At 50.8% G+C, this 115343-nt stretch carries 103 protein-coding genes, 1 tRNA gene, 1 rRNA gene and 1 riboswitch (1 of these 106 running past the window's edge); of the genes, 67 read left to right on the forward strand and 38 right to left on the reverse strand.

Annotation, left to right across the window (positions count from 1 at the left end; genetic code table 11):
- Window positions 1–107, forward strand: a 5S ribosomal RNA gene (gene rrf, locus AN477_RS05790); the annotation flags it as partial.
- 914 nt (window positions 108–1021) lie between these two features.
- Window positions 1022–1246 (forward strand): hypothetical protein, encoded by a 225-nt coding sequence (locus AN477_RS05795; RefSeq protein ID WP_054968232.1) that lies wholly within the window; start codon window positions 1022–1024, stop codon window positions 1244–1246.
- Window positions 1247–1642: 396 nt separating this feature from the next.
- Here the strand turns inward: AN477_RS05795 and AN477_RS05800 are convergent, their stop codons facing one another.
- Entirely contained in the window at window positions 1643–2794 is a 1152-nt protein-coding gene (locus AN477_RS05800; RefSeq protein WP_245631741.1) for a YaaC family protein, read from the reverse strand.
- A gap of 225 nt (window positions 2795–3019) precedes the next feature.
- Here AN477_RS05800 and guaB point away from each other — a divergent pair, with 225 nt between their 5' ends.
- The 8 genes from guaB to AN477_RS05840 all read left to right on the forward strand — a co-directional run bounded on the left by guaB (window position 3020) and on the right by AN477_RS05840 (window position 10192).
- Complete coding sequence (gene guaB, locus AN477_RS05805) at window positions 3020–4489, forward strand: IMP dehydrogenase (RefSeq protein WP_054968234.1); 1470 nt, start codon at window positions 3020–3022, stop codon at window positions 4487–4489.
- A gap of 94 nt (window positions 4490–4583) precedes the next feature.
- On the forward strand, window positions 4584–5855 hold the full coding sequence (locus tag AN477_RS05810) for a D-alanyl-D-alanine carboxypeptidase family protein (protein ID WP_054968235.1): 1272 nt from the start codon (window positions 4584–4586) through the stop codon (window positions 5853–5855).
- A 194-nt stretch (window positions 5856–6049) separates the two neighbouring features.
- Complete coding sequence (pdxS, locus tag AN477_RS05815) at window positions 6050–6934, forward strand: pyridoxal 5'-phosphate synthase lyase subunit PdxS (RefSeq protein ID WP_054968236.1); 885 nt, start codon at window positions 6050–6052, stop codon at window positions 6932–6934.
- 24 nt (window positions 6935–6958) lie between these two features.
- Window positions 6959–7531 (forward strand): pyridoxal 5'-phosphate synthase glutaminase subunit PdxT, encoded by a 573-nt coding sequence (gene pdxT / locus AN477_RS05820; RefSeq protein WP_054968237.1) that lies wholly within the window; start codon window positions 6959–6961, stop codon window positions 7529–7531.
- Window positions 7532–7735: 204 nt separating this feature from the next.
- Window positions 7736–9019 carry a serine--tRNA ligase gene (serS, locus tag AN477_RS05825; RefSeq protein ID WP_054968238.1) on the forward strand — a complete coding sequence of 428 codons (1284 nt, stop codon included), beginning with the start codon at window positions 7736–7738 and terminating at the stop codon, window positions 9017–9019.
- A complete protein-coding gene (locus AN477_RS05830) occupies window positions 9020–9307 on the forward strand; it encodes a hypothetical protein (protein ID WP_054968239.1) in 288 nt (95 codons plus the stop codon).
- 69 nt (window positions 9308–9376) lie between these two features.
- The gene (locus tag AN477_RS05835) at window positions 9377–9829 is read left to right on the forward strand and encodes a hypothetical protein (protein WP_054968240.1); all 453 of its coding nucleotides are present in this window, start codon (window positions 9377–9379) and stop codon (window positions 9827–9829) included.
- A 66-nt stretch (window positions 9830–9895) separates the two neighbouring features.
- Entirely contained in the window at window positions 9896–10192 is a 297-nt protein-coding gene (locus AN477_RS05840; RefSeq protein ID WP_054968241.1) for a hypothetical protein, read from the forward strand.
- A 78-nt stretch (window positions 10193–10270) separates the two neighbouring features.
- On the opposite strand, the gene AN477_RS05845 is transcribed toward AN477_RS05840, so the two are convergent.
- Both AN477_RS05845 and AN477_RS05850 read right to left on the reverse strand, forming a co-directional pair.
- Window positions 10271–11380: an NAD(P)H-dependent flavin oxidoreductase gene (locus AN477_RS05845; RefSeq protein ID WP_342668546.1), complete on the reverse strand. Its 1110-nt coding sequence runs from the start codon at window positions 11378–11380 to the stop codon at window positions 10271–10273.
- 12 nt (window positions 11381–11392) lie between these two features.
- Complete coding sequence (locus AN477_RS05850; RefSeq protein ID WP_054968391.1) at window positions 11393–12223, reverse strand: aldo/keto reductase; 831 nt, start codon at window positions 12221–12223, stop codon at window positions 11393–11395.
- 155 nt (window positions 12224–12378) lie between these two features.
- On the opposite strand from AN477_RS05850, the gene AN477_RS05855 reads away from it, so the two are divergent.
- The 3 genes from AN477_RS05855 (at window position 12379) to AN477_RS05865 (ending at window position 14693) form a co-directional block, all read left to right on the forward strand.
- Window positions 12379–12457 (forward strand) — tRNA-Arg (locus AN477_RS05855).
- Window positions 12458–12636: 179 nt separating this feature from the next.
- Complete coding sequence (locus tag AN477_RS05860) at window positions 12637–13962, forward strand: MFS transporter (RefSeq protein ID WP_054968243.1); 1326 nt, start codon at window positions 12637–12639, stop codon at window positions 13960–13962.
- Between the two features lie 140 nt (window positions 13963–14102).
- Complete coding sequence (locus AN477_RS05865; RefSeq protein ID WP_054968244.1) at window positions 14103–14693, forward strand: C40 family peptidase; 591 nt, start codon at window positions 14103–14105, stop codon at window positions 14691–14693.
- A gap of 106 nt (window positions 14694–14799) precedes the next feature.
- On the opposite strand, the gene AN477_RS05870 is transcribed toward AN477_RS05865, so the two are convergent.
- The 4 genes from AN477_RS05870 to AN477_RS05885 all read right to left on the reverse strand — a co-directional run bounded on the left by AN477_RS05870 (window position 14800) and on the right by AN477_RS05885 (window position 17846).
- Window positions 14800–15258 (reverse strand): helix-turn-helix domain-containing protein, encoded by a 459-nt coding sequence (locus tag AN477_RS05870; RefSeq protein ID WP_054968245.1) that lies wholly within the window; start codon window positions 15256–15258, stop codon window positions 14800–14802.
- A gap of 81 nt (window positions 15259–15339) precedes the next feature.
- Window positions 15340–15756 (reverse strand): hypothetical protein, encoded by a 417-nt coding sequence (locus tag AN477_RS05875; protein WP_054968246.1) that lies wholly within the window; start codon window positions 15754–15756, stop codon window positions 15340–15342.
- Window positions 15753–16964 (reverse strand): ParM/StbA family protein, encoded by a 1212-nt coding sequence (locus tag AN477_RS05880; RefSeq protein WP_054968247.1) that lies wholly within the window; start codon window positions 16962–16964, stop codon window positions 15753–15755. The genes AN477_RS05875 and AN477_RS05880 overlap by 4 nt, the downstream gene beginning before the upstream one ends.
- A gap of 672 nt (window positions 16965–17636) precedes the next feature.
- A complete protein-coding gene (locus tag AN477_RS05885; RefSeq protein WP_054968248.1) occupies window positions 17637–17846 on the reverse strand; it encodes an IDEAL domain-containing protein in 210 nt (69 codons plus the stop codon).
- A 401-nt stretch (window positions 17847–18247) separates the two neighbouring features.
- Between AN477_RS05885 and AN477_RS05890 the strand changes: the two genes are divergently transcribed.
- Both AN477_RS05890 and AN477_RS05895 read left to right on the forward strand, forming a co-directional pair.
- Window positions 18248–20404: a PAS domain S-box protein gene (locus AN477_RS05890; RefSeq protein ID WP_054968249.1), complete on the forward strand. Its 2157-nt coding sequence runs from the start codon at window positions 18248–18250 to the stop codon at window positions 20402–20404.
- A 159-nt stretch (window positions 20405–20563) separates the two neighbouring features.
- Window positions 20564–21859 carry an MFS transporter gene (locus tag AN477_RS05895; protein WP_054968250.1) on the forward strand — a complete coding sequence of 432 codons (1296 nt, stop codon included), beginning with the start codon at window positions 20564–20566 and terminating at the stop codon, window positions 21857–21859.
- Window positions 21860–21999: 140 nt separating this feature from the next.
- Here the strand turns inward: AN477_RS05895 and AN477_RS05900 are convergent, their stop codons facing one another.
- A complete protein-coding gene (locus tag AN477_RS05900; protein ID WP_054968251.1) occupies window positions 22000–22485 on the reverse strand; it encodes a nitroreductase family protein in 486 nt (161 codons plus the stop codon).
- A 110-nt stretch (window positions 22486–22595) separates the two neighbouring features.
- On the opposite strand from AN477_RS05900, the gene AN477_RS05905 reads away from it, so the two are divergent.
- The 3 genes from AN477_RS05905 to AN477_RS05915 are packed head-to-tail and all read left to right on the forward strand — an operon-like array spanning window position 22596 to window position 25032.
- A complete protein-coding gene (locus tag AN477_RS05905; RefSeq protein ID WP_245631733.1) occupies window positions 22596–23534 on the forward strand; it encodes a heme-dependent oxidative N-demethylase family protein in 939 nt (312 codons plus the stop codon).
- Window positions 23534–24067: a dimethylamine monooxygenase subunit DmmA family protein gene (locus AN477_RS05910; protein ID WP_054968253.1), complete on the forward strand. Its 534-nt coding sequence runs from the start codon at window positions 23534–23536 to the stop codon at window positions 24065–24067. The genes AN477_RS05905 and AN477_RS05910 overlap by 1 nt, the downstream gene beginning before the upstream one ends.
- A 5-nt stretch (window positions 24068–24072) precedes the next feature.
- Window positions 24073–25032: a PDR/VanB family oxidoreductase gene (locus AN477_RS05915; RefSeq protein ID WP_157061837.1), complete on the forward strand. Its 960-nt coding sequence runs from the start codon at window positions 24073–24075 to the stop codon at window positions 25030–25032.
- A 290-nt stretch (window positions 25033–25322) separates the two neighbouring features.
- Here AN477_RS05915 and AN477_RS24970 read toward each other — a convergent pair whose 3' ends face one another.
- Entirely contained in the window at window positions 25323–25469 is a 147-nt protein-coding gene (locus AN477_RS24970; protein WP_169787849.1) for a hypothetical protein, read from the reverse strand.
- A 230-nt stretch (window positions 25470–25699) separates the two neighbouring features.
- On the opposite strand from AN477_RS24970, the gene AN477_RS05920 reads away from it, so the two are divergent.
- The 4 genes from AN477_RS05920 (at window position 25700) to AN477_RS05935 (ending at window position 29351) form a co-directional block, all read left to right on the forward strand.
- Window positions 25700–26311 carry a hypothetical protein gene (locus AN477_RS05920; RefSeq protein ID WP_054968255.1) on the forward strand — a complete coding sequence of 204 codons (612 nt, stop codon included), beginning with the start codon at window positions 25700–25702 and terminating at the stop codon, window positions 26309–26311.
- Window positions 26312–26467: 156 nt separating this feature from the next.
- Window positions 26468–27208 carry a (Fe-S)-binding protein gene (locus AN477_RS05925; RefSeq protein ID WP_054968392.1) on the forward strand — a complete coding sequence of 247 codons (741 nt, stop codon included), beginning with the start codon at window positions 26468–26470 and terminating at the stop codon, window positions 27206–27208.
- A complete protein-coding gene (locus AN477_RS05930; RefSeq protein WP_083486005.1) occupies window positions 27208–28689 on the forward strand; it encodes a LutB/LldF family L-lactate oxidation iron-sulfur protein in 1482 nt (493 codons plus the stop codon). The genes AN477_RS05925 and AN477_RS05930 overlap by 1 nt, the downstream gene beginning before the upstream one ends.
- Window positions 28686–29351: a LutC/YkgG family protein gene (locus AN477_RS05935; protein WP_054968256.1), complete on the forward strand. Its 666-nt coding sequence runs from the start codon at window positions 28686–28688 to the stop codon at window positions 29349–29351. The genes AN477_RS05930 and AN477_RS05935 overlap by 4 nt, the downstream gene beginning before the upstream one ends.
- Before the next feature lie 57 nt (window positions 29352–29408).
- On the opposite strand, the gene AN477_RS05940 is transcribed toward AN477_RS05935, so the two are convergent.
- The 4 genes from AN477_RS05940 to AN477_RS05955 all read right to left on the reverse strand — a co-directional run bounded on the left by AN477_RS05940 (window position 29409) and on the right by AN477_RS05955 (window position 32499).
- Window positions 29409–30113, reverse strand: coding sequence for a PspA/IM30 family protein (locus AN477_RS05940; protein ID WP_054968257.1), 705 nt, complete (start codon window positions 30111–30113; stop codon window positions 29409–29411).
- A gap of 71 nt (window positions 30114–30184) precedes the next feature.
- Window positions 30185–31021 (reverse strand): heavy metal-binding domain-containing protein, encoded by an 837-nt coding sequence (locus AN477_RS05945; protein WP_054968258.1) that lies wholly within the window; start codon window positions 31019–31021, stop codon window positions 30185–30187.
- 32 nt (window positions 31022–31053) lie between these two features.
- Complete coding sequence (locus AN477_RS05950; protein WP_054968259.1) at window positions 31054–31971, reverse strand: heavy metal-binding domain-containing protein; 918 nt, start codon at window positions 31969–31971, stop codon at window positions 31054–31056.
- A 132-nt stretch (window positions 31972–32103) separates the two neighbouring features.
- Window positions 32104–32499 (reverse strand): hypothetical protein, encoded by a 396-nt coding sequence (locus tag AN477_RS05955; protein ID WP_054968260.1) that lies wholly within the window; start codon window positions 32497–32499, stop codon window positions 32104–32106.
- Between the two features lie 162 nt (window positions 32500–32661).
- Window positions 32662–32763, forward strand: a riboswitch (purine riboswitch).
- A 168-nt stretch (window positions 32764–32931) separates the two neighbouring features.
- Between AN477_RS05955 and AN477_RS05960 the strand changes: the two genes are divergently transcribed.
- A complete protein-coding gene (locus AN477_RS05960; RefSeq protein WP_054968261.1) occupies window positions 32932–34419 on the forward strand; it encodes a purine-cytosine permease family protein in 1488 nt (495 codons plus the stop codon).
- Window positions 34420–34492: 73 nt separating this feature from the next.
- On the opposite strand, the gene AN477_RS05965 is transcribed toward AN477_RS05960, so the two are convergent.
- From AN477_RS05965 to AN477_RS05990, 6 genes are all read right to left on the reverse strand, one after another.
- Window positions 34493–36616 (reverse strand): RNA degradosome polyphosphate kinase, encoded by a 2124-nt coding sequence (locus AN477_RS05965; RefSeq protein WP_054968262.1) that lies wholly within the window; start codon window positions 36614–36616, stop codon window positions 34493–34495.
- On the reverse strand, window positions 36594–38141 hold the full coding sequence (gene ppx / locus AN477_RS05970; RefSeq protein ID WP_054968263.1) for an exopolyphosphatase: 1548 nt from the start codon (window positions 38139–38141) through the stop codon (window positions 36594–36596). The genes AN477_RS05965 and ppx overlap by 23 nt, the downstream gene beginning before the upstream one ends.
- Window positions 38142–38353: 212 nt before the next feature.
- Window positions 38354–39301, reverse strand: coding sequence for a sulfotransferase family protein (locus AN477_RS05975; RefSeq protein ID WP_054968264.1), 948 nt, complete (start codon window positions 39299–39301; stop codon window positions 38354–38356).
- A gap of 297 nt (window positions 39302–39598) precedes the next feature.
- On the reverse strand, window positions 39599–39991 hold the full coding sequence (locus tag AN477_RS05980; protein ID WP_054968265.1) for a Fur family transcriptional regulator: 393 nt from the start codon (window positions 39989–39991) through the stop codon (window positions 39599–39601).
- A gap of 96 nt (window positions 39992–40087) precedes the next feature.
- Window positions 40088–41125, reverse strand: a complete 1038-nt coding sequence (locus AN477_RS05985) for a glycoside hydrolase family 15 protein (protein ID WP_054968266.1) — start codon at window positions 41123–41125, stop codon at window positions 40088–40090.
- A gap of 149 nt (window positions 41126–41274) precedes the next feature.
- Entirely contained in the window at window positions 41275–42054 is a 780-nt protein-coding gene (locus tag AN477_RS05990) for a nucleotidyltransferase family protein (RefSeq protein WP_054968267.1), read from the reverse strand.
- Window positions 42055–42337: 283 nt separating this feature from the next.
- Here AN477_RS05990 and AN477_RS05995 point away from each other — a divergent pair, with 283 nt between their 5' ends.
- Together AN477_RS05995 and AN477_RS06000 are read left to right on the forward strand one after the other, a co-directional pair.
- Window positions 42338–43330 (forward strand): aromatic ring-hydroxylating oxygenase subunit alpha, encoded by a 993-nt coding sequence (locus AN477_RS05995; protein WP_054968393.1) that lies wholly within the window; start codon window positions 42338–42340, stop codon window positions 43328–43330.
- Window positions 43331–43397: 67 nt separating this feature from the next.
- A complete protein-coding gene (locus AN477_RS06000) occupies window positions 43398–44378 on the forward strand; it encodes an aldo/keto reductase (protein ID WP_054968268.1) in 981 nt (326 codons plus the stop codon).
- A 331-nt stretch (window positions 44379–44709) separates the two neighbouring features.
- Here the strand turns inward: AN477_RS06000 and AN477_RS06005 are convergent, their stop codons facing one another.
- The 3 genes from AN477_RS06005 to queC form a co-directional block, all read right to left on the reverse strand.
- Entirely contained in the window at window positions 44710–46101 is a 1392-nt protein-coding gene (locus tag AN477_RS06005; RefSeq protein ID WP_083486008.1) for a S1C family serine protease, read from the reverse strand.
- A 184-nt stretch (window positions 46102–46285) separates the two neighbouring features.
- Window positions 46286–48250, reverse strand: coding sequence for an ABC-F family ATP-binding cassette domain-containing protein (locus AN477_RS06010; protein WP_054968269.1), 1965 nt, complete (start codon window positions 48248–48250; stop codon window positions 46286–46288).
- Between the two features lie 65 nt (window positions 48251–48315).
- Entirely contained in the window at window positions 48316–48975 is a 660-nt protein-coding gene (gene queC, locus AN477_RS06015; protein ID WP_211265963.1) for a 7-cyano-7-deazaguanine synthase QueC, read from the reverse strand.
- A 272-nt stretch (window positions 48976–49247) separates the two neighbouring features.
- Between queC and ilvA the strand changes: the two genes are divergently transcribed.
- The 11 genes from ilvA to AN477_RS06070 all read left to right on the forward strand — a co-directional run bounded on the left by ilvA (window position 49248) and on the right by AN477_RS06070 (window position 58495).
- A complete protein-coding gene (ilvA, locus tag AN477_RS06020; RefSeq protein ID WP_083486009.1) occupies window positions 49248–50585 on the forward strand; it encodes a threonine ammonia-lyase IlvA in 1338 nt (445 codons plus the stop codon).
- A gap of 155 nt (window positions 50586–50740) precedes the next feature.
- Window positions 50741–51316 carry a TetR/AcrR family transcriptional regulator gene (locus tag AN477_RS06025; RefSeq protein ID WP_054968271.1) on the forward strand — a complete coding sequence of 192 codons (576 nt, stop codon included), beginning with the start codon at window positions 50741–50743 and terminating at the stop codon, window positions 51314–51316.
- A gap of 31 nt (window positions 51317–51347) precedes the next feature.
- On the forward strand, window positions 51348–51653 hold the full coding sequence (locus AN477_RS06030) for an EthD family reductase (protein WP_054968272.1): 306 nt from the start codon (window positions 51348–51350) through the stop codon (window positions 51651–51653).
- A gap of 90 nt (window positions 51654–51743) precedes the next feature.
- Entirely contained in the window at window positions 51744–52517 is a 774-nt protein-coding gene (locus AN477_RS06035; protein WP_054968273.1) for an enoyl-CoA hydratase-related protein, read from the forward strand.
- Between the two features lie 56 nt (window positions 52518–52573).
- The gene (locus tag AN477_RS06040) at window positions 52574–52966 is read left to right on the forward strand and encodes a thioesterase family protein (RefSeq protein WP_054968274.1); all 393 of its coding nucleotides are present in this window, start codon (window positions 52574–52576) and stop codon (window positions 52964–52966) included.
- A gap of 154 nt (window positions 52967–53120) precedes the next feature.
- A complete protein-coding gene (gene paaA, locus AN477_RS06045; protein WP_054968275.1) occupies window positions 53121–54059 on the forward strand; it encodes a 1,2-phenylacetyl-CoA epoxidase subunit PaaA in 939 nt (312 codons plus the stop codon).
- Window positions 54060–54088: 29 nt separating this feature from the next.
- Window positions 54089–54463, forward strand: coding sequence for a phenylacetic acid degradation protein (locus AN477_RS06050; RefSeq protein WP_083486010.1), 375 nt, complete (start codon window positions 54089–54091; stop codon window positions 54461–54463).
- A gap of 39 nt (window positions 54464–54502) precedes the next feature.
- Window positions 54503–55360, forward strand: a complete 858-nt coding sequence (paaC, locus tag AN477_RS06055; RefSeq protein WP_245631735.1) for a 1,2-phenylacetyl-CoA epoxidase subunit PaaC — start codon at window positions 54503–54505, stop codon at window positions 55358–55360.
- A 5-nt stretch (window positions 55361–55365) separates the two neighbouring features.
- Window positions 55366–55854 (forward strand): 1,2-phenylacetyl-CoA epoxidase subunit PaaD, encoded by a 489-nt coding sequence (paaD, locus tag AN477_RS06060; protein ID WP_054968397.1) that lies wholly within the window; start codon window positions 55366–55368, stop codon window positions 55852–55854.
- Window positions 55855–55919: 65 nt separating this feature from the next.
- Window positions 55920–57248: a phenylacetate--CoA ligase family protein gene (locus tag AN477_RS06065; RefSeq protein ID WP_054968276.1), complete on the forward strand. Its 1329-nt coding sequence runs from the start codon at window positions 55920–55922 to the stop codon at window positions 57246–57248.
- A 41-nt stretch (window positions 57249–57289) separates the two neighbouring features.
- On the forward strand, window positions 57290–58495 hold the full coding sequence (locus tag AN477_RS06070) for a thiolase family protein (protein WP_054968277.1): 1206 nt from the start codon (window positions 57290–57292) through the stop codon (window positions 58493–58495).
- A gap of 143 nt (window positions 58496–58638) precedes the next feature.
- Here AN477_RS06070 and AN477_RS06075 read toward each other — a convergent pair whose 3' ends face one another.
- Window positions 58639–60762: a sensor domain-containing protein gene (locus AN477_RS06075; protein ID WP_054968278.1), complete on the reverse strand. Its 2124-nt coding sequence runs from the start codon at window positions 60760–60762 to the stop codon at window positions 58639–58641.
- A 655-nt stretch (window positions 60763–61417) separates the two neighbouring features.
- Here AN477_RS06075 and AN477_RS06080 point away from each other — a divergent pair.
- Both AN477_RS06080 and AN477_RS06085 read left to right on the forward strand, forming a co-directional pair.
- A complete protein-coding gene (locus tag AN477_RS06080) occupies window positions 61418–63145 on the forward strand; it encodes an ABC transporter ATP-binding protein (protein ID WP_054968279.1) in 1728 nt (575 codons plus the stop codon).
- Window positions 63146–63262: 117 nt separating this feature from the next.
- Window positions 63263–65161, forward strand: coding sequence for an ABC transporter ATP-binding protein (locus tag AN477_RS06085; protein WP_054968280.1), 1899 nt, complete (start codon window positions 63263–63265; stop codon window positions 65159–65161).
- A 144-nt stretch (window positions 65162–65305) separates the two neighbouring features.
- Here the strand turns inward: AN477_RS06085 and AN477_RS06090 are convergent, their stop codons facing one another.
- From AN477_RS06090 to AN477_RS06100, 3 genes are all read right to left on the reverse strand, one after another.
- Window positions 65306–65659: a hypothetical protein gene (locus AN477_RS06090; RefSeq protein WP_054968281.1), complete on the reverse strand. Its 354-nt coding sequence runs from the start codon at window positions 65657–65659 to the stop codon at window positions 65306–65308.
- A gap of 168 nt (window positions 65660–65827) precedes the next feature.
- The gene (locus AN477_RS06095; protein WP_054968282.1) at window positions 65828–67129 is read right to left on the reverse strand and encodes a PQQ-dependent sugar dehydrogenase; all 1302 of its coding nucleotides are present in this window, start codon (window positions 67127–67129) and stop codon (window positions 65828–65830) included.
- 202 nt (window positions 67130–67331) lie between these two features.
- Complete coding sequence (locus AN477_RS06100) at window positions 67332–68192, reverse strand: alpha/beta hydrolase family protein (RefSeq protein WP_054968283.1); 861 nt, start codon at window positions 68190–68192, stop codon at window positions 67332–67334.
- 88 nt (window positions 68193–68280) lie between these two features.
- Here AN477_RS06100 and AN477_RS06105 point away from each other — a divergent pair, with 88 nt between their 5' ends.
- Window positions 68281–69324: a ThiF family adenylyltransferase gene (locus AN477_RS06105; protein ID WP_054968284.1), complete on the forward strand. Its 1044-nt coding sequence runs from the start codon at window positions 68281–68283 to the stop codon at window positions 69322–69324.
- A gap of 74 nt (window positions 69325–69398) precedes the next feature.
- Here the strand turns inward: AN477_RS06105 and AN477_RS06110 are convergent, their stop codons facing one another.
- The 3 genes from AN477_RS06110 to AN477_RS06120 all read right to left on the reverse strand — a co-directional run bounded on the left by AN477_RS06110 (window position 69399) and on the right by AN477_RS06120 (window position 72536).
- Window positions 69399–70214 carry an ABC transporter permease gene (locus AN477_RS06110; RefSeq protein ID WP_245631736.1) on the reverse strand — a complete coding sequence of 272 codons (816 nt, stop codon included), beginning with the start codon at window positions 70212–70214 and terminating at the stop codon, window positions 69399–69401.
- Window positions 70215–70287: 73 nt separating this feature from the next.
- The gene (locus AN477_RS06115; protein ID WP_169787850.1) at window positions 70288–71145 is read right to left on the reverse strand and encodes an ATP-binding cassette domain-containing protein; all 858 of its coding nucleotides are present in this window, start codon (window positions 71143–71145) and stop codon (window positions 70288–70290) included.
- Window positions 71146–71219: 74 nt separating this feature from the next.
- Window positions 71220–72536, reverse strand: a complete 1317-nt coding sequence (locus AN477_RS06120) for an Nramp family divalent metal transporter (protein ID WP_425388133.1) — start codon at window positions 72534–72536, stop codon at window positions 71220–71222.
- Between the two features lie 103 nt (window positions 72537–72639).
- Between AN477_RS06120 and AN477_RS06125 the strand changes: the two genes are divergently transcribed.
- A complete protein-coding gene (locus tag AN477_RS06125) occupies window positions 72640–72948 on the forward strand; it encodes a hypothetical protein (RefSeq protein WP_054968287.1) in 309 nt (102 codons plus the stop codon).
- A gap of 80 nt (window positions 72949–73028) precedes the next feature.
- Here AN477_RS06125 and AN477_RS06130 read toward each other — a convergent pair whose 3' ends face one another.
- Window positions 73029–74078, reverse strand: a complete 1050-nt coding sequence (locus AN477_RS06130; protein WP_054968288.1) for an XdhC family protein — start codon at window positions 74076–74078, stop codon at window positions 73029–73031.
- Between the two features lie 181 nt (window positions 74079–74259).
- Between AN477_RS06130 and AN477_RS06135 the strand changes: the two genes are divergently transcribed.
- The 6 genes from AN477_RS06135 (at window position 74260) to AN477_RS06160 (ending at window position 79915) form a co-directional block, all read left to right on the forward strand.
- Window positions 74260–76254, forward strand: a complete 1995-nt coding sequence (locus AN477_RS06135; protein ID WP_054968289.1) for a GTP-binding protein — start codon at window positions 74260–74262, stop codon at window positions 76252–76254.
- A gap of 324 nt (window positions 76255–76578) precedes the next feature.
- The gene (locus tag AN477_RS06140) at window positions 76579–77241 is read left to right on the forward strand and encodes a hypothetical protein (protein ID WP_054968290.1); all 663 of its coding nucleotides are present in this window, start codon (window positions 76579–76581) and stop codon (window positions 77239–77241) included.
- 94 nt (window positions 77242–77335) lie between these two features.
- Entirely contained in the window at window positions 77336–77545 is a 210-nt protein-coding gene (locus tag AN477_RS06145) for a 4Fe-4S binding protein (RefSeq protein WP_054968291.1), read from the forward strand.
- A gap of 14 nt (window positions 77546–77559) precedes the next feature.
- On the forward strand, window positions 77560–78633 hold the full coding sequence (locus AN477_RS06150) for a 3-methyl-2-oxobutanoate dehydrogenase subunit VorB (protein WP_054968292.1): 1074 nt from the start codon (window positions 77560–77562) through the stop codon (window positions 78631–78633).
- Window positions 78634–79383 carry a thiamine pyrophosphate-dependent enzyme gene (locus AN477_RS06155; RefSeq protein ID WP_054968293.1) on the forward strand — a complete coding sequence of 250 codons (750 nt, stop codon included), beginning with the start codon at window positions 78634–78636 and terminating at the stop codon, window positions 79381–79383.
- Window position 79384: 1 nt separating this feature from the next.
- Window positions 79385–79915: a 2-oxoacid:ferredoxin oxidoreductase subunit gamma family protein gene (locus AN477_RS06160; RefSeq protein ID WP_054968294.1), complete on the forward strand. Its 531-nt coding sequence runs from the start codon at window positions 79385–79387 to the stop codon at window positions 79913–79915.
- Between the two features lie 55 nt (window positions 79916–79970).
- On the opposite strand, the gene AN477_RS06165 is transcribed toward AN477_RS06160, so the two are convergent.
- The 3 genes from AN477_RS06165 to AN477_RS25385 all read right to left on the reverse strand — a co-directional run bounded on the left by AN477_RS06165 (window position 79971) and on the right by AN477_RS25385 (window position 83437).
- The gene (locus tag AN477_RS06165) at window positions 79971–81515 is read right to left on the reverse strand and encodes a glycosyl hydrolase family 18 protein (RefSeq protein WP_169787851.1); all 1545 of its coding nucleotides are present in this window, start codon (window positions 81513–81515) and stop codon (window positions 79971–79973) included.
- Window positions 81516–81683: 168 nt separating this feature from the next.
- Complete coding sequence (gene mctP / locus AN477_RS06170; RefSeq protein ID WP_054968296.1) at window positions 81684–83195, reverse strand: monocarboxylate uptake permease MctP; 1512 nt, start codon at window positions 83193–83195, stop codon at window positions 81684–81686.
- Between the two features lie 32 nt (window positions 83196–83227).
- Complete coding sequence (locus AN477_RS25385; RefSeq protein WP_054968297.1) at window positions 83228–83437, reverse strand: DUF3311 domain-containing protein; 210 nt, start codon at window positions 83435–83437, stop codon at window positions 83228–83230.
- A gap of 268 nt (window positions 83438–83705) precedes the next feature.
- Between AN477_RS25385 and AN477_RS06180 the strand changes: the two genes are divergently transcribed.
- Window positions 83706–84971 carry an MFS transporter gene (locus AN477_RS06180; RefSeq protein ID WP_054968298.1) on the forward strand — a complete coding sequence of 422 codons (1266 nt, stop codon included), beginning with the start codon at window positions 83706–83708 and terminating at the stop codon, window positions 84969–84971.
- Window positions 84972–85041: 70 nt separating this feature from the next.
- On the opposite strand, the gene AN477_RS06185 is transcribed toward AN477_RS06180, so the two are convergent.
- Window positions 85042–86499 (reverse strand): amino acid permease, encoded by a 1458-nt coding sequence (locus AN477_RS06185; protein ID WP_054968299.1) that lies wholly within the window; start codon window positions 86497–86499, stop codon window positions 85042–85044.
- 425 nt (window positions 86500–86924) lie between these two features.
- Between AN477_RS06185 and AN477_RS06190 the strand changes: the two genes are divergently transcribed.
- The 10 genes from AN477_RS06190 (at window position 86925) to AN477_RS06240 (ending at window position 99617) form a co-directional block, all read left to right on the forward strand.
- Window positions 86925–87620 (forward strand): GntR family transcriptional regulator, encoded by a 696-nt coding sequence (locus AN477_RS06190; RefSeq protein WP_054968300.1) that lies wholly within the window; start codon window positions 86925–86927, stop codon window positions 87618–87620.
- A 65-nt stretch (window positions 87621–87685) separates the two neighbouring features.
- A complete protein-coding gene (locus AN477_RS06195; RefSeq protein ID WP_169787852.1) occupies window positions 87686–89281 on the forward strand; it encodes an ABC transporter substrate-binding protein in 1596 nt (531 codons plus the stop codon).
- 139 nt (window positions 89282–89420) lie between these two features.
- Complete coding sequence (locus tag AN477_RS06200; RefSeq protein ID WP_054968302.1) at window positions 89421–90374, forward strand: ABC transporter permease; 954 nt, start codon at window positions 89421–89423, stop codon at window positions 90372–90374.
- Between the two features lies 1 nt (window position 90375).
- Complete coding sequence (locus AN477_RS06205) at window positions 90376–91263, forward strand: ABC transporter permease (RefSeq protein ID WP_083486013.1); 888 nt, start codon at window positions 90376–90378, stop codon at window positions 91261–91263.
- 28 nt (window positions 91264–91291) lie between these two features.
- A complete protein-coding gene (locus AN477_RS06210; RefSeq protein ID WP_245631738.1) occupies window positions 91292–92899 on the forward strand; it encodes a gamma-glutamyltransferase family protein in 1608 nt (535 codons plus the stop codon).
- Between the two features lie 484 nt (window positions 92900–93383).
- Complete coding sequence (gene ectA / locus AN477_RS06220) at window positions 93384–93911, forward strand: diaminobutyrate acetyltransferase (protein WP_054968304.1); 528 nt, start codon at window positions 93384–93386, stop codon at window positions 93909–93911.
- Window positions 93912–94039: 128 nt separating this feature from the next.
- Window positions 94040–95332 carry a diaminobutyrate--2-oxoglutarate transaminase gene (gene ectB, locus AN477_RS06225; protein WP_054968401.1) on the forward strand — a complete coding sequence of 431 codons (1293 nt, stop codon included), beginning with the start codon at window positions 94040–94042 and terminating at the stop codon, window positions 95330–95332.
- The gene (locus tag AN477_RS06230) at window positions 95332–95718 is read left to right on the forward strand and encodes an ectoine synthase (protein WP_054968305.1); all 387 of its coding nucleotides are present in this window, start codon (window positions 95332–95334) and stop codon (window positions 95716–95718) included. Before ectB ends, AN477_RS06230 begins: the two co-directional genes overlap by 1 nt.
- Before the next feature lie 63 nt (window positions 95719–95781).
- The gene (gene dapG / locus AN477_RS06235) at window positions 95782–97038 is read left to right on the forward strand and encodes an aspartate kinase (RefSeq protein ID WP_083486014.1); all 1257 of its coding nucleotides are present in this window, start codon (window positions 95782–95784) and stop codon (window positions 97036–97038) included.
- 887 nt (window positions 97039–97925) lie between these two features.
- On the forward strand, window positions 97926–99617 hold the full coding sequence (locus tag AN477_RS06240) for a formate--tetrahydrofolate ligase (RefSeq protein ID WP_054968306.1): 1692 nt from the start codon (window positions 97926–97928) through the stop codon (window positions 99615–99617).
- 125 nt (window positions 99618–99742) lie between these two features.
- On the opposite strand, the gene helD is transcribed toward AN477_RS06240, so the two are convergent.
- A complete protein-coding gene (gene helD, locus AN477_RS06245; protein ID WP_054968307.1) occupies window positions 99743–102109 on the reverse strand; it encodes an RNA polymerase recycling motor HelD in 2367 nt (788 codons plus the stop codon).
- Between the two features lie 330 nt (window positions 102110–102439).
- Between helD and AN477_RS06250 the strand changes: the two genes are divergently transcribed.
- Together AN477_RS06250 and AN477_RS06255 are read left to right on the forward strand one after the other, a co-directional pair.
- Entirely contained in the window at window positions 102440–103789 is a 1350-nt protein-coding gene (locus tag AN477_RS06250; RefSeq protein ID WP_054968308.1) for a C1 family peptidase, read from the forward strand.
- 359 nt (window positions 103790–104148) lie between these two features.
- Complete coding sequence (locus tag AN477_RS06255) at window positions 104149–105090, forward strand: oxidoreductase (protein ID WP_054968309.1); 942 nt, start codon at window positions 104149–104151, stop codon at window positions 105088–105090.
- On the opposite strand, the gene AN477_RS06260 is transcribed toward AN477_RS06255, so the two are convergent.
- A complete protein-coding gene (locus AN477_RS06260; RefSeq protein ID WP_054968310.1) occupies window positions 105074–105868 on the reverse strand; it encodes a YqjF family protein in 795 nt (264 codons plus the stop codon). The genes AN477_RS06255 and AN477_RS06260 overlap by 17 nt on opposite strands.
- 126 nt (window positions 105869–105994) lie before the next feature.
- On the opposite strand from AN477_RS06260, the gene AN477_RS06265 reads away from it, so the two are divergent.
- Both AN477_RS06265 and AN477_RS06270 read left to right on the forward strand, forming a co-directional pair.
- Complete coding sequence (locus AN477_RS06265; protein WP_054968311.1) at window positions 105995–107011, forward strand: Gfo/Idh/MocA family protein; 1017 nt, start codon at window positions 105995–105997, stop codon at window positions 107009–107011.
- On the forward strand, window positions 107008–107421 hold the full coding sequence (locus AN477_RS06270; protein WP_054968312.1) for a thiol-disulfide oxidoreductase DCC family protein: 414 nt from the start codon (window positions 107008–107010) through the stop codon (window positions 107419–107421). Before AN477_RS06265 ends, AN477_RS06270 begins: the two co-directional genes overlap by 4 nt.
- A 79-nt stretch (window positions 107422–107500) precedes the next feature.
- Here AN477_RS06270 and AN477_RS06275 read toward each other — a convergent pair whose 3' ends face one another.
- The gene (locus AN477_RS06275; protein ID WP_054968313.1) at window positions 107501–108025 is read right to left on the reverse strand and encodes a YceI family protein; all 525 of its coding nucleotides are present in this window, start codon (window positions 108023–108025) and stop codon (window positions 107501–107503) included.
- 255 nt (window positions 108026–108280) lie between these two features.
- Between AN477_RS06275 and AN477_RS06280 the strand changes: the two genes are divergently transcribed.
- Window positions 108281–108526 carry a hypothetical protein gene (locus AN477_RS06280; protein WP_157061839.1) on the forward strand — a complete coding sequence of 82 codons (246 nt, stop codon included), beginning with the start codon at window positions 108281–108283 and terminating at the stop codon, window positions 108524–108526.
- A gap of 3 nt (window positions 108527–108529) precedes the next feature.
- Window positions 108530–109891 carry an MFS transporter gene (locus AN477_RS06285; RefSeq protein WP_054968315.1) on the forward strand — a complete coding sequence of 454 codons (1362 nt, stop codon included), beginning with the start codon at window positions 108530–108532 and terminating at the stop codon, window positions 109889–109891.
- Between the two features lie 95 nt (window positions 109892–109986).
- Here AN477_RS06285 and AN477_RS06290 read toward each other — a convergent pair whose 3' ends face one another.
- A complete protein-coding gene (locus AN477_RS06290; protein ID WP_054968316.1) occupies window positions 109987–111309 on the reverse strand; it encodes a GH1 family beta-glucosidase in 1323 nt (440 codons plus the stop codon).
- Between the two features lie 252 nt (window positions 111310–111561).
- Here AN477_RS06290 and AN477_RS06295 point away from each other — a divergent pair, with 252 nt between their 5' ends.
- The 4 genes from AN477_RS06295 to AN477_RS06310 form a co-directional block, all read left to right on the forward strand.
- Window positions 111562–113673: a S9 family peptidase gene (locus tag AN477_RS06295; RefSeq protein WP_054968317.1), complete on the forward strand. Its 2112-nt coding sequence runs from the start codon at window positions 111562–111564 to the stop codon at window positions 113671–113673.
- Between the two features lie 171 nt (window positions 113674–113844).
- Window positions 113845–114252, forward strand: a complete 408-nt coding sequence (locus tag AN477_RS06300) for a hypothetical protein (RefSeq protein WP_054968318.1) — start codon at window positions 113845–113847, stop codon at window positions 114250–114252.
- 94 nt (window positions 114253–114346) lie between these two features.
- On the forward strand, window positions 114347–114562 hold the full coding sequence (locus tag AN477_RS06305) for a hypothetical protein (RefSeq protein ID WP_054968319.1): 216 nt from the start codon (window positions 114347–114349) through the stop codon (window positions 114560–114562).
- Window positions 114563–115091: 529 nt separating this feature from the next.
- Window positions 115092–115343, forward strand: the start of a protein-coding gene (locus AN477_RS06310; protein WP_157061840.1) for an ATP-binding protein. 1875 nt of this gene lie beyond the right edge of the window; only the first 252 of its 2127 coding nucleotides appear in the window; the start codon lies at window positions 115092–115094; its stop codon lies beyond the right edge, outside the window.

The raw sequence follows: 115343 nt of genomic DNA on the forward strand, positions 1-115343 counted from the left end.
ATGGCGGAGGGGACACACGCGTACCCATGCCGAACACGACCGTTAAGACCTCCAGCGCCGATAATACTTGGAGCGCGAGTTCCTGGGAAGGTAGGACGTTGCCAGGCAAGTGAGTAACACAGAGGGCACAGCAGAGATGCTGGGCTCTTTTTGTGTTGTGTCTTGATTGATTCGCGCGCGAAGGCGCGCACCTTCTACGCACTGTCTTTTGCATTTTACTTTGAATTTGAAAGCTGTGATGTCATCGAAAATGATAAGGCAAAGGACAACAGAGAATGAGAGGCAGGGAAGTAACGCAAAACAAAAAGAGGATGTGGAAGGCAGGCCTGCAGCCTGCCCAATGCACTCACGGATTAAGTGACGTTGCAGGGGTTCCCCAGGCTAGGCAGATAAGGGAAAGAATGTTCGTTGATGGCTGATTCCTGGGGGATACGGACGAAACAACGAACACAACTTCCCTTGTAGGGGGTCGCAGCCCTCAAAAGTAGGTGAACCGAGGCAACAGGGGAAGTCCTGTACGCTAAAATGTCACCCACCATGTGAAAATGCAGCCAGAGAGGAAGATTTGTTCGTTCTCATCTGGGCGTTGCGGCACTTTTGTTCGTTATATGCCCAACAGAGGAAGATTCGTTTGTACCGCCGGGCCGGAGACCTCGCTCGGTACGTCCTGTCCTGATTGATTCGCGCGCGAAGGCGCGCACCGCCTATTCTTCGGTTCGATACTTTGAAAAGAGGATGTGGAAGGCAGGCCTGAGGCCTGCCCGCTGCAACCGGAAGTTAAGTGGCGTTGCAGGGGCTTCCATAGGCTGGGGAGATAGGGGAAGGAATGTTCGTTGATGGCTGAATCCAGGCGGCTGCGGACGAAATAACGAACAAAACTTCCCTTGTAGGGGTTCGCCGGCCTCAAAAGTAGGTGAACCGAGGCAACAAGGGAAGTCCTGTGCGCTAAATGTCAGCCACCATGTGCAAAGGGAGCCAGAGAGGAAGATTTGTTCGTTCCCATTAAGGTGATGCGGCACTTTTGTTCGCTATGGGCCATACAGAGGAAGATTCGTTTGTACCGCAAGGCCGGGCTGCGCCGGAGACTTCCTTCGGTGCGTCCCCTGTCCTGGTTGATTCGCGCGCGAAGGCGCGCACCTTCTACGCTTTGTTTTTTGCATTTTACTTTGAATTTGAAAGCTGTGAGGTCATCGAAACAGGACGAAAAGAGGATGTGGAAGGCAGTCCTGCGGCCTGCCCGTTGTAACCGGAAGCTAAGCGGTGTTGCAGGGGGTTCCCTAGGCTGCGGAGATAAGGGAAGGAATGTTCGTTGATGGCTGAATCCAGCCGGATACGGACGAAACAACGAACAGAACTTCGCTTGTAGGGGTTCGCCGGCCTCAAAAGTAGGTGAACGGAGGCAACAAGGGAAGTCCTGTGCGCTAAATGTCAGCCACCATGTGAAAACGGAGCAAGAGAGGAAGATTTGTTCGTTCCCATCAAGGCAGTGCGGCACTTTTGTTCGCTAAGAGCACAACAAAGGAAATTTTGTTCGTTACGGCCAGACGAATGCCAGAGGAATGCCAGGCCGACATCACACGACCTCCGGGCCAACACCAGACGACCAACTACGGAACTGCTCCAGACCTATGTGTTTGCCGTGTCAGTCAAGGGTCCCAGAGGTTATCGCATGCCCTTCAGTTTGAAACTCTACTTCCTTAGTTGTCACCATTGCACGAAACAGCTCTGCAAGGTTGAGTCGCATGTGCGAAGGTGCATGACACAGATAGGTCTCAATGAGGAGAGCATCAGGCTCGTTGTGCCAGCGTAGAATATCAGACCACTCCAAGGGATTGTATCGAACGAGCGCGGATAAGCAATAAAGCACGATAAAGTGCAACATCCAACCAGCTAGAGGGGCCCGGTTTGCCAACACTAAGCGGGTATCTGTCGCCAAGGTGTGACTTTCCGTGGCGTTAACAGAAGGCAGTGCTCTAATTCCTTGAGCGAAACCAGACGCAGCTTCTATTTTGAACATCCATGGATGCTGTAAAATGCTGCGTGGCAGGCGCAGATATCCGAGAGGTGCTTGACGTACAGATCGTACGAAGGATGTAAACTCATCTAGAGATTCATCGGCTGCAGTATCTTGCGAGGCTAATGCTTGCCCCATGTGCCCTTCGCTGTCAGACCGGAGCAAGTCGGTTATCCACTCCTCAACGGTTTGTCCATTGTTAGCCGCGATTGTACGTGGCACAAGGATGCCGTTGCGCCAAGCTATCTTATTCTCTTCTGCTTGAATGGGATAGAGATGCTGAAACTTCGGATAGAACTCTGTCATGAGATGTTGTATTGGCGTAAGCATTCCCAACACGTCACCGAGCAAGAGGCGCTGGGGAAGTTTTATCCCTGCCCGCTCTGCTGCACTTTGTAACACCCCTTGTTTGTAGATATAGACCATCTCGGATGGTAGATGGTAGCTCACACGCTTTGTACGTCGAACCGAGACACCGTGCTGCAGTACTGCTGCTTCTGACGGGTATGACACGTCTATCGCATGAAGGAGAGCTTTTATCCAATTCAGGTAGGCATAATACAGAAGCAGAGGGCGAACAGAAATATCAGCAGTCATTGCAGACGCCTCATATGCGGACGCCTGTCTCGCACAGGCAGAACTGTTCGATGCTGCAGTGTAGACCCGATGATTCGGTTCATCTGGATGAAACTTGGAAATTACTTTTGCCATGTAATTTTCGCTTCGCCAGTATTCAACAAATGACCAAAGTTCGTCTGCAACTTCTCCCCAATCGGCCATCACCAACAAAGACTCACCTCGCTGTCAACATGCAACATTGGTGTTTTGATTCCACAATCAAACCGTCCTTAATGCGTGAATATTCGGCCTATATTTACAGGTGACAAAACCCTAAATCAGTGTATTTGCTAAATTGACACGTTCTGAGCCGGTTGTTATACTACCCGATAATATCCGCGGACCGAGCCGCATGTATGCGGTATAAATTGGGGAGGAATTAACCAAATGTCTGATCTATGGGAGAACAAATTCGCCAAAGAGGGACTTACCTTTGATGATGTATTACTGGTGCCGGCGCGTTCCGAAGTACTGCCGAGGGACATCGATGTAACAACACGGCTGACAAGCGGAATTACGATTAATATTCCAATTATCAGCGCAGCTATGGATACTGTAACTGATGCCAACTTAGCCATCGCGATGGCCCGCGAAGGTGGAGTTGGCATCATTCACAAAAATATGTCAGTTGATCAGCAAGCGGACGAAGTAGACAAAGTAAAACGTTCGGAAAGCGGTGTTATCACCGATCCAATTTTCCTTACCCCGGACCACCCTATTTCAGACGCAGACGCGCTCATGGCGAAGTATCGTATCTCCGGGGTCCCGATCGTACGTACTGGGACTCGTCAACTTGTTGGGATTATTACGAATCGCGATCTCCGTTTTGAACGTAATTACGACCGCCCCATCGGCGAAGTCATGACACATGAAAACCTCGTAACAGCGCCAGTCGGGACCACTCTGGAAGATGCGAAAGAAATTCTCGCACACCATAAGATTGAAAAATTACCGCTCGTTGATGGAGAAGGCACGCTTAAAGGGCTCATCACCATCAAGGACATTGAGAAGGCCCGTCGATTCCCGAACGCCGCAAAAGATGCACATGGCAGACTGCTTGTCGGAGCAGCCGTATCGACGTCTGAGGATATGTATCAGCGTGTAGACGCGTTGGTCAAGGCTGGCGTTGACCTTATCGTGATCGACACTGCTCACGGCCATTCTGCGAAGGTTCTGGATGCCATTGGAGAGGTCCGGCGCCTGTATCCCGATATTCAACTTGTTGCAGGCAACGTAGCAACCGCAGAAGCAACGGAAGAGCTTATCCAACGTGGCGTGAACGCTGTTAAGGTTGGCATCGGACCCGGAAGTATCTGTACCACCCGTGTTGTTGCTGGAATTGGTGTCCCACAAGTTACAGCCGTGTACGACTGTGCTACGGTCGCTCGGAAATACGGCATCCCCATCATTGCAGATGGAGGGATTAAGTATTCCGGAGATATCGTTAAGGCTCTCGCAGCAGGAGCTGACACCGTGATGGTGGGCAGCTTGCTAGCCGGTACCGAAGAGAGCCCAGGAGAGATTGAACTTTATCAGGGCCGTCGTTTCAAGGTGTACCGGGGTATGGGATCATTAGGCGCCATGAAGGCAGGCGGTGGTGAGCGCTACTTCCAGGACAACACCAAGAAGCTCGTGCCGGAGGGTATTGAAGGCCGTGTTGCGTACAGGGGCCCGCTTTCAGACATTCTGTATCAATTGGTTGGTGGTGTCCGATCCGGTATGGGCTACTGTGGCACACCAACGATCCCTGACTTGCAAGAGAATGGACGGTTCATCCGTATCACTGCAGCCGGTCTGCGCGAAAGCCATCCTCATGATGTCCAAATCACGAAGGAAGCACCGAACTACAGCGTGTAATCTGAGTCAAGGGCCCTGAATTGGCCACCCTGTTTTCGGCCAACCCTATGCTATACTGAACCTGTTTTTACTTCAACGTGCGGGAGTGCGATCCTTGACTGCAAAGCATAAACGTCTGTGGATAACGATGTCGACAGCCCTTTCAGCTGCAACGCTCATTACTCCTGTGAGTGCGTTGGCAGCAACTTCTGAAGGGACATCATCTTCTGTTGGTTCACTGACGGCAACGTTTCAGCTTCCCAAAACAGTGTCTGTGCCCACGCCCCCAAGCTTACAAGCGCAGTCTGTAATACTGATGGATGCTGACAACGGCCAAATTCTTTATGAAAAGAACCCCACCGAGCGTAGAGCTCCGGCTTCGACTACAAAATTGATGACCATGTTGTTGACCTTTCAGGCTGTGCATGAGGGCAAAGATTCGTGGTCGGATATCGTTCCGGTCACGAAAGATGCCTATCAGTTATCGCAGACTGACGGTGTTTCAGACGCCTACCTTGATCCACGTCAAAAGTTGACACTTGAACAGATGATGAAGTTTATCGCTGTTCTTTCGGCAAATGATGCAACCGTTGCTGTGGCGGACAAGATCGGTGGGGACAAGCAGGCATTTGTCCAAATGATGAACCAGGAAGCAAAAACACTCGGCTTGACGGAGACTCATTACGAAAATCCAGATGGTCTCCCTCAGGCGAATCATTACACGACAGCGCGCGATCTCGCTGTACTGGCCCGGTACTTGGTCGAAACGTACCCGGAAGTGACCACGTACACGTCATTGCCCCAAGCATCCCAAACAAACCTGGTTACGCATAAGACCAACATCTGGCCAAACACGGATGAACTAATCGGCAAGTATCCAGGCCTCGATGGGTTAAAGACGGGGTACACTTCTGAAGCGGGGTACTGTTTTGTGGGTACGGCTGAACGAAACGGAGTGCGCCTGATTTCTGTAGTGTTGGGGGATCCAACGAACGCGGACCGGTTCTCAGACACACAGTCGTTGCTCGATTACGGATTCAATCAGTTCACTGAGAAAAAGGTGATTGCTGCTGGGCAGAGTGTTGGGTTGAAATCTCTACGCGTTATAAACGGCAAGGAGAAGACAATTCCAGTCAGTGCCAAAAATAATCTGACCCTTGACCTCCCGTCTGGAGTCAATGATGCTGTAAGCATAAAGCTGGATCAGAACGTTGCAGCGCCCGTTAAAAAGGGTCAACAGGTAGGGCAAGTCCAGTATGTGGCAGACAATCAAGTTGTCGCTTCCGATCCTCTCTTGGCGGCACAAGATGACGGCAAAGCGAATATACTTGTCCGTCTCTGGCGTCAGTTGCAGGGATGGCTTTCACATTTGCTCCATCGGCTATAATGTACTAATCTTAAGACTGCAGACGTAGGGACTGATGCATGATGGTATCGTCACTGTGGCTCAAGATAGGCACCCTGACAGTCAGTGGGATTTTACTTGTGCTGTTTATTGTTGGTGGATTCTTTGAAATTCGCCGATATCTTCGTAACCTGAAAAAAGATTAGTATTGTCTGATCTGACGAGGAGGATTACAAATGGCAAAAACGGGTACCGATATCGTAAAACGTGGCATGGCAGAAATGCAAAAGGGCGGCGTCATCATGGACGTCGTGACACCTGAGCAGGCGAAAATTGCAGAGGCCGCAGGCGCAGTTGCAGTTATGGCGCTGGAGCGCGTCCCATCAGACATTCGTGCAGCCGGCGGCGTTGCTCGCATGGCCGACCCGACCATTGTCGAGGAAGTCATGAAGGCTGTATCGATTCCGGTCATGGCGAAGTGCCGCATTGGCCACATTGTAGAAGCGCGCGTCCTCGAGTCTATGGGCGTGGATTACATCGATGAGAGTGAGGTCCTCACTCCTGCCGATGACAAGTTTCACATCAATAAAAAATCGTTTACAGTTCCGTTTGTATGCGGTTGTCGGGACCTTGGTGAAGCCCTTCGCCGTATAGCAGAGGGTGCATCTATGATCCGTACGAAGGGTGAACCGGGCACAGGAAATATCATCGAAGCTGTCAAGCATCAACGTATGGTAGCTGCACAGATTCGTCGAGTGCAGGGCATGTCTGAAGACGAGCTGGTTGCAGAGTCCAAAGCGATTGGAGCACCTTACGAATTGCTGCTCGAGGTTCATAATAAGGGAGCACTCCCAGTGGTCAACTTTGCAGCAGGCGGTATTGCTACACCGGCTGATGCTGCTCTGATGATGGAACTGGGTTCCGATGGTGTGTTTGTAGGCTCTGGTATCTTCAAGTCAGAAAGCCCTGAGAAGTTCGCTCGAGCGATTGTCCAGGCGACCACACATTATCAGGACTACGCACTGATTGCAGAACTGTCTAAGGGCCTCGGTACGCCGATGAAAGGCATTGAACTGTCTACACTGGCTGAGAATGAAAGAATGGCCACACGCGGCTGGTAATCTGACGACTAGAGGGATTCGCTCATGAAGATTGGAGTTCTTGCCCTGCAGGGGGCGTTTCGGGAGCATCGGAAGCTTTTTGAAGACCTTGGCGCCGAGACGACACTTGTGAAACTGCCTGAGCATCTTGAGGGTTTAAATGGACTGGTCATTCCAGGTGGCGAAAGCACGACAATCGGCAAGTTGTTGCGAGAATACAACTTGCTTCAACCAGTTCAGAGTCTCGGACAAGAAGGTTTTCCCATCCTGGGAACCTGCGCTGGCATGATTGTCTTGGCTAAACAGATTCTTGGAGCCCCAGAGCCCCATTTAGGGTTAATGGACATTACCGTGGATCGAAATTCGTTTGGTCGGCAACGTGAGAGTTTCGAAACGGACCTGGACATTCCTGTCATTGGTTCTGAGCTATTTCCGGCTGTGTTTATCCGTGCACCACATGTCCAGAAAGTAGGCGAAGGTGTAACGGTGCTGGCTCGCTACAACGACAGAGTCGTTGCAGCCCGAGAGGATAATCTCGTTGCATTCTCCTTCCATCCCGAATTAACGGGAGATCATCGATTGCACAGGTACTTCCTCGATATTGTCGAGCAAGCCTAATCTGGCCACTGAGCGATTGAGTTGTAACCATCATTGGCCGAAGCATAAGCCCTTGATGGGTTGAATAGACAAAGAAAACGGTGGACAATCTGTCCACCGTTTTTGTATCCACTCTTGACGATAACCTGTTGAGATTGTCCCGATAGTCCAGATTTGGTATGCTCAATTCACTACATATGTCACGGAAGGATAGGTTGACTAAAGATGCTTGATATTCGCTCCATTCGACAGGAACCAGACAAATACAAGGCAGGACTCAGTCGCAAAGGGGTTGATCCCTCTAAGGTTGATGAGCTCCTTCAAATTGATGCTGATTGGCGCTCTGCATTGACGGAGGTCGAACGTCTGAAAAGCGTTCGGAACACTGCTTCCGAAAATATCGGCCGAAAGAAAAAGCAGGGTGAGGATGCAAGCGCGGATATCAAGCAGATGAAAGAGGTATCGGATGCAATCAAGGCACTCGATGGCAGCGTCCGCGATCTTGATGCCAAACTTCAGGACATGCTGCTTAGCTTACCGAATATCGCGCATCCGTCTGTACCTGACGGTGCATCTGAAGAAGAGAATGTACCACTGCGATACATTGGAGATAAGCCGAATTTTTCGTTTGAACCAAAGCCGCACTGGGAGATTGCCTCCGATCTCGATATCGTTGATTTTGAACGCGCAACAAAGGTAACGGGTACGCGTTTTGTTATCTACAAGGGTCTTGGCGCAAAATTGGAGCGGGCTCTCGCTGCGTTTATGCTCGATTATCAGACCGAGAAGAATGGTTACACTGAAATGTTTCCTGCGTTTATCGCCAATGACACGAGTCTCATTGGCACTGGTAACTTACCGAAGTTTGGCGATGAGATGTTCAAGTTAGAAGGGCTCCCGTACTACCTGATTCCGACTGCAGAGATTCCGCTTACCAATTACTACCGGGATGAGATTTTAGAGGCATCCTTGTTGCCCGTGAAATTTGCAGGCTACAGCTCAAGTTTTCGGTCTGAAGCGGGATCGGCTGGAAAAGACACGCGGGGATTGATCCGTGTTCACCAGTTCCAAAAGGTGGAGTTAGTGAAACTTGTTCTTCCTGAAAACTCTTATGATGAGTTGGAGTCGCTTGTACAGGATGCAGCAGATATTCTCGATGCACTGGAACTACCATACCGCGTGATCGAGATCTGCACGGGGGATCTGGGTTCTAAAGAGACTAAAAAATACGACCTTGAAGTATGGTTGCCGGCAGCAGGTACATATAGAGAGATTAGCTCGTGTTCTAATTTTGAAGATTATCAGGCTCGCCGTGCAAATCTTCGTTTCCGACGTGAGGATGGCGGCAAGCCGGAATTTGTCCACACATTGAACGGAAGTGGTCTTGCAGTTGGACGAACAGTGGCAGCCATTCTTGAAAATGGACAGCAGGAGGATGGGAGCGTCCGGATTCCCAAAGCACTCGTACCCTACATGGGGACAGAAGTGATTGAGCGGAGGAAGGCCTAAATGCATACGTTTTGGCAAGCGGCGTTTTGGGTGATGGTCATCGCAAGCATCATTTGCCTGCCTATTCAGCGTAAAGCACTGAATAAAATTGCCTTTGGCAGGTCTGTTTTTATCACCTACACGGCCATTCTGATGGGCTATATTATTGGTGTCCTCGCTACCACCATCGCGGCGAATATCTTGGGTATTGTGCTGTATGTGCTTGGGGTGGCAATGCTCATTTTTATGGCTGTGAAGTCCGTTCAACGTCTGCGTGCCAGGAAACACGGGGGAATTGGACATTCCTGAGCAGAGTTGATGGCGATGTCGCGTTTACGAAACGGGGCCGTGTGATGGCCTGACGGTAGGAGGAACTGCGTGAAAATACATCATGTCAGCATCGACCTGTCCATCGACGACCTCAACTCTATGATTCGCGAGTTTGCTCCGGATGCAAAAATTCGCATACTAAGCATTGACGCGGACGGAATCCGAGGCCAAGTGAAATTGCTCTGGTGGAGTGTTGATTTTTTGGCAATTCCGCTCAACGGATCAGATGGGACAGTCTCTGTCGATATTTCGGCAAGTAAACTGGTCCCAATCCCATCGTCCATCGTCGAGCGTCAATTGAAGGAAGCAGTAAGGTCTGCTCCGAGTGGTGTTGACGTCATTCAGCAGGCTTTAAAGGTCCATCTGCCATCGATCTTAAGTCCATTTGGAATTGCCTTAACGATCAAGGATCTCAGTACGGACAGAGGGTTGCTTCACATTTCTATCAACAGTATCGACTTGCCGAGTTTTCGACAGCTGACGTCAATGATGAAACAGTAGTATTGCCATGATGCTCATGTTAAGCTATCCAATTCGCACATGCGGCGACGGACTGGGGAATTCGGAATGAAAAAAGGGCTGATTTGGGGAGCTGTGGTTGGGGTCCTGTCCTTTCTGGCATCGCTGCTCTTTCATACTCGAGCTATCGTCATGAACGTTGGGGGAACTATCGGACCCATCGGTATCCTCGTTGGTATCATTATTCTTCTGCGAGGGGCTTCTTTTGAAGACGGAATGGCTGTGCGCGATGATACAAAGAGCCAACGACAAGTTAAGGCTGGCAGTTGGCTCTTTGCCTTTGCCCTGCCACCGCTCCTAATTGCCTTTCTTTGCTGGGGAATTTGGCCGATGCCCACCCATTAGCCGCCGGGGCATCGGCTTTTTATTCCATCCACGTAACGTATGCTGAGAGCGGTTGATTGCGGTTTCGTGCGTGTTCTCTTATGACTGCCGCATTCGATCGAAAACAGCATCAGTTTCCTTAATGAGTTGACTGACCAGAGCTGCAGCCGGAAGGTTACGCACGAGCGGCAACGCTTGTCCGGCCCACAGTGACATGTAATCCGGCTGAGCTTGTTCACTTGCCCAGTTTCGAATCGGGCGAGTGAGGGCATTTTGAATCGGATAATCCGGTATATCGCCTTCATACCCTTCTACTTGGCGGATGAAGCTGTTTTGGATGCCGCGAGCGAATTTTCCTGAGAACGCTCTCGTGACAACTGTATCCTCAGACTTGCTGTCAAAGAGTGCTGCTTTGTAACTTGGATGTGCTCCGCTTTCCTCTGTTGGTAAGAAGGCTGTCCCCATTTGTACTCCTTGGGCACCAAGTACGAAACTTGCGGCGATACCCCGCCCGTCCATGATGCCGCCTGAAGCAATGATCGGAACGCGAACCACATCTGCAATCTGCGGTAGCAATGCCATCAGACCAATCAAAGCAGGTGTATTCAAGTCCGTTCGTGAGCTCTCGGTCAGGAACGAACCTCGATGTCCTCCGGCTTCCGCACCTTGCACGACAACCGCGTCTACCCCTGATTGCTCGAGTGTGCGTGCTTCTTCCACAGTTGTTGCGGTTCCCACTACAACAGTTCCTCTGCCTTGCAACTGATTGATGAGGTCCGTGTGCAGAGACCCAAAAGTAAAGCTAAAGACAGGTACTTGCTCCTGAATTACAACCTCCAGCTGATCTTCAAACTGTTTTTGCATCGCAGCAGGATTAGGCAACGTCATGGACTCTTTGAGAGACGGTGATTCGGAAATTGTATCAAGGAAACTCGCCATGTCGTGTGCGACAGGTTCATCATAGTTAAAGTCTGTGGGAATAAATAGGTTCACAGCGAATGGACGATCTGTAAGTTCGCGGATATCCCGAATTGCGCGCTGAAGACCGTTTGCAGACATGTAGCCTGCACCGAGAGACCCTAAACCCCCAGCAGATGAGACTGCGGCGACCAATTGGGGTGTTGTCGGGCCGCCAGCCATCGGTGCCTGTATGATAGGTACATCAATCCCGAGTTTCTTCGTTAACGCACTTTGTTTCCAGATAGTAATCTCTCCCCACTCCTAGAAGATGAGCTCATCTGGATTTGGACCCGTTCGCTCGTTGGTATTTAACGCATCCAACGCGGCAATTTCATCAGGTGTAAGCGTAAAATCAAAAACATTTGCGTTTTCTTGGATCCGATGTGCGTGTGTTGATTTTGGGATGGTGATAATTCCGTGATCAAGGTCCCAACGCAGAATGACCTGGGCAGCACTTTTTTCGTGTGCTTCTGCAATCTTTGTCACTGTAGGGTCGTTGAGGAGCTTGCCGCGCATGAGTGGACTCCATGCCTCGACTCGAATATCATGTCTGTCGCAGTAGTCCCGGACTTCCACTTGCGTCAAACGGGGATGAAGTTCAATCTGGTTTACGGCAGGTACAACCTCGGCATCGGCTAACAACGCTTCTAAGTGATGGACGTGAAAGTTACTTACACCTATGGCTCTTACCAGTCCGTCTTTATAGAGCCTCTCGAATGCTTTCCAGGTTTCCTTAAACCTTGATTTCCCCGGCCAGTGAATGAGGTAAAGGTCAACGTACTCGAGGCCGAGACGCCTTCGACTTGCTTCAAAGGCTTTGAGTGCAGATTCATAGCCCTGGTCCGTATTCCAAAGTTTGGTCGTAACAAAGATTTCATCGCGAGGAATGCCTGACTCCCGAACGGCTTGGCCGACTCCTTCCTCATTTTCGTACAGCTTGGCAGTGTCTACACTTCGATACCCATACTCGAGTGCAGTTCGAACGGATTGGATGACCTCTTCGCCTTCTTGGGTTTTGTAGACACCGAGTCCGAACCAAGGCATTTTAGTGCCATTATTCAGTACGGTGTAGTCTGTAAGACTTTTTGCCATGTCCAACATTCTCCCTTCTAACTTTAGTTGTTTGACAAAGGCTACTGCAAAACGATATCCCCAGTTACAGTATACTAGAAACAAGGAAGTTGTACCGTAGGTTTCCTTTGCAGCAAGGGCATGATGTCTGTATAATAGTGAAGGTAAAAAGTGATGCACCCGTAGCTCAGTCGGATAGAGCGGTGGTTTCCTAAACCGCGTCTTGCGGGGGTTCGAGTCCCTCCGGGTGCGCCAATGGTTTTGTCGTGCGGTATCTCAGTCTTTCTGAGATACCGCACTTTTCGTGTTCATGGTTATGAATCCTACATCAGTCTGTGATTTATGCGCGCTTAAAAACGAGAATATTCAATTTATAAGGCTGTATGCGGTGCTACAATGAGGGCATCTTATCAGTTAAAGGGGGTTTATTTTTCATGTCGCAAAACGCAGGGTCGGGTACTGCATTAGCTGAAGAGCACTGGACGAGCACGGACAGTTGGTCGTTTTGGTCGTTTGGTCTCGGTATGCTCTTAGAAAACTACATCTTTAGCATGGCGAGCATTGCGACTGGCTGGGTGCAGATGCCGAAGTATCTGGAGTCACTGTTGCTTGCCTGGTCTCCGATTTGGCTGATTATCGGTATCGGTGTAGCTGGCCCTCTGGCCGATCTCGTTGGTCGTAAAAACACTTTTTACACGACGATGGCCATGTACGGTATTGGCGCGATTGGGATTGTGTTTAGTAATACCTATGTGCTCATTCTTGTCTTTCTTGCCATTCTACTATTTGCTGCCGGAGGAGAAATGAATACCATTATGGCGGCATCACACGAGATGATGCCGCACAAACATCGCAGTAAAACGATGATGCTCGAGTTGAACTTCATCAACCTTGGTGGAGTTATATTGGGTATTGTTTCACTTTTCACAGCGTATCAACATCATGGATTTCAACGTGGAATGATTGGGATCACCTTGCTTGTTGTCCTCATTATCATGCTGGTTGCGCGGCGGCGTACTCCTGAATCCATTCCCTGGCTGGAGCGGCGCGGCATGCATGACAGAGCCCGTGCCGAGATTGAAAAGTACTATGGGGCTGCAGAGTATGAGGCAAGAAGGGCTGCGGCAAGACAGGCGACGGAGAAAACGGTGGAATCCGGACCACGGCGTAAAGCAGGGATTCCCTTAAAGCTGTTTGTCACGATCACAACGGCATTTGCCGGAGCGGCAGGTTTTGGGCTAATGACCTATGTTCTTGGACCTCACTATTTTCCGAACTTGAATGCTGCTATTATTCTGGTCGCTACCGGGACTGGGTTTGTATCCGGTTTTTTTGGATTTTGGGCAGACCGGTGGAGCCGCAAATTCCTCCTGTTTCTCGGCTATGGTGGTTCTCTGGTGCTGACCGTCGTTATTTGGTTAACGACAAGCGGGTGGACGAAAGACCTGGCTCTTTTCTGGATCTTGTTCGTACTTCTCAACGTGTTTGTAAATATTGCGTATCTCACAGAAGACACGTTAAAAGGCGAAGTATGGCCAACGAAGAACCGCGGAAGTTATACAGCGCTTGTACGTTTTGTCAGCATCGGCTTATATATCGCCACCATTTACATCACTCAAAACTTTGGCCTCAACGCGTACACCTTGTTTAATTGCCTGGTATGGGCCGTCGGGTTTGCCGGAGCTCTCGCATGGTATATCGGTGGTACAGAAACGGGGCGAGGTGCAAGTCTTGACATCGCATCGGGCGAAGCAGAGTAAGATTTGAGGCTGTGACTCCCTCAAACCAGACCAAGTCTACGAAAGATATAGGCATAGACTGATCATGCCTGTTAACAAATTGGCTCGTGAGATGCGACAATCGTTGCAGAATCGGACTTGGCGAACTGGAAGCGAGGGTGATGATGAAAACTTGGCATAAAGTAGCAGGGGGCAGCACGATACTGACAACGGTTGTCCTGATTGGCATTGTTGCGTACGTAAACTGGCATGCTACAGTGCCGTCCAATGCACCAGTGGCCGTGGACAGGGCGTCCCACACTAGGATGAGCAAGCAATCAACATCAAATGGCCGTTCCAATTCGGCCATGAACAATGTTGTCATCAAGGTTGTGTCTTCGTCATCCGTAAACACGAACGCACAGCGAAAAGTTATGTCGACCGTTCAACAGATGCTGTCGAGTGGAATACCCAAATCCATGGATGCATCTGGTTTTGTCCAACAAGTTTATGCTGACGCAGGGGTGACGGTGCCAAGAACCATTCTGGAGCAATCGCAGACGGGGAGCATGGTAGAAGGGAAAAGCCAGTTGCAGGCTGGAGACATGGTATTTTTTGGGCTGAACGGTAATAACCCAACTACTGTGACTTTTGACGGAATCTACGTGGGGAATGGGATGTGTGTCGCTTTAACGACACACGGATTGACAACCATTAGTCTGCAGGATTCATATTGGGGCCCCCGGTTCCTTTATGGCCGCCAGGTGCTGTAGGCCAGATCACTCCCGTGCTCTGGCCCAAGCTGTTGTGGTAAACCTGATGCTGGGGTACTGATACAAGCATCAGGTTTACCTGTGCGGTACAGCGGGCACAGCGCAGTTAGTTGGCCGTTTTTTTCAGTTCCGGATAGTCTTCTAGGTAGCCCAAATCTCGCAACTCCCTGAGTGCCTTGCGGATTGAGTGTTCATTGTCTCCGGACTGGCTTGCAAGGTTCGCAATGTCCTTCAGAGTGGCAGTCCGATGGTCTTTGCAGAATGATAAAATTCCCTTGGCAGCCCAAGACAAGCGGTCATCCGCAAAATCCCCGACAATCTGCCGGAACATCTTTTGTGTCAGGACTCGCAGGTTTACGAGGTCTTGTAAGGCCTTTACTGCTTGCTTGACAGACATCCTTCCGTATTGCGCTAGTTCTTCGAGTGTTGGAATACCTGCTTCCGCTGTATAGGACTTCATTACAATAAAAGTCATTTGAGCGTAGATATCCAGTCCCGGGTGTTCGAAAATCTCCGTTGACATCATGAAATTCCGCTTGCTTTCAGTAGGTTGTGCGACAGTCATGGTTAATCTGTCTCCTTCCTTGACGGCAAGATCCGGCTAGTTACCCGAGGCGGACGGAGGTACAGAAGTATCTATTCCGAGTTAGAACCGGGCCCGGCGTCCGCCAGTTTTCCGGTGTTTTTTTTGAGGTTGACGAAATATATCTGCCATTTTCAGGTGAAATGGCGGTTTCGTTGAGGGGGCTGTATATGATGAGTCTAGTTCATCGACGGGCAATGCATCAGAATCACTCCTTAACGAAGCGAAAGAAACGCTGGGAAGCGCCGTCTCCGGTACTTTAAGTAAATCCTCCCCGGACGGGACTTCGGTCTGATGAAACACAGTAGTGGTTTGACCGGTTACGTGATGGATAAGGATATCCATCACTCCCTGGCTGAACTGCCCCTCGTCTTTTAAATGATTTAAGTAGTCAATGACAACGCGCGGTGTATCAGCTGGTACATATAAGGTGACGTCTTTGCCTGGAGAGACGTACACCGTTCTTCTTCGCTTTCTCATTTTTTCTCAGGCTCACGCACTGCAGCCGGTGTTTCGGTATGTGCAGCCACGATTTCGGTACTCACTGCAACGGTTTGCTGCGTCGAAAGAGCGTGGTTCAGGAGTAAAAAGGTACCGCGCGCATTGCGAAACTGGCTGTATTCGGGTGTGTCGAATCGGATGGGAAGCCCAAGTTGTGCGTTCAGTTTTTCGATCCACGGCTGCAACACAATAGCTCCGCCGCCGATGAACCAGAACTCGCTCGCGTAGCGGACGTTTTTCCAGGCTGTTCGAGCGGATTTGAGAACCTTTTCCGCGAGAATACGAAGGTGGCGGTTGACGAGGTCAGTCATATCAAATACCACTTTACCTTCTGCAAAAATTTCGTATTCCTTGTTCACTAGCATCTGTGTCAGCTCGGCCGTACTTGCAATCAGTTCTTCTGCCTCGCGATTGACCTCTTGACGAATATTCTCAAGCGCATCGTTCAAGTGAATCTTTGTGCCTGTTGAATACCTCTGATCAAGTTCTAGTCCCGGTCGAAAGAAGGCGATATCCATGTCGACGCCGCCAACGTCAGCAATGCCGAATCCCTTGTGGGACAACGGGGATTTTGAAGTGGCCTCAATGTCGTAAACGCCAGACACGTCGTCAATCCCAATGTCAATCGGTAACAAAAACTCCATTTCGATGGTCACGCCAGCGTACTTAGGGGTGGTGCCAAAGGTGACGGAGTGCACGCCTGAGGTGATTTTCTCTGCAAACTCATGTCGAAATTTAGCGATCTCGCTGATCGGTAACCCGATTCCAAGTTCTACAGATGCTTTGATACGCTTGACGCCTCGGCTGATATCCTGTTCATGCTTTGCGGCGATGGCGTAGGCTGCACCGGTCAACAAGGTTACGATGGTTTCCGGCCGCTGCGCCTTTTTCTGAGCAGCTTTATCCCCGACAATCTCGTGTACCACGCCCTCGTCACCGACAGCGAGATCGCCGACGTACATGTGACGGTAGGTATCAGATTCGATAGCGGGGGAAGTGAAGTGGAGGTCTAGAAATTGTAATGGGTGTCCTTGATCAGTTAGGTGGTAACGTTCGCCAATTGGTTGGGCCACAACATTGGGGAAGATGAAGGTCTGGTTGAGACTGTCGTAGATTCCTTTGATGTGACTGCTGCCATTGTCCAGCGAAAGGACAATTGATGTGGTCAACGATTCAGTTTTGGCCAATGTCTTGCTCCTCTCTCATCTCCAATTTCGAGTTGGTAGTATAAGAGATTCGAAAGGAAACCTGGCTTTTCGAGGGTAAAATAAAAAAGTTTAAGGTTTAAGGCGCAGACTTCAGCCGGATGACAGTCAAAATTGAAACTGTAAAAGGGAAAGTTTGAACTTTTACACTGAACTCTGACGGCTTGAGTAGTTCGGGGATGAAAGAGACAGAGGGAGGGTAGTGAGGGTCAACCAGGGCGTGTGAGGTCAACTTCAACGCTTAAACTTTCACTTTTAAACTTTAACGTTGATTGTGAAAGAGTGGATGAACTAAGAGGCAGTGGGTGAATCGGAGGATTCAGCGAGGGGCAAGGTTAACATTTAAACTTTAACATTGTATAGCAGAGTAGATGGAGTGAAACTGACAGGGCAGAAGGCCTCGACGTGGTAAACAAGCTTGAACTTCGAAGTGCAAAGTCTAAAGCTTACTAGGAAGTGCAAAAGTCTAAAGCTTATTAGATTGAGGTTTAAACTCTGACATTCAAACTTTGGAGCTTAAAGCCTGAATTCTAAGACTCAAAGTTCAGAGTTTAAACTTTAAAGTTTACAGTTCTTTTGAGTCCTGGCAGGTGTGTTGCTCGCGATGGTGAAAGGTCACCTCTGGAAATAAAAAACGCTCCGGGTTACGGAGCGTTAGCGAGCATAACGTTGATTCCACTCATCTGCGAGTTCATGGAATCTTACCTTGTCTCGTGCGTCTAATGCCTCATCTATTTGGGACCTTAGCCAATCGCGATACCAACTTGTTACAGCTTGATGCACGACTTGGTCTGCCATTTGAGAAAGTTCACCGGGAGTAAACGGAGGACGAGTGGGCTGTTGCTTGGATGTGTTCTCCATCATGATGAGTCCCTCCTTTTTCACATTTTATCAGAACATTAACGAAATAATCAATCGATTTATCTCAAAAAGGGCCCGTTCGAGTCCTGTTTTGGGTTGGTGATATATAACAGTTCATCACCATCGTGGATCTGTTTCAATTCTGTATGGCATCAGGCTGACAAACCTGGGGGTTGAGTGTTGCGTCATAGCTCCGACACTCATTCCAAAACGTGATCGTGCATCAGTGTTTCCGTGCACAACAACTGGTTTACCGCCCAGCTTGACATCGCATACTGCACGTTTACAGCGAATAACCTGTTGTAGATCCTGTTTTATATGAGGTCCCTTGTTTCGACACGAAACGTAAGACATGTATGTTACATTGGAAACACATTTTGTGTAAAAGAGAGGACTCGACATCCGTGCAAAGGCATATCTCCGACAGTGGAATTTATAAGCGGTTTTTTGAAAGTCACCCGGATGGAGTTTACATCCTCGATATGCAGGGGAAGTTCCTGGATGCCAATCCAGCTTGCGAGTACATCTCCGGATACACTTTGAGCGAATTTTTGAAAATGGACTTTACTGACCTGATTGTACCCGACGAGCTCGATGTGGCGTCTCGACATTTCTTCACGGTTACGCGTGGTGAAACACAGACTTTCGAAACAAAAATTCTACATAAAGAACGACGGATTGTTCATCTCAGTGTTACGGCTTCGCCTGTTATATTAGACGGCGTGGTGATTGGGATTTTTGGCACCGCCAAGAATATCACGGAGCAATACAGAGACCGACAGAGACTGTACGAAACACAGCAGCTGTTTAAGTTGATATCAGAAAATTCTCAGGATGTAATCACAAATAACCTTGCGGATGGCACATGCTTGTACGTTTCTCCATCCGTGCGGGGAATTCTGGGCTATGACCCGTCCGAGATTATGGACTGTAAAATCAGTTCTATCTGCCACCCTGGAGATGTCGATTACGTCGAAGAAGTGTTCGAACGGATTGGCAGAGGAGAGGACGTCGAAAGGTTTGTATGCCGAGTCCATCGTAAGAACGGCAACTACGTTTGGTTTGAGACGACGGTTAAGGTGCTTCGTGATGTGTCTGGGGAAGTCAAACAAATCGTCGGTGTAGGTCGCGATGTTTCTGCACAGATGAATTTACAGGAGTCTCTCGAACATGCGGTACGAATCGCCGGACTAGGCCATTGGGATTGGCATGTAACGAGCAATATACTGACGTTGTCTGGGCAAATGTGTGACATTCTCGGGACTCAAAGCAGGAAGTGCACATATGGAGACTTTACCTCTCTCATTCACCCCGAAGACCGTGCGTGGGTTGAAAAGCGAATCAATCGGTCTCTGCAAACAGGGGAGCCCCTGGACCATGTTTTTCGGATCGTTCGAAATGACGGGAGTATCCGTTATTTACATTCACAAGGTGAAATCCTCACCGATGACGATGGATCGGCAATTCGAATGATTGGAACTTCGCATGACATCACAGCTTCAAAGACCGTTGAGTTGCAGCTGGCAGAGACGACTAGACGGTATCAGCGTCTTGTTGACAACTCTGCAGATGCCATTGGGATTCTTGAAGACGATGCGTGGGTATTTATGAATGAAGCAGGACTCCGGATGTTTGGAGCACCATCGGAACAGGATATCATTGGCCGAAACTATTGTGAGTTTCTACACCGAGATTACACTTCCACCTTCGAATCCATGCTGTCCTCTGGTCACAGTCAATCTGTTGAACAGGAATGGATCAAACTCAGCGGGGATGTATTCTATGCTGAGGTTCGTTTAGTACGTTTTAGTGACAGTGCAGTGCAGGTTATCATTCGCGATATATCTGAACGAAAACAAGCTGAGGAGAGTCTGCTTCATGCAGAAAAGTTATCCGCGGTGGGTCAGTTAGCTGCCGGAATTGCACACGAAATTCGCAATCCACTTACTGCATTGAAAGGATTCTTGCAACTATTGCATGAACGTTCCCGTGGGACAAAGCGAGGGTACGTTGAGATTATGAAGGGGGAGCTTGACCGGATCGAGCTCATCTTGTCAGAAATGCTCGTGCTGGCCAGGCCGCAAGCCATCAACTTTGAGCCCTATGACATTCAATTGCTGTTGAGAGAGGTTCTTGCGTTCCTTTCTCCTCAGGCCTTAATGCAGGATGTGACCATACACAGCGATTTTGTTAATGGAAATCCGCTAGTGGAGTGTGAGAAAAACCAGATCAAACAGGTTTTCGTGAACGTCGTTAAAAACGCCATTGAAGCGATGCCAAATGGCGGGGAACTTTATGTAAACCTGACGCTCCAGAATCAACGGGTAACTATCGGCTTTCTTGACGAGGGTGAGGGAATCCCGGAAGAAAGGATTCCAAGGCTAGGCGACCCATTTTATACAACGAAGGAAAAAGGAACAGGCCTCGGTCTGATGGTGAGTCACAAGATCATTTCAACACACAAAGGAACCATGAGCATATCGAGTACCGTTGGAAAGGGAACAAAGGTCGCCATCACGTTACCTGTTGTGACATGTGCTGACAAGTGTCGAACCAGTTGACGCCCTGAATCAGAAGGCCGAAGCAAATATTACGTCAGAGATGGATTTTACGTAAGAATGAGGCTTTTCATGATGTAGAATAAACCTTTGACACGTTTCATGCACTGTACTAGAGTCAGGATGTTGACCATCAATCCAACATCTGTGAGGCATCCGAGAATGCAACAATCGAAGTTCATGGCCACGCTGGTCGCGCGGTGGCGCTGGTTAGTGCTGGCCAGTATTGGTTTATCGTACCTGCTTGTCTTTACGCAGCGCACAGGCCCAGGGGTAATTTCAGACCAACTTCAGGCCGAATTCCACGTTTCAGCGGCAGTCCTTGGAAGCATAACAAGTATTCAATACCTCTTATACATGCTGCTTCAAATTCCAGTAGGTGTTTACGGAGACCGCTCAGGTCCGGAACGCCTACTCATGGCAGGGGTCCTGTTTGACGGCGTTGGAACCCTGGTTTTCTCCAATGCGCACGAATTCGTTTGGCTGTTGGTGGGCCGCGCTATCGTAGGACTCGGAGATTCCCTTATTTGGGTCAATATCGTCCTGATTCTTGCTAAATGGTTTGCACGGGGAAAGTTTGGTGCGGTTCTGGCACTTGTAAACACGGCCGGGAACGTGGGTGCTCTCGTAACAAGTATCCCTCTTGCATCCTGGATTGCAGTTGCGGGGTGGCGAACGCCGTTTCGTGTCATCGGTACCCTCCTCGTGCTTGCGGCAATCCTGGATCTGTATGTCCTGATGGTTGGCCGACCGGGGCGTTTAGCGAAGTCCGTCCAAACTTCAGAAGTACATATCGAACGCTTGCCCCTAGGTAAGATGCTCGCGGACGTTGTTCGGAATCGGGTGTCTTGGGCCACATTTTTCTGCCATTTTGGAGCTATGGGTACCTACTTGGCGATGGTGAGCCTGTGGGTTATTCCCTATTTCATGGACGTTTATGGACTGCCGCGGGCACACGCCGCGTGGTTTACCTTAACAGCATTTATAGGTGCACTTGTCGCCAGTCCTGTCATGGGGGCGCTTAGCGATCGCTTGAACGACAGAAAGCGGCCTTATTTTGTCGTCCAGACCCTGGCGTTGCTTGCATGGTTAGCGATTGTGGTGTTTAATGGCCAACCTCCGCTGTTATTAGCAGGTGTTGTCATGTTTGTCGTCGGGTTCGGCTGTGGCAGCAGCCTGCTTACGTTTGCTGCCATTCGCGATCACGTTCCGGCTTCGAGGTCAGGCGTTACTTCCGGATTTGCCAACACGGGTGGTTTTCTCAGCGCTGTCCTTCTCCCTGTCCTTTTTGGCGCGGTGATTGATGCAGCCGGCGGCGGGACAGGTGCAACGACATTGGCTGCTCGACATGCGTACGGGGTTGCATTTATCCTGCCGGCTGCGTTTTCTGCCCTTGGGGTTTTCGGAAGTTTATTGCTACCCGGCCGCAGGCGCAATGTAACTGAGGCTCACGCCTGAATGAAACAGTTTCGATAATTGACAGGGATTGACTTGACGTTTGGAAAAGACAAGGTTCAGTACCTGATTAGGTACCGAACCTTGTTTATGTTCCAGAGGAGTCTTCAACTTGAAAGGAGGCGCTTGGAGGGCCGCAGTGGTTACGGAAGATAATCGAGCTTGTTCGTAATCGGCGTGCGTTCCTTTGCAAGTGGGACCTCATTTGGATACCCGACACCAAGGATTTCAACCACTTCATACTGTTCTGGGACCTGGAGGATGTCCCGTGTCCCCTGTTTTGTCCCAATAGATGTCCAACGTGTGCCGACTCCTTCATCCCACGCTGCAAGACAGAAGTTCTGGATAAATGCACAGGTGGCAATCAGGTTCTCATCGCGATCGATGGGATTCTCGGCGGTTTGAGACAGAAATGCAAGCACGACGGGTGCCTCGCCAAAGTTTGCACCATGTTTTAATGCAGCCCGGGTTTCTGGGCCTACAACGAGGACTTTCCACGGCTCAACCATTCGGTGATTCGGCGCAAAGCTGGCTGCGGACAGCCATTTCTTCAGCAGGTCTTCGGATACCGCATCTGGCTTAAATTGCTTAATGTGCCGTCTGCTTGTGATGGCTTCTAACGTATTCATTCTATATCTCCTTCCAGTACCGACAGATATGCGTTCCATGAATCCGATTCATATGGTACCATAGGTGACTAACAAGAACAGGCTGAATTTTAATTATAGGGGGAATGACTGTGCTTTCGTCGCGTTTCCCGTTTCCGCTGTCGGCGGATATATTTCAATATTCGAATAACCTTCGTCCCCTCGACACGAATGTTTCTATTCAGGTAACGCACGAATACACGGAGGAAGTGGGCCTAAAGCGCTCCTTGCTCAAGCAGCATCCTGAACGTTGTTTCCGGGAGGAAATCCATACAAGAGATGCTCAGTGGGAAGTCCTGAATTATGTTCTCCATCAATTGTCCCAAGTCTACCCTGAGCACTTCCGTCTACGGCAGGAAGGAGACAACTGGATTTTCGAAAACACCCTGCTCGGTGAAGAGGTTCATTTTCGCGATTTGGATAATGACAGTCTTTCATGTGCACCGCTTGACTTTGCTGGGCGGCAAGTACAAGAAGACTTAATATTGCTCACACAGTATGACGACAAGTTGGTACTCGAAGCGGGTCAACTCTGTTTCCCAGGGAATTGGTCGCTGTACTTCGATTTTGGTATGCCTTTTATGGATATTCACACGCCTGTTCCGGGTCTAATTGACGATGGACTGGCCGCCAAAATCGAACGATTTCTGATGCGCGTAGAAAGCGGGAAGCCCTGGACGCGTTTGAATTGGTCTTTGAATGCTGGGCGACGACTCGATACCTCGGCAGAGACATTTGATGAGTGGGGCCCCTATCGCTACCGAGTCACGGAAGACAATGTAGGTCATCTCGTACATTTGCGGGTCGAAGAACAAAACCTCATGCGTATGCCGCGAAGTAACAGTCTGTTGTTCACTATCCATACGTACCTGATGCCGCTCCATGAAATCACTCAGAATCAGACCTGGACAAATCGGCTGTACAGAGTTCTCTGTACACTGTCTCCGAAATTAGTTGAGTACAAAGGTCTAAGTGCGTACAGGGACGTTGTCGTTGAGTATTTAGCGAAAGAGTTAAGGGTGAACACATGATGAGAAACAGAACCGCTGCCGGTGGGGGGACTCGCAAAGATAACCTTTGGGCTTTTTTACAATGTGCCCATTCGCTGTTGTTTCTGTGTCAGGATGGGCAACAGGAGTCGTGTTCAGCCGTGTTACAGATGGCCTCTGACCTGCAAATAGCTGTGCGTACGGTCACGGTCGAAGAACTCAAGAATGAGCTTGGGTCTGCCAAAATTGGCACCCGTTTGTATGTTTGCGGTGATTACCAGTTTGTACGAGGGCTTGAGAATGTGCTCTTCAGCTTTGGGATCACGAATGAGGAACTTTGGTCAGATGTAACAGGGGCGACGGTACACCCTGTGCTTTGCGCCGGCTGTTACCACCGGAATGATCCCGTCGCGGGGTCGTATATACACTGTGAAATGTGTGGCCGTATGCTTGAGGTATCCAATCATTATTCCAAGAAGTTGGACGCTGTGATGGGGTATATTGTCTTGCCGGAACAGCTGGTTTTCAAGTCTGAAGAGCCACAACCGAGCAGAACAACTCCCGAAGGCAGGTGATTCTGGTGTTTTTAGCGCGATCCTGCATGGTCGAAGTAGCTGATATTGAACAAATTGCTGAGAGCGTGAAGCGGTTTACCCTTGTACCAGTTGACGCGGGTACAGTGCTTCCATTTCACCCAGGGGCTCATGTGGAAACCTGCATTGGGACAAGAAATGTTGTCCTTCGACGTCATTATTCTCTCTGCAGCGATGCGGACGAAACCCGGTTTTACCAAATTGCAGTCTCAAAAAGTAAGACATCACGAGGGGGCTCCCGATACTGGCATGAACAGGTGATTGTCGGGCAAAGACTTGAGGTCTCCGTGCCAGTCAACCATTTATCCCTAAGCCGGACCGCTCGGCACCACCTGTTTGTGGCCGGTGGGATTGGGATAACGCCCTTTATTTCGATGATGCTCGCGCTTCGCCGTCAGGGCCAGTCATTTGAATTGCACATGGCTGCCAAGTCAGCCTTGGCATGCCCGTTTTATGATTGGCTAAGCGGCACCTTCCCCGGTCAGGTTCATTTTTACTTCTCGACTGAAGGCTGTCGACTTACGCCAAACCTTTTGCAGGATCAGTTGCTTGGCACGCACCTGTATGTATGTGGACCGCCTGGAATGATGAAGGAGTTCCGTGATTGCGCGCGAGCCATTGGTTACCCTAAGCAAAGTGTCCATATGGAGGCCTTTACAGCTTCACAGGGAGGGGATAACCATCCGTTTCGTGCGTTCTTGGAAAAACAAGGCCGATGGGTAGACGTTCCTGGACATCAAACCTTACTGGCGGCTTTGCGAGAGGCGGATGTCAACGTGCCATCTTCATGCGAAGTCGGCGGTTGCGGCACCTGTATGGTGGGGGTCATTGACGGTGATGTGGACCACAGGGACTTCTATCTGACAGGGGAAGAGCAGGCACAGGGAAGGGAAATTCTCTGTTGTGTATCTAGAGCTAAAAAAGACAGATTGGTGCTTGACTTGTAGTTGGAAGTCGTCTTGTTTGCGAGAGGGTACATGACCAGAGAGGGTACATGATTAAGGCGAGTAACCCGCACGTCGCGGGTTACTCGCCAGCAGTCTCCGACCTAGGTCAATCTTTCATTCACTTTGTGAACGAAATTAGTATCCGCCGACACCTGCTCCTACAGCTGGGACGAACAGGAAGAACAGGACGAAGATAATCAAAAATACAACCGCCCATTGTGTGTAACCGCCAAATACTCCGTACATATACACTCACTCCTTGTCATAGTTTATCGGTACTTTTGGACCACTCAGTACATGCCAACACCTGCACCTGTGCCAACGCCTGCGCCGGCACCATATCCAGCGCCCCAAGCTGGGACGAGCAGGAAGAACAGAACGAAGATAATCAGAAACACAACCGCCCAACGAGTATATCCTCCGAATACTCCGTACATCATCTCACCCCCCAGTTCATGTGGCGTCACGTTCAGACTATGGCCCCTTGGGGCATACAGACACGACATTCGCCCTGATGCAGGTACACCCGCCCTGCCCAGTTCAGGTGGACACACAAACTACAGCCGTCGACAGCGTTCGCATACGATAGGCCACCAAACGCATAGGCTTGAACAAGATACTTGAACCCAGACACATCTATCTGGGCGTGGTTGAAGGAGGCAGCGAGATGAGTACACAGATCTTTGTGCCAGGGACAACAGGACAGGTGCCCGCGCAGGTGCCCACTTTCCCTGCACACCCACAAACGGCTTCGGGACAACAACCTAGCGGACCAGAAGATGTGACGAACTTGCCCGTCAACATCAGTGTCGGAAATATATCGGGGAACTCAGGCATTTACGTCGGAAAAAATGTGACTATTTTCGGGCTGAGCTCTCATTCTAAAAGCAACTCCGGATTTGGGGATATTGGAGATTCAAACCTCTTTTACAAGACCGTGTCGTACGTCTATGACCCGGATGTCATTGACACTCCGATTGATGACCGTGATATCCATATCCTCCAACAACAACCGGCAAAGGGTAAGGACCTGTCTCAGACCAATATCGGAGTTGGCACCGTGTGGGTGAATACGTTACAGCAAAATGCCGGGACCTTCATTGGGACGACCAGCATTACCGGGATGGACTCACATGAAAAACAAAACCTCGCTCATGGTCAGATATTTGGCAACCAGAACATCAGTTATGGCGATCTCAATGTAACGCAAGACCAAGACGTGATAGATGCAGTCATGCATGATCAGGATAATAAGGCCGGTGTTTTCCTTAGTACGTAAACACCTGCCAAAATTCAGATACTGCGTTACACTGATTTTAACCTAGTCGCGAGTCTCGGGAGTGCTCCATAGGGATTCCAACCAATATTTAGGATTATTGAGGAATGGATTGTGGAATCCTATCGCGATGAACATGAACACGAAGAAGGTCACATGATGAAAGTATCCCTTTTTGTCACATGCCTGGTTGATAATCTCTATCCACAAGTAGGCGAAGCCATGGTCAGACTGCTTGACCACTTGGGGGTTGAGGTGGATTTTCCACAAGCACAGACCTGTTGCGGGCAACCGGCATTCAACAGCGGGTATGTGGATGAGGCTCGGGCATCGGCAAAAACGCTGCTCGATGCGTTTGAGGATGCCAACTACGTGATATCTCCATCTGGTTCCTGCACAGGTATGGTTCATCATTACTACGAAGAGATGTTTGCTGATGATCCGAAACGTGTCCGTCAGGCTGTGGATCTCGCCGACAAGTCCTATGAGTTCTCACAGTTCCTGGTCAATGTACTCGGCGTGACGGATATCGGAGCGTTTTTCCCGTATTCTGTGACATATCACCCATCCTGTCATGGATCACGCCTGTTAGGGGTGAAAGACGAACCGCTTCAATTGCTTCGGAACGTGCGTGGGTTGGAATTGATTGATCTCCCTTATGATACGGATTGCTGTGGGTTTGGCGGCACGTTTGCGGTGAAGATGGGGGACATTTCGACTGCTATGGTAACGGAAAAGGTTTCGCATGTCAGGGAGACGGGGGCACGTGTCCTCGTCGGCGTGGACATGGGATGCCTGATGAACATTGGCGGGCGCATCAGTAGAGAAGGAGAACAGGTGCGAGTGATGCATCTCGCGGAGTTGCTCTATGAAGGGGTTCAGGCGGGGGTGAGCGATTGATGACGACGGAAATCGACGGAAAGCAAACAGGCGTCCTCGATCGCTCTCGACTGGCACTGCAAGACGATTTCCTGCGGGCAGCTGTGCGGTTCACAGCGGATCGACTGCGAGGAAAAAAACGCATCGCAACAGAGAGTCTTGGCAATTGGGAAACGTGGCGAGAACGCGGCATGCAGATTCGAAGTCACACAGTGGCCAATCTAGACTACTACCTAGCCCAATTTACCGAAAACGTCGAGGCAGCGGGCGGACACGTACACTTTGCTGACGACGCGGCTGAGGCCGCTCAAACCGTTATGAACATCCTGATGGAAAAACAAGCGCGCTCAGTGGTGAAATCGAAATCCATGGTATCCGAGGAAATCGGGATCAACCATCTGCTCGAAGAACATGGCATCGAAGTGGTTGAGACTGACCTTGGCGAATACATTGTTCAACTAGCCAGAGAAACCCCGTCTCATATTATCATTCCGGCGATTCACAAAAACCGCAGACAGATTAAGGACCTCTTTACAGAGGCTGGCGGAGAAAACCTTACGACCGATACGAAAACGCTCACGGCTTTCGCTCGAAATACAATGCGAAACAAGTTCCTTCGTGCCGATGTCGGGATTACGGGTTGCAATTTTGGTATTGCAGAGTCAGGCAGTGTCGTCTTGTTCACCAATGAAGGAAATGCAGATATGGTCACCAACCTCCCAAAGACGCACATTGTGCTGATGGGGATGGAGCGTCTGCTCCCTGCATTTGCAGACCTTGAAGTGATGGCCAATCTCTTGCCCCGTGCAGCGACGGGACAGAGTATCACGACGTACATGTCGGTCATTACAGGAAATCGACGCAGAGGAGACATTGACGGCGCACAAGAGATGCACTTGATTGTGCTGGACAACGGACGATCGCGGCAAATCGGTGATGCCAAGATGCAGTCAGTTCTCAACTGCATTCGCTGCGGTGCATGTCTAAATGTCTGTCCGGTCTATCGCCAGATTGGCGGTCACGCCTATGGGTCAGTGTACCCTGGGCCGATAGGTGCTGTATTGTCGCCGGTTTTGAATGAGGGTGAAAAATATGCAGACTTACCCTATGCGTCGAGCCTTTGCGGTGCGTGTTCCGAGGCCTGCCCAGTCAAGATACCTTTGCATGACCTGTTGGTTCATCTCCGTCAACGGCATGTCGAGCATGGACATACAAAAACCATGGAACGCCTCGCTTTCAGGGGGTTTAAGGTTGCATTTTCAAGGCCAAACCGCTTGAACTTAGCGATTAAGATGGCCCGTCTTGGTCAAAAGGCACTCGTCCGAAATGGGCATATTGAGTCGACACTCGGCCCCTTAAAGGGATGGACGGCGGGTCGGGACGCACCAACAGTAGCCAAGCAGTCGTTTCACGACAGGTGGCGTACCTTACAGAGTGAGTTGCAGACCCAACACAATCACGCACTTGAGCCAAAGGCGGAGCGGGGCGGTGACGTGGAGTGAAGCGAACCGAGTTTTTGACCCGGGTCTCAGCGCGATTGGGCCGAAACGGCGTGCCGGGCGACTCCCCGGCGCGGGATGTCGTCGGAGTGCCAGAGTTTTGGTCGCAGAGGGAATTATCAGAGCGTGAACGGGTGGATAGATTTCGGGACAACCTTGTTAACTTGGGCGGTGAAGTCCACCTTGTATCGAGTGTTGACGAGCTTCGAGATGCCCTGTCAGAGGTGTTGGGAAGCCTCCGAATCATGCGCGTTGGAATCTGGAACGACCGGGAGTTACAAGAACTGGTGAATCCTGTGCTTGAGTCGTACGAGGTGTCGACATGGGGTATAGAGCCAGCGAGTGCATTTGTAGACATGGATCTCGGTATCACGGGTGCGCAGTTCGGGGTTGCCGACACAGGAACCTTGGTGTTGTCTTGTGGCGGGGGACGCGGCCGATCCGTTCATTTGTTACCCCCGGTGCATCTTGCGGTACTTCGGGCAAGCCAAATCAAAACACGCCTCGGGGAAGCTTTACAGGAGCTGTCTAGTCACCTGACGGAGATAGATTCTTATGTTCATTTCGTCACGGGACCGAGCCGTTCTTCAGATATTGAGAATGACCAAAGCATTGGGGTTCATGGACCGGCTGCAGAGATTGTGATTGTAGTAGAGAACTTGTGAAACAAACGGTGTGGCCGTCAGCCACACCGTTGTCGTCTTTGGGAGAAGATGATTGATTTAATTGTCCTTGCCAAGCTCTTTTTTTAGACGCTCCAAGTCGCTGTCCACAGCGGCTTGTTTACGCAGGTCGTCGAGTTCACGGGTCGTTCGGTCGCGTTTGTCCATCGGGTCTTCGAGCACGCCTTCTTCAGACAGTGCGTCAATCGCATTGGCTCGAGCAACCATTTGGTCCGTTTTTTCCTGAGCACGCTGCAAGGTTGCGCCCACACCGCCGAGTTCCTTGCTAATCCCGGTCATTGATTCGCTGACCTTTACCTGGGATTGAGCAGCTTGGTAGGTGGCTTTTGTGACTTCTTTTTGCGTGCGGAAAGATTCAATGCGATCTCGGTACTTGTGCTCGGTGTCCTTCAGTTTCTCAACTTGAGCTACGATCCGCTCATGTCCTTCACGCAACTGTGCCAGATGCTCCGTCTCGCGCTGTTTACGGAGTAACGCCTCCTTTGCGAGGTCCTCACGTTCGAGCTTCAGTGCTGCGCGTGCGGAATCCTCGTAATTGGCGATTTCTTTCTCTGCTTTGTCCATCTGGGCTTCCAGAGCCTTCTGTTCCGTCACAACGTCTGCAAGATGCCGCCGTACTTCCTGCAAGTTGGTCAGCATCTTCTCGTAACTGAGATCAAGCATTTCGTTTGGATCTTCCAGGCGGTTCAAGAACTTGCTGACCTTCGCCTCAACCATGTCTGACGCTCTTTTAAACAATCCCATTATAAAACGCCTCCCGTGCCTTCGGCACCTTTTCCGATTCCGTTGGAAGATTGATCAGGCTGTGTTGCGCTTTAGTCGTTCAACGACAACACCAAATTTGGTGTCGGGATGGTATGATCTGCCCTTAACGGAGTTACTGCTGTACCGACAGCAAAAAATTCGATGATATGTGATGCCCAGCCATATGACCCCTCATCGATGTGTACCCCGACAATACCCTCTGCACGCTCTTCGTGCGCTTCAGCCTGCATGCGCTCCATGGCCAGTTCTCTGGCGTCATACAACGCTTGAGTAAAGTTCGGTTGCTCCTGATTCTGCCCGACCTGCGCCAATGTCTTCATGAATCCTTGATGTGCCACGTGGTAGACGCACGTCCCCATTACCATCGACAAGGGTCTGTAACCGGAACGAAGGAGTGTCCAAAAATCTTGACCAGATAGATCACTGGTAAACGGTTTGTTGCGAAACGTGCGGAAGCTCTTCGGAGCTCCGTCCCCATGTGTCAACTCTGGCCGAGCGACAACAGCCGTGCCAATGGCGATGAACTCTGCCAAGTCCGCGCCCCATTCGTAGCGGTTAATGTTCAGACGAACACCCACAATCCCATCCGCACCGAGGGCATCGGCTTCCTCTTCCATCCGGCTCATCGCAAGTTCCCTTGCGTGATACATGGCCTGAGTCAGATTGTCGAGCTCCATGTTTTGTCCCCAACGGCCTACTTGAACCCCAATATGGTACACTGAGCTACCCATGACCATGCCAATCGGCTCAAAGCCCGCTTCCCGAACCAAGAGGTACTCGTTTACCGACAGGTCTGATGTGAAGACACCTTCGGGGTTTCCTTGGCTGCGCAGTCCGCGCAGCCGCTCAAGTGCATGTTGCGGCAGATCCTGATTTTGAGTGGACAACAGTAGACCTCCTATCAGATGGGAAATTAGAACTAGGTCGTTTTGCCGAGTGAAAGAACCGTTTCTACCTTTGGATACGCGCGATTCTTCGTTGCTTGCACGATTGTTCCGATGGCAACGAATTCAAGAATATGATCTGTACGTTCATCGTTTTCTCCGCGCTCCACTTCAACTTCGTGCACGGACAGACTTGTTTCGTGCGCAAGCACACCCGTACCACCAACCTGCCTCACTTGCTGCTGAAGCCGTTGCATTGCTGCGTGGCGCGTGGCATACACCGATTCTGTAAACGTTCTGACCTCTTGGTTTGACCAGCTGTTGGTTTGCCACTGAGCATTTCGGGTGGTGTATTGATAGTACGCAGACACACCCAAGCCGAGTGAAATCGGGATTGCCCCTGCGTGAATCAGTTTGATAAAATCGGAAGCTGAAACCGTGCACAGCAGTGGTTCTGCGGGTGGATTTTCTCCCTCCAAGACGACAGCCGTACCAAAGGCAGTAAACTCGGTTTCATGACTGTTGATGTCCGGAAGATGATTGTTCAATCGAACACCGACAACCGCGTGAGCGCCCATCAATTGTGCTTCCTGCTTCATTCTTTGTAAGGCCAATCTTCGGCCCTCAAGCAGTGCGTGTTCAATCACCGGAATGGAGCCGGAGCCCCAAGAACCAGAGAAGCTGCTGGCACTGTATCCAATGTGGTAGATAGAGCTGCCCATAACCATCCCAAGCGGTTGCAAGCGGTATTGTTTCAACATCAGCCATTCGTTGACAGATAAGTCACTGGTCCATGGGTACTCCCCAGCTTTTTGTTCCTGGATTCGCTCTCTTACATAGGGGGGTATCTGACCGCTTTCCAGTGCAGCGATTGTCTGTTCAGCTCGTTGTCTCTGCCGCATCTGTTCCTCGTCCGAACGGCTCGAACCGCTGCCAAATCGAAAGAAACGCACAAGCTCACCACCCTTCGTGCCGTTTTGTCACAAGCGGGATCAGACGTAAAAGGGAACATGAAATAGTAAAGACGCAAAAGGGAACATTAAATAGTAAATAGGAAATCTTACTGCAAATAGGTTCGCTTGCCGCTAATCTCCGAGAAGAAACCGCTCCAACGTCTCACGGGTATCTTGATGCTCTTCACTGTAACGCTGAATCTCCGCAGACAGTTCGCGCAACCATTCCGTGAAGGGGAGTTCATCCGACTTTAAGCGAACACCGCGGACGACTTTGCCTTTTCTAGTCCGAATCCCCGCATGGTTTTTCTCCTGCAGCAGTTCGTATTCGGCATCTCCCAATCGGACGACAACGCTCTCGACCCGTTTGTCTTTTGAAAAGAAAGCAAAGTGACGTGTGACCGTGACCATGCCTGGTAATGCCTGTTCCAGGCGTACCGCCAGAGCTTCGACAAAAGCACGTTCGTCGGCAATGCTCTTGCGCCACTGTGCGGCGGACAAGTCGAATGTAAATTCATCCGTCGCCACATGGATCCCCCCTTGTAACACTCAACACGAGTTTAACATACCACTTATTCATACAAACAAAATTCTGTATATTAAATGTATCAGGTTTAGGCATATAACCTATTGACGAGTCGTCAGTCCAAGATTAAACTCTTTCCGTGAGTTAAAACCATGTAACGACAAGTTCATGTCACTGCAAGCCCTCGTATAATGTCGGGAATATGGCCTGACAGTCTCTACCGAGCGACCGAGAATCGCTTGACTACGAGGACGTTGTGCGACATTTCCTATAGTCCGTATCAGACTCAGTTTCTGCGTGACGTTTTACCTGCGTGGGCCTGACGGATACGATTTGGGAAATTTGCCCGGCGCCTCGAGTATGCTCGGTAATCTGAGCCCTCAAGGTGCCGGGTTTTTTGATTTTAGGCAGTTAGACAGACAGGAGGAATCATTGTGAGCCAAGTTGTTCGCTCGCCTTTATCCGTAGATGCCGACGCACAACGCGATGAAGCATTTCATCTTGAGACCGAAGGCATTGGTGTGATTTCAGAAGCGAAGCGTCATGGACGCCCGCGTCAGTTGTTCTTTGTGTGGTTTGCAGCAGTTTTGACATTTACAGGCGTTGTCACAGGCCAGTTGTTTACTGCACTCGGTCTTAATGTATGGGAGAGTATGCTGGTTGCGCTTATCTGCTCTGCTTCGTTTGCAGTTTTGGGCTATGCTTCGGCAACCGGTCCAAAGGGTGGCACAGTAACATTGACCATCTCGAGGGCAGCATTTGGTGCTCGTGCCAACCGGGTCCCAGCTTTTTTTAGCTGGTTGACAGCAGTGGGTTGGGAAAGTGTCACGATGGTCTTGACGGTATGGGCCTTTCTGAGTCTTGCCCAGTATATCGGGTTGCCTTCGTCCGGAGTCGGGCCGACCGTGATCGCGCTGATTATCACCTTGGTTCTGACTTATACGGTTCCTATTCTTGGTCATGCTACGCTCGTCACTGTCCAACGTGTTCTGGCGTTTGTCCTTACCATTTGTGCTGTTTTGGTGGTCATTGCAATTATTCCTCACGTTCACTGGGCGTATTCGACGCCGGTCAAGGATATGGCTGCTGCAGGCCCGTTCCCAACGTTCCTGCTCGCTGCATCTATCGGCTTGGCAAGCACCTTCTACGGATGGGTGAACTTTGCGGCTGACTACTCCCGCTACATGCCGAAAAGCACACCAACGCGCAAGATTGTCGGTGTAACATTTGCAGGCGGCGGCATCGCGAACTTTGTCATGATGACTGTTGGTATTCTGCTTGGCACGTTTGTAAGTGGTAAAGCGTACGCTGCGGACCCTGTCATGGCGATTGCAAAATCCGTTCCAGCATGGGCTGCAATTCCATTTCTGATTGCTGTCATCGTTGGTGACATTACAGCAAACTATCTGAATGCCTATAGTTCAGGGATGAGCTTCTTGTCCATGGGCATCCGTATTCGCCGCTATTGGGCTGTGGCAGTTGATGGTGTGATTTGTACACTGATTGGTATCTATGCGATCTTCTTCTCATCAAACTTTGTGACCTTCTTCCAGAACTTCCTGGACATCATGATTGTGTTTATCGGTCCGTGGGCGGTCATCTTCCTGCTCAACCACATGATGGTGAAAGGCAATTACAACTCGGATGGCCTGGCGTCAGATGCGAAGGGGAGTGCCTATTGGTTCAGCTCAGGAACCAACTGGCGAGCAATGGGTTCGTACATTATCGGTGTTGTGGCGACCTTCTTCGCAGCGAACGGAGCGTTGTGGGCGAGTCCGCTGACAAAGATGTGGTTTGGCGGGGCTGATTTAACGGCTTTTGTGGCACCGATTGTGACTGGTATCATATTTTATCTCGTGAGCGCAGGGCGGCGCCAAAGTGCTCTGTCCACGCCTTCCAAGACCGAACCAACCATCGGCTGAGACTGTATACAGTTTCTATGCCTCATCAATTCAAAACTCATGAAAAACCCGCGGGTGTCGTATCCCGCGGGTTTTATGCGTGGTCGTGTTCTTTGACGTTTAAAGGCTTGAGATATTGCCTGCGCTTTTGGGCAGCAACGACTTGATACTGAATTTGTTGGCTGTCGATCCGTTCTTCTCCTTCAACAACAGCGACGTGCCGATACGTTCCGTCGGACTGCAGCTCTCTTCGCTTTACGTTGTCTGTCAGCTGGGTTTCAAGGATGTCTATGACCCGCTTCTTCAGCTTGGGTTGCAGGATGGGAAACATGGTTTCTACGCGCATCTCCAGGTTTCGAGTCATCCAATCCGCGCTCGATAGAAACACCCTTCTGCGGCCCCAGCTGTGAAAGTAGTAAGCGCGACCGTGTTCAAGAAATCTTCCTACAATGCTGTGCACGCGGATGTTCTCGCTCACCCCTGGAATTCCCGGACGAAGACAGCAGATTCCCCGAACAATGAGGTCAATTTGAACTCCCGCTTGCGACGCCTTGTACAAGGCTTGAATAATATGTTTGTCCGTCAGGGAGTTCATTTTGGCGATGACTCGTCCCCGGTGTTCGAGCGTGGAACGCGCCGAGACTTCAGCAAGCTCAGACAAAAAGGCCGCTTCCAGATTCCACGGAGCAACGCGCAGGTGATGGAGTCTTGGGAGGGAAGAGTACCCCGAGAGCTGATTGAAAACTGAAGTGACATCTTCGGCAATGCCGTCATTGCATGTAAACAACCCGAAATCCGTGTATAGTCGGGCTGTATTGTCATTGTAGTTGCCCGTTCCAAGGTGGACGTATCTTTGCAGCCTGTCCTTTTCGAGACGAACAACCAGGGCCATTTTTGCGTGAGTTTTCAGGCCCACGAGGCCGTAAATCACGTGACAGCCTGCCTTTTCAAGTTTCTTTGCCCAAACGATGTTTTTCTCCTCGTCAAAACGTGCTCTCAGTTCGACGAGCACCGTAACCTGCTTGCCGTTTTCAGCTGCCTCTGCCAGTGCGGATACAATTGGAGAGTCTCCGCCCACGCGATACAATGTTTGCTTGATGGCCAGGACATTCGGGTCGTGTGCGGCTTGATGGACAAACCGAACAACAGGTTCAAAGGACTGATACGGATGATAGAGCAGGATATCCTCTGCTCGAATCGTATCAAATATATCTTGGTCTTCATCAAATTCGCACGGCTGAATCGCTGAGAACTCAGGGAATCTGTACAGGTCCGCGTTGCTCTCGTTTACGAAACGGAAAAGGTACGTCAGGTCAATCGGACAATCAAGTTCAAACACCTCTTGCACAGACACCTCTTCCCAGTCGCTAAGGACATCCACGAGAAATGGATGAATTCCTCGCTCAACTTCGATCCGAACAACATCTCCCGTTTTACGTTTGTTCAGCTCTCGCTCGATCTCTTCGAGCAGGTCCTCAGCCGCATCTTCGTTCAACGCTAAGTCAGAATCTCTCGTGATTCTGAAACAACTCGCGGACAGAATCCGCCTGCCCCGGAACAGATCCGATAAGTGCATACGAATTACGTCTTCAAGAAAGATGTATGTACGCTGTCCATCGAGCGTCGGCAATGCGACAATACGCGGCAATACGCTAGGTACCTGGACAAAGGCAAAGAGGTACTCTTCTTTCTCGGGTTCATCCGTCTCAATAAGGACCGCAAGGTTGAGTGAACCGTTCAACAGCATCGGGAACGGCCGGCTTGCATCTACGGCCATTGGGGTAAGAACAGGATAGATCATGCGTGTAAACAAATCCGACAAATAGTCTTTTTGATCGCGATTGAGGTCTTTTGTCGTAACGATAGGAAACCCGGCTTGATGGAGCAAAGGTAACAACACCTCGTTCCAAACCTGGCCCTGCTGGTTCATGAACTTTCGGCTTTTCTCCAACACCTCAATCCATTGCTCGAAGGCGGACATTCCCGTCTTGCTGTCGACGGCATTAGATTTTGAATTGACGAGTTCTTTCAAACCAGCAACGCGCACCATAAAAAACTCATCGAGGTTTGAGCTCGTGATGGCAAGGAATTTAAGCCGCTCAAACAGCGGGTTTGTGTCGTCAAGAGCTTCTTCAAGAACCCGTTCATTAAAGGATAACCAACTGAGTTCCCGGTTGATGTAGTATGCCGGGTTGTCAAACGTTTTCGGAGTGGGCAACCTGCTCGACCTCCAATCGAACCTCCCGTTGAAACACCTTTTTCCACTTCTTAAGCCATTCTGCGGCAAGGTTAAACTCGAGGTCTAACGTCTGCCGAGAGCGTAGACGAAGCACTTGATTGCCTTTGACGGAAACCAAGTCCACCGATTCCACGGCTGAGGTCTCTGTTCGGTCAAGTGCCCTCGCAAGTCCGAGCAACGTGCCTAATTGGGCGACCAGGCTGATATCGTCGTCGCCGAGCAACTCCTGGTACTCTGCCAGTGCAACCGTGGTCTGTTTTGTCGTCTTATATGACGCAATCGCTGCTGCGATAACACGATCGCGGTGACTCACCCCGAGCAGCGGTACCTGCAGCAACAGATAAAAGGTATGGCTTCGCACGTTATAGATACTTACTGTACGTCCGAGATCGTGCAACAATGCGGCTACCTGCAACCATCGATTCAGGTCGCGATTCTCTGGCAGCCATCCCAGTTTCATGATTGCGTTCAGCATTTGACTGGAGAGATTCCAGACATGAAAGGCGTGCTTTCGATTCAAACGAAAATGGTCTTGGATGTTTTCGATGCTGTACATCAATATGTCAGGCAGGATATCCAGCTTCAGCGTCTGAAGGACCTTCTCCACCAGGATGCCGTCGCGCAACCCCTTGTTGCTGATGACAAACTGCGTGGCTTCAACCCGCTTTAATACTTGGTCGAGGATGGCTGAACCAGCCACAATGATGTCAGACCTGTCTTGAGACAAGCCAGCGATATCGCTTCTTTTATCGAGCGGCAGCGAGCGCACCATGTCGAGAATCGTGGTCACCTCAAGCGGCCACATTTCGTAGCCATGAAGGAGCTGCAAAGGGTAGTGGTGTTGACGTTGATGAATACGCGCAACGGATCGTGCAGTTCCACCAAGACCAATGACTGGGCAACGCAGACCTTCGAGCCATGGATGCTGACTGAGTCGTTCTGAAATGACGTTTTCGAGTGCTTTGAGTTCTTTCGCGGGGAGAGGATTGCTTCGTACGTATTCCCTGGTCAAAGAGACAGCACCGTACGGGATAGACACGTGATGAACCAATTTACGGTCGCGGAAGTACGCGATTTCTGTACTCCCGCCACCGATATCCACAGTTACACCTTCTGGAATCGCCAATGAGTTGACGACCGCCAGGTAACCGTAGCGAGCCTCTTCTGTACCCGGCAGAACCTGAAATCGGATTCCGGTCGCGTCAAAAATCTGCTCGAGAAACGCATCTCGATTGGCAGCTATCCGCATCGCTTGTGTTGCTACACCGATGACCTCGGTTACCTGATAAGCTTGACACAGTTGTTGAAACTGTCGCAGGACCGCGAGCGTGACAGAGATACCCTTATCACTGATGTTGTTGTTTTCGTCAAGATGGTTACTCAGGCGAACGGTCTGCTTTAGGTTATCCACTTCCTGCCCTGTCCCGTGCGGACCTTGCTGGTAGATAACAAGCCGCACTGAGTTGGAGCCCAAGTCAATGACCGCTTTCAGTTCGTCAGGCATTCCAATCCCCCTGTACGTTCTCGTGGTGTGTACAAATGATACTCGGCGTGGAGTCTGTACCCGCTCAATGGGTGTATGTACGTACTTCATTGTACAAAATAAAGGGCTCTGAGGGCGAATGGGAAAGCAAAAAGGATGAGTACAGAGAAGTGTAAACCCCTGCAACTCATCCTCTTTTAAGATAAGAGCATTTACAGATACCCAAACAGCGTCTAGACGGACGTACCTTCAACGCGTGCGAGGTCCGGCTCTCGATTCCAGTTTGTCCAGACACTTAAGCTGCGTTCCAGAATCTCTTCGAGTCGTGCGATGTCCCCAGCAAAATAATTGGTCAGCTTTGCTCGGGTCGCTGTTTCCATTTGCATTTTAGTGAGCATCATGGACTTTGCACGAATCCCAAGCTTTTCTCGCATGGCTGGCGGAAACAGCGGCTTGATGATTTCTTTGAGGCCGTTCGGTTTGCTAATGAAATCGTACATCCACCTCAACTTTGGTTGGCCAGACTCGTTGTACTCCGTTGAGGTATCGATTTCAATATCCGCCTTCACCCCAAGAAAGTTGAGTACACCTTTGAGGTGTTCTTCCGGATTTTTAAGGAACTCCTCGAATATCACCACATGGACCTGTTCACGACCGAAAACGTCAAGATACCGTTTGACTTGGGTGGAGTACAATCCGAGCTCACGGTACAGCCACATAGGTTCGAAGTGCATCGACTTTCGCTTTTCTTCCTGAGCGAGACTCTGTTCGAAACTGAGTGTCTCTCGACCATCCCGAATCAGGTGTGTATAGGCCGAAAAAGCGCGGTCCACCGGGTTTCGTAAGATAACAATGACTTTGGCGTTGGGGATTGCACGCTGTATTCGTTTCGCGGTTCCGGGATAGTAAAGATAAAACACCGAGGATTCACCGATAGAGGTTTCGTTACGAACACCATCAAACAACTGTTCATATTCGCTTGGATTCCGCACTGTGTAGAGGTTCATGCCTTCGTCCCCAGGACCCTCAAACTGCGAAGGAAAGTCCGCGATGGAGAAAAAATGCGCCTCTTTTTTCGGAGGAATGTAGATATCGGGATGCTGACTTAAGTAGCGATCGAGAGAACTAGTTCCACTTTTTGCAGCCCCGACAATGAAGAAATTCGGTAACAATGGATGCACCCTCTCTAACCCGCTCGCAAGGAAGTTGTCCTGGAGCAGAAATGTCTTCCAGTTGATGTTTAAGAAGAGGATACCCAGAAACCTTGAATCTCACGCGGAGAGCATGTGAAGATTGTGCAAAGAGTGTGTAAAACTTCTTAAGGGGGAGTGCAACAATTCAGAAGGGGATTCGCGTGCTTGCTGCTTTGGCAGAAGCAGATGGAAAGCTCGATTACAACGGATAGAGGTGGAAAGGGTAGTCACGGCTACGGATTGGCCACTTCGGCCTGCATTCACAGGCCGTCTCCATCCGGACAGCTAAGGCTGTCGTCGACAGTCGGGGCACAGGCCTCTTGCCACAATATCAATGTCATGGACATCGTAGCCAGTATCTTTCGTTACTGCTTGCCAGTATTCATTGGGAAGCGGTGTCAACAATTCATCCACGCGACCGCACTTCTCGCAAACAATATGGTGATGAGCTTCCATTCGGGCATCATAGCGACTGGCTGATTCGCCAATCTTGAGTTCGCGTATCAGCTGTGCATTCGTCAAGTACTTCAAAGAGTTGTACACAGTCGCGTAGGAAACCCGTTGTCCGCTGTTGCGGAGATGTTCCATGATATCGGCTGCTGTCGGGTGGTCTCTTGAAGCCAAAATGACATCAAAAACAGCCTTGCGCTGTGGGGTTAGCTTCATCTGCTTCTCCATGCTATCATCACCGCTGGTGTCATAATCAGACTTATTCTAAATGACGAAGAGTCAGAAGGCAATGGATTTGAGCACGCGAACAGCCCATATGCCGTTTTATGCTTGTTCTATCGGTTCGCTGTCCGTGATGTTGCCTGACAAGGCACGAATTTCCTTAGCGAGGATGAGGTAAAGTGAGTGTGCCCATCCAAGCGGCGTATTTTCGTTTGGCTCATGCTGTTTTGCCAGGTAGAGTTCAGGAATAGCTCCGTCCTTTTTCATGACGCGTTCAGTCCAGCGCAGGTATTCCTGTGCCTTGTCGAGGTCTCCAAGGACTGCGTGACACAGTCCTAACCATGGAAGCCCCATGCACCACTGTGCTTCTTGGCCTTGGTCTGCGTAGTACAGATCACCTGGATAACGAATGACACCATGCTCTCGGAGCAGGTTGTGTTCAACTTGTTCAACGAGATCGGCAGACAAAGCATGTGGCAGCAGTCGATACGGATAGATAAGGCTCAGTTGAGCCAAGTCGTAACGGTGGAGAGCGCTTTCGCGAGGCAGTAGATCAAACAATTTGCACATCCCGTTTTGTATCGGTGCAGCTGCGTCAGGGAAATACGGTTTTATCGATAAAAGCCCGGCAGTACAGGCGCCAATACTGCTTGCGTGAAGTTCACGGGATTCTTCCCACATGCCGTTGTCTTCATCCTGCCAGAACTCGAGGGTTTGCAGGTATTGAATGAGCAAGGTGACGATTTTCCGATCCGTTTCATCACGGAGCATTTTGTGTCCTTTTCGCATTCCTTCGCCCATCCCGAACAGAAAAGCGCCAATTGCATCGTTTTGAGCGTTTCCCCACGGACCCCAGATTTCTTCCCCGGTTTCTGCTGTGTAACGTGGATGCACGTATTCGTAAACGGCCTGTGGGCGCCTGACCGCATGGTAGGACAGCTTCCATTCGTATCTCCGGAAGATATCTAGCAGGGCGTGGTAGGTTTGCTCAAAACGCCCATTGTTCTCGTCTAACTCGGACAGGGCAATATAGCAGTTGTCCCGAATCCAAACGTAGTGGTATGTGTCTGATGGGCTGGCCACGTACAGGCCATTTTGTAGACGCAAACTGTCTAGGACTTGCTGCACGCGGGTTTGCACAATAAAGCCCTCCTTTCCCTGATAAATTAAGCTAGGGGAAGAGAGGGTGTGAAAAAGTTGGGCGAAGCGGATGAAACATGGCCCTATATGTTGCGTGACGCGTTAGATGATTGCGTTAGATGATTGCCTTTCCATCAGCAGACAGGACTTCAGTGCACGTTTACAGCTTCAACAAGTTCGGGTGCAGACACTAAAACTTCAACCGGCAAGTTTAACCGAACCTTTCCGTGTAGCATGTCAATCTGGGACTGATAGTACTGGTGCAGTGTGCCTACATCTGACCAATACCCATCTGCTTCGTAGCCAAACAAGGGTATTCCCATTTCCAGCAGCAGCGGGAACAAGTCATGGCCAAAGTCGAATGCTGTACCTGCAGGGATGTAATCGAGAATTTCCGGCTCGAGGATGTAAATGCCCGTGTTGATATAATACGTATTACCCCCGATAAACGTCTTTGGCTTTTCTACGAACTGAACGATTTGCCCGTTGCTTCGTATGTCAACGACGCCATAGCCGAGCGGGCACTCTACTTTTGTCAAAAGCAGGGTTGCCATGGCACCTCGTCGATGGTGCTCCACAATTGCTCGCTTCAGATTAAAATCGGTAAGCCCATCTCCGCTCATCACAATAAAGGTGTCTTTCAACTGCGGTTCGACAAGCTTTACACCCCCGGCAGTACCGAGAGGCTGTGTTTCTTCCTGGTACTCCATGTTGACATCCCACTTTGCACCATCGCCAAAGTGTTCGCGGATGGCATCTGCCATATGACAGACTGTGACGGTGATATCTTTGATCTCGTTCATGGCCAGCAACTCGACAATGTACTCCATCATCGGGCGGTCCAACAGTTGCAGCATGGGTTTGGGTAACCGTCGCGTCAATGGCTGCAGCCTCGTGCCTCTGCCCCCTGCCATAATCAATGCGCGCATGCTCACGTCTCCTTTTTCTCAGTTCAGAAATATGCTGATGTCGCAATATACACAAGGGCGCAGAAAACTATGACGTGCGTATCCGGTTACATTTTGATATGAATAAAAAAATTTTTTCTGCGTCTTGTACCCTGATTAAGTGACTGCTGTTTCAGGAAACCAAGACGCTGGTCGATTATTATACTATGTGGTATAATATTTTAAACAAGCAAAGGCGATCGATTACAACATATTCATGACGTCCTTGGAAGGGGCATGATGCTCTGTGGAAGGCTTTCATGTTATGGACACAAAGCTAAAACTGCCGAGTGATGACACCGTTGTTCCTGTGGCGTGGTACCCAATTGGCTGGTCGAAGGACTTAAAGTCAAAACCCATGAAACGCAGGATTGCGGGAGTGGATGTGGTTCTGTTTCGTGACCACAGGGGCAACCCCAAATGTCTGACGGCTTACTGCACTCATCGCGGGGCGGATCTTTCGCTTGGCGCTTGTACGGATGGCCACATTCGATGCGCCTATCATGGCTGGGAGTTTGATGGTGACGGTAGATGTCAGAAAATTCCGGCACACCCCGAACGACCCATTCCCAAGTTCGCACATCTGACCGCGTACAAGGCAGCGGAAAAGGCGGGCCTGATTTGGGTCTATCCCCATGATGGTGAACCACCCGAGCTGAAGGTCCCAAGTCAACTGGAGGACCCAAAATTTCGACTCGCGCCGTATGAACAAGAATGGACTGCTCATCTGACGCGCGTAGTAGAAAGTGTGCTTGATGTTGCCCATTTGGCATTTGTTCACCGCAAAACCATTGGCCGTCGACTCCCGGAGAAGGTGTCAGATCTGCGTTTTGAGGTACCAGACAAGGATGGCATTCGCATTTATAACGGAGGCGGTTTGCTTGACTATTGGTTTCCGCAGCAGTGGCTCTTGCGTCCATCCGGAGACTCCAAAGATTCATTCATCAACTATGTCACCTTTTTACCGGTCGATAGAGACCGGACCATCATATTTGGCTACGCCGGAAGAACATTTGCAAGAAACGTGCCCTTTTTAAACCGGATTTTTTCAAAGTACAGCTTGCGTATCTTAACCGAGGACCGCGCCGTTGTTGAAAGCCAACATCCACGGCCTATTCCCCAGGCACTTCGGATGGAGGCACATGTCCCTGCGGACGCACCACAAGTCCGGTTTCGCCAGCGTTGGTACGAATTTCTTCAGCATCCAGAAGAGCAAATTGAGATTCAGTCAAACAGTGGAGCTGATTTGCCGCTCTGATGCCGTGCCGTCGCAATAGATTGAAGCGGGCTCCATGAGCTAAAATTGACGGAGAAGGAGTGGTGTCATGAAATATCGTAAACTGGGCCGGACAGGCATTGAAGTCAGTGAATTGAGTTTCGGAACCTGGGCTATCGGAGGTTCCTGGGGTAAAACGGACGACCGAGAATCACTCACCGCATTGAACAAAGCCATGGATGCAGGGGTCAACTTTTTCGATACCGCAGACGTGTACGGTGATGGGCACGCCGAACAACTCCTAAGGACAGCAACCAAAGGTCGCGACGATATCTATATCGCGAGCAAGTTTTGCCGCGCTGGAGACATTCATGACCGCAATACTTACTCAGAGAACAGGGTGCGTGAGTATTGTGAGAACTCCCTGCGGCGCTTGGGACGTGAACGCATAGACCTGTATCAGATTCACTGCCCGCCAAGCTTCGTGATCGAGGAGGGCGATGTCTTTGAAGTCCTTAATAAGTTGCAAGCCGAAGGAAAGATCCGTGCTTACGGTGTCAGCGTGGAAACTGTAGCGGAAGGGCTCACAGCGCTTCAATATCCTGGCGTTCAAGCGTTGCAGGTTATTTTTAACATCTTCCGGCAAAAGCCGCTTGAGGAACTGTTTCCAAAGGCTGCGGCAGCCGGTGTGGGCATTTTGGCTAGGGTACCTTTGGCGAGCGGGCTGCTCACTGGAAAGTTTGATACGGGCCATGAATTTGAGGCAGATGACCATCGCAATTTTAACGCGGACGGTCAACAGTTTAATGTCGGGGAGACATTTGCAGGGATAGCCTTCCGCACTGGAGTCACCTTGGCCAGAGACCTTCGCTGGATTGCTGAGGGACGTGGGAACATGACGCGTGCGGCCTTGCGCTGGATTCTTGACCAACCGGAGGTGACGTGTGCCATCCCGGGTTTCAAGAACACGACTCAAGTTGAAGACAACCTTGCTTCAACAGAAGTCCCGAGTTTTACGGAGACAGAGATGGCCCGGTTACGAGACTTCTATCAGGACCGGGTTCACCACGAAATACGAGGTGCCTACTAACTTTCAAAGGCCTTCGTAGTAATAGGGACGATTCTCTAAAATAAGCAGGGTGAGCGAACAAATTCCGCTCACCCCGAGCCTCTTATGAGTCTGCTTTGATAATTCAATCACACGCACACTCCCCTTTCCCAGACACATCCCTGCCTAGCCTTGTTCAAATATTTGTAAATTTTGGGTATCAGGATGTTAATCGATGTAAAAGGGCGATCCGGTGGTGTCGGATCGCCCATTGTCAGGGATGCATACCGATGAGTCTGGAACGGTGCCAATGGCGAGGGTAGGTGATTGACAACCGTCCAGGGGCATCGAAGCATCAGCGGAATTGGTGAGTTTAGTTGCCGTATTGACCTAAGCTTGATTGCCCCGAGCCAGAACCGGACCCGGAACCACCGAACTGACCTGGGCCAAACGGGTTCAACGGATCGTACGGAGTTCCTTGCGAGCTTTGACTGCTCGACTGGCCTTGAGCGGTTGTGTTTGGCGACGCCATTGAACCAAGCGTCAGTTTGATAGACAGTTTCTGACTGCCTCGGTAGACCACGAGGGTTACAACGTCACCCGGTTTGTGCTGGAACAGATACGTTCGCAGGTCTGCCATATCTTGAATTGTGTGTCCGTCAAGACCCACAATGACGTCGTTCTTTTGTAATCCAGCCTTCTGCGCTTCTCTGCTTGTTACGCTCTGGATCCATACGCCGTAGTCAACAGGTACGTTTGGCCAGTAGGGTTGCGGTAGAGAACTGAGAGAGTATCCTGCAATGCCGATTGCCGGATGTGTGGCATGGCCGGTTTGTAAAATTTGGTTGGCGATATTTTGTACCTCATTCGCCGGGATGGCAAAGCCCATGCCCTGGAATCCTTGGGCGACAATCTTGCTGCTGTTGATGCCCATGACCTGACCTTCGATGTTGAGCAACGGTCCGCCGCTGTTCCCAGGATTGATGGACGCGTCCGTCTGAATAACCGCTTGATAATCCAATGTCTGTTGGGATTGCGGGTCTTCAACCGGCATAATCCGTGACTTTGCACTGACAATCCCTGCTGTGACAGAGTCAGCAAAATCAAGTCCCATCGGAGTGCCGATTGCGATTGCGGTCTCTCCAGTCTGGATGTTGTTGGAGTTCGCAAACGTGGCGGGTGTGATATTTGCAACTGCACTGAGCGGGACTTTGATGACTGCAAGGTCTGTGTAAGGGTCTGTTCCTACAACCGTAGCGTTCACATGCTTACCTGTGTAAAGTACGGCTTCCAACTTTGAAGATCCTTGGACAACATGGTTGTTCGTGACGACATAACCGTATTTACTATTTTTGTAAAACAAGACGCCAGTGCCAACACCAACCGGCTGCAGCGAGGACGAACTTCCTGACGAGAAGTAACCACCGCTGCTCGTTTGACCGTAATTGACAACAGCCATCACGTCTGGTTCTACCTTCTTAAACACCTGCGTAATGCCATTGTTAACCGTTACGTTCACCTGGGTAGATACCGGAGTCACAGACGAAGAACCGGCCGATCCGGAAGTGGAGGTCTGTTGGCTGGCTGGTGCAATTGTAGCAGGCAATGCGCCTGTCGCTTTGAGCGCCGGAATCAACGCAAATGTCGTACCCGAACCTACGATTGCAGATACCGCGATAACGGCTATCCACTTCAATCCATTTTTTGCACGACCCTTGCCTGGTTTACGAAACTCAGTATCGTCGTTCTGACTGTAAAATCCCATCCTAAGGACCTTCCTTTCCGTGTGGATTCGCATTCAGAGGTCGTTAACGACTTCGGTTTTGTCTAAGTAAACTGTTTCCTGAGTTCATTATAGGATTCATAGTTGGAAGGGGTATGTAAAGGATGTGGAGTTTATTTGGAGATCAAAAACACCCGCCTGGAGAAGCGGGTGTGGTGGGAGTAGGTCACTTGTTCTGGCTCTTTTCAATGGCCTCCGCCAGCTCGTTTAAATATGTCCAACGTTCTAGCAGGTGATTGAGCTTCTGTTCGAGTTCCTGTTGTTCGTTGTAAAGTTCCTGGACCAGTCCGTAGTTTGACCCGGCTGCCTCCAGCTTTTTGGAAACCAGTTGGAGACTCTCCTCGACGTTTGCAATGTCCGAATCAATGGTTTCGTATTCCTTCTGCTCACTCCAAGAAAACTTGAGTTTCTTTGGCTTTGGTATCTCTGGTTGATCATCGTTTCCTCGAACTGGACCTGCCGCCGATTTGTCAGGCAACTTGGCTCGTGTATCGGCATGGTTACCCTGCGTCGTCGAACTCGGGGCTCCGTTCTCCTTTTGGCGACTCATGTACTCGGAAAAGTTTCCGAAGTGGACAGATATAACGCCATGTCCTTCAAAAGCAAAGATCTTTTCACAAACTCGGTCGAGAAAGTACCTGTCGTGAGATACAACAATGACCGAGCCGGCGAAGTCGTCGAGGTATGATTCAAGAATGCTCAGTGTCGGAATGTCCAGGTCATTGGTTGGCTCATCGAGCAACAGCACGTTTGGCGCAGACATAATCGTCTTAAGTAGAGACAGCCGGCGCTTTTCACCTCCAGACAGCTTTGAAATCGGTGTCCATTGCAGGTGGCCTGGAAATAAAAATCGCTCCAGCATCTGAGCCGCTGTGATAGACTCCCCATCGGCGGTTTCGATGTATTCTGCCTCGTCACGGATGTAGTCAATGACCTTCATGTCTAGCGGCATTTCCTCGTGTTCCTGAGAGAAGTAGCCAATCTTGACTGTCGATCCGACGACAACCGACCCGTCATCAGGGGTCATCTGCTGTGCCATGAGTTTCAGCAGGGTTGACTTGCCCATCCCGTTTGGACCAATGATACCGATACGGTCATCCCGCAAGACGATATAACTGAAGTGGTCAATCAGTGATGGGCCGTTGTACCCCTTGCTGACATCCTGCAGTTCAATGACCGTCTTACCCAAACGTGACGATACAGACGACAAATCAATGCTTTCCTGTGTTGGTGCTGTGTTTTGATTGAGGACATCATAATACCGCTCTGTTCTTGCCTTTTGCTTTGTTCCACGGGCACGTGCGCCGCGCTGGATCCATTTCAGTTCATTACGCAAAAAATTCTGCCGTTTGTCTTCACTCGCAGCTTGTTCTGTTTCTCGCTGGAGCTTGGCTTCCAGAAAGGCATTGTAATTCCCTGGATACTGGTACAACCTGCCTTGGTGGAGTTCAAAGATTCGGTTGGCAACGCGATCGAGAAAATACCGATCATGGGTGACCATTAGAAGCGCACCTTTTCGAGCTGCCAGGTAGTTTTCGAGCCAAGCGGCACTTTCATCATCAATGTGGTTGGTAGGTTCATCAAGAATCAGCAGGTCTGCGGGCTGAATCAAAGCCCGGGCCAGCGCAATGCGCTTTCGCTGCCCGCCGGACAGCGTACCGACCACGGCTTGAAAATCGGTAATGCCGAGCCGAGTCAAGATGGTCTTCGCCTCGTACTCCATCTCCCATGCGTGCAAATCATCCATTCGCGATTGCAGCCGAATGAGGCGCTCTTGAGCCCCCAAATCATTCGGATTCTCGTTTACTTGTTCGAGGGCTGCCTCGTAGTCCCGAATCGTTTGCATCTCATGGGTGTTGCCGTGAAAGACAGCTGATAGAACATTGGCACCTTGCTCAAACTCCGGTTCTTGTGGCAGATAATGAACTCGTGCAGCGGATGCAAGCGTAATCGAGCCACTGTCAGGGCTGTCGACCCCAGCAATGATCTTTAACAGGCTCGATTTTCCGGTGCCATTGATCCCGATGAGTCCAATCCGCTCACCTTCATCGATGCCAAATGAGATATGATCAACCAGCACCTTTTCTCCGTAGCTTTTACAGACGTCCTCTGCGGACAAGATGTTCGCCATTTCTCACAGTCCCTTCCACAGAGCATTCTAGCAAACAGCGCCTGTTGCTGCTCGTTTAAGCTGGTTTAGGCGCTTGTACCGATTTCAGCAAGATACGCCTGCAGCCCTCGATTTCGCAATTCGCAAGCGGGGCACTCTCCACATCCATCACCCATCACGCCGTTGTAACAAGTCAAGGTCTCATTTCGTACAAGTTCAAAACAACCCAGTTCATCCGCAAGTGCCCAGGTCATCTTCTTGTCCAGCCACATCAGGGGTGTATCAATGACAAATTCGTAATCCATCGCCAGGTTCAGCGTCACGTTCAGTGATTTAACGAACACGTCCCGGCAATCTGGATAACCGCTGAAGTCGGTCTGACAGACCCCTGTGACAATGTGCGAGGCGCCAATCTGTTTTGCAAAAATGGCTGCAAAAGAGAGAAAGATATGGTTTCGTCCGTCCACAAACGTGGATGGCAAGGCGCCATCTGTTCCTGCTTGAACGGCAATATCCGATCGGGTGAGTGCACTCGGTGCCAACTGATTTAGTAAATCGAGGTTTAAGACGTGGTGCGGGACGGAAAGCTTGCTTGCAATTTCCCGCGCACATTCGATCTCCAGTTCATGTCTTTGCCCATATTGAAACGTAATGGCCTCTACATGTTTAAAATTCTGCAAGGCCCACACGAGGCAGGTTGTGCTGTCCTGCCCGCCGCTGAATACCACTACTGCATTTTGTTCCATCACGTCTATCCCGCCCTGTTTCATCCATTTACAAGCCGATAGTCACGAACTGCGACTCAACGCACAAACTGCAACACAACTCACAACCTGATCGTCCGATGAAATCCGATAAAAGTAAGTGTTCTCGAGCCATTTTACCGGATTTCTTTTGCTAACTACAAATGGTCGTGTTACCTTGTCTACACATCAAAACATCCCGTATCCGTCAAATCTGACAAAATCGCAAATAACTTTGGTACGAGACAAATTATCTGATATTTCGAACCTCGAGTATGATATTCTATGGGGCAGAGAGAAGAAGGAGGGGCGAGACTTTCGTGAACCGTACAGAAATTTCAGATGCCACCACTAGGCAAGACAAATTTTTTAATGAAGACATTCTCAAAGCGTACCCCGTCGTCCAGGAAGTGAGCTTGCGGACCCCGTTGCAGCGAAGTAAAGTGCTATCGGAAAAGTACGAGTGCAACCTATTTATTAAGCGGGAAGACTTACAGGTCGTGCGTTCGTTTAAGATTCGAGGCGCTTACAACTTTATTCGCAATATCCCGAAAGAGCGACTTAAAAACGGTGTTGTTTGTGCGAGTGCCGGCAATCACGCACAAGGCGTTGCTTATTCCTGTCAGCATCTAGGTGTACGCGGGGCCATTTTTATGCCCACAACAACACCCCGGCAAAAGGTATCCCAGGTGAGGAAGTTCGGCGGTCCCTACGTTGATGTGCATTTGACAGGGGATACATTCGATGACGCCTTTACGGCCGCCATGGAGTACTGTAACGTGCACGGGCAGACATTTGTTCACCCCTTTGATCACCCTCTGGTCGTGGCAGGACAGGGTACGATTGGCATTGAAATCATGCATGACATTGGTGATGAAGGGCTCCCTCTCGATTACGTGTTTCTAGCTGTGGGCGGTGGAGGATTGGCGGCAGGAGTGGGAAGTTATCTGAAGCGTGTGTCCCCTTCAACGCAAATCATCGGTGTTGAACCGCTCGGTGCGCCTTCGATGAAAACCTCTCTCGAGCAACAACAGGTCGTAACCCTCGGCAGCATCGATAAGTTTGTTGACGGAGCAGCCGTCAAGCAGGTTGGAAAGCTTACTTTTGAACTCTGCAGAGATGTTTTAGCGGATATTGCTGTTGTTCCGGAGGGTAAAGTTTGTACAACGATTCTCGACCTGTACTCAGAAAATGCCATTGTCCTTGAACCTGCAGGGGCACTACCGATAGCGGCACTCGATGATTACCGTCAACAGATTCGCGGTAAAAACGTGGTGTGTATCTTGAGCGGCGGTAATAACGATATCGACCGAATGCAGGAGATTAAGGAAAAGTCCCTGATCCATGAAGGGCTGAAGCATTACTTCATCATTCACTTTGCGCAACGTGCGGGTGCCCTGCGTGAGTTTATCGATGAAGTCCTTGGCCCTGATGACGATATCACGCGATTTGAATACACAAAGAGAAACAATCGGGAGAATGGGCCTGCGCTGGTGGGAATCGAGCTGAAGCAGCGGGAGGATTACGACAACCTGATTGAACGATTACAACAAACGGGGATCCGCTATACGGAAATCAATAAAGACCCTGATCTGTTCCAATTACTCATCTAGGCTGAGCGTTGAAGGTGAGCGTTTGAGAAGAAAATTCCCCGCTGTTATCCGAGAATTCGTGCAAACCCATTGAAATGTCTAATAATTCGATTTAAACTATGTTACAAGCAAGCGATCGCTTGCTTGTAAATGTCAAGGCCTGAAAGGGGTTTCATTTGACGACAAGTAAATCCAAGCAAGAACTTTATGACATCGCAGGTAAGCTGTTCAGCAAGAAGGGGTACCACGGCACAACCATTCGCGAGATTGCTGAGGCCAGGGGCATTCTTTCTGGAAGTTTATATACACATATCTCCTCAAAGGAAGACCTCTTGTTTCACATCGTCGACGATGGGGCTGCAGCTTTTCTGTCTGCACTCGAGCCCATTGTGAGAGGCCAAGATGATCCAAAGACCAAGTTGAAAAGTGGCCTGGCCGCTCATATCAGAGTCGTCACAACACAAATGGATGCCGCGAAGGTTTTTCTTCACGACTGGACTGCCTTGGGAGATGTGCGCAGAGCGCAAATTCAGGAGAAACGTGACAAATACGAGGCGCTCTGGAGTGATTTGTTGGCAGAAGGATATGCAAAGGGCGTTTTCCGGGGGGGCGATCCCAAATACCTGCGTATCTTAATCCTCTCTGTCGGCAACTGGGTCTACGAGTGGTACAAAACATCCGGCGAACTGACACCGGAAGGGCTGGCTGACGAGTTCATGGCCATCATCTTAAATGGCATAGCCACGTTTTGAGAAAACAGATATACAGAGAGGGGACCGAGACATGGTTAAGCTGATTGCACTGTACCGTCAACCGAACGACAAGGAGGCCTTTGATGAGCACTACACAAGTGTACATACCCCGCTCGTAGAACAGGTGCCGGGGTTGCAGAAGCTCGAAGTGACGCGCATCGTCGGAACGCCGATGGGGAAACCGGCAGGGTACTACCTGATGGCCGAAATGTACTTCGCGGACCAAGCCTCATTTGAAGCAGCGATGGCATCGAAGGAAAACCGTGCAGCTGGGAAAGACGTGATGAGCTTTGCGGGGGATATCGTCGAGATGATGGTTGGAGAGTCAGAAGTCTGAAGTTCTCCTGCCTCCATCAGCAGCGCAATCTGCAGCTGTTTGTCAGGACTGACCGCAATGACAGCGATTTTGAGGAGGTGAGTTTGACAGGTGAGCTTACGCTACATTCACACCGAGATAAACGAGTCCGTTGCTTTGGTTCGTATTGAACGACACGAGGTACTCAATGCACTTAACCTGCATCTCATGAATGAGTTGGTTGGGGAACTGGCACGGCTTGACGCCGACGACTCCGTACGCTGTATGGTCGTGACGGGCGGTCCGAAAGCATTTGCCGCTGGAGCAGACATCCTCGAGATGGCTGATGCCACTGTTGTAGAGATGAAACAACGAAACCAATTTCAGGTTTGGGACAGATTACGTCAGGTTCGCAAACCTGTCATTGCGGCGGTGAATGGGTTTGCCCTCGGTGGTGGATGTGAACTAGCCATGGCATGTGACATGATTGTCGCGGGAGAAGACGCCAAGTTCGGTCAGCCGGAAGTGAAACTGGGCGTCATGCCAGGAGCAGGCGGGACGCAGAGATTGACCCGATTGATTGGAAAAAACAGAGCGCTCGAGATGCTGCTGACAGGCCGCCCCATCAGCGCTGACGATGCACTCAACATGGGGCTGGTCAACCGGGTTGTTCCTGCCGAGACCTGCGTGCAAGAAGCACTCTCGCTGGCCTATGAGATTGCCAAACAAGCACCCATTGCTGTGCAGATGATTAAAGAAGCAGCGAACAAAGCCCTCGATGTCGACCTGCAGACGGGCATGGAACTAGAGAGAAACGCATTTTATCTTCTGTTTGCGACGGAAGACAGGTCTGAAGGTATGAAGGCGTTTCTTGACAAGCGAAAACCGGTCTTCCGGGGGAGATAAGAGGCAGTACGTGACAACGGCAATAAGAACCACCTCAGTGAAGGGAGGTCATCCCGGTGAAGCCCGGAATTGCAAAGGGTCACACGGCCAAAGTGTCTGTCACCGTGACAGAAGAGATGTGTCCCGCCTTTGCTGGTGAGGCGGTGCACCCCACGATGTCTACGGTCTCCATGGTCTACTACATGGAATGGGCAGGGAGACAAGTGATTCTGCCTTTCCTCGAGGAGCATGAGGAAGGCATTGGGGCTTCCATCTGCATCCGACATTCCGCACCAGCCCCGGTCGGGAAGTTGGTCACCTTTTACGCCGAAGCCACAGATGTATCACAACATAAAGTGGTCTGTAAGGTATGGGCTGAGCACGACCGAGCTTGTGTTGGTGAAGGAACGTTCACGCAGGTGATCTCCCCAAAGCAAAAGATCATGGAACGGATTCACGCTATGCGCTAGCGGTTAGTTTGGGTTTCGCATGGCATTCACGGTTCCACACGGCTTTTAACAAGCAAGCGCTTGCTTTTTTGGTTAACTGCAGCCGGGTTACCTTGACATGCTGTTACGAAGGGCATGCTGACATTATCAACCTCAGGGAAGCGAGGGAAACAACATGAGTGATATGCAGTATCAAGAGTTCATGAACCGTATCTCGCGCGGCGAGAAAATTGAAGCCACCGACGAGATGCCAGATGAATACCGGAAGTTGGTCATCAAACAGATCCACATGCACGGTATTAGTGAAGTGATGGGAGCGTATCCGGAGAAGGAGTGGGTACCCAAAGCACCAAACCTGCGTCGGAAATTAGCCTTGATTGCAAAGGTGCAGGATGAAATTGGTCATGGGCAATTACTGCTGCGAGTCGCGGAGGACTTGGCCCGCCCGCTTGGGAAGATGCGTGAAGAGATGATTACGGATGTCTTCACTGGCCGGGTGAAGTTTCACAACGTTTTTCATATGGAGGCACCGACCTGGGCTGATGCTGGTATCATTGGCTTCCTCGTAGACGGCGGAGCAATTATAACGCAGGCGTCTTTGCTCGACAGTTCCTACGCGCCTTACGCAAGAGTGTTACAGCGGATTTGTGCAGAAGAGAGTTTCCACATGCAACATGGAGAGTCGATTGTCCTTGCACTCGCGGAAGGAACCGAGTACCAGCGTGGAATGCTGCAAGATTCGATTAACCGTTGGTGGCCGTCAATGATGTTCTTCTTCGGTCCGACAGAGATGTCAGCTGCGGCCGACAGGATGATGGAGTACAGGATTCGGACGAAAACCAATGAAGAACTGCGGCAAAAGTTTATCAATCGCTATGTGCCACGTATTTGGGCACTTGGGATGACGGTTCCGGACGATAAGTTGAAGTACGACAGTGAAACCAAGCTGTGGAGTTATACCGATCCCGATTGGGAATGGTTTGGCTACATGGTCAAAAACAACGCGGGACCGAAGTCACAAGAGCGAATTGCACTTCGGCGTCAGGCCCACGAAGGCCAAGCTTGGGTCCGGGAGGCCATGATTCGTGCCGGTGAGGCAGTACCAACTGCGTAATCAGAGTGAATCACAGGGAGGTGGCAGAAGTGGGTCATGAAACCACAAACGGGAGCAAGGATGAAGTGAGAGAAGTTCACTACGATGTCTATGAGGTTTTTGTGCAACGTGAGATACTGGCACATCATGTGCACGTTGGCAGCGTCGTCGCGCCGTCGCCAGAGCTCGCTCTGCAGGTCGCGCGTGAAAATTTCCTCCGGCGTGAACGAGGCGTGAACATCTGGGTCGTTCTTCAGCAAAGCATTCATCAGACATCATACGAAGATACAGATCTCTTGGCAAACCAAGTCCTTGACAAGAGCTACCGAGAGGTATCCGGGTATTCAGAAAATGCACAGAAGTGGAAACAATTTAAGGAACGAGCCATAACGGTGGAAGACCTTGTTAATGACATCAAGTCATAACAACGGAGAAACATCCATCTGAAACAGAGGTGACAATCCATGAGCATATTGGGAATGAAGGGCTCTGACGATGCGCTTACAACAAAGGAAAACACGAACGTTGTTGCGGGTAAGACGATGACAGAGGCGTACAAGACAGCACTGGTTGACCTGTTATATCAGCTTGCGGATGACGATCTCGTTTTTGGTCACCGCAGCGCAGAATGGCTGGGGCTGGCCCCCGACCTTGAAGAGGACATTGCTTTCAGCTCGATTGCTCAGGATGAGGTTGGGCATGCCGCGTTTTTCTACAGCCTGATTGCCGAACTCACAAACCAGGACGCAGACACACTGGCTTTTGCACGGCCAAGTCAGGAGCGAAAGAACGCCAGTTTGCTTGAACAGCCAAATGGGGACTGGGCTTACACAATTGCGCGCGGGTTCGTCTACAACACGTTTGAACAAGTACGGCTGGAAGCACTGCTCGTATCGAATTACAGCCCCTTGCAACAAGGGGTCAGGAAGATCCTTCGCGAGGAGCGCTACCACGTGCTTCATCTGGAGACCTGGTTTGAGCGACTGGGAGTCGCAGGCGGTGAGGCGCGAAAGCGGGTCGAGGACGCCGTAAAACGGGTGTGGGATGATCTCCAAGACTTGTTTTCACTTGGACAGTTCGCAGATGCCCTGGCTGTGGAAGGGATTATGCCAGTGACAAGAGAGCATCTTGCAACTGCTTTTGACCAATCTGCAAGGTCTGTGTTTGAGCGAGCTGGGATGATTTGGCCCGAGATGCCGCTGACACATGGTGAAACAGATGGAGTTACAGATGGACGACTTGGTCAACACACAGAGCACCTCGACGAGTTGCTCTCTGTCATGACGGAAGTGTATCGCAGTGAAGACGGATCGAGCTGGTGATGATGATGGCTCAAATAATCACCGAAGAGATACTCCAGGAGCGTGTGCGAGATGCCCTCAAAGAAGTAAAGGACCCGGAGATTCCGACACTGAGTCTTGAAGAACTCGGTATGGTTTTTTCGATTTCAGTCACCGGACAGCACGCACACGTTCAACTGATACCAACCTTTGTCGGCTGCCCGGCAGTTGAACTGATTCGACGCCTGGTTGCTGGCAAGGTCAAAGAAGTAGATGGCATTGACAGCACAGAGGTTACGTTTGTCATGGATGTACCGTGGACGTCTGACCGGATCACCGAAGAAGGCCGAGCCAAGCTGCAGGAGTTTGGTATCGCCCCGCCGCCTCGTGAATTCACCCCGAGGTCAGCACCAAGTTGCCCCTATTGCGGGGCTTCCGAAACAGATGTGGTCAGCCTGTTTGGACCCACAGCCTGCCGTTCCATTTTTTACTGCAAGAGCTGCCAGCAACCATTTGAAGGACTGAAGTACGTCTAAGAAACATCTACATCATGGGAGACAGAAGACACAGCGGGAGAGGAAACGATTAAGGGAGGAAAACCATGTACCAGCCACACATTGAGACGATGGGGAGAAGAGAACTGGAAGAGCTCCAGTTCAAGCGGCTGCAACAGACGCTGCAAACCGTCTATGAAAAGGTACCGTTTTACAGGCAGGCGTTTGACTTGAAGGGTACTCAACCGAGTGATATCAAGAGTCTTGAGGATATCTCCAAGCTGCCTTTTACAAAAAAGTCCGACCTGCGTGAAAACTATCCCTTTGGTCTCTTCGCCGTCGACCGAAAAGAGGTTGTTCGGATTCATGGGTCTTCCGGTACAAAGGGCAAGCCCACTGTCGTCGGATACACAAAGCAGGACATCCTCAACTGGTCTGAGATGGTCGCGAGAGCGATTGTGACTGCAGGCGGCCGCCCGGGGGATATGTTCCACAATGCCTACGGATATGGGCTGTTTACCGGCGGCCTTGGGCTGCACTACGGGGCAGAACAACTCGGCATGAGCGTTGTACCTATCTCCGGAGGCAATACACCTCGTCAGATTACGATTCTGGAAGACTTTGCACCGCGGGGGATTGCCGGCACCCCATCCTATGTACTGAATATTGCTGAAACGATGGAATCGATGGGGAAGGACCCGCGAAGCAACAGTCTTGAATACGGCATCTTTGGCGCTGAACCGTGGTCTGAGGAGATGCGTCAGACGCTCGAAGAGAAACTTGCACTGAAAGCAATGGATATCTACGGGTTGTCCGAAGTGATGGGCCCCGGTGTGGCGATTGAGTGCATAGAGGCACAAGATGGACTTCATGTGGCGGAAGACCATTTCTATGTCGAGGTTATCGATCCGGTCACAGAAGAGCCCTTGCCGAGGGGACAACTCGGTGAGTTGGTGTTCACATCGCTCACCAAAGAGGCTTTTCCTGTCATCCGATACCGAACTGGAGACATGGCTTTCCTCTATGAAGAACCGTGCAGTTGCGGACGTACACATACAAGGATGTCTCGGATCAAGGGACGAATCGATGATATGGTAATTATCCGAGGCGTAAATGTCTTCCCATCCGAGATTGAAGCAGTCATCCTCAGTCACCCGGATTTGACCCCGTATTATCAAGTACACATCGAACGGATCGGTACACTGGATGAAATCACCGTTCACGCTGAGGTGTCTGAAGCATTTTTACAGCAGGCCGGCGGGTTCAACCTCGATTCGGATCACTTCCGGCGTGTAAAACATGAGATTATCCATGAACTTCGCAATACACTGCTGATTACAACCAAAGTGCATCTTTGTGAACCGCAAACGCTTCCGAGAAGCGAAGGCAAGGCAGTTCGTGTGGTGGATAAGCGGCATCTCTATCAATCGATATAATAGTGAGTAAAGCGGTTACTTTGCGAGTGAGGAGAGAGGACATGAGAGAAGCGGTGATTGTGGACGCGGTGCGTACTCCGTTTGGGCGCTACCGCGGTACGTTAAAATCAGTCAGACCAGACGACATGGCCGCCAAAGTGATTCGGTCGCTACTGGATAGAAACCCAGCCTTAAACCCAGAGGCTATAGAAGATGTGATTTTCGGTGCTGCGAACCAGGCAGGTGAAGACAATCGAAACGTAGCGCGTATGGCGCTGCTGCTCGCTGGATTACCTGTGACTGTGGCTGGTGCAACCGTGAATCGACTGTGCGGTTCGAGTCTAGAGGCCGTAAACATGGCTGCAGCGAATATCATGGCTGGTGCTGCCGATGGCATAATCGCTGGAGGTGTCGAGAGTATGTCTCGGGCGCCTCTGGTAATGCTGAAGCCAGAGGAGGAGTTTGCCAGAGGGGATCGTCAACTCGTGGATACGACCATCGGGTGGCGATTCACCAACCCGAAGCTTGCTGAGCTCCACTATCCCTACAGCATGGGTGAAACAGCAGAGAATGTGGCGGAAAAGTACGGCATCTCCAGAGAAGCCCAGGACGAGTTTGCACTCATCAGTCAAGAGCGTGCATCTGCTGCATGGTCAGCGGGGCGATATCAGGGGCATGTGATTCCAGTTGAGGTGCCGGCGGGCCGTGGAGAAACGGTTCTCTTCAATCAGGATGAGCACATTCGACCTGACACCACCCTCGAAAAACTAGCAAAACTGAAGCCGGCTTTTCGCAAAGGCGGTACAGTGACGGCCGGCAACTCGTCTGGAATCAATGACGGTGCCTCCGCAGTTGTGCTGATGGAGAGGGCGTACGCAGAGTCCCACGGACTGAAGCCGCTTGCCCGAGTGGTGAGTTACGCCGTGGCAGGTGTCGATCCCGCGTACATGGGTATCGGTCCCATCTACGCCACACGAAAACTGTTGTCTCGAGCTGGATTGACCGTCTCCGATATCGATCTGGTTGAACTGAACGAGGCGTTTGCCGCCCAGTCCTTGGCGTGCATCAATGAGCTTGGTCTCGACCTTGATAAAGTCAATGTGAACGGTGGAGCGATTGCTATCGGGCACCCCCTCGGTGCCAGCGGCGGGCGGATCCTTGGCGGGCTCGTACATGAACTGGTTCGACGGGGCGGGAGATACGGAGTGGCAACCATGTGCATTGGTGTCGGTCAGGGTATCGCAACGCTTGTTGAACGACTCGACTAAGGGTTCTAGTAAGTGGGCCGCGCGTATCGTGGAGTATGGCATATGTATAGTCGGACAGATGCAGCCCAACTGATTTTCAATCCAAAAGTACAAAAGCAGGGGACAGGTCCCCTGCTTTTGTGTCTTTCATGGTGGGTTCAGTGCTAAGCCATGGTGACCCCTTGTCGCAACAAGGTTTCGAATTCCTCGGGTGGCACAGGTCTGCTGTAGTAATAGCCTTGAATCTCGTCACAGCCATAGTCACGCAGGATCTCCACTTGCTCTCTGGTTTCAACACCTTCCACAATCACTCGAAGACCGAGGTCGTGAGCCATTTGAATCATGGCCTTGACAAGGGTGGCTGAACTCTTGTCAAAGGCGATGGAATCGACGAAGGACTTATCAACTTTTAATGCGTCAAATCTGTGACGACGCAGTTGCCCGAAGGAGGAGTACCCTGTTCCAAAATCATCGACGGAGACTTTGATGCCTCGATTTTGCAACATTCGGATGGTATCCACGACGTGGTCGTTGTGGATCATGGCGCTTTCGGTGATTTCTAGTTCAATGCACACCCCTTCGATGCCAGCCGCTTCGAGAGAGGCCACGACTGTGCGGACAAACTCGGACTGAACAAGTTGCTTCGGTGAAACGTTGAAGGACACAGGAACGGTGCAAACATTCAATGCCGACCATCGCTGGATTTGCTGTGTAACTTCCCGAATGACCCAGTTTCCCAGTTGTGTTATCAACCCGCTCTCTTCAGCCATTGGGATAAAGTAACCCGGTTCCACAATACCGAAATCCGGGTGCTGCCACCGTACCAGAGCTTCGGCCCCGACGATTTGTTCAGTTTCCGGAGCTATTTTGGGTTGATAGTACAGCGTTAATTCCCCGCGTGCGATACCCCTCTGTAAGTCGTTCTTCAATATAAATCTTCTGTACGATTCACTAGCCATTGTTGGGTCATAACATTGCCACTGGTCTTTACCATTCTCCTTGGCACGGTACAATGCGATATCCGTCGTTTTGACCAAGTTGACACCTTGCTCGTCGTCGATTGGAGAGCAACTGATGCCAATACTGGCTGTCACATAGAATGTATTTTCTTCAACCACGACGGGGTTCCGAATGGCTGTGAGGATGGAATCGGCAATATGCGTTGAGTCATCGATAGTAGTGTGAGAGACAAGTACCAAAAATTCATCGCCGCCGATTCGTGCCAAAAACGCGTTGTGGTTCAGGCATTTTTCAATCCTGCGAGCGATCGAGACAAGCAGTTGGTCTCCCACCAAGTGCCCGAATGTATCGTTGATGTGTTTGAACCCATCTAAATCGATTTCCATAAGGATGGTTGCTATATCGGTTGTTTCAGCATCTTTGAGGCAGACATCAAGCTGTGATTCAAACGCGCGTCGATTTGGAAGCCCGGTTAAGTGATCCACAAATGCGAGCTGGTAGATTTCATTTTGGGCTGCAATCGATTCGGTAACGTCTTTTGCAATTCCAAACACCCCGACGACCTGCCCGGAGACAATGATAGGGACATTTGTGATAATCAATTGACGTGTTTGGCGCTGCTGATCTCGTATGTCGACTTGGAACACACGGGTTTCACCTCGGAGCGTCGCTTCAAAGTTTGCAACAGCCTCAGCGAAGCTTTCCTTGGCGACAATATCCTGGTAGGAGTAGCCGATAAGCGTGTCCACATACCTTTTGGTTGCATCGTTTTCCATGATGTAGTGACCCGATGGGCTGAGGATAAAGGCTGGGTCAGGGTGATGCTCAAAGAGTGACCGAAAGGTCTGTTCACTGTACGACAACTGCTTACTCTTTTCTACCTCTCCTGTGATGTCCCGTCCGAAGAGGATCAGCTGTTTACGGCTGCCATCGGATTGAAACGTCGGTACTTTTGTGATTGAATACGTGTTCACTCTGCCATCTCTGAACTCCATTGTCTCTACACTCGATATTGTTGTTCCAGCAGTCCAGACCTGTTCATCCGGCATTTGACAACCCTTTAGAAAAAAGGCAAGCACAGTACTATGTCTTGCGATTTCTGTATCGGTTTTGCCGATATAACTACCTGGCATATCATCAAGACGAAATACCTGAATTGCGTAATCATTCGCCTCAACCCATCGACCACAAGCGTCTTTGAAGATTACGATATCCGACATCATGTTGATGAGGGTTTCGAATTGGAATCGGACGACATCGTGGTCATTTGGGGAAAATTCAGGATGACCGACGGGGAGGGAGAAGTTTAGTCTGCAGGATTCGTCCATTGCCGTAAGCCCCTTACCAGGTAAGATACATATACAATTTTTCAATCAGCTGAACTCTGCTCAATTGGGAAACAAAAATGATTTACGGAAGCTTGACTCATCTTAGGGTGGCTACCCACTGAACGTTTCATAGTTACTAATGGGTCCATCCTATCATGGGCACTCAATATTCGACAATATCACTACTTGGGTGAACGAAATGAAGCGTCCAAAGGTATGCCCTGATGGACAAAGGTGTTCCATGTCATGGAGTCGTGCGGCTGTTTTCTCTGAGAGAGTAACTTGACTTTTTCTTCGAAATAAAATAAACAGGTTTGACAGTTCAAACAATATCGTGGTATAGTCACCATGTTTCACCATATACTGTGATTGAAGGGAGTTGTTCTTGATGCCAGGCCTAAACCGAGTTGCCCCAGCGAACTGCATAGGTTTGGATCAAAACGGCTAACCTCGATGTGTATGGTGCGACCATAAAGGTGCACAGATGCTTCAGGCGGTGAGCCTGGAGTTTTTTGTTTGTCTGCAAAGGTGCGCAGAAGGCGTGACGTCCGCCTTGTGCGCTGCCCGGCTCCAGGTCTCTAAAAACCGACTGAACAAGTGCAAGCCGTGGACTTCGGTCCAGGGCTTTTTTTGATGGGAAGGGGGTTTAAACTTTATGTCCATGACTTCACTGATGCGTTATTTAAGGCCAGTTCGGGGGCGAATGGCAGCACTCTTAGTGCTCCTCTTGGTCACGACTGGGTTGCAGTTGATTAACCCGCAAATTGTGCAGCACTTTATTGATACAGCTTCCGGTCACGGTCCACTGACAAGTCTCATTTGGTTGGCAGGTCTTTATCTCGCAATTGCAGTCTTGAATCAACTGTTTACCGTTCTTGTCAGTTACCTCGGAAACGATGTCGCCTGGCGTGCGACAAACCGTTTGCGGGAAGACCTGGTGAAACACACACTCAGGCTCGATATGGGGTTTCACAACCACAAGAGCCCTGGCGAACTGATTGAACGGATCGACGGTGATGTAACAAACATGTCCAATTTCTTCGCCATGTTCATCACTGAAGTGTTTGGCAGTTTTGTGTTGCTCGCCGGGATCCTTGTCGTGATGTTCTTTCACGACTGGCTGATAGCCACCGTGATGACGGTATTCACTCTGCTGTCAATCGGCGTCATGATGTGGATCCGTGATCTCGGCGTCGCCTCGTCGCAAATGGAACGACAAGCGAGTGCCTCTCTGTTCGGATTGATTGAAGAGCGAATCGCCGGTATCGAAGACGTACAGGCGAACGGCAACGTGCCCTATGTGATTTACCGGTTCCATAAAGCCATGCGGGCCGTTTTTCAAACTGGACGCCGAGCCTGGATGCTTCGTGTGATTCCCTGGAACGCGACGGTCATCTTGTACACGATTGCGATGAGCCTTGTGCTTCTCCTTGGGGTGCACTTGTACTTAACAGGGCACGCGACGCTTGGAACGCTCTATTTGTTCTACCAATACACACAAATGTTAAACGATCCGATTGAACAACTCGGCAACCAAATGCAAGAGTTTCAAAAGGCGAAGTCCGGGATGCGTCGCTCGTCGGAGTTGCTCGCACAGGAGAGCAGCATCGTGGACGGGGTAGAGCACACCTTGCCGGATGGGCCGCTTGATGTCGAATTTGACCATGTGAACTTCAGTTATCACGCTGACGAACGCGTCTTGCATGATATCCACTTCCGATTGGGGGCGGGTGAACGGCTGGGCATCGTTGGGCGAACAGGCAGCGGAAAGTCGAGCATCAGTCGGCTGTTGCTCCGTTTGTATAACGTTGAGAGCGGTGAAATCCGCGTGGGCGGGGTCGATATCAAAACGCTCAAGTTAGAGGCGTTATACCGGCGTGTGGGGATGGTTACGCAGGACGTTCAGCTTTTCGATGGGACGCTGAGGGATAACCTCACCCTTTTTGACGGGCGGGTTACCGATTCAGAGATCCTCGAAATGACGGAGCGGTTGGGTCTGAGGTCGTGGATTGACGCGATGCCACAGGGACTCGGTACGCACCTGTCGGCTGGCGGCGCGTCGCTGTCCGCGGGGGAGGCGCAGTTGTTTGCACTGACGCGCGTCTTTCTGACGAAACCCAGTCTGGTCATTCTCGACGAACCATCTTCTCGGCTCGATCCAGCAACAGAGGCAACGCTGCAGCGAGCCGTCGATGAACTTCTGGCACACTCGACTGGGATTGTCATTGCTCACCGGCTGTCGACGCTGGATAAGGTCGATAAAATCATGGTCTTACGCCACGGGAAAATCCTCGAATTCGGCGACAGAGTAGCTCTCGCAGCCGATGAATCGTCGCATTTCGCAGGTTTACTGAGGACAGACAGGCAGGAGGAACTCGCATGATGGATGCAGTTTCTCTCGCCAAGTCGTACAGTGCCTTTCGACAAGGTGCCCGGTTGTTCCAAGAAGTAAAACACGGCAGTCGTGAATCACCGGCTGTCTCGGATAGGAGGAAGACAAATGACTGTTGGGAGACTGCTTTTGAGAATGCTTTCCTTCCGACTGACGCTCTACTTGATAAACGCCTTTTTATGGACCATATTTCATTCCGTGCCGGTCCTGGTAGCTCTCGGCATGCAGTGGTTTTTCAATCGCGTAACGGGTGACTCTCACAGCCTGTGGTGGCTTGCGGTTCCGCTCTTAATTGTGTCACTGATTCGATTTGTGCGCGTTGGTGCGTTCTTTGGGGCCTTTTTTGAGTGGATTACACTGACCTATCACCTGCAAGCTGTCCTGCGCTTAAACATGCTGAAAGGCATCATGCGCTGGCCAGGCCGCAATCTTCCAGCCACTTCAGGCGAGGCGATGAGTCGCTTTCGGGGAGACGTGGACGAAGTCATAGAATACGTCGAGTCATGGACGGACTTTTGGGGGAGATTGGTGTTTGCTGTTGTCTCACTGGTCATCATGGCACGTGTGAGTTGGCCTGTCACTGTGGTGGCAATCATGCCGCTGATGGTGGTTACGGTGCTGAATAACCTGTCCGGAAACCGCGCACGCCGTTACAGTCAATTAAGCAGAGAAGCAACTGGGCGCATTACCAGCTTTATTGCCGAGATTTACTCTTCTGTGCAGGCATTGAAGTTGGGGCGCGCTGAAGACAATGTCGTCCAAAAGTTTACTCAACTGAACGAACAACGTCGACAAGCTGCGCTGAAAGACAACCTGTTCAAGCAGTGGATGCAGTCGATGAACCAGCATGTGTTGAACATCTCTACGGGAGTCATCTTGTTGATGTGCGCAGCACAGATGAGAGCAGGACATTTTACTGTAGGGGACTTTGCCTTGTTTACGTTCCTGCTCGGTAACTTTGCGTACAGTGTTTCGCTGTTCGGATATATGATCTTTCAGCATCAACGTCTGCGGGTCTCCCTCGATCGAATGCGAATCCTGTTTCGCCCTGGAGAAGAGGCGAAAATCGGCGACCACAGTGGAATTTATCTGTACGGTGAGCCTCCTCAAGCAGGGGAGATTGATACTGCCGTACGTCGCGACACTCATGAGACTGACCTTCATGGCCAGGACCAACATCCCGATGGTCACTTTTACGATGGCGGTGTCAAGCGCCTGCAGTGTCTTCAAGTGACCGGGCTTGCCTACCGCTACCCGCAATCTGAAAACGGCGTCTTTGACGTAGAATTTACCCTCCATCGTGGCCAGTTTCTGGTGATTACAGGGCGCATCGGATCGGGCAAATCAACACTCATCAGGACGTTGCTCGGTCTGCTTCCTAAGCAAGAGGGTACGATTGCTTGGAATGGCCGCGTAGTTTCAGATCTGGCGGAGTTTCTCATCCCTCCGCGAGCGGCATACACTCCGCAGGTACCGCGTCTCTTCAGCGATCCGCTGCGGGAAAACATCACGCAAGGCCGACATGGGACAAAGGTTCAACTTCAGCACGCCATTCACTCAGCTGTGATGGAGCGAGACCTGGAGGAACTCGAACACGGCCTCGACACCTTTGTTGGGCCGCGGGGGGTCATGCTATCGGGGGGACAGATTCAACGCGCGGCTACGGCCCGCATGATGATGACCCAGTCAGACCTTCTGATTTTTGATGATTTGTCGAGTGCACTTGACGTAGAGACTGAGAAGGAACTGTGGGAGAGATTGCATCAAGAAGCAACATGTATCGCAGTTTCGCATCGTCGGGCTGCTCTTTGGCGCGCAGACTACGTGATTGTAATGAAGGACGGCCGCATCGACGGAGCAGGAACGTTGACAGATCTGTTGGAAACAAATGCAGAGATGCAGATGTTGTGGCGAGGGGAAGAAGACACTGGAAGTCTTAAACAGTACAGAGCAGCGTGTGACTCGGCGGATGATACAGAAGAGCCCGAGGCGGAGTATGTCAGTTAAGGAAAACAAGACATAGACGTGAACGGAGCTCCTTCGTTGTAACGTTACAGAAATGAGACACAGCGGGTGTGAAAGCCGCTATGTCTCATTTTTTGTACAGAGCAGCATGTTTCGCCAAGCCACACTAGCCCGACGATCTTGTTTTTACCAATACGGACCGTAACCAGGTCCGTATCCGTAGTAACCGGGTCCATACCCATAATACGGAGGTCTTGCCAGATTTGCGGCAGCGAGACCTGTTAAAACACCAAAGGGAAAGAAGAAGAACGGTGCAAATACCTCTACGGCATCCGGTTGATTCGTATCGCCGAGAGCGTGGTCGACATCCGGCGAATCCGAGTTTGCGGATATTGGGTTGAGAACACCGCAGTTGACGATATAGATCCCTTCGTGGGTCACTGAATGCAGTACTCCATGATACATAATCCCTTCCACATGATAAGCGACCACAGACTTACCAATCAGAGACTCGGCGTGTTTCCGCATCGAACGGTACATCTGCCAGCCCCTCCTTTTTGCCCATTTTGGTATAGCCTACGCTAGTCGCCGTGTCGCTGACGCGGACAGATGCCCGTTATTTTGGTGCTCTGAAGCATGGCTTAGGCGGTGTAACCAAGATTTGAAACAAGTTCGGAGGTGAAAAGCGATTCTGTGTTACGGACCCCTCTACGAAGCGGTCCTGCGAATACACCAGATGACACCGGTGCCGGGGACAAAACCTTCACCATCCCTGTTAATGCCCATGTCAACCACGTACATGGCTCCATCCGGTCCAAAGATCACATCAACGGGGCGCACAAAGCCCCCTTCGCCGCTGTAGGTGGCCGAGTAGCCTGAGCGATTCTTTGCAAATGTCTTTCGTCGACCGGTTCCGATATCAAGTCGAGAGACGCAGTGACCAAGGTTTTGAACGGGTTTCTTTCCCGGTCTGCCAGGACCGTACTCTGCGACGTATGCATCCCCGATCGGAGCAAAATTACCATTGTAGTTAAAATCAAAGCCCATTGCTGCTGAGTGAGGTGGAAAGACCGTGATGGGAGCAGGGGGTATCATAGGGTGTTTGGCAAGGAGAAAAGATGGCTGCGGTTGTTTCTTCGGTTTAAACTGAGGCAGTGTAACAGGAAGACCACCTGTGTAATCCGGAAATCCGTACCAAGCCCCGAATTGGATGAGCTGTAACTCATCGGGAGAGTTTGAAACGGGGCGGCTGCCTCTCTCATCCATTCCATGGTTGGTCGCATAGAGTCGACCTTGCCTGTCAAACTTTAAGCGGAATGGATTGCGCAGGCCCCAGGCAACGAGCTCGAGTTCTGAACCATCCGGGTTAGCGCGAAGGATACTCCCGCTAGCAGCCGTGATGCCTTTCACCTTTTCTCGAACCTTTGATGGAACACCAAACGGAGAATACGCACCTGTTTTTGCTTCTGCACGGCCGGCCGTTGGAACTCGACTGTCCTTTGTTGTGAAGTTTTGACCCGTAAGTCGAATAGAGCGGCCCGGGTAGTCGTGGAAGAAAGGGTGTTGTCGTACCCAATCGTTGTCTTCCCCAACAATGCCGGAATTGGTTGCATTTCCTTGGCCAAAGTACATCTTTCCATCCGAACTGAAGATAACTTGATTGTTATGGTGGTCTCCGAGACTTGGTAAACCGGTCAGGATGTCTTGCTTCTCGCCGTTTGGTTCAATCACAGTGACAGCGCCGCGGTGTGAGACGTAGATACGACCTTCGTGGAAATTGATTCCGGTCAGCGGAGGATGAAACCCGTCCGCAATCGTTTCGAAACCATCCCCTGTTTGTTTCAGCACCTTGCCATTGCCGTCACTTACGCCGGCATCAGCCACAAGCACATCTTCATGAGGCGTAAAAATGAGGTTGATGGGACACGTCAGACCTTTTGCAAAGACCTCGATCTTGTACCCAGCGGGTAAAATGATATCCTCTGGATTCAACTTTCGTTCCGCAACCACCCGTCACCATCTCCTGTCATCAGATGGTTTATGTGTATTGCGACTCCGGAATCGACATTCAAACCGCTCTCGTCTTGAGCCGGTCACTTTATTGGTTGAATTGTTTGTCACATTCAGTCGATATTTCCCGAGAAATGAGAGAAACCATACAAGAAAGGCAGACCATATCGTATGGTCTGCCTTTCAGCCGTACATAGCAGGTTTAAGATTCACTTCTGTTTAAGGCTGAAGATGGATTGCTCTCTATGGCAGCAAACAACTCATCCAGGGCGGTGACAATCGGCGGCCACGCCTCAGAGGTTGGCTGGATGAGTTTGAAGTGTTCAACTCCTGGAAGCTCAATCATGGTTACTGGGTCACCCATCTCCATGGCAGCGTTATAATAGTGTTCACTAATCTGAAGGGGCACTCGGTCGTCATCCGTCCCGTGTACAAGTACCTGCGGAAGTCCGAGCGGCAAGAGTTCCATTGGTGACGCCGCAGCGTAGCGGTTGGGAAATACGGACGGTATACCGCCGAGAAAGTCGACAACAGGACTCTGTTCTTGCCTGATTTCCCACATGAGTCTCAAGTCGTTGACGCCAGCGAGACTGATGGCACCGTGAATGCGAAGCGGAGATTCTGGCGAGGTGTCCGTTTCAGGCGAACCCATCTGAGAGACTCCCGCATGTTGTTCCAAAAAAGCCGCTGATTTGTGTCGTGCGGCAGACCAAAGGGCTAGGTGCCCACCTGCGGAGTGTCCCATTGTGACAACTCGACTCAAGTCGAGTTCGTACTTTTGCGCCAGAACTTTCAGGTGGTCCGCGGCGTTTCCAACGTCGATGAGGGTCTCGGGCCATCCGCCGCCGTCCTCGCCAACTCGTCGATACTCGATGTTCCACGTGGCGTAGCCGCGGGCAGTCAAGACGTCGCTGACAGCGTGCATCAAATCCAGACCGTATCGATCGTACCAAAATCCGCCGTGAATGACGATGACGACCGGGTGCGGTCCTGGGCCAGAAGGGATGCGTAACTCACCAAACTGAGACGGCTGTGAACCGTAGGGAATGCGAATTTCGTTCATACACTGCACCTCATCTCGCGAATCCTGTTCACTCAACTCCCATGCAGGTAGACTGCAGGTGGAACAAGGTTTATAAAACAGATATAACATGTTATCGGAGGCGATTGCCACGCGAGACGAGAGATACTCCCGACAAGTTTTATTCCGTCCGATTGGGCCGGAAGGACAAGCGAAACTCAACCAGTCCCGTGTTGCGATTGTCGGTATGGGAGCACTTGGTACGGTGATTGCGCCGCAGCTGGTGCGGGCGGGGGTTGGCTTTGTACGGTTGATTGACAGGGATATTATCGAGCCATCCAATCTGCAACGGCAGTCACTGTACGATGAAGCAGATGCGGAACAAGGACGTGCCAAAGCAGCTGCAGCAGCCGAAAAACTGGAGCAAGCCAATCGAGATGTCGTCATTGAAGTGGCGGTTACGGACCTGACGTGGCGCAACGCGGAATCCCTGTTGGCGGATGTGGATGTCATCGTGGATGGAACGGACAACTTTCAAGTGCGCTATCTCATCAATGACGTTGCCGTGAAGCACGGGATCCCTTGGTCGTACGGGGGGGCAGTGAGTTCGTACGGTACCACGGCTTTTTTTCGACCGAGTGAGACACCGTGCCTGGTTTGCCTGTTTGGCGCAAATCAAGGTACCGGAGGACACGATACCTGTGACACGGTTGGCGTCATTGCACCTGTCGTATCCATGATTGGCTCCATGCAGGTGGCAGAGGTCCTCAAGTACTTAACGGGCAACGTTGATGCACTGTCCAATACCTTGACTCACCTGGATGTTTGGCAAAATGAATATCGGTCCGTCACGTTGGGCCGCCCCAAGGAGAACTGTCCTTGTTGCCAGGAGAGAAGGTTTGAATCTTTGTCTGCCCAAAGAGACGGGTTAACGGTTTCCATGTGCGGTCGGCAGACCATTCAAGTGCGTCCGCCATCCGGACTTACGGTCCCCTTAGCTGACATGGCACAGAGGCTCTCCGTGTTTGGGACTGTTCGCCACAACCCCCATCTGCTTCGATGTGACTTTGGCGATGTTCACATCACCTTGTTTGCAGATGGCAGAGCCCTGATTCACGGCATTGAAGATGAGACGCTTGCACGAAGCCTCTATGCCAGGTATATCGGCATGTAAATCTATCCTGTGTTCTCGGTATTTTTCAGGTCTCTGCCGACCCAAACATAGGCTTGCAGAGGCCGAGGAGGGTGTCATGACCGGCGTAATGTTTTGGTTGCTGTGTAGACCGCAAATGACAGGGTGACTGCACATAGAATCACAATGGCGAGCGCTCCCCAGAGGAGCGGCCTGCCTTGCCAACCTCGAACCAACACGGAGCGCATGGCGTCAAACACGTAGGTAGTTGGATTGATGTGCGCAGCAATCCTCATCCATTTGGCGCCAATCAGGTTCAGGGGGACGAAGGTGTCACTTAAAAACAGCAAGGGGAAGAAGATAAAGGTTGCTGCTTGTGCAGCCTGCCCGTTTCCTGAGCGCAAGGCTGTTGCTACGGCGTACCCCGCAAACGCTAACCCCCAGCCGGCTGCCAGCAAGATGATGACAAGCAGTCCCGCCGCGCCAGTCGGTGTTTTGAGCCCCATCAACAGCGCCACCACGGGAATTAACGCAGTCTGCACAACCAACTGCAGCATGCCGGCAATCATGGGTGCGAGTACCAGAGCGGTACGAGAGACCGGTGTGATACGAAGTTTCGTGAAGTAGCGATTGTCTAAGTCTCTGATTAACGCCTGTCCTGCACTCCCCGCTCCACCGACGGCACCGGAGACGACCGCGACTGGCAGGATAAAATTGAGGTAATGAGTGCCTGAAAACCCGGGCATTTTTGCGATGCCGCTGAGTCCACCTTGGTACACAAACAAAAAGAACAGGCTGATGGCGAGGTTCGGAATAATGGCCCAGGGTACGCGCAGGGTTACCTGGATCGATCGGTTGGTGAGGACCATCAGGTCGCGCCAAAAATGAGCACGAATTTGCTCTCGTTCCAACGAAGGCATGCTTACGCTCATGCACCATTCGCTCCTTTGTAAGTGGTTGGCGGGGCATCTTTTGAGAGACCCGTTTCCTCAACCAAATGACCCGTTAGCTCAAGAAACACATGTCAATGGTGGGCGGGGCAACCTTGAGTCCTGCCAACTCGACCCCGATGGCACTGACATCGGCAAGGACCTGACCGATGGCGCTTGCTCCGTGGGGTGTGAAGACTCGAATAACATTCCTGTCCTGGGCTGCTTCATATGTCGACCCAATCCGCTGAAGCAATGGATTCAAGTCCGAGGTGTGTGCAGGCTCGAGTTCAATGACATCCCGCTCCAGCCGTCGTTTCAAGGTTTGCGGTGAGTCTTCGGCAATCATCTGTCCCTGATGGATGATCCCGATGTTGTCACAGAGCGCGTCTGCTTCTTCAAGATACTGTGTAGTTAAGAAGACCGTGACACCCGTCTGTTTCTGAACCGCTTGCAGCAGTTTCCAGAGCGCTGTGCGGTTCACCGGGGCGAGTCCCGTCGTTGGCTCATCCAAAAACAGAATCGGAGGTTGGTGCACCAGTGCGAGGGCAAGGTCCAGGCGACGGCGCATGCCTCCAGAGTAGGTTCGAATCCGCTTGTCGGCAGCCTCCTCGAGTCCAAACTGACTCAGTAACGAAGTGGCCCTCGACTTTGCCTCTGGGCGAGAGAGGTTGAACAAACGCCCTTGGATTTGCAAGAGCTCGCGTCCCGTCAACATCGGATCGACCCCGGTGTCTTGCAATGCCACCCCAATGTTGCTCCTCACTTGGTTGGGGTGGTGGACAACGTCATACCCTGCCACGTGAACGTGCCCTTCCGTCGGCAGCATCAGCGTCGTCAGTATCTGAATCAACGTGCTTTTTCCAGCACCGTTCGGACCGAGGAAACCGTAGATTATCCCCTGCACACACCAAAACGGAGAGTCATTGTGCACTCTCCGCGGCCAGCACAAGCAGGTTTATCTTGTTTGTCAGTTGAGGATCTACTTGTCAGTTGAGGACCTACTTGTCAGTTTAGGAAAGGAACACCGCCGCCAAGAACCAGGTAAATCAGGAGCAGGTTCAGAATCACAATAAGTGCTGCGCAGAAGCTTGCGGCAAAGGTTGTGATCTTGCGGTTTACGAGTGAGCCCATAATGTCCTTGCGTCGTGTAAAGTAGATGAGGGTGACGACAGGCATTGGCAACACTAAGCTTAATATCACTTGACTGATGACAAGAGTGCTTGTTGGATTGACATTGAGTGCAACAATGATGATGGTCGGCAGCATGGTGACAACACGCCGTACCCACACCGGAATCGTAAATCCGACAAACCCTTGCATGATGACTTGGCCTGCCATCGTACCCACGGCGGAGCTGGAGAATCCGGATGCGAGCAGCGAGACAAGGAACACAGCAGCAGCTGCCGGACCCAAGAGCGGTGTCAGGGTCTGATACGCTGTTGAGATATCAGCCACATTCACGTGCCCAGTCGCATGGAAGACAGAAGCAGCCATATACATCATGGAGAGATTGATGAGACCCGCCAGTGTCATCGCAATAATGACCTCTTTGATACTAAATCGGTTGATGAGCTTCTTTTCTTGCTCGTTCTTCGGCACGATCCGTTTCTGTGTCAGCCCAGAATGCAGGTAGACCACGTGCGGCATCACCGTTGCGCCAATCACACCCACAGCCAGGAGTACGGCATCGCTATTCCCGAGCCAAGGCACAAAGCTGTGGTACACCACTTGACCAAAGGCAGGTCGTGAGAGCACTGTTTCGGCCAGGTAGCAGATGCCAATGAGTAAGACCAGGGCGATAATGAACTTTTCCAGGGGACGGAACCCGAATCGATCGAGCATTAAAATGACATAGGTCGCGATGCCTGTGATGATGGCGCCCACCAGCATCGGAATGTGAAACAACAGGTTGAGTCCAAGTGTGGCGCCGAGGAATTCAGCGAGATCGGTCCCCATCGCGGCGATTTCTGAGAACACCCATAAGGTGATAGAAATGGCGCGAGGGAAGTGCTCCCGACAAAGTTCCGGCAGATTACGCCCCGTTGCAATGCCGAGCTTTGCTGACATACTTTGAATCAGCATAGCCATCAGGTTGGCGACAACGACAACCCACAACAGCTTATATCCAAACTCTGAGCCGCTTTGGATATTGGTTGCGTAATTACCTGGATCGATGTAGGCAACTGCGGCCACGAACGCAGGACCGATAAACGGAAGCATTGCCAACAAGCCTCTTTTTTGCTTGAGCAGCGCGCTTCGTGCGGCCAACTCGGTCTTGCTTGTTGGCATCGATGTCTCCGAAACTCCCATTTCTTCCACCACCCGTGGCAATTTTGTGAGCAGATGTTGCATACACGCCATCTTATTAGCCACAGGAAACTTTTGTGCCACAGAAAACCACACTGCAACAAATGGAGGGGCAGTCATGAATCAGGTGAACGAGGTATTGCAGGAGGTATTAGAACTGTGGAAACGCATGAAAACGAGTGAGATGGATGATGCGGCTGATGATGCGGACCGTTTTCAGATGATGTTTTATGCCTTTGTCGATCACGTTGCCGACTTCGTCCGCACTTTGCCCAAAAAGCCGGCTGATGCGGACGAGGCCAGGCTCGATCCCAATTTTGCGCCGCTGTTCAACGCACTGCCGGAACCACTGCAGATCCCGTTTGAGACTGAACTCGACGCCATTTTGGCCGAAGCGGCTAGAGACTTCGATAACACGGAACAGTAGTCTGGCGTGTCCAGCGAGTCTGATTAATCTTGCCTGTGACATGTGCACTGTCCAGCGTACCAGCCCGAACCAAGTCTCATCTAGCCGTGAATTTTATCGCGCCCGTGAAGCGGCTTGGCAAGGCGGGCTGACCGCTCTGCAAGCAGCTCAGACACAATGGATACGGCAACCTCATCAATGGTTTCAGCCCCGACGTCCAATCCGATGGGTGCGTGAATCGGCCCGCTGCCGATTTGTTTGCCGATATTTTCGAGCATCTCATTGGTTCGTGACAGGGGTCCGAGCACGCCAATGAATTTGGCGTCAGATTGAAGCGCAAGATTGAGGGCTGCCTCGTCTCTGGTTTGCAGGTGGTTCATAATCAGCCACCAGTTTCCACCGAGTTCATCTGGGTTTGCCTCGGACGGCTCCACTATCAAATGCTCTGCAGTTGGAAACCGACCGGACTGGTTAAAGTCTTTCCGCGGGTCAAGCACAGTGACACGAAAACCGCACTTTTCAGCAAGCACAGCGACAGGTACAGCATCATGACCCGCACCACAGAGAATCAGATGTTCGTTTGGGCGCATCGTGTCCACATAGAATCGCCGACCGTCCACATGAACCACTTCAGCGCGTGTTCGACTGTTGACGCGGTCAACCAACTGCCGTACGACTTCGGCGGGAAGGTCACTTCCCTCCCCGGCAATCGGAGAGTTCCCATCAAACAGGACCCGGGCCCCGTTCGGCAGTTCAATCGCGAGTGACACGGCAGTATCTTTTGCAATGGCAGTGCGGACAGCCGACCAGAACGGATCGGCCGCCTGGATAGGTTGGATGAGAACCTCGAGCGTTCCTTTGCAGCCAATTCCGAGTGACCACAACTCATTTTCACTTAAGTCATAGTTGACGAGCCGTGGTTGGCCGTCTTCCAGTGCTTTTTCAGCCCAACCGTAAAGGTCAGATTCCAGACATCCGCCGCTCAAGGTCCCTAGCATCTTACCTGCGTTTGTCATCATCATTTTGGCACCAGGCAAACGATAGGCCGAACCCTTGACCTGTGTGATGGTGAGCATTGCCGCTTGCTCGGAGTCATTCCAGGCCTGCTCAATCCGTGCAAAAACTTTCCGTGCTTCATCAATGCGAGACATCTATGTCAGCTCCTTATGTCTTCGTTCACAGGCAGCAGCAGAGAACGACTGAGAATGATATCGTTCCAACTAATATTTACAATAATCAGTATAGAGGCTAAGCCTCTTCAATGTACAGGCGGAGAATCTGGTGAAATGTTAAGATGAGAGAACCTTTTACGCAAAGAAGGAAGCTATTCAGATGACAGAGTCTTTACCAAGGCTTGAGACGGAGTTTCGTAATATCGGCATCGTTGCGCATGTCGATGCAGGCAAGACAACGACGACAGAACAGATGCTCTTTCGAAGCGGACGACTCAAAATTCTGGGACGTGTAGACGAAGGAACATCGCATACAGACTGGCTCGAAGTAGAACGACAACGTGGAATTTCAGTGCGTGCAGCAGTGACTCGATACGAATGGAACGGCTGCACAGTGAACCTGATTGACACGCCTGGTCATATCGATTTTTCTGCTGAGGTTGAACGGTCTTTACGGGTTCTCGACGGTGCCATTCTCGTGGTATCTGCGGCAGAGGGTGTTCAGGGTTATACAGAGACCTTGTGGCATGCACTCTCTGAATTGAACATTCCTACTCTCATTTACGTGAATAAAGTGGACAGGGTGGGGACGGAGCTCCAGGATGTCATCCATCAGCTGAAATCTATTCTGAGTCCTTCCATCGTTCCGATTCAACAAGTCGACGCAGACGGTCCTCCGTTTTCTGCTGTAGCTAGTGTGTTTGCAACCTCTCATCCGGAGCTTCTTGAGGAACTCCATACGGTGTTGGCAGAAAACGACGAGGCCCTCTTTGAAGCCTATGTCGAAGGACAGAGACCAGATGTGCAAACTCTGATGTCAGCACTCAAAAAACAGGTTAGACTCCGTCTGGCATTCCCTGTGCTTTTTGGCGCATCCCTGAAAGGCATCGGGGTTGCAGAACTGATGGATGCTGTTGTGGACTACCTGCCAAGACCAAGAGGGGAAATCAACGACCCGATGTCTGGTGTTGTTTTTAAAGTCGAACGACATCCGTCGCAGGGAAGGGTCACGTATGTTCGTCTTTTTTCCGGCCAGATGAAAAACAGAGACAGCGTTGTCAACCAAACGAGATCTGTTGTAGAAAAGGTGAATCAGATTCGACAAATTGATGTGTCGACATATCACGATGTCGGATGGCTTGGTGCGGGGGATGTCGGTGCGCTCTATGGACTCAGTCAAGCTCAAATTGGAGACGTGTTCGGGGACCCAGGACCCGAATTCATCCGCAATGCAAAGTCTCTGTCAGTGCCTCTGCTGACAGTACAGGTCCTGCCAGAGCGAGACGATGACTATATGCAGCTCGTTGAGGCTCTGATGGAATTGAACCTCGAAGACCCTTCGTTATCCGCAGAGTGGATGCAGGAAGAACGGGAAGTCCACATCAAGGCGATGGGCACCATTCAACTCGAAGTCTTACAAGAGATGATTTTGGATCGATTTGGGCTTCGGGTTTCGTTCACAGAGCCATCAGTCATCTACAAGGAGACGCCAAAGCAAAGTGCAGAGGGCTTTGTAGCCTACACTATGCCCAAACCGTGCTGGGCTGTTTTACGATTCATGATTGAGCCGCTTCCTCGAGGGAGCGGCGTTCTGTACCAGGCCCACGTGCGAACAGATGACCTGTTGCAACGCTATCAGAATGAGGTTGAGCGACGTGTGCCAGAAGCATTGGAGCAAGGATTGTTTGGATGGGAAGTAACAGACCTGCGTATTACCCTTGTCGAAGGTCAGCATCACGTGTGGCACACTCATCCGCTCGACTTCGTTGTTGCAACGCCAATGGGGATTATGGATGGACTGCAAAATGCAGGATCACAACTCCTCGAGCCGATTCTGGAATTTAAGCTGTCAGTCCCTGAAGGGTTCAGTGGGCGGGTACTCAACGACCTGTCAGTGATGCGCGGTGATTTTCAGAATCCCTTCACGAGTCGAGGAAGGTTTAGTGTTGAAGGCACCATTCCACTTGCGACGTCACTCGAGTACCCCGTAAAACTCGCCATGTTGACAGGCGGGAGAGGGGTCTTTACAACTCGGTTTCTGGAGTACCGTGAAGCCCCGCCTGATGTCTATGCAGAGCGCAAGCGCCGCGGGGTAAATCCTCTTGACACAGCAAAATACATTCTCTGGGCGAGAAACGCCCTCGGAAACTCGTAAGCATGTTTGTTTTGTTGAAGGTGAATCCCTTGAGCGAGGATGATTTTGGATGGACTATTCGCATTGGCAAAGGTTCAGGCAGGCCAAACGGTGCGCTGGGCTTGTGAGAGATATCGATCGAGTTGTTGACTGACCTTGATGACCCTTTTGAACTATTTCTTACTGCTCCCTGAGTTGGACCAAACGTGCTATATATTTCCGACTCATCAAAGCACTATTCTGTGATGGGGAAGTCTTGAAGCCTTATGACCGTGCCAGACGCAAGCTGTCAAGCAGGGACAAAGGCTTTTCCTTTCAGCCAGCAGGCGGGAGGGGTGTGGCATTATGGCGAGGATACGGGTGTTCACCGGACACTTTGGGAGCGGCAAGACTGAAACTGCACTGAACTATGCACTTTGGCTGGCAGGTCAACAAAAACGGGTTTGTTTAGCCGATCTCGATATCGTAAACCCATACTTCTGCTCTCGAGATGTAAAAGAGGTTCTAGAGCAAAACGGTATTCGTGTGATCTCCGCAGAAACGAGTCTCTCCAACGCGGAACTGTCCGTGATTCCCCCCGAAATCAATACAGTATTCAATGACAAGACGTACGAAGTAGTGATGGATGTTGGTGGTGATGACTTAGGAAGTGTGGCGCTTGGGCAATTCGGGCGGCATTTTCGGGCAGAACCGTACGACATGTATTTTGTTATCAACCAACATCGACCGCTTACGGCAACAAAGGAAGCTGTTCTCGACTACATGAATCAGATTCAGGCTGCATCTAGGCTTCGTGTGACACACCTGGTTTCAAACACAAACATGTCGTTAGAAACGACTGTCGCAGATGTGCTTGCGGGGGATCAGTTTGTCGCAGAGATAGCGGACAAATTACAGCTGCCTCATGCTTTTACGGTCTGTACATCGAATCTGCGCTCAGAGGTCACAGGGAAAACCAAAGCCCCTGTTTTCGGTATTCAGATCTTCATGAAACCTCCGTGGATGTAAGCGAATTCATGTAGGTTTGTAGATGGCCTTCTGGCATGTGCAAGGTTTCCATGGGAGTCAGGCAAGTGCAACCCTTGGAAAGGGGGTGGCTGGTATGGCTCAGGTGACGTTTCGAGAAGACATCTGCAAAGGCTGCGGGCTGTGTATCGATGTCTGTCCCAAGCACATCATTCAGTTTTCCGAACGGCTGAACACGAAAGGCTATCATTCTGCAACTGTTCCTGATGGAGATATGGAAAAGTGTATTGCCTGCACGTTCTGCGCCATGATGTGCCCGGATGTAGCCATCGAAGTAGTTCCATGAGAGGAGGGAGTACCGTGGGGGAAAAGGTTCTCATGAAGGGTACCGAAGCGATTGGTGAGGCAGCAATTCGAGCGAACTGCCAGTGCTTTTTTGGTTATCCGATAACCCCGCAGACGGAACTGGCAGCGTACCTTGCAAAGCAGATGCCGAAACTAAACCGCGTCTTCGTACAAGCCGAGAGCGAGGTTGCTGCAATCAATATGATTTATGGTGCCGCAGGTACCGGGGCTCGTGTTATGACGTCATCCTCAAGCCCGGGAATCAGTTTGATGTCTGAGGGGATCTCTTATATTGCCGGGGCTGAACTGCCCTGTTTAATCATCAACATTGTTCGCGGGGGGCCAGGGCTTGGCAGCATTCAGCCTGCGCAGTCTGACTATTTTCAGGCGACGAAAGGCGGCGGGCACGGCGACTACAACATGCCGGTCTATGCACCCTCTTCCATTCAAGAGATGGTTGATTTGATTCAGGATGCATTTGATGTTGCCGACTTGTATCGAACGCCCTGCATGATGATGGGAGACGGCATGCTCGGCCAAATGATGGAGCCCGTAGAGTTCGTCCTGCGGACACCAAGGGCTGTACCGGAGAAAGATTGGGCTGCAACAGGCTTGCACGGCAGAGCGAAGCACAACGTCATCAACTCGCTCTACCTCGATCCACAGGATATGGAAAACCACAATATTCATCTTCAGGAAAAATTCCGGCGGATTCGGGAGAATGAGGCACGGTATGAGCTGTTTGAGTGTGATCGAGACAATGACCTCATGATCGTCGCTTACGGCACTACTGCGCGTATCTGCAAAAATGTGATTCGCGATGCCGAGAGAGATGGAATTCGGCTTGGGCTTGTACGTCCCATCACCTTGTGGCCATTTCCGACTGAAGCCTTCGAACAAACGATAGACCGAACGCACTTCGGCTACCTCACGGTTGAAATGAGTGCTGGACAAATGGTGGAGGACGTCCGCTTAGCGGTGAATGGGCGACAGCCTGTAGCGTTCTATGGTCGGATGGGCGGGATGGTCCCGCACCCGAAGGACATTCTCGAACGCGTCAAACAGATGATCTACCAGGGGGTGAAGTAGATGCCCATCACATTTACTAAACCAAGAGGCCTCACGGACGCACCGACCCATTACTGCCCGGGATGCACACATGGGATCGTGCATAGACTGGTGGCGGAGGTCCTTGAGGAGCTTGGCGTGCTCGATAAGGCAATTGGCGTTGCACCAGTCGGGTGCTCTGTCCTTGCTTTTGAGTACTTCGCCTGCGACGTGTTTGAAGCTGCCCACGGCAGGGCACCCGCAGTTGCAACCGGGGTCAAACGGGCCAAGCCAGACAGTGTGGTTTTCACGTACCAAGGGGATGGTGATCTCGCTGCCATCGGTACCGCCGAGATTGTCCATGCAGCCACGCGGGGCGAGAAGATTACCACTGTATTTGTCAACAATGCAATCTACGGTATGACGGGCGGGCAAATGGCCCCAACGACGTTGCCTGGGCAGGTCACGGAAACCTCCCCGTATGGGCGCGATACCAACATAGCCGGATTTCCGATTCGAGTTTCGGAGATGATTTCTACACTTGATGGTGCCGCTTACGTGGAACGTGTCTCTGTAGACAGTGTAAAAAACGTTCTCAAGGCGAAAATGGCTATCAAAAGGGCGTTTGAGTGCCAAATCGAGGGGATTGGATTCAGCCTGGTTGAGGTGCTGTCCATCTGCCCGACGAACTGGGGCTTGTCGCCGCAGGAATCCATGGATTGGTTGCGTGATCACATGCTCCCTTACTACCCGCTCGGGGTCAAGAAGGATAAGACCAAGGAGAGTGAGTAGAATGACGGGTCAGGAAATCGTGTTCGCTGGTTTCGGCGGACAAGGCATTCTGTCGATGGGAAAGTTTCTCGCCTTTGCGGGTATGGAGGCGGGGTTGAATGTCTCTTGGCTGCCTTCGTACGGTCCTGAGATGCGCGGGGGAACAGCGAACTGTTCAGTGATCCTGACGGAAAATACCATCGGATCGCCAGTGGTGACAACACCGACGACGTTGGTGGTCATGAATCGACCATCACTCGATAAGTTTGAACCTGCCCTGGTAGAGAACGGTCTGCTGATTCTTGACAGTGATCTCGTCAATCGCTCTCCTGTTCGGCAGGACATCGAGCCTGTTGGGATTCCGGCGCAGAGCATTGCTGAGCGGCTTGGCAACAAAAAAGTTGCCAACATGGTCCTTCTCGGTGCGCTAATTAAGATGACTCAGGTCGTACCTGTGGAGACTCTGCTCCATGCCATTCAGCGTCATGGGAAGCAACAATTTTACGAGCTGAATGAATCGGCCATCGTTCATGGGTGCGATTTTTCTTTCTGACAAAGAGCGAAAACGAGGCTCACCTGACGGATATGACAGGTGAGCCATTGTGCGCTTAGGGCTGATTTGCGTATGCTGAGATGGCATTCCAAACGGAGCTGTTTTCTAGATCCATATGCCACAGTGACACGCCCTGCAGGTTGTAACTCTTAGCAAGTGCCAGTTTGTCGGCAATGCTTGTAGCATTTTCATAATAAACGGTATGCGTGATAGAACCCGATGTGTAGGTGAAATAGGGAGCATCATCGGTACCGTCCCATTTCGGCGTGATGGATTGTGAACGGATGAGTGCGTCAATGGCGGGAAGACTGAGTGCGGTTGTCGTCCCATTGTGCCAATCGTATCCGTACATAGGAATCCCGAGCAGAACCTGGTTCGCCGGAATTGCGCTGACTGTATAGTCGAGTACCTGCTTTACCCACCATATTGGAGCAATCGCTCCAGGAGGGCCTCCGGGATACGAGTAGTCATAGGCCATGATAATATCCCCGTCGGTAACTTTTCCAATGGCTGCATAGTTGTACGCACTGCCAGCCCGTGTCACACCCGGGAGGTCGACATTGAGTTGCTTTCCAATCGCATGCAAACGTTGCTGCAGGGTGCCGAGAAATTGTACGTAAGATGACCCAGCACTTGAGGGCAGCATCTCGAAGTCCATATTTACACCCGCAAACGAGGTGCCTTGAACCAGTTGCACGATATTGTTGATTAACGTAGTGCTGTTTGTCGGGTTTTGCAGAAGTTGTTGGGCCATTGTTCCGTCAAAGTTGCTGAGTGAATCGTCGTAGTTGTTTACCGTGATGTAAGCGCTGAGATGATGGAGTGCAGCATATGACTCTGCGTCAGTGTATACAGTACCTGTCAGTCCGCCCGTAGATGTGATGGAGTGGGTGAACGTACTGAAGGCCTGAACCTGTGGGTGGGACTCCAAATCATTCAAAGATGACGCACTGTTGCCGTAGTGAGTGACAAACCCAAACAGTTCATGCGTTCCACTATCGGATGTTGACGAGGCTGGGTTTGCTGGCATCAACAGCTTCCAGGTATGACCATCCCACTCGGAAGGTATCCCGGCTGCACGCAAAATCAGTTGGATGTAGTAAATCGGCATGTAAACCGTTTGTTGGGCGTGGGGTCCAGCTAACGGATCGCGGGCGACATAGGTATTGAGTTGCTTGAGTAACTGGCCATTGACGACAATCTTCGCATTGCCGTTGCCGATCGGAAAGTTTGGCGTGATTCCGGATGGAGCAGTGCCCGATGGGATGCTCAGTGTCCAGGTCTGCGAAGCGCCATCCCATGATTGAGTAATGCCAGCTGCCTCAAGCGCTTTTCCAACATACCAGATGGGCATGTAGGTCGTTGGGATTCCTCCGTCAAGGGCCACAAATCCGTAGGGTTGCGAGAGTAACTGGGTATTCAGCTCGATGGCTTTTTGATGCTGGGTGAAGGGGCCAATCGCAGCATGGGCCCACGGGGTATAACCTTGGGACAGTGTTGCACTGAGGCCAGTCGCGAGGACGAGTGTTGCGGCTGCAGTTGCTATGTATGCAAGCTTTTTCTTCTTTGGGACTTTTCGGGCATGTTTTCCGACACGCAAAACACTCACCATTTCCTATGTAGAATTACCACCATCGTAACAGGAATCCACGCCGTAAAATCTATAAGATTGTTGGTTGAAAATCCAAATTAAGGGTATCCACGGTGATAAAAATACCCCATCTCCGCATGGCGGAAACGGGGCACTTTCAGGATTTTGTCTGTGAACTTACGCCTCAACTTCGAGATGGTAATCAGACGCATGCGTCCGGTCTTCACCTTGATTTACCTTGATGGCGTTGAAGATGACGCTCAGTACTACCGTAACAATGATGTTCAAAATTACAGCCCAAATTGCAGCATAGGCCGCGTAAACGTGGCCGAACAGGTGCAGAGCGTAAGTGGTAGACTTGTAACCTGTCGTCCCCCACATATAGATCCCGTAGATAATACCCACAGCCCATCCAATTAACAGGGCCCTCCGGTGGAACCAGCGCGTGTAAAGACCGAAAATCAGTGCCGGCAAGGTCTGCAGTACCAATATGCCGCCAACCTGTTGCATGGCGATAGCGTATTGTTGCGGGAACCCAAGAATGAAGACGAGTGCGCCGACTTTGACCACCAAGGAGACAAACTTCGCTACACTGGCTTCATGTTTGTTGCTGGCGTTCTTTTTAAAGTAGGTTCGGTAGATATTGCGTGTAAACAGGTTCGAAGCCGCGATGGACATGATGGCCGCAGGAACCAACGCGCCAATGGCAATCGCTGCAAATCCAAATCCAGCAAACCAGGCTGGAAACTCTTTGAGGAACAACAGCGGTACCGCTGCAGAGGTGGCCTTGGTATGAATACCTGCTGCGAGTGCCATAAAACCGAGCAGTGCAATGATACCGAGTGCAAATGAGTACGCCGGTAATAAAGCCATGTTTCGTTTCACGACCTTGCGGCTGCTCGCACTAAAAACACCTGTCATTGCATGTGGATACAAGAAAAGGGCGAGTGCGGACCCAAAAGCCAAGGTAGCGTACGGCATGAACAGCTTTGGCGAAGCTACGAAAGCGCCGGGAGGTTTATGCGTTGCAAGAGCGGCCTGTGCTGCAGTGAAGATGTGACCAAATCCACCAAGCTTTACGGGAATGATGATGATGGCAGCGATGACGGTAATGTAGATCATCAGGTCTTTTACAACAGCAATCATGGCAGGAGCACGCAAACCACTAGTATAGGTATATAGTGCCAGAATGATAAAGGCAATAATCAATGGCCAGTCACCGCCGAGCCCCATCGCAGCAAGGACCGCTTGCATACCGGTGAGCTGAAGCGCAATATACGGCATGGTTGCGACAATGCCTGTAACAGCTATAGCAAGCGCCAGTGATTTAGAACCAAACCGACCCTCGACAAAATCGGCAGCGGTTACATAACCGTGCTTCTTTGCAACAGACCAAAAACGCGGCAGAATCATAAAGAAAATTGGATATACGACAATGGTGTAAGGGACTGCGTAAAATCCCAGTGCACCTGCGCCATACATGAGAGCGGGTACAGCGATAAACGTGTAAGCAGTGTAAAGGTCACCACCGACGAGAAACCAGGTCACTATGGTGCCGAAGCGCCGTCCGGCAAGTCCCCATTCCTCAATGTGGTTGAGGTCTCCCTGACGCCACTTGGCAGCCACAAATCCGAGAACCGTAACCAACAGGAAGAAAATGATAAATACAGAAAGCGCACTCCAATTCATGAGGTTCCCAATCCTCCTTCATAAGGTTGTTTTTAATTCTCTTTGAGTGCCAGATACATGATGGAGGTCAGAATTGCACTGATAATAACCCACATCATTTGATACCAGTAGAAGAACGGAATCCCCCATAGCTTCGGATTGACCGAAGAGTACATCGACGGGAAGAGTGTGCCAATGAGTGGAACCAAGACGAGGAGGTACCACCAACGGCTGCCTTTCTTCTTCGCTGCGCTGTCTTCCAAGGTTATATCCCCTTTCGTATAATCAAAATTGTTGAATAAATACGATTCTATAGAAGGATTGATTCTTGTCAACGAAATTTATCGAGAAATCTAATAAACCCATTAAATTTTGCAGTGAAGGACATCTGGCCACTCATCTGCGCATTGTTTTACAGCTTTTCAGCGATTTTCGTTTGATTTCCATACGGACAGTGTAGTTGACGGAGCTCGCAAATCGATGATACGTTCATTCACTAGGTCAAACTAGCTGGAGAGGAGTCTCAACCAAATGGGAAGTCGTTCAAAGGACGGAAGGCGCGGGCTTCTGTGGGGAATGGGGCTTGGAGGATTTTTAGTCAACGCCGACAATCGAGCGATTGCCCCGATGCTGCCTGCGATGGCGCTTGCCTTACATGTCAGCACAGCCACGGCTGCACTTCTGGTGAGTGCATATTCCATTCCGTATGGGCTGTTTCAACTGGTCTATGGCCCGCTCGCAGACCGTATTGGAAAGGTCAAAACGATTTTGATTGCCATGGGACTGTTCGCAATTGGGACCGTCATTTGTGGTTTTGTTCATACTTTTGCGTGGTTGCTCCTGTTTCGGTTTCTGACTGGAATGTTTGCTGCAGGAATTATCCCGACCACGCTCGCGCAGATTGGTGATCTGTTTGAATTGACGGATCGTCCGCGTGCAATTGCCTTTTTTATGTCCCTGTCGACTTCCGGTCAAGCACTAGGGATTGTGATAGGCGGGTTGCTCGCCCAGTTTCTCAGCTACCGCTACCTGTTTATGATCATTGGGGTTGCTGCACTCCCTACACTCCTCGGGCTTCTGCGGCAAAAAAACAGTAACCAGCAACTCACTGACCTGAGCATGCCCGACGAGCGGCTGAGTGGGGCGGCAAACGATTCTGTCGGTCAGCGGCCGCGTGCCAGTTTGCGGTTGCGTTATCGACAACTTTTTTCTGGGCAAAGGTCTTGGCTCATTTACGGACTGGTTTTGTTTGAAGGATTTGTCTTTTTCGCTGGTTTTACGTTCCTTGGTGTCTATGGTGTATCGTTGCTTCATCTCTCGTATCTGGTCGTTGGGCTTTTGACGGCAACCTACAGTGTCGGCGCGTTCATTGGCAGTCGTACTATCTCTGTGGTCCTTCGCCACTTGGATACCCGTTTCATGCCGGTGGCCGGTGCTGGGCTGATGACTCTGGCTTTTGCGATTGTATGGAGTTGGCGCAGCAGCATCGGACTCACCATCGCCTTTGTACTCCTCGGGTATGGTTTCAGCTACTGCCATTCAACACTTCAGACGTACGCGACCGACCTTCTGCCTGGAGCACGAGGTACCGCGATGTCCGTGTTCGCCTTCTCATTGTTTATGGGGAGCGGCCTCGGACCCATGGCCGGAGGGGCCATCTTTGGCAGTTTTGGTTTGGGGCCAATGCTTGGTGCTGTCACGATTGCCATGGCTGTATTTGCTGTGCTTACGACACTTTTGATTCGCCAACCGCTGCACGAAGCTGTGATAAGTTCGGAAAACTCACTGCAGTCGTAATCAAATGGGGCTGTCGCTCAGACAGCCCCATTCGTCGTCCTGATAGATCCTCATTCACTGAGCTGCTTTGTCAACCTTGTTCCCGTAAAACACCGTTCACGTGGGTCTGTTGAGAAGAAACCCTGTCCCGCCGTTTGCGCACAAAGGGATATAGAATCAGTCCCACAACCAGCATGCCGACACCAAATAAAAAAGTCTTCATATCAGATGTCCCCGCTTTAATCACCCAAAGCGAGTACAGGGTACCGAGTGCAGCAATGATGCCATCGGTCACTCGACCTTTGCCATTTTCGTAGGTTTCGCCTGAGATGACAAGCTTCAGCTGATAGATGGCGGATACTGCGTAAGGAACAAGATACGACAGGGTTGCGACCAACATGACAAAGTTGAAAGCATTGTTAATGGTGTTCGAAATGACAGAGAAGATAAACAGTTGAGACAAAGAGTTTGTAATGGTGAGGGCCCAAACGGGAACCCCTTTTCGATTGGCCTTACCGAACACTGGTGGGAAAAGCCCTTGCTTCGCAGCTTGGTGCGGTGCCTCCGCACTCAAGAAGATCCAGCCAATGGTGGTCCCGGCGAGCGAAACCAAATCGAATCCTGCCATGACGTAACTTGCAGAAGGTCCGACCACCTTCATCAACGCGTCAACTAAAGGCTTGTCCGCATTCACCAGTTCGTGTTGGTTCAGACTTCCCATTACCAAAAGCGTAATTCCTATATAAATGATGACGCTGATAATGAGACCGAGAACGGTCGCTCGTTTCACGTCTTTTTGATTCTTGGCGCGTGCGGAGAACATGATGGCAGATTCAATTCCAACGAAAGCCCACAGGGTTGTTACAGCTGCATTGTTGATCTGACCAAGCAACCCGACATGCACACCATTGCTGTCAAGACGCGGTTGAATGAGCGGGAGCATGTTGGATTTCTCAAAGGCAAACAATGTGAAGCAGATGAAAATGAGGAATCCGATGACCTTCGCTGCAGTAGCGACAAAGTTCATTTTGCCAGTCTCTTCGATGCCGCGCAGAATCAAGCTGTGCGTTAACCAGAGCAGCGCCGAGCAAACCAGGAAGGAGATGAAGCTGCCCACCTTAACTGGGTAGTTTGCGATGGTAAACAGGTTTGCAGAGCTGGTCATAATCGGAAAGAAGGTTGACAAGTAACTGACAAAGGTCGTTAAGATGGCAACGTTACCGGCTACATTGGCTGCCCAATAGCCCCAAGCAACGATGTACCCCGCTAACGTAGACGACTGCGAATTTTCCCGAAACAGTGACTTTGCGTACATCTGTACCCCGCCGCTCAGCTCAGGCTTGCGAATGGCCAGATTTCCAAAGACCAAGGCAAGCATCAGAACACCGGCGCCTGTCAGCAGCCATGCTGAGAGAACGCCTGCGGGACCAGCGACTTGTGCGAGAGACCGAGGGAGCATAAAAATACCAGATCCGACCATGTTCCCGACGACAAGAGCCGTCAGTAACCATAGTCCCAGGTTGCTGCCCTTACCAATGCTGCTTTTCATGATGTCATCCTCCTTGAGTTCGCGAAGGCGTGGGCATACAAAAATACCAACGAATGATATTTTTTGAGCCGCGGTTCACTTTACAACAACCGTTTGCACAGTGCAATACGTTTCAACGTTAATAGGATAAAGTGCGTGAACAATGATTGGAAATCGAGGTTGTACACAGGAAAAATCCCTTTATGGAGGCTTTTAACAGGGGAATTGAGTCATTCCTTTCATGTTCTCCCAACCGAAAATAACATATTACGAAATAGGTTGATCTTTCAGAAAAGTGGATCTTATAATGAACCTACTATTTCGATGGGTCGACCGTCGACGGTCGACTGCAACCTGAACAGCCTGTCTAATATCGGAAATAGAAATCCGCTGCAGATGGGCACTTCATGGATGGGTCACCTGATGTAATGAAGGGGAGAGTACCGTTGGACACGATACATCGATCACAACCACTCTCTGAACAAGTGTACAGGTACGTTCGTGATTCGATACTCTCTGGTCAGATGCAATCCGGTGAAAAAATTGTTGAGACAAAATTGGCGAATCACCTGCAGGTCAGTCGAAGTCCTGTGCGAGAGGCGATGAAACTGCTGATCAATGAACAACTGGTGGTTGATCAGGACGGGGCATTATATGTTTTTCAGCCCACGGTTCACGACTTGTATGAGCTCTATGACCTTCGACTTGCGCTGGAGCCGATGGCGACGCGAAAGGCCGCGGAGAATGCCTGCATCAGAGACCATGGAAAGGGTCTCGAAAAGGACGCGACACACCACCTGTCTATCCTTGAGGCGAACATTCATCAGACACGTCAGACGCTTGAAAACAGGGATTTCAACAGGTTGCTTTCATTAAACTCAGAGTTCCATCACACCGTCTGGGTCATGTCAAATAACACAAGATTTGTAAGAATTCTCGAGCAAGTATCTGACCTGATTCAGTACTACTGCTTACTCGTCCTGAACATAAACAATCGACAGACCAATATTCTGCAGGAACACATCGCAGTCTATCAGGCCATGAAGGAGGGTGATCCGGTACGAGCACAAGCAGCGATGTTTGACCACATCAAAAAGGATTTAAATGTTATCGAATCCCAAACGCTGTTGTCTCTAACGTGAAATCAACGGGGTCGCCGGTAGTGGGAGAGGAAACTGAGCAAATGATCGCAGAGGGGGAAAAAGGATTGAAGACAGCACTGAAAAGAGCACGTACAAGTGTTATGGCTGCTGCAGTGTTAATTGCAATGGGTGCGCTGACCGCATGTGGAGGAGCAACCAGTTCGAGTAACAATTCAAGTGGAGGGACCACGGGGAACAGCGGTGCGACAAATCAGACCACGAGTTCAACTTCTTCGTCCAGCACGCTGAACATTGGGTTGCAAGCCGATCCGCCGACACTCGACCCGATGCTCTCTACAGCTTTGGTTGACCGCCAAATCATGCTTAATATTTACGACACGCTGGTTGCACTCCAACCAAACGGATCGTATGGGCCGGGCCTCGCGAAGAAATGGAATGTCTCATCTAACGGCTTGACAGTGACGCTGGACTTGCAGACGGGTGTCAAATTCCAGGATGGCACTGACTTCAACGCTGCTGCTGTGAAGTTTAACCTCAAGCGCTATATGCAGCCCGATTCAGCAAGAAAAGCACAGCTCAGTGATATCACATCGATTGATACACCGGACAGCAACACAGTCGTGCTCCACCTGAAAAAACCCTTCAGTCCTTTGATTGGCATCCTGTCAGGGCGTTCCGGCATGATGGTGTCCCCAACTGCAGTACAGAAGGAGGGGGCAAATTACGCAAACCAGCCAGTTGGAACCGGCCCATACAAGTTCAAAGACCGGGTCAAGGGTGACCATCTTACACTCGTTGCCAACGATAACTACTGGCAAGGTGCCCCGTCAATTCAAAAGGTCGTCTACAAGATCTTCACCGATCCAAACGTAGAATTGACCAATTTGGAGAGCGGAGCCGTGCAACTGATCGATTCAGTACCAGCATCACAGCTGAGTTCGATTAAGGCAAATTCAAACTACGTTGTCTCGAATACAGCCGGTCTTGGCTATCAGGGATTCTATCTGAATACGTCCCAAGCACCATTCAACAACCAGTACTTGCGTGAAGCTGTCGATGCGGCCATCAACCGTCAGGCAATTGTTAACGTGGTCTTCAAGGGCGAGGCATCGCCTGGGTGGAGCCCGTTTAGTCCGGCTTCGCCAGTTTATGATCCAAAGGTAGACACTCCTCCTGCACCTAATAATGCATTGGTCAAGAAGTATCTGCAGGAAGGCGGTCACCCAACGGGATTCAGCTTTACTTTCCAAACTGCGTCGGATCCTATCTCGGGTCAGGTTGCCCAGTTGATTCAAGGAATGCTGGCTCAGGATGGCATTCAGATGAAGATTCAGCAGTTGGAGTTTGGAACCTTATTGTCTAACAACACCGACCATAACTTCCAGGCATCAGCACTCGGTTGGTCGGGACGTGTCGACCCAGACCAGGATTCCTACAACTTCTGGCACACGGGTGCGCCAGACAACGGATCAAACTTTAGCGATCCGGTGGTAGACAACCTTCTCCAACAAGCACGCACAGTATCCAGCATGTCCCAACGCAAGCAACTCTACGACCAATTCATGGTTGAGATGCACAAACAAGATCCTTACATCTTCTTGTACTATCCAAACAACGTCTATGCATACTCGAAAAACCTTCAAGGATTCCAAGCGTATCCCGACGGGGTATTCCGCCTTCGTGAATTGTCACTGTCATAAAGCTGAGACTTACGGCGCCAACAAGAATAGATTTCGTCATGTGGAGCATGGCCGCCTTGCATGCAGGAAGGCATGCAGAGGCGGCTTGTCCCACTTTCTGAGCCAGCCAAGTTCCAGCAAGAAGGGGGTCTAAGCGTTCATGGCATACGTGGCAAAGCGCATTATCATTATGATTCCGGTACTTTTCTTTCTCAGCGTTATGGTATTTAGTCTCATCCACCTGATTCCGGGCGATCCCGCTCAGATTATTCTTGGCCAGGATGCCACTCCGCAGTCGTTAGCGGCACTGCGCGCACAATTGGGCCTCAATCAGCCTTTGCCCATGCAGTATATTCACTGGCTGGGGATGATCTTACAAGGCAACTTGGGATACTCTCTGCTCGACCACACCCCGGTTTCTACGTTGATTATGCAACGTCTCCCAGTCACCGTAGAACTGGCGATTGGAACCGTCATTGTTGCGTTTTTAATCTCGTTTCCACTCGGCATTCTTGCAGCGGTCAAGCGGGACAAGTGGGAGGACTTTACAGCGTTAATCGCTTCCACCATCGGGCTGTCGGTACCCCCGTTTTGGATCGGTATTTTGTTTTTGCTGTTTTTTACGGTCAAAATCCATCTGTTCCCTTCCTCCGGCTATGTGCCGATTTGGAAGAACCCTGGCCAAAATCTATCCGTGATGATTTTACCGATGGTTGCCACAGGGATCCGCGAGGCAGCAGTGCTGTTGCGGATGCTTCGTTCCAGTTTGCTGGATGTGATTGACCACGATTTTGTTCGCACAGCTCGGGCAAAAGGTCTGCGTGGATGGACTGTGATTGTTCGCCATGCTCTTAAAAACGCGATGATTCCGGTGATTACGACAGGAGGTCTGCAGATAGCGGGACTGCTTGGCGGCCTGGTCATCACCGAAGAGATATTCTCCCTGCCGGGGTTTGGCTCCCTGCTTGTAAATTCCGTGTTTAGCCGCGACTACACCACTGTGCAGGCCTGTGCCTTGATTGCTGCATTGCTTGTTGTGGTCGTGAATCTGTTGGTCGACTTGGTGTACGGGCTGATGGACCCGCGGATCCGCTTGCAAAGGGGGAAGTCCTAAGATGGCACTCGCGAGCGGGATCGAGAACAGTCCGAAACCACAGAAGGCAGTTCGAAAGAGAAATCGCTGGTATGCTCTGTGGAGAAATCGACCTCTCATCATTGGCGGCGGCGTAGTTTTGATTGTATTGTTGGCGGCCATCTTTGCACCACTCCTAAGCCCGTATGGCCCAAATGCAATCGACACGAACGGTATCCTGCAAGCGCCAAGCGCGCACCATTGGTTAGGTACCGATGAACTGGGGCGAGATGAATACGCCCGCATTCTAATGGGTGCCAGAACATCTATGGTGGTGTCGTTGGGGGCACTCATCGTCGGTCTGGTGATTGGCGTGCCGGTCGGACTTGTCTCCGGGTTCTACCGGGGTTTCGTGGATGACTGGATTATCATGCGCATTGTGGACGCGATGCAGGCTTTCCCGTTTTTAATATTGGCACTGGTACTTGCAGCGATGTTGGGCCCTGGGGAACGGAATGCTATGATAGCTATTGGTGTCGGCTACGTGCCAATCTTTGTCCGTATTGTTCGCGGGCAAGTGCTCGGAGAACTTGAGAAGGAGTTTATCAGTGCCGCGCGTATGATAGGTGCGAGTGACTGGCGGATCATGTGGAAACACATTCTGCCCAATACGCTCACACCACTGATTGTGCAAACCACGCTGGCGATGGCAAGTGGTATTGTCGCCGAGGCAAGCTTAAGTTACCTTGGTCTGGGTGTTCAGCCGCCGACATCAAGTTGGGGTACAATGCTGCATGACGCACAGGGTTACATGGGTCAAGCCACATGGTTGGCACTTGCACCTGGTTTTGCGATTGCGATCGCTGTACTTGGGTTTAATCTCCTAGGGGATGGACTACAGCGGTGGCTTGATCCACGACGGCGCAACTAGGTTTGATTTGGGAGAGGAGACCAGCCTGATGAACTTTGATGCATGGAATTATCCTTACGCTTCACGCAGAACCGTCGTTTATGCAAATCGCGGCATGGTGGCGACTGGGCACCCTCTCGCGGCACAAGCGGGGTTGTCCGTTCTCGCTCAGGGGGGCAATGCGATTGATGCTGCCGTTGCGACGGCTGCTGCCTTAACTGTCGTGGAGCCGACTGCTAACGGAATTGGCGCAGACGCGTTTGCTCTCGTCTGGGTGAAGGGAAAGCTGCATGGCCTGAATTCAAGCGGGCCTTCTGCTGCAGGGATCTCCATTGAAGCTGTAAAAGAGGCTGGCCATAGTGAGATGCCGACATTCGGCTGGACACCAGTCACAGTGCCGGGTGCACCGGCGGCTTGGGCTGAGCTAGTTGCGAAATTCGGTAAGCTGCCGCTCACCAAAGTCCTTGCGCCAGCGATTGAATTGGCGGAGGAGGGGCATGCTGTGGCCCCAACGGTGGCCCGCGGCTGGCAAGCATCGGCCAAACGGTTCGCTGAGATGTTTCACGGTGAAGAGTACCAAGGCTGGTTTGATACATTCGCACAGGATGGGAAAGGTCCCAATCCAGGAGATGTCGTACGACTTCGCGATCACGCTCGGACCCTTCAGGCGATCGCAGAAACAGATGCCCGTGCGTTTTATGAAGGGGAGCTGGCAGAGCGGATTGACGCCCATGCCCGCAAACACGGAGGCTATCTCAGATTGTCCGATCTCGCTTCCTTTCACCCGGAATGGGTCGATCCGATCTCCGTTAACTATCGGGGTTATGACGTTTGGGAGATTCCGCCCAACGGACAGGGTATCGTCGCTCTGATGGCACTCAATATTATTTCTGGCTATGATTTTACCGACCGTGAAACCTATCAAACCTACCACAGGCAAATCGAGGCGATTAAGCTCGCCTTTGCGGATGGAAAACACTATGTGACGGATCCGCGTTCCATGCGTGTTTCGAGCAAAGACCTGCTGTCTGCAGAGTTTGCCGCAGAGCGCCGAAAACTGATTACAGACACAGCGCTTCTCCCTGAACCAGGGAAACTTCCGAGCAGCGGTACAGTTTACTTGGCGACCGCAGACGGTGAAGGAAACATGGTCTCATTTATTCAAAGTAACTACATGGGATTCGGATCCGGGATTGTGGTGCCAGGCACAGGAATCGGACTGCAGAACCGCGGACATACGTTCTCGCTTGACCCGAATCACGTGAACGCCCTTGCACCTGGCAAAAAGACCTACCATACGATTATCCCAGGATTCCTCACAAAGGGCACAGAAGCTGTAGGTCCGTTTGGCGTGATGGGCGGTTTCATGCAACCGCAGGGCCACTTGCAAGTCGTGTCGAATATGTTGGACTTCCATATGAACCCGCAAGCAGCGCTCGATGCGCCGCGGTGGCAGTGGATGGATGGAAAACATGTCGTGTTGGAACGGGGAGTGCCTGCGCATATCGCTGAACAGTTAGCTCGGATGGGTCATCAGATCCAAATTGCCAACGAGGGCGGAAGTTTTGGGCGTGGACAGATCATTGTACGGATGCCAAACGGTAGTCTCGCCGGAGGTACGGAACCGCGAACGGACGGCCATATCGCCGCCTGGTAAGAGATATAGAGATATCTTGTTAGAGATATAAGGATAGTTAGCTGCGCTCGGAATCCGAGGTCTTATTCTCGTTTTGTGACGGATAAGCCTTGGAATCCGAGCTTTTTGTCGAAGTCAGGAAACGTGGTTGTGGATTCGGGTGGATCCGGAAGGAATCAGGTGGATGATTCAGCAGAGCACCCGTCAGCTGAGGAGCACGCTCCTGACCACACTTCACCCTGCATTCCAGAACTTGCACGAAAGCGTGATGTCCGGCAAACTGAGTACGAATCACCCAGTCAATTCGCTGTTGGATGTAAGCAAGAAGACATCCAGAACAGCAGGAAAGTGAGGTGGATTTGGGCGAACGGTTTCTACTGAAGGCTGTACAATAGAATACCTACCAGAATACCCACCAGAATACCTGCCTATATTCGCACCCATATTGCGAGTATGTAATTATGCAGCGGTTTATCTAAACCTTCAGGTAGTTCGCGAATCCTTCATGAGTGTTCGAAATCAAGAAATTCCTGTTGTATTCCCCTTGTCTGAGGTGCACTTTCGAAAACCCCGCCTGGAAGACGGAACGGCTGTGTGGGAACTTGTACGTGACACACAGGTTCTTGACCTCAATTCTTCGTATTGTTACCTCATGCTCTCTTCATACTTTCAGGAAACATGTATGATTGCGGAACGACATGGCCAAGTCATTGGTTTTGTATCCGGTTTTATCCCGGAGAATCGGTCACAGACGCTGTTTATCTGGCAGGTCGCCGTAGCAAAAAGCACACGGGGACTGGGGATCGGTACATCGATGTTAGAGAAACTTCTCAACCGACCCGTATGTCAGGATGTACATTATGTCGAGACCACAGTTTCCCCGAGCAACGCGCCGTCTCAAGCCATGTTCCAGCGGCTTGCGAGAGACCTTGCAACAGAACTAAAGGTGACAGGCGTAATGGGGACAGAGTTGTTTCCTAGGAACAACCACGAACCCGAACGAATTTTCCGCATCGGCCCTTTCCGTTCATAACAAGACCAACGAGAAACGGATCAAGAGGTACGCAAACTGGGCAGCGCGATCATGGCATTGGCCCGTAGTTAAAGTTTGTCTGCTGACTATGTAATAAATTGCTGAATATGGGAGGCTTGATGCTGCAAATGAAGGTCATTGCCGAAGCACCAACGACGTCCATCGACGTGTTTTCACGCTACGAGTCTGAGGTACGAAGCTATATCCGAAGTTTCCCAACCGTATTTGACAGAGCAAAAGGTGCTCGGTTGTGGGATGCAGAGGGGAAAGAATACATCGATTTTTTCGCTGGAGCCGGGGCTCTGAACTACGGGCATAACAACGATACCCTCAAACGCTCACTTGTTGACTACATTGGCCGGGATGGAATCACGCACGGACTCGACATGGGGACCCAGGCGAAGGCGGAGTTCTTGCAGGTGTTTCACGACATCATTTTGGAGCCGCGAAATCTAAACTACAAGGTTATGTTTCCAGGCCCGACTGGTACCAATTCCGTGGAGAGCGCCCTGAAACTGGCCCGAAAAGTTACGGGTCGTTCCACTATTGTCAGCTTCACGAACGCTTTCCACGGAATGACGCTCGGGTCGTTATCCGTGACGGGTAATGGCTTTAAGCGCCAAGGAGCCGGCATCCCCCTCGCTAACGCAGTTTCTTTGCCCTACGATTCCTACCTTGAAACAGGACTCGATAGCATAGCGTTGCTTGAACACATGCTAGATGACAAAGGCAGCGGTCTGGAGCTGCCTGCAGCTGTTATTGTTGAGACCGTACAAGGTGAGGGCGGCATCAACGTAGCGGGAGTGGAGTGGCTGCAACGGCTGGCCAACCTCTGTCGTGAGAGGGAGATTCTGCTGATTGTCGACGATGTTCAGATGGGATGCGGACGAACGGGTCCGTTTTTCAGCTTTGAGGCCGTCGGGATCATACCAGATATTGTATGCCTGTCAAAGTCCATCAGCGGCTACGGGCTTCCCATGGCATTGACATTGTTCCAGCCTGAACTCGACGCCTGGGAGCCAGGGGAACACAACGGTACCTTTCGAGGCAACAATCCGGCATTCGTGACCGGTACTGAGGCATTGCGCCTGTACTGGAGGGATGACAGGCTTTCGAAAGTCACGTTAAGTAACGAAAAGACCATTCGTGACTTCTTGATGGATATGGTTGAGTCTATACCTGCTCTACATGGACGTGTTCGCGGTCGCGGCATGGCTTACGGTCTTGAATGCGGCGTACCTGGATTGGCTGAGAAGATCACTGCTCGCGCGTTTGAACGCGGCTTGGTGATAGAGACCTCAGGTGCAGAGAGCGAGGTTGTAAAGCTGCTCGCTCCACTGACCATTGATTCAGAAGACTTGCATCAGGGTTTGGCTATACTCGCAGACAGCGCCAAAGCAGCAGCCAAGGAGGTTATTTAATGATTGTAAAACAACTGGCAGACATCATAGGCACCACTGAGGACGTGAAGGGGAACACATGGACCAGTCGTCGACTTCTCCTCGCTAAGGAGCAGGTCGGGTTTTCCTTGCACGACACCATCATGAAGGCCGGAACTGAGACGACCATGTGGTACAAGAATCACATTGAGGCCGTGTACTGTATTGAAGGTGAGGGAGAGCTTGAGGACCTTGTGAACGGTAAAACATATCAGCTCGCTCCGGGAACACTGTACGTCTTAAATGGAAACGAGCGTCATATCGTCCGGCCAAAGACAGACGTCCGCATGGTCTGCGTGTTTAATCCGCCCGTAACGGGCCGTGAGACGCATGATGAAGAGGGTGCGTATCCGCTGCTGACTGAGTAGGTGAACAGGGGAAGGACATCTGTGAAGAACGAGTAAACTGGTTTATCGGGAGGGTGCACAAGTGTGAAGGTTCTTGTTCAAAAGTTCGGCGGCACCTCCGTCCAGTCCGCTGAAGTTCGCAGGCAAGCAGCGGAACATGTTGTTGACGCTGTTGACGAAGGTTACCGAGTCGTTGTCGTTGTGTCAGCCATGGGACGTAAAGGTAACCCGTATGCCACCGATGAACTGCTCGGACTGGTTGAAAGCGGCTCTGTTGATGACAGAGATCTCGACGTTCTGCTGTCTTGCGGTGAAGCGATATCCGCAGTCGTGTTCTCTTCAGAGCTAGGTACAAGAGGGTTGGGCGTAACCGTTTTGAATGGGAACCAGGCCGGCATTCTCACTGACGACCAGTATGGGGATGCAAGAATTCAATCGGTTCAGACGGAGCGCCTAAGAATGGAATTAGAAAAACACGACGTGGTCATTGTGATGGGGTTTCAAGGGTACACGGAAGACGGGAATGTAACAACACTCGGACGCGGGGGAAGTGATACCACGGCTGCGGCACTGGGGACTGCACTCGATGCTGACCGTGTAGAGATATTCTCAGACGTAAACGGAGTGTTGACCGCGGACCCCCGATTGGTTGAGCACGCTGCCTTGCTGCCGCAGCTGACCTATACAGAAGCGTGCAGTCTCGCTTGGGAAGGAGCGAGGGTCATCCACCCAAGAGCAGTCGAGGTGGCGATGCAAAACAACACGCCTATGGTCGTGAGAAATACGAGAAATCATTTGCCTGGAACGAGGATTGTCTCCTCCCTGCAGTGTATTGAGGACAGTAAACGTTGTAATGGGACTGTTATCGGCATTACGTATCGCACAGACCTTGTACAGGTATCTGTCGGCGCCGTCGCGGATGCCCAGCAGGTGGTGTTTAGAGCGGTCGCAGATTGTGGTGTTCAACCGGGTTTTGTACTTTCCTCACCGATGCAAGTGTCATTCACGTTGCCAGCAATGCATGCTGATTCGGTTGCACAAAGCCTGACTCAGCTCGGTCAGCATTTCAAGTTGATTCACGATTGTGCTCGGGTGTCTGTTGTCGGTACAAAGTTGGATGAGATTTCAGGATTGATGGGGAGTATCCTCGAGACGCTGGTCTCAAAAAACATAGAGGTGCTCCAATCTGCAGACTATCAATCCACAATCAGGCTCTTGGTCAGAAAATCTGATATGGAGTCCGCTGTCTGCGAACTGCACAACAAACTGATACGTCAATGCGATGATGTGGCCCGTTTTCCACTGACTCCAAAGCTCATGGCAGGTGCTTCATTGTTGTAGACACACATGACAGCATAAACAGCAAACGGACATAGGACAATCAAGAGAAGACAAGGCAGCACGTTCAGTAGATGATTCCATGCAAAGTCAAAAGCAATTGCTAGAACTGTCGAGGAAGCCACGATTTTCGGGGCTTCCTCGACTTTCCTTAGTCTTAAATTTTTTGTTCTGTGTCTCCCGAGGCGACATAAGGAGGAGAAATGAAGAAAATTGCTCCTCATCCAGACTTCCGCCCGAGTTAAGCCGGTAGCAGCGACTAAGCAAGCTTGATTGTTCCCGAGTCGCCATGGCTTAGTCGGCGACACCGACTTAAGCTGCAAAAAATGAGGAGTTAAGTCGCTCGAAGCGACTTAACGGATCGCGAAGACCTCAGCTAAGTCGGTGGGAGCGACTAAGCGTGCCCGATGGGTCCCGAGTCGCCATGGCTTAGTCGGCGACACCGACTTAAGCTGCAAAAAATGAGGAGTTAAGTCGCTCGGAGCGACTTAATGGACCGCGAAGACCCCAGCTAAGTCGGTGGGAGCGACTAAGCGTGCCCGATGGGTCCCGAGTCGCCCTGGCTTAGTCGGCGACACCGACTAACAATCGGATGCCCGGGCTGTCGTTTTGCGGACTGCGCTGGATTCATATCGTAACAGCGGATCTTCGTGATGTGAAAATTTTGTGAGAAGGGGTCCCTATAGGGCAAATGTACGCGTTTTCATAAACTTGTTCGTCTAAGATGAAGATGTCAACATAGAGGTAAGGAACCAGAGAAGGAAAGGATCAGAGAAGGAAAGGAACAGAGAAGGTAAGGAACAGAGAAGGAAAGGAACAGAGAAGGAAAGGAACAGAGAAGGAAAGGATCAGCGACAAGCCGATCTCTTTGGCAAAGGTGGCATGTACCCATGAAGAGTGAAACCGAAATCGTAAAAAGTGACATCGAGATCGCCCAAGCGGCTCGGCTGCTTCCCATCGGCGAGATCGCTGAGAAGCTCGGCCTAAGAGAGGAGGACATTATCCCTTACGGTCGAAATAAGGCAAAAATTGACCTAGCCGCAAGGAATCGCCATCCGAAAACTGCCGAAGCAAAACTGGTTCTGGTGACCGCTATGAGTCCGACGCCGGCGGGAGAAGGAAAGTCTACTGTGACGGTGGGATTAGCGCAAGCCTTGAACAAAGTCGGCAAACGGGCCATTGCTGCATTGCGGGAACCATCTCTTGGGCCAAACTTTGGCTTGAAGGGCGGAGCTGCGGGAGGCGGGTACTCGCAGGTGGTACCGATGGAAGACATTAACCTCCATTTCACCGGTGACTTTCACGCCATCACAACAGCACACAACCTGCTCGCTGCGGTCATTGACAACCATCTGTACCAGGGAAATGCCCTCAACTTGGATCCGGCACGTGTGGTCTGGAGACGCGTCCTCGACATGAATGACAGGGCCCTTCGTCAGATTGTCATCGGTCTTGGCGGGAGGACCAACGGCGTCACAAGAGAGAGCGGTTTTGATATCACCGTTGCTTCTGAAATCATGGCTATTCTCTGTTTGGTTGAAGACCTGAAGGAATTGAAAGAAGCGCTCGGGAAAATTCTGATTGGCTACACATATGATAAGCAGCCAATCTACGTTCGAGACCTGCACGTTGAAGGGGCGATGGCTGCGGTACTTAAGGACGCCATTCACCCGAATCTAGTACAAACACTGGAGAATACACCGGCACTCATTCATGGCGGTCCGTTCGCAAATATTGCGCACGGCTGCAACAGTTTGACGGCGACTCGCATGGCACTCACGCTCGGTGAGTATGTTGTCACGGAGGCTGGTTTTGGTTCTGATCTCGGTGCGGAGAAGTTTTTTGATATTAAGTGTCGCAAAGGCGACCTTCATCCGAATGCAGCTGTCATTGTAGCTACGGTGCGGGCGCTCAAATACCACGGTGGAGTAGCGAGGCGTGAACTTGGCAAAGAAAACCTTGATGCGATTGCACATGGTTTTGCCAACCTGGAGCATCATGTGCGGATTGTGGAACGGGCGAATGTACCTTTCGTCATTGCCTTAAACCGCTTTACATCAGACACTGAAGCGGAGATAGAATTCGTTCAGACGCTTTGCAAGGAACACGGATTTCCGGTCGCTGTGACGAATGTCTGGGCGGAAGGCGGGAACGGCGGGGTTGAGTTGGCTAGGTCGGTGATTTCAACCGTAGAAAACTCCAATCAAACATTTCACCCGATATATGAATTGGACGGGTCGATTCAAGATAAGATTGAGGCGGTCTGCAGAGACGTCTACGAAGCGGACGGCGTCGTGTTTACAGACGAAGCGAAACGGCAGATGGCCGAATGTGAACGCAACGGTTGGGATGAACTGCCTGTCTGTATGGCGAAAACACAGTATTCGTTCTCGGATAACGCGAAGGCAATCGGCGATGTCAAAGGATTTACAATTACAATTCGGGAGATTAGACCGTCACTCGGTGCCGGGTTCTTGGTTTGCCTGACTGGCGATATCATGACCATGCCAGGGCTGCCAAAAGAGCCAACTGCACTCAAGATAGACATCCATGAAGACGGCAGCATTACCGGACTGTTTTAACAGCAGTACAGTGTGAACTGTTACTTTTGACGTGTGAGTTTTAGCTGAGCCCGTAAGTCTGAACTGAAGCCGACTCATAGAGCCCCCAACCAACAAGGATTGGGGCTCTATGTTTTGCCAGCCGGCTATCTCTGCATCTCTTCAAGCACGTACGCTGCTTCTGGGACGTTGTCGAGAAACGGACTTCTCACTTGAACATAATGAACGTAGAGTTCGTGCATCGCACGTGTACAGGCAGTGTACAGAAGCTTTCGTTCATGGTCGCGACTGTATTGCTTATCAGAGGCGTCAAATAGAATCACCGCATCGAACTCTACCCCTTTAGCGAGATACGCGGGGATGACAATCACTCCCGGACGGTACGCGGAAGTATGTCGTGTCACGGTCTCATTTTCTACGCCGAGTGCGCGCAGATCGAGATGCACCTCGTCAGCCTCTGATTGTGTCTTGCAGACAACGGCAATGGTGCGGTGTTTGCGCGTTTTCAGTTCGTCGATACGTCCTGCGACTTGCCGCATCAGTTCATACCTGTCTTCAGCACGGGTGAGGGCCGGCTTTGGTCCATGACGGTGGAACGGATCAATAGACTGTCCGTTTAGAAGGATGTGCTTCGTAAATTCCACAATCTGTTCCGTAGAACGGTAACTCTTGGTGAACCGATAGGTCTTTGTATCGCCGTCCGGGTAGAGTGACGACAAATCTTCAAATGCATCGGCCTCACCAATGGAGTGAACGTGAATCGCTTGGTTTGGGTCACCGAGTACGGTCAACCGTGCATGTGGAAACAACTGACGAATGCTCGCGAACTGAAACGGTGAATAGTCTTGTGCTTCGTCAATAAAGACATGTCGAATCGATGTGTTCTGCCGTATGCCCGTCAACTGCTCTTTCAAATAAACGTAAGGTGTGGCGTCTTCATAACTGAGAATCTTGTCATCTAGACGAGCAACAGTATATTTACAGATTTCTGTCCACTCAGCTGGTAATTCTGCAGCTTTGACAAGGCGCAGAGAAATCTCCGGGTTCGCGAACAACTGGCGATAGATGGCTGGAACGTCGAGAAAACGCAGGTGTTTTACAGCCTTTCTCAACCGTGCAAAGTGGTCATCAAGAACCATTTGAGCAAGAGCCTCACGCTCTTTGGCAGCATCCTCAAAGCTATTGTCACTGTAGTGACCTTCTCGGCGGAGCTTGTTATACGCTTTTTGGTAGGCATCACTGTCAAGCAGCTCAATTTCGTCTTCCACCCACTTGGCCTTCAGGTGCCTGGTCGCCTCAGTTTTTAATTGCTCGAGGATCCATTCTGTCAAAAAACGCAATCGGTTTGGAATGGAGATGGAGTTGTCATAACTGTAGAACTGCCGCTTGATGGTTTTCCCTGTCATAATGACCTTGCCACGGAACTTGAGTCCTTTGAAAACAAATCCGTCTGTACCAAGCCAGGAAAGGTATTTGTCACACAGAGCTTTAAAGTCCAGTCCGGCTTTGTACTGGATTCCAGCCAGACGCGTCTCGTACCCAGGCTCACCGCTTGTCGTGAGGATGGTCTCCATTTGTTCAAACGGGTCTTCCACGGTAAAGGCCCTTCCGACAGGTCGTTCCAAGTATTCGGGAAAGGTGGTCTGCTGCATATTCTCTTCCCCAAGTTCGGGAAGGACGGTCGCCACGTAGCTGCTAAACAGGGGATTGGGTGAGAACATCACGACTTGGTTTGCCTTGAGATGTTCCCTGTACCGATACAAGAGAAAGGCGATCCGTTGCATCGCCGCTGAGGTCTTTCCGCTGCCTGCAGAGCCTTCTACAATCAAAAGCCGATGGCGTGTATCTCTGATGACGGCGTTTTGTTCGCGTTGAATCGTTGAGACAATGCTTTTCATGTGTGTATCTGCTTGCTGACCGAGGACCTTCTGGAGGATTTCGTCCCCGATGGTAACCCCGGTGTCAAACATGCTTAAAATACGGCTCTCCCGGATGAGATATTGCCTCTTCAGGTCGAGAGTCCCTGAGATAACTCCGTCTGGAGCTTGATACTGTGCCGGTCCAGGCGGGTAGTCATAGTACAGGCTTGAGATAGGTGCACGCCAGTCATGCACCATATAGTTGTCTCCGCTTGAGTCCACAAAGGAACTGATGCCGAGGTAGACAGACTCGCGAAAGCTGTCATTCTCCGCACGAAAGTCAATGCGGCCAAAGTAGGGTGATTGCTTCAGACGAGCAAGTGTTTTCAGTTGTTGGTGAGCGTTCTGATGACTCCGTTCCTGTTCAGAAAGGACCTCTGCTTGTTGCCGGATGCTGGCCATCGTTTCTGCAGCTTCAAAAGTGTCCTCAAAGTTGACTGTGACTTCGTCCCAGAAATCGCGGCGAATGTCGACGATATCGGACTGGATACCCTCTACTCGTTTCTGAAGCGACCCGATTCGCTTGGTGATCTCTTTGACAACACCATCAACACGCTCTTGCTCTTCGTTCCATTCTCGTTTGTCTGTTTCCAAGTACCTTTGCCCCTCTCCGATCCCAGAACTCCGTTATACTCCAGATGATGTACTCACAGGGTATTGACAACTCTGCGCACAAGCCTTACAATAATATCAGTAAATATAAGATAGGGTATCTTTGTTTTGTAAATACATATTCGAGCAGGTCTCCATTGTATCGAACCACGCTGCCCCACGCAATGCCTGAATGAAGGTATTGAGAAGGTGAGCGTGTTTTTTGATCTTGCCGACATCCGCGTGATTCGGACATTTTTGTCCTATGAGCCCTTTCTGGTTGGATTGTGCTGTATAATCGAAATAGAAGCACAACTGAGAGGAGTCGATACAATGTCAGATACGCTTACAGCTGCCACAGGGATTTCCTCATCCATGATTGAGAAATTTGCGCAGGAATTCGGGGCGATGCCAGCCAACCGGATTCGCATGAATGCGATTGCAAAGAACGGGATTAACAGCGTGGCAACCAACCGCGAAGCTCTGATCGACATGCAGTTCACATTCAGTACCGAGATTGAGACTGGGCCCGTCACGAACCAAAAACAAAGTGGACGGTGCTGGATGTTTGCAGGTCTCAACACCATCCGACATGACATGGCTAAGACGAACAACCTCAAGCCGTTTGAACTATCTCAGTGTTACCAAATGTTTTGGGATAAGTTTGAGAAGGCGAATTACTTCTTGGAACGTGTTCTAGATACATTGGAAGAAGAAACGGACAGCCGGGTTGTGCAGTGGTTATTGCAGGCTCCGCTGAATGACGGCGGTCAATGGGATATGTTTGTCAACCTCGTTGATAAGTACGGCGTTGTACCTCAGTACGTGATGCCCGAGACATTCCATAGCAGTGCATCCCGGCAGATGAATCAAATCTTGACACAGAAATTACGCAGTCACGCCAGTGTCTTGCGGCTTTCCTTCCAGACAGGTACTGCTGTTGCTGAATTACGCCAGAAAAAGGAACAGATGCTTGGTGAATTCTACCGGATGCTTTGCTATTTCCTTGGGACGCCTCCGACAAAATTTGATTTTGAGTATCGCGACAAGGATGAGAAGTTCCACCGCGATGCAGATCTGTCGCCGCAAGAGTTCCTCCGTAAATACGCCAGCACCGATTTGCACGAGTACGTCAGCGTAATCAATGCACCGACCTCTGACAAACCATTTAACCAGACCTACACTGTGAAGTACCTCGGAAATGTCGAAGGCGGGCGTATCGTACGTTACCTGAACGTCGATATTGAAACCTTTAAGAATCTTGCTCTTGCACAGCTCAGTGACGGAGAACCCGTGTGGTTTGGCTGCGACGTAGGGAAGATGATGGATGGCGAGGGCGGCATTCTTGATACGGCTGTGTTCGACTACGAGGGCGCGCTGGACGTTCGATTTGAAATGACAAAAGCTGAACGACTCGACTACGGCGAGAGTTTAATGACGCATGCGATGGTCTTCACCGGCGTAAATGTGGTGGATGGCCGAGCGAATCGCTGGAAGGTGGAGAATAGTTGGGGCAAAGAGCGCGGCAGTGAAGGGTTCTTTGTGATGAGTGACAAATGGTTTGATGAATATATGTACCAAATCGTGGTCAATCGCAAATATCTCTCCGCAGAACTTGCCGAAATTTTGAACCAAGAGCCGACCGTTTTGAACCCGTGGGATCCGATGGGCTCACTGGCGTAATACGTGTCACTTTTACCCGAAGAATGATTCGGGCATGCTGTCACTGGACAGTAATAAACGACAGATACGGTGGACCGCGTGTCCACCGTATTTTCATGACGATTTGATGAGATACAGACAGTTTAACGAAGGAGGTTTTCTCGCGAAAAGCGACCGTAAAGTGTATTCTGGACTCGTGCCTAACTGTAGGAGCGACTCATTGTAATTCGAAAATAGAAATTCAGAAATAGAAATTCGAAAATAGAAATTCAGAAATACAACTTACATCAGAAATAAAACTTAGACCAGATACTACATAGGATGGACAAGTTTATTGAAGGTTGTACGAGTCAAAGACACTCGGTTCGGAGGTTATTGATATGGCAGGCACATGGAACGTGACCAAAATTCCCGACCAGACTGGAAAACGGGTGGTCATTACCGGATCAAACAGCGGCATAGGATATGAGGCTGCGCGCGTATTGGCAGACAGAGGTGCGCAAGTGATTCTTGCCGTTCGTAATCTGGACAGAGGGAATGAAGCTGCGCGGAGAATCCGAGCTGAAGTATCCGGCGCACAGGTCGAGATCATGCCGCTTGACCTCGCCGATCTGGATAGTGTTCAAAGTTTCGCTGATGCATATCAGTCGAAATGGGATACGCTCGATATTCTCATCAACAATGCAGGTATCATGGCGCCGCCGCACAGGCAAACGAAAGATGGCTTTGAATTGCAGTTTGGCACGAATCACCTTGGTCACTTTGCACTCACGGGGCGATTGATTAACACGCTCTTGAGTACACCTTCGGCACGAATTGTGGTGGTCAGCAGTGCTGCGCACAACATGGGCACCATCGACTTTGATAACCTCAACTGGGCTGATGGATATCGCCGCTGGAGGGCCTATGGCCAGAGTAAACTTGCTAATTTGCTGTTTGCCTACGAGTTACAGCGCCGCCTTGAACAGATTGGGGCGGACGTAAAGTGCATCGCCTGTCATCCTGGATTCGCGGCAACGAACCTTACCGCGGCGGGCATGGGCCTCGGTAAATCGTGGCTTGGAAAAGGTATCGGAGGGTTCGCAAATGTCTTCGCCCAGTCTGCATCGATGGGGGCTCTGCCCACACTTTACGCCGCAACAGAGCCTCGTCTCCAAGGCGGCGAGTACATAGGGCCGACGACGCGAGGCGGCAAAAACAGCATGCGAGGCTATCCGGGCGTTGTCTCGTCGAATCAACGGTCTATGGATCAAGAGGTAGCGAAGCGGCTGTGGGTGGTTTCAGAGGAGTTGACGGATGTCCGTTTCACCGCACTGGATTAATCGGCGATAGAATCCGCGGTGCCCACATGAGGGCATCCATTTCGCGTGCATAATGAAGAAGAGGGGCTTTCACTCGTTCGGTACGCCCCTCGCGGTGAAGATAGGTGTCGAGCAGAGAATGCTCGTAAAATTTCGCGGTTGCATGCTGAATCTTCCACTTTTTATGGTGGAGATCTACACGCAGCAATCGATTCAGGTGCACGGTGTACAGACAATACCGCTCTACCAACCAATGTTCGAGACTTCCATCAGCGGTTTCAGCAGCAGCTGAAATCGGTTCGAATGAGACCCGCAGGGACTGCTTCCGATCCGCTGAACCAAGGCGTGTACTATGGCACTGGAGACGTGTCCCGGTGTTGTCCCGCTTTGTACTCCACTTCATTTCAGCTTGATAATACGGAAGTCCGAGCGTCAGACGAGTCATTAAAACCGTAGGCAGGTTGTTTGTGTCGAGCGCAAGAAAATATACCCCGGGCTTATCTTCACGCCGGACATAGGTCCGAATATTGATTTGTGGCATGGAGGAGACACCAGGAATCTGCGGCAACATCCGAACGCGGACGTTCGTCATGTAAAACGGAAGTACACCGACATAGGCTAGCCCATTGTAAGTATCGAGTTCGATTCCTTTTGGAAGGATGGACTTCAAGGTTTCGGCTGGTACCGGCCAGTGGGCAAACAGCAGGTGGCGCCATGTCTGTCGCATGACCCAAGGACCGTTCGGCAAGGGGTATGGACGATGTGCTGTATTTTGGAGTATCTCCTGAGGCGATTCCATGAAGGCGATCTCTCCTGTGGCTCAAGGTTTAGCATCATATGAATCACGACACGAGATGAGTGCACACATGGTATGCTCCGACGAGGATTCGGTCATACACGCAGACGGTAGAGAGGAGATGGGCGGATGAAAAGGTTGCGTCTTGGTATCCTCAGTGCAGCAAACATTGCACAGAGGGCCTTCATACCTGCAGCCCTTCGTTCAGATAAAGTCGAGGTAACTGCCATTGCCAGTGCGTCTGATAAAGGAAGGGTGTTCCTCGAACAGACAGAGTTAAAGACAAGGTCTGGTAAGCCGCTTCGTGACGTTGTGCGCCTGTATCATTCGTACGATGAGATGTTGGCAGACCCTGAGGTGGATGCTGTTTACATTGGTCTGCCGAACCACCTTCATAAGGAATGGTCGATCCGCTCAGCACTCGCGGGAAAACATGTGCTCTGTGAAAAACCAGCTTCCTTGAACGAAGCTGATACCAACGAAATCATTGATACCTGTAATCGAGCCGGCGTTGTCTGGATGGAGGCTTTTATGTATCGCTTTCATCCGCAATACGAGACGGTCCGCAATTGGATTCGACAAGGAACCATTGGCAAGGTGAAGACAGTAAGGAGTGCCTTTACCTTTGTCCTTGGGAATTCAAATGACGTCCGCTGGGTGAAAGACTACGGCGGGGGATCGCTTTATGACGTTGGGTGCTATTGTATTAACGTCAGTCAATATCTGCTTGGACGTCCACCTGTTGCGGTATCCGGTATGCTGGTCAATTCGGGGTCTGGTGTGGACGATGACTTCCTCGGTCTGATGGACTACGGAGATGGACAAACGGCACTGTTCCACAGCAGTTTCAGACAGTCCCCTCGTGATGAAGTAGATGTGGTTGGCACAAAGGGCAGTATTCGAATCCCAAAGGCATTTGTCCCAGGTACAGCTGATGCCGTATTGATGCTGTCCACTGAAGCAGGTGTGGAACGGTTTGTTGTTCCCGGGACGGATCAGTACCTGCGTCAAGTGGATGCTTTTGCAGACTATGTCTTTACGGAGAGGAAACCAGATGTGATGTCGCATGCTGAGACTCTCATGAACATGCGTACGATTGAAGCGCTGCTGAAGTCTGCCTGCGAGCAGAAGACTGTCTCACTGTGAGGACAGACGAAGAGGGTCCAATTCTTCTGTTTGACGGCGTTTGCAATCTCTGCAACGGAGCTGTGAAGTTCGTTATCAAGCGCGATCCAGAGGCAAGGGTGAGATTTGCACCGCTCCAATCTGCGATCGGTCAAAGGTTGACTGCGGCCTTATCACATGGGCGGTCTCTCAACAGCGTCATCCTGTTTCACGAAGGCCGGGTGTACACCGAATCGAGCGCTATCCTGCGAACACTCTATTTTTTGCGTTGGCCGTGGCCTTCCGCCTTTGTGCTTCTGATTGTTCCCTCTGTGATTCGCGACGGGGTTTATCGATACATCGCAGCCCACCGGTACAGATGGTTTGGCCGCAGAGAAAGCTGCATGGTTCCCTCAGCCGACATCTCTTCACGATTCCTGGTGGATGACTAAAACACCAGCACAGGGAGGGCTTGGCAAAGCACAAAAAAGCACGGGCTCGTCGCCCGCGCTTTTACGCAAGTGGATGCAATCAGCCTTTGATAAACTGCATCTCAATGTTCAGCTTCACATTCTCGGAGACGAGCACGCCGCCAGCTTCAAGTGCAGCGTTCCAGGTCAAGCCGAAGTCGGTGCGGTTGATTTGTCCGCTTGCTACAACGCCGATTCTTTGGTTGCCCCAAGGGTCCTTCTCAGGCCCCTGAATCTCGCAGTCCAAAGTGACAGGCTTCGTTGTGCCGATGATGCTCAGGTTTCCCTCGAGCGCGTACTTGTCGCCGCCTTTGTGGACGAGGCTTGTGCTCTCAAAGGTTACCTTCGGGTACTCCTCAATTTTGAAGAAGTCTGCTGAACGAAGGTGAGCATCGCGATCACTGTTGCGGGTGTCAATGCTGGTTGGGTCAATTGAAACGGAAATTTTTGCAGTCGTCAAGTCGTCTCCGTCTGATGTCACATCAGCGTCAAACTCGTTGAAATTTCCTCGTACGTTCGAAATCATCATGTGACGGACGCTGAATCCTACTTCGCTGTGCGTCTTGTCTAAGGTCCAATTTGCCACTTTGGTGGTCCTCCTCAGAAGGGAATTTTAGTTTGCATGTCTCAGTGTCGAGGTCATTTGCCTTTGTCTTAAACACAAGAGTATTATATTACATTTTGTTAGTTATGCACAATAGGTTAGTTAAAAATTTTTTGTGGAAAGTGAAGTCGGGGTTTACAGGAGGGTGATCCCGTTTCACACGCCGATGGACGTTTGACTGGATCAAGTCACAGATTATCAGCTGCTAAACTCCGGAAAGTTCTGCGAGGTGTTGTTATGCGTAAGTTGAGATTAAACAGTAAGCAGGAGACCATGCGACATTTTCGAACCCATGTCCTAAGCCGCAAGTTTATGGCACGAAATGCGGTTGTTCTTTTGCTGGTGTTAGCCGTTTTGGTTTATCAGGGACGACCGATTTGGTATTATCCGCTGCTAATTATTTTGTACCCTTTATTGCTGCTTGGGTTTGAAGGCTTGATAGCGCTGGTGTGGAAGGATGACTCAAATGACGAAGAGGTGTAACAGATGGGGACACAGGGTAAATCTTCAACAGGAAAAATTGTCTCATACACCAGCGGTTCCATCCCGGCAAACCTGGTGAGTTTGGCATTTGGGACGTATGTACAATTTTATTACACGGATGTCTTGAAAGGAAACACAGAGTGGATTGGTATTGCGGTGACAATTCAGGCCGTTTATGCCACTGTCTTATATCCGTTTCTGGGTTACTTGTCAGACCGAACCACATCACGGTGGGGGAGACGTGTGCCTTTCATTGTTTATGGTGCAGTACCGCTTGGCATCACATTTATGCTGGTGTGGTTGGCACCGTTTCCTGCCTCTCATGTGTTGTTATTTACAGCCTACTTTTTTGTCACCTCGATTTTGTATGACACGCTCTTTAACCTTACGATGGTGAACTGGTCTGCACTGTTCCCGGAGATGTTTCAGTCTTCACAAGAACGTGCCTACGCTTCAGCCTGGAAACAGATGTTTGGCATTATCGGGTTGGTGGCTGGTTTGGCGCTCCCCCGCATGATTGCACAACACATCGGTTGGGCTATGATGGGCATCGTATTCGGGGTCCTGAGTATTGCGACGCTGCTAACGACGATACCGAGCATGGAATTGAGGAGACGTCGACGGGAATATCTAAATCAGACGGAAGCGAAACCGGAAGACAGGCCGATGCCAGTATTGCAGGCATTGAAATACACATTTGTGAATCGAGCTTTCATGTCATTTATCGGTATGCGTTTCTTTGTTCAACTGGGATTTACACTCTTAACCGCTGACCTGTCATTCTACGCGAAATACAACCTTCGCATTAGTGGCACGCAACAGTCCATATTGCTTTTGGGAACCCTTGTCGTCGCTCTTCCACTGGTTTACGTTTGGGGTGTCATCGTCCCGAAGATTGGGGCCTTTGCCGCCGAAATGTCAGCTATCATCTTATTTGGACTCGCTCTGATTCCATTCATTTTTGCGAAGACCTATATTGCGGCTGTAATAGCGGGACTTTTTATTGGAGTTGGGTTGTCGGGGGTCCTGATGTTGACCGATGTACTCATCTCAGACGTCATCGACGCTGATCATCTCGCCACGGACCGACGGCGGGAAGGAATGTTTTACAGCATTCACGGGCTGATTATCAGCTTGAATACACCAGTACAAGCTCTGTTAACCACATTAGTGCTGGTCTTGACGGGATATACGCACACAGGGCAGCAACCCGCCTCTGCACTCTTTGGCTTCCGGTTTCTGATTGCGTTGCTGCCGATGATTTGTCTCGTTGTCGGTATTGTCTTCTTCATGTTTTACCCCTTGCGAAAGCAGCAGGTACGGCTGAATCAAGAACAGCTTGCAATGCGGAACACGGTGTCCTGACATTGAAAACCAACGTGCAAGGCCCCTTGGGTAATCAAAGGGGCCTTCACAACGGGGCTTTCTTAGATGAAACATCAGTTACCTCTGAACCCCATTTAAAGCTGGCGCGTTTGGATAATCTCTTGATACCACTTTGCACTGTCTTTCCAGATTCGGTCTTGTGTTTTGTAATCGACATAGATCAGGCCAAAGCGCTTGTCGTAACCAAACGCCCATTCGAAATTATCGAGCAGAGACCAGACAAAGTAGCCGCGCACATCCACCCCGTCTTGGCGGGCACGCAAAACCTCTCTGAGATGGCCTTTGATGTATTCGATCCGTTTTGGATCCTGAACGATTCCATCCACAACATGGTCGTCAAAAGCTGCCCCGCTCTCTGTAATGTAGATGGGCAATTCCGGGTAATCGCGTTGCAGCATATTCAGCAGACTGCGCAATCCCTCTGGAGCAATTCCCCAATCCATTGCGGTGCGAGGGCCTCTCGGCTGGTCAAGCGCGGCACCGAGCAACGGATCGGCCGGATTGGCTCGAATGATGTTCGTTTGGTAGTAGTTCACCCCGAGGAAATCAATGGGCTGGCTGATAGATTCGAGATCTCCTGGTTGGACAAGCTTGTCAATCCCAAATGATTCCAAGAGAGCTGGATAAGAACCGCGAAAAACCGGATCGAGAAACCAACGGTTGAGTACCGCATCGGCCTTCGCGGCAGCAGCGAGGTCGTCTGGTTTGTCGGATGCAGGTTCAATATTTGTCAAGATATTCGTAAGTCCAATTTTGGATGATTTTAGATGCTCGTCCCGAAACGCCTGAACCGCCAGTCCATGCGCTCGAAGCAGATTATGAGATGCAGCAAGTGTTGCACCGAGGTCCTTGAGACCAGGTGCATGTTCGCCAAACAAATGACCAAGTACACTGCTGCACCAAGGCTCGTTGAGGGTGATGTACATGGGAACGAGATCGGCAAGACTCTTAAAGACCGTATGCGCATAGTCTGCAAATCGGTCTGCTGTTTCACGGTTCGTCCATCCGCCTTGTTGCATCAATGCTTGCGGGAGATCCCAGTGGTAGAGCGTAGCTGCAGGCTGAACTCCCGCTTCAAGCAGCCCGTCCACCAAGCGGCGATAGAAATCGAGTCCGGCTTCATTGAGTGTGCCCGATCCGGTCGGGAACAACCTCGTCCAGGCCAGGGAAAACCGGTATGAACTAAGGCCCATTTGCTTCATCAGCGCGATGTCCTCTTGGTAACGGTGATAGTGGTCGCATGCGACGTCACCAGTATCTCCATTTCTTGTGCGCTCGGGTGTATGGCTGAACACATCCCAGATGGACGGTCCGCGGTTGTCTTCGTCCACGGCACCTTCAATTTGATAGGCTGCAGTAGCAGCGCCAAGCAAGAAGTCTTTTGGTATGCTCGTCACTCTGCTTATTCCCCCCCCTCAAAGTCTCACGGCTCGCCTTGGTTTGAGTATAGCACCCGAAGAATTGAATCGGGTGGAGGTGACTCCGATACACAGTCTGATTGCACTGCTTGATAAGCAGTTGATTTTATCCAAGCTATATATTCAGACCTTTCTGATGTGTACAATGTTTCTAAGTGCCAGGTTACATACGAGATGATCCCGTTTCGCTGGCCCCGTTTCGCAGACCTTGTACAAAGGAGAGATGTTACGATGGACAAACGCAAACTTACTGCAGAAGATATCTTCTCGATTGAGTTGGTCGGTGACAACGCACGCCATCCAAGTCAACCTAAGGCTGCGGTCGTGGTTCAGCAGGTCGATGAGAAGGAAAATACATATCGGTCGCATATCTGGATGGTGTCAACAGAGGATGGTTCGAAATCACTGTTTACAAACAGCAGCAAGTCTGAAACCGCGCCTGCTTGGTCCCCGGACGGCCGTTGGCTCGCGTTCCTGTCGAACCGTAACCGTGATGCAATGCAACTGTATGTGATGCCTGAAGCAGGCGGGGAAGCTGTCGTTGTCACAGACATCAAGGAGGGCGTCGAGTTCTTTCAATGGAGCCCGAATGGAACAGAGATTGCTTTTGTTGCACAGGTCGAGATGACAAACCGATCCAAAGCACCCGAGGATAGTGCCAATGAAGCTCCGCGCGAAAAGTTCACCAAGGACGTTCGGAAGATTCAACGCAGTTTTTACCGACTTGACGGCGTCGGCTTCTTTGGTGACAAGCGGGGGCACCTCCATATTGTAGACCTGAGGAAACTTGCAGCCGGAAGCAAAATGATACCCGACAAGGGTCAAGATCTGAAAATCCTGTTCCCGTGTGTTCAAGTAACGCATGGGGAGTTTGATATTGATTCGTTTGACTTCTCGCCAGATGGCAGAACCTTGGTAGTTGCGACGAATATCCATCCAGATGCCGAAAAAACTTTCGAGCAACATCTGTATGAGATTTCCTTGCCACATGCGGACACCAGGGACGGTATGGAGCCGGTTCCTGTTTCTGCGATGCGTTGCTTAACACCAACTTTTCACGCTGCCGCCAAGCCTAAGTACTCGCCGAATGGACAGCAGATAGGGTTCAAAGGGGAAAACCATCAGCGGGGTGCGACAACCCTGACCGGACTGTATCTGTATGACGTGGCATCAGGACAAGTCACTTGGCTGACAAAAGACACGGATGAGATATTCGAGAACCGGTCGATTGCCGATACGCGAACCAATACGAGCGATGCCTTGGAGTGGTCATCCGATGGCAGGTTCCTGTACACACTGCTCAGTCGGAGAGGGACGGTTCAAGTTGTCCGCGTTGCCGTTGATACAGGTTCAGTGGAATATCTAACAAGGGGTAACCACTGTGTACTGTCTTATTCATGGGATGCCAAGAACGAAGAACTGGTCCTGACTATCGGGACAGCGACCGACCCCGCCAACGTATACGTTCAGTATTCGAAGCAGACGCAGGCAGATGAGGCAGAACAGGATCTGCCGCGGTTGTTGACCGACTGGAATCAAAGGTTTTTGGAATCGGTCGAACTGTCCACTCCGGAGCGATTTGAGTTTGAAAGTGATGGTTTGATGCTCGATGGCTGGGTGATGTTCCCCTCTGAACCTGCATCCGAAAAGGGATATCCCACAGTTCTGCAGGTGCACGGTGGGCCCGCAATGATGTATGCCGATGCATTTTTCTCCGAGTTTCAACTTCTTGCCGCAAACGGGATGGCCGTCATCTACACCAATCCCCGCGGCAGCGTGGGTTATGGACAGGACTTTGCATCGTGCATCGAAATGGACTGGGGCAACCTCGACTTCAAGGACGTCGAGAAGCTCGCAGATGCGGCACTGGCACGATATCCCCTGTGTGCAGAGCAAGTGGGCATTGCGGGGGGAAGTTACGGTGGATTCATGTCAGCATGGGCGATTGGACACACCAAACGCTACAAAGCGGCTGTGGTGATGCGTGCTGTTATCAACTGGTATTCCATGATGGCCAGTGACGTCGGCTTTGCAACTCCTGCTGAGGAATTCGGTGGGAAAGCACCTTGGGATGATCCCGAATTATACATGCGTATTTCCCCAATTACCTATGTCAATCAGGTGGAGACAAGTACACTTATCATTCATTCGGAGAACGACTACCGCTGTCCGATTGATCAAGGTGAGCAGTTCTACATTGCTTTAAAATTACGGGGTGTCCCGGTAGAATTTGTTCGGTTCCCGGAGGAGAGCCACGGGTTGTCGCGAGGCGGGAAACCTTGGCATCGAGTCGTGCGGTTGGAGGAGATCGCCGGCTTTTTAAGCCGGGAGTTAGGTCTATAGACGGTGTGAAAAGCAGTGCTTCAGGAAATATGTCATAAATCTTGATGGTTCGTATATTCACAGCAGGCCAATTCGGCCTGCTGTTTTTTTGCAACTGTGCAACTTGTCCACACACGACAAGTTGTATCTGCATAGTGTCGACCAAGGTGCTGTTTGAAAGGGGGGACAACAATGAGTCGGAGTCAAAAAGGTGAAAAGCAAACATCCGCGTTACATCGACACATGAAGGAAATCCAGAATCAACGCGCGGCACGCCTGCAAAATACCGAACCGAGAAACGTGGATCAAGGGCAGTTGAAACGGCTTCACGGTATCGTCGAGAAAACTGTTAAGGACTTCATTGAGGCCGACGATGCGCTCATGCTGCAATCGTCTAATCCGGAGCGATTCTTTATCTCACTGTCTCAGGTGGCCGTGTTGGTGGTGACACTTTCTGCAACCCAATCAAAGTTAAGCGTCGCGTTTCAAGGTGAAGGCACCATCCACGAATGGCGCGACTGGGCCGTAGACGAACCAGATAAAGTCATTCAGTCCGCAATCGAAGAGGGGCTGTTGCAGTGGTACAAGCGTTTGTTTTAAAGCGTAAAGGCACTAGGAATGGACAATCCTCCAACCCCTTTGCTGGAACTTGAATATGTTATAGCAAGTCCAAGGAGAAAGGGGGGAGTTAAAGATGTACTACAACGGTGGAAACAGCGGTGTTGCAAGCATTATCGGTCGACTGGCACCTGGATCTCCGGTGTATGTCTGGTTTGACCACTCGGGGTTTGTATCGACGTACTTCCAGTTTTGCGCAGGTCATTTCGCAGCATTCTCTGGTGGTGGCTTTGATGGCGGCTTGACGTATATCGAGATCAACAAGATTCAGGCCATCCGGGTTGGACACTAATCAAACCGATTCTGAAGGTGCCCAGTTGAAAAGGGGTACGGTGGCAGCCGTACCCCTTTTCCCATGGAGGTCGTCAGACAGAGTGCTCAAACCGATTCTGCAAGTGCCCAGTTCACAGATCACAAGTAAGAAAACGCTGTATGTCACGGATCCTCCGCTTTGAGTTTATGTAAAGCAAAACGGAAGCGTGAACTGCGATTGAAATGAATAGGAGCTTGTCCTACGAGATACCTGCCGGTTTCTCCGAGCGAACAACCTACTTATGATATAGCAGGTCTGAGGTACACCAACAACCGGATAAAACCCTCCTCCAACCGTACACCACCTCCTTTTCGACAAACAGGAATGTGGCCTCAGACCAAACAGCGGAGCCCGAAAGGGCTCCGTTTATTGCTTTTGGTGTTGTTTTCAAGATGGGTGCAGTCCCGTATAATTTTGACTTACAGGATGGACGATGAGGAGCACCCTGAATGACATTTCAGGCTGTATGACTTATCGAATCGGGTGAAACTGAGGGATACCGATATTGATGGAAAATCAGGTTATAGTTCGGATTGCGCTCTTGGCATTACCGTTGGCTGTGTATGAAATTATCTTCTCCAGAATTCCTTCAGTGCACAAAGCATGGAACCATGCCCTAGTCAGCGTCTTAGCAGGACTGGTTTCACTTTTTTATGCAGTATTGCCCGTGGAAATATCAGGGGTATCCGTGGATTTTCGAGGGATCCCGATTGTTCTCTGTACGTTGTACGGAGGATGGGCGGATGGTCTTTTATCTCTT

The sequence above is a fragment of the Paenalicyclobacillus ferrooxydans genome, assembly GCF_001399675.1.
In the GTDB taxonomy this organism is placed as follows: domain Bacteria; phylum Bacillota; class Bacilli; order Alicyclobacillales; family Alicyclobacillaceae; genus Alicyclobacillus_B; species Alicyclobacillus_B ferrooxydans.

What these genes read in the sequence shown, in the direction of transcription:
- AN477_RS05800 (WP_245631741.1), bottom strand. Translation starts at nt 2,794, where the DNA reads ATGGCCGATTGGGGAGAAGTTGCAGACGAACTTTGGTCATTTGTTGAA.
- guaB (WP_054968234.1), top strand. Translation starts at nt 3,020, where the DNA reads ATGTCTGATCTATGGGAGAACAAATTCGCCAAAGAGGGACTTACCTTT.
- pdxS (WP_054968236.1), top strand. Translation starts at nt 6,050, where the DNA reads ATGGCAAAAACGGGTACCGATATCGTAAAACGTGGCATGGCAGAAATG.
- pdxT (WP_054968237.1), top strand. Translation starts at nt 6,959, where the DNA reads ATGAAGATTGGAGTTCTTGCCCTGCAGGGGGCGTTTCGGGAGCATCGG.
- serS (WP_054968238.1), top strand. Translation starts at nt 7,736, where the DNA reads ATGCTTGATATTCGCTCCATTCGACAGGAACCAGACAAATACAAGGCA.
- AN477_RS05830 (WP_054968239.1), top strand. Translation starts at nt 9,020, where the DNA reads ATGCATACGTTTTGGCAAGCGGCGTTTTGGGTGATGGTCATCGCAAGC.
- AN477_RS05840 (WP_054968241.1), top strand. Translation starts at nt 9,896, where the DNA reads ATGAAAAAAGGGCTGATTTGGGGAGCTGTGGTTGGGGTCCTGTCCTTT.
- AN477_RS05850 (WP_054968391.1), bottom strand. Translation starts at nt 12,223, where the DNA reads ATGGCAAAAAGTCTTACAGACTACACCGTACTGAATAATGGCACTAAA.
- AN477_RS05860 (WP_054968243.1), top strand. Translation starts at nt 12,637, where the DNA reads ATGTCGCAAAACGCAGGGTCGGGTACTGCATTAGCTGAAGAGCACTGG.
- AN477_RS05865 (WP_054968244.1), top strand. Translation starts at nt 14,103, where the DNA reads ATGATGAAAACTTGGCATAAAGTAGCAGGGGGCAGCACGATACTGACA.
- AN477_RS05870 (WP_054968245.1), bottom strand. Translation starts at nt 15,258, where the DNA reads ATGACTGTCGCACAACCTACTGAAAGCAAGCGGAATTTCATGATGTCA.
- AN477_RS05875 (WP_054968246.1), bottom strand. Translation starts at nt 15,756, where the DNA reads ATGAGAAAGCGAAGAAGAACGGTGTACGTCTCTCCAGGCAAAGACGTC.
- AN477_RS05885 (WP_054968248.1), bottom strand. Translation starts at nt 17,846, where the DNA reads ATGATGGAGAACACATCCAAGCAACAGCCCACTCGTCCTCCGTTTACT.
- AN477_RS05895 (WP_054968250.1), top strand. Translation starts at nt 20,564, where the DNA reads ATGCAACAATCGAAGTTCATGGCCACGCTGGTCGCGCGGTGGCGCTGG.
- AN477_RS05900 (WP_054968251.1), bottom strand. Translation starts at nt 22,485, where the DNA reads ATGAATACGTTAGAAGCCATCACAAGCAGACGGCACATTAAGCAATTT.
- AN477_RS05910 (WP_054968253.1), top strand. Translation starts at nt 23,534, where the DNA reads ATGAGAAACAGAACCGCTGCCGGTGGGGGGACTCGCAAAGATAACCTT.
- AN477_RS24970 (WP_169787849.1), bottom strand. Translation starts at nt 25,469, where the DNA reads ATGTACGGAGTATTCGGAGGATATACTCGTTGGGCGGTTGTGTTTCTG.
- AN477_RS05920 (WP_054968255.1), top strand. Translation starts at nt 25,700, where the DNA reads ATGAGTACACAGATCTTTGTGCCAGGGACAACAGGACAGGTGCCCGCG.
- AN477_RS05925 (WP_054968392.1), top strand. Translation starts at nt 26,468, where the DNA reads ATGAAAGTATCCCTTTTTGTCACATGCCTGGTTGATAATCTCTATCCA.
- AN477_RS05930 (WP_083486005.1), top strand. Translation starts at nt 27,208, where the DNA reads ATGACGACGGAAATCGACGGAAAGCAAACAGGCGTCCTCGATCGCTCT.
- AN477_RS05940 (WP_054968257.1), bottom strand. Translation starts at nt 30,113, where the DNA reads ATGGGATTGTTTAAAAGAGCGTCAGACATGGTTGAGGCGAAGGTCAGC.
- ppx (WP_054968263.1), bottom strand. Translation starts at nt 38,141, where the DNA reads ATGCCTGACGAACTGAAAGCGGTCATTGACTTGGGCTCCAACTCAGTG.
- AN477_RS05980 (WP_054968265.1), bottom strand. Translation starts at nt 39,991, where the DNA reads ATGGAGAAGCAGATGAAGCTAACCCCACAGCGCAAGGCTGTTTTTGAT.
- AN477_RS05990 (WP_054968267.1), bottom strand. Translation starts at nt 42,054, where the DNA reads ATGCGCGCATTGATTATGGCAGGGGGCAGAGGCACGAGGCTGCAGCCA.
- AN477_RS05995 (WP_054968393.1), top strand. Translation starts at nt 42,338, where the DNA reads ATGGACACAAAGCTAAAACTGCCGAGTGATGACACCGTTGTTCCTGTG.
- AN477_RS06000 (WP_054968268.1), top strand. Translation starts at nt 43,398, where the DNA reads ATGAAATATCGTAAACTGGGCCGGACAGGCATTGAAGTCAGTGAATTG.
- AN477_RS06005 (WP_083486008.1), bottom strand. Translation starts at nt 46,101, where the DNA reads ATGGGATTTTACAGTCAGAACGACGATACTGAGTTTCGTAAACCAGGC.
- AN477_RS06010 (WP_054968269.1), bottom strand. Translation starts at nt 48,250, where the DNA reads ATGGCGAACATCTTGTCCGCAGAGGACGTCTGTAAAAGCTACGGAGAA.
- queC (WP_211265963.1), bottom strand. Translation starts at nt 48,975, where the DNA reads ATGGAACAAAATGCAGTAGTGGTATTCAGCGGCGGGCAGGACAGCACA.
- ilvA (WP_083486009.1), top strand. Translation starts at nt 49,248, where the DNA reads ATGATATTCTATGGGGCAGAGAGAAGAAGGAGGGGCGAGACTTTCGTG.
- AN477_RS06030 (WP_054968272.1), top strand. Translation starts at nt 51,348, where the DNA reads ATGGTTAAGCTGATTGCACTGTACCGTCAACCGAACGACAAGGAGGCC.
- paaA (WP_054968275.1), top strand. Translation starts at nt 53,121, where the DNA reads ATGAGTGATATGCAGTATCAAGAGTTCATGAACCGTATCTCGCGCGGC.
- paaC (WP_245631735.1), top strand. Translation starts at nt 54,503, where the DNA reads ATGAGCATATTGGGAATGAAGGGCTCTGACGATGCGCTTACAACAAAG.
- paaD (WP_054968397.1), top strand. Translation starts at nt 55,366, where the DNA reads ATGGCTCAAATAATCACCGAAGAGATACTCCAGGAGCGTGTGCGAGAT.
- AN477_RS06065 (WP_054968276.1), top strand. Translation starts at nt 55,920, where the DNA reads ATGTACCAGCCACACATTGAGACGATGGGGAGAAGAGAACTGGAAGAG.
- AN477_RS06070 (WP_054968277.1), top strand. Translation starts at nt 57,290, where the DNA reads ATGAGAGAAGCGGTGATTGTGGACGCGGTGCGTACTCCGTTTGGGCGC.
- AN477_RS06075 (WP_054968278.1), bottom strand. Translation starts at nt 60,762, where the DNA reads ATGGACGAATCCTGCAGACTAAACTTCTCCCTCCCCGTCGGTCATCCT.
- AN477_RS06080 (WP_054968279.1), top strand. Translation starts at nt 61,418, where the DNA reads ATGTCCATGACTTCACTGATGCGTTATTTAAGGCCAGTTCGGGGGCGA.
- AN477_RS06085 (WP_054968280.1), top strand. Translation starts at nt 63,263, where the DNA reads ATGACTGTTGGGAGACTGCTTTTGAGAATGCTTTCCTTCCGACTGACG.
- AN477_RS06090 (WP_054968281.1), bottom strand. Translation starts at nt 65,659, where the DNA reads ATGTACCGTTCGATGCGGAAACACGCCGAGTCTCTGATTGGTAAGTCT.
- AN477_RS06100 (WP_054968283.1), bottom strand. Translation starts at nt 68,192, where the DNA reads ATGAACGAAATTCGCATTCCCTACGGTTCACAGCCGTCTCAGTTTGGT.
- AN477_RS06105 (WP_054968284.1), top strand. Translation starts at nt 68,281, where the DNA reads ATGTTATCGGAGGCGATTGCCACGCGAGACGAGAGATACTCCCGACAA.
- AN477_RS06110 (WP_245631736.1), bottom strand. Translation starts at nt 70,214, where the DNA reads ATGAGCGTAAGCATGCCTTCGTTGGAACGAGAGCAAATTCGTGCTCAT.
- AN477_RS06125 (WP_054968287.1), top strand. Translation starts at nt 72,640, where the DNA reads ATGAATCAGGTGAACGAGGTATTGCAGGAGGTATTAGAACTGTGGAAA.
- AN477_RS06130 (WP_054968288.1), bottom strand. Translation starts at nt 74,078, where the DNA reads ATGTCTCGCATTGATGAAGCACGGAAAGTTTTTGCACGGATTGAGCAG.
- AN477_RS06135 (WP_054968289.1), top strand. Translation starts at nt 74,260, where the DNA reads ATGACAGAGTCTTTACCAAGGCTTGAGACGGAGTTTCGTAATATCGGC.
- AN477_RS06140 (WP_054968290.1), top strand. Translation starts at nt 76,579, where the DNA reads ATGGCGAGGATACGGGTGTTCACCGGACACTTTGGGAGCGGCAAGACT.
- AN477_RS06145 (WP_054968291.1), top strand. Translation starts at nt 77,336, where the DNA reads ATGGCTCAGGTGACGTTTCGAGAAGACATCTGCAAAGGCTGCGGGCTG.
- AN477_RS06155 (WP_054968293.1), top strand. Translation starts at nt 78,634, where the DNA reads ATGCCCATCACATTTACTAAACCAAGAGGCCTCACGGACGCACCGACC.
- AN477_RS06160 (WP_054968294.1), top strand. Translation starts at nt 79,385, where the DNA reads ATGACGGGTCAGGAAATCGTGTTCGCTGGTTTCGGCGGACAAGGCATT.
- mctP (WP_054968296.1), bottom strand. Translation starts at nt 83,195, where the DNA reads ATGAATTGGAGTGCGCTTTCTGTATTTATCATTTTCTTCCTGTTGGTT.
- AN477_RS06180 (WP_054968298.1), top strand. Translation starts at nt 83,706, where the DNA reads ATGGGAAGTCGTTCAAAGGACGGAAGGCGCGGGCTTCTGTGGGGAATG.
- AN477_RS06185 (WP_054968299.1), bottom strand. Translation starts at nt 86,499, where the DNA reads ATGAAAAGCAGCATTGGTAAGGGCAGCAACCTGGGACTATGGTTACTG.
- AN477_RS06200 (WP_054968302.1), top strand. Translation starts at nt 89,421, where the DNA reads ATGGCATACGTGGCAAAGCGCATTATCATTATGATTCCGGTACTTTTC.
- AN477_RS06205 (WP_083486013.1), top strand. Translation starts at nt 90,376, where the DNA reads ATGGCACTCGCGAGCGGGATCGAGAACAGTCCGAAACCACAGAAGGCA.
- AN477_RS06210 (WP_245631738.1), top strand. Translation starts at nt 91,292, where the DNA reads ATGAACTTTGATGCATGGAATTATCCTTACGCTTCACGCAGAACCGTC.
- ectA (WP_054968304.1), top strand. Translation starts at nt 93,384, where the DNA reads ATGAGTGTTCGAAATCAAGAAATTCCTGTTGTATTCCCCTTGTCTGAG.
- ectB (WP_054968401.1), top strand. Translation starts at nt 94,040, where the DNA reads ATGAAGGTCATTGCCGAAGCACCAACGACGTCCATCGACGTGTTTTCA.
- AN477_RS06230 (WP_054968305.1), top strand. Translation starts at nt 95,332, where the DNA reads ATGATTGTAAAACAACTGGCAGACATCATAGGCACCACTGAGGACGTG.
- AN477_RS06240 (WP_054968306.1), top strand. Translation starts at nt 97,926, where the DNA reads ATGAAGAGTGAAACCGAAATCGTAAAAAGTGACATCGAGATCGCCCAA.
- AN477_RS06250 (WP_054968308.1), top strand. Translation starts at nt 102,440, where the DNA reads ATGTCAGATACGCTTACAGCTGCCACAGGGATTTCCTCATCCATGATT.
- AN477_RS06255 (WP_054968309.1), top strand. Translation starts at nt 104,149, where the DNA reads ATGGCAGGCACATGGAACGTGACCAAAATTCCCGACCAGACTGGAAAA.
- AN477_RS06260 (WP_054968310.1), bottom strand. Translation starts at nt 105,868, where the DNA reads ATGGAATCGCCTCAGGAGATACTCCAAAATACAGCACATCGTCCATAC.
- AN477_RS06265 (WP_054968311.1), top strand. Translation starts at nt 105,995, where the DNA reads ATGAAAAGGTTGCGTCTTGGTATCCTCAGTGCAGCAAACATTGCACAG.
- AN477_RS06280 (WP_157061839.1), top strand. Translation starts at nt 108,281, where the DNA reads ATGCGTAAGTTGAGATTAAACAGTAAGCAGGAGACCATGCGACATTTT.
- AN477_RS06285 (WP_054968315.1), top strand. Translation starts at nt 108,530, where the DNA reads ATGGGGACACAGGGTAAATCTTCAACAGGAAAAATTGTCTCATACACC.
- AN477_RS06295 (WP_054968317.1), top strand. Translation starts at nt 111,562, where the DNA reads ATGGACAAACGCAAACTTACTGCAGAAGATATCTTCTCGATTGAGTTG.
- AN477_RS06300 (WP_054968318.1), top strand. Translation starts at nt 113,845, where the DNA reads ATGAGTCGGAGTCAAAAAGGTGAAAAGCAAACATCCGCGTTACATCGA.
- AN477_RS06305 (WP_054968319.1), top strand. Translation starts at nt 114,347, where the DNA reads ATGTACTACAACGGTGGAAACAGCGGTGTTGCAAGCATTATCGGTCGA.